Here is a 112,647-nt window from a genome sequence, read left to right on the forward strand (position 1 = left end):
GATCTGGGCACCAATGGCGTGTTCCGCTTTGAAGATGACGGCCCGCGTGCCGGGCTGGCAGAAGAAGCCCCACGTCTTGGTGCGACAGTGGATGAAAGCCTGGTTAGCCTGGGCGGTGTTGGCAGCGACGGAGTGGTCAGTGCCACCCTGAGCGCCGCCAATGTGCAGGCCCAGTTCAACCCGGCCTTCGGGGCTGATGGGGCGGGCAGCATCGGCTACAGCCTGGCGCTGACCGGCAGCAACGTGGCGAGCGGCTTGTATGCGGTCGATCCGGTAGCGCCCAACGGGCAGGGCGCGGCCATCGTGCTCAATCAGGTGGGCAACGTCATCACCGGCAGTGCGGGCGGGGTGGACTATTTCACCCTGACCATCAACCCGACCAATGGGGAAGTGACGCTGGCTCTGTTGGACAACGTCTGGCATGGCGATACCACCAGTGCGGATGACAGCGTGGCGCTGACCCTGGACAGCGGTGTGCTGACGCTAGTGCAGACCGTGACCGACGCCGATGGCGACCGCGCGAGTGCGGCGGTGGATCTGGGCACCAATGGTGTGTTCCGTTTTGAGGATGACGGCCCCAAAGCAAGCAATGTTCAGGCTGCATTGGTTCTTGATGATGAAGGTCTTGGTGGTGGGATCAATGGTGGTCCTGGTGATGTGGCAGGTGCCAACACCAGCTCCAACGGAAATCTCGGATATCAGGCTGGCGCTGATGGCCTCAAGTCTCTTGAACTCACTGGACCGACTTCGTTGGGAAGTGAAAGTGTGACCTCAACGTGGGATGCGCAAAGCGGAACCTTGTCTATCAGTTCCATCCGCGGAGTCTTGATGACAGTCACCATTACCGACCAGAGCACAGGTGCTTATTCGGTAAAACTGCTGCAGCCATTAATGCATACAGGTGTCGATACCGAAGACAATATCACCCTAAATGTTGGCTACAAGGTGACAGATGGTGATGGCGATAGTGCCAACGGTACACTCGCAGTTACCATTAACGATGACACGCCGACTATCCAGGTTGGTGAGCTTGCTCTTACCTCTTCTGTTACTTTCCTCGGTAGTAATGCCGGTTATTCAAATAGCTATGGCTACTACATCAAGGGTGATGACGGCACGCCTTTGTCCGGTAAAGTTATCTGGGCAAATGTTCATAATCAGAGCGCTGGAAATCAAGTAGATATCAATACGCTGGATCCAGCCCATACCGGGTTCTTTGTTATCCCCAATGGCGGGGCTAATTCGGTGCTTAGTAATGGCGCTGCAGTAACCTTCCAGTTGATTAATGGCATGTGGCAGGCATTTGTGGGGAGCACTCCGGTGAATGGTGCCGATGGTGCCAACATCGTGTTCAGTGATGCCAGCCTCAATCCCGGTGGTTCGCATTTGCAGGATACCGGCAGTGCCGGTAACCAGAACTGGGAGGATATGACTGCAAACTCGGATTACGACTACAACGATGTCAGTACCAGTATCACTTGGGGCGGCGCTGTTCAGCTGCAGGTTGACGAATCTAACCTCAGTCATGATGCGGTAGCCGACTTCAGTGGCGTATTTAATGTACAACCAGGTGCAGATGGTCTGGGTTCCCAGCTCTATAGCCTGAATGTGCAAAATGCCAACACAGGCCTGATTGATACGGCAACCGGTGAACAAGTTCACTTGATCATGAATGGCACGACCTTGGAAGGACGTACTGTAACAACCGGGGCGCTGGTATTTACCCTCACTGTCGATGGCAGCGGTAAAGTAACTCTCGATCAACTGCGAGCCGTGGAACATCCGACCTCTGATCCTGATGAAACCACCTTCCTTGGCTCCGGCCACGTCAGTCTGGCGCTGACTGTTACTGACAACGATGGCGATCACGCTAGCGGTGCACTGGATATTGGCAAGGTGATCAGCTTCAAGGACGATGGTCCGAGTATCAGTGCCAGCAGTGCGGCCAGTGACAGCCTGCAAGTGGATGAGAGCAACCTGTCACTCAATGCCAGCGCCAACTATGCAGGCCTGTTTACCAGCAGCTTTGGCGCCGATGGTGCAGGTACGCTGGCTTACAGCCTGAGTGTCAGTGCTGCTGGCGTCGACAGCGGGCTCAACGACACCGCNNGGGCAGTGCCATCAGCTTCAAGGACGATGGCCCGAGTATCAGTGCTGGCAATGCGGCTGGTGATAGCCTGCAAGTGGACGAGAGCAACCTGTCACTCAATGCCAGCGCCAACTATGCGGGCCTGTTTACCAGCAACTTTGGCGCCGATGGTGCAGGTACGCTGGCTTACAGCCTGAGTGTCAGTGCTACTGGCGTCGACAGCGGGCTCAACGACACCGCGACCGGCCAGAACATCCTGCTCTATCTGGAGAGTGGCAATGTGGTAGGCCGGGTTGGTAACAGCAGTGGCAACGTGGCCTTTACCCTGACGGTCAGCAACAGCGGGGTGGTGACACTGGATCAAGTGCGCGCCATTGAACACACCCCGAACAGCGGCCCGGACCAAGAGAGCAGCCTGCTGTCCGCCAACCTGGTGAAACTGGTGGGGACCATTACCGACAAGGATGGGGACAGCCAGAGTGCCAGCGTGGACTTGGGCAGTGCCATCAGCTTCAAGGACGATGGCCCGACCGCTTTGGCTGCAACCAATGCTGGCCAAGCAACTCAGGTTCAAAATACCAACCTGATGTTGATCCTCGATATTTCCGGCAGTATGGGTAATGCATCAGGGTATCAAGGTATGACCCGGATGGAGGTAATGCAGAAGTCGGCGCTGGAGCTGCTCGACAAGTACAGTGCTTATGGCAATGTCATGGTCAATATAATCACATTTGCCTCTTCAGCAACCAATTCGACGGGAGTGTGGGCCAATGTAGATACTGCCAAGGCGATTATCCTTGGCTTGGTCCCGACAGACTCCACAAACTATGACGATGCACTGAATGAGGCAATTAAAGCATTTGGCGACACAGGCAAACTTGCCAATGCTCAGAATGTCTCTTACTTCATGTCCGATGGCGAGCCTAATGATAATGCTCTGAGCGGTAGCTCCGCCACGGTACCTGATGGCAACAATAGCTTGGGTGGCGGGGACGGTATTGATGGTGACGGAACAACGCTAACCGGAGAGGCAAAAGACTGGGCTGATTTCCTGAAGGCGAATGACATCAACTCCTTTGCTCTCGGTATGGGAAGTGGTTCAACAGCCTCGGCACTGGATCCTATAGCCTATAACGGTGTTAGCGAGGTGAACACAACGTCGATCATCGTGACGGACTTTAGCCAGCTGGCAGCTACTTTGTTGAGCACTGTTGTTGCTCCGCCACTGTCCGGACAACTGCTCAACGGAGGCCTGACTGCGAGTACCGGTGCTGATGGGGGGTGGATTGATTCTATTACTGTGGCTGGCGTTACCTATCGTTACGACCAAAAAACAGACACACCAAGTGTGACGGGGGGGACCTCCGCGGGCACATTCAACACAACTACCAACGAATGGTCTATCTCGGTTGCTGGCGGCGTTCTGAAAGTTGATATGGACGATGGGGTCTATACCTTTACGCCACCATCGGTAATTCCGTCGGGCGGGATAAACCAGGTGTTTGGCTATAGCGTGATTGACCGTGATGGAGATACGGCCTCAAGCACACTGTCTCTCATCATCAATTCAGCCATCGGACCTACTGTGGTGCGTGATGATTTTGTCATTACCAACCAAGACCCCTCGACTATTCCTGATTGGGCATTGCTTGCCAATGACACAGGGCCACTGGCTGCCACTCAGGCAATCACAGGTGTATCTGGTGCTGTTGGCGGCTCTGTGACAGATGCTGTGGGGTCTGTGGTGTTTGATGACACATCGGGTAGTGCGACGCCTACTACCTATGATGGTTCATTCAACTACACCAACAGTACGACGACGGATCCGGGCAAGGTATTTGTAGATGTACAGAATGGTTCTACTCTCACTGGCGGTTATCTTGATGAAATTCTGATCGGCGGTTCAGGAAATGACACGATCAACGCAAATGCAGGCAACGACATTCTGCTTGGCGGTGCAGGCAGCGATAGTCTGAATGGTGGTGAGGGTAACGATATTCTTGTCGGTGGTGCGGGTAATGACACCTTGAATGGTGGTAATGGCAATGATACTGCAAGTTACCTGGATAGTGCCGCAGGCGTGACAGTCGCTGTCAATGGTAACAATCAGGCCACTGGTGGTGCTGGTACAGATAGTTTGAGCAACATGGAGAACTTGATTGGTTCTATGTTTGATGATGCCCTGACAGGGGATGGCAATGCCAACGTCCTCAGCGGTCTTGCAGGCAATGACATCCTGATTGGTGGTGGTGGCGATGACATGCTGATAGGTGGTACAGGCAGTGACACCATGACAGGTGGCACCGGCAAAGATACCTTCAAGTGGAGTGCCTCAGATGCGGGTGGGACCGATGTGATCAAGGACTTCACAACTGGAACCGGCGGCGATGTGCTGGATATCAGCGAGTTGCTCAGTGGTGAGCATGCCGACAAGACGTCGCTGGATGCCTACCTCACCTTTGCAAGTGGCCCAGGTACTGGCAAATCTACTCTGACAATCGATCTTGATGGCTCGGGGAGCGGCAGTGCGACTCATGTCATCCAGTTTGACAACATCGACTTGACGTTGGGAGGTTCACGCAATGACCAGACCATCATTGAAGACTTGTTGAATCAGGGCAATCTCAAGGTTGATCCGTAATCTTGTCTTGGGGTCAGGCTGCGTCTGGCCCCTATTTTTTCCCAAGGGGGACGGATAAGATAGCGGCAGTAGAGGAGAGGAAAATCATGCAGTCATTCAACTGGGTCGACATTGATGGCATCCGTTATAGCTGGGATGGCGAGGGGAATATTACCTGCGCTGGCCAGTTTGGCTATCAGGCCTCGATCGCGGGGGATCGGTTGGATGGTATGGAGATTGAAAATGATGCAGGAGAGGTGGCAGGGGCGATTTATGTCGACTTTGCCTCGGCATCAATTACCTATACCCCGGCAATAGATGCTGAAGAGTCTCATGGTGTCATCTTGATTGGAGATGATCTCGGTCAGCAGGAGTACTCGCTGGCCAGTCTTTCTTCCCCGCAACTGCAGGATCTGCTTGGTTACTCCGAGCCTATTCCCTGGTCTGTGGCAATGGAGGAGAGTGTACCGACAGAGGTTCACTCCCAGCCACAAGGACATATTCTGTCGTGGGATTCGTTCCACTTCGATGACGAGGTGCTGGTAGCGCAGGTCAGCAACACACCAGTATCTGCAGGGGTAGAGCAGGAGTCCGCCCCGGTTGTCACCATCAGCCTTGATTTGACCAATCAGGTGCTGGATCAGATCCCGCCACTGCACGATATATAAATCTCCCTACGCTGTGGGCATAATGACCTCAATCTTTCTGATTGAGGTTTTTTCTATGTGGCGTCCCTTCCTTACTATCTCTGCTCTGGTTGTTAGTGCTCCGTTGTTTGCTCTTGAAGTGCCACAAGCGCCTCATTTGATCGTGAGTGGTTATGCCGAGCAGAAGGCTGAGCCTGATATGTTGACTCTCAATGTGTCAGTGACGGCGTTGGAAAAACAGGGGATTAAAGCCAAGCAGTTGGTCGATACCAAGGTCGCGGCTTTTTTTGGCCAGCTGGAAGGGTTGGGCATCAAGCGCTCCGATGTGGAGGCGGGCAATCTGGTCATCTCTCCCGAATATCAATATGCCGAGAACAAGAAGCCTGAGCTGCTTGGTTACCGTGCTCAACGGCAGCTGGCGGTCAAGCTTTACCAACTCGACAAGTTGAGCCAGCTGATGGATACCGCACTCAAAGCAGGGCTCGAATCGGTGTCGCAAATCGAATATGGTTTGAAATCACCACAGACCATCAAGGAGCAGGCGCGACTGGGGGCGGTGGAAGATGCCAAGAGCAAGGCCGAGTCGCTGGCCAAGGCTTTTGGTATGAAGCTGGGCAAGGTGTATAGCGTGGAGTATCGCAACGCATCTCCGATGCCGGTCTATAGCCGCAACTTCAAAGCGCTGGCGATGGCTGCCGCTCCCGCATCGGATATGGCTGCCAACAGCTATCAACAACAGCAGATCACGGTCACTGACAATATCGACGCCGTTTTCCTGCTCGAATGATACTGAGGCGTGATTGATGAAAACCCGCACCTGTTGCGGGTTTTTTATGAAGCAAGAGATGCAAAAAAGCCGACACGCAGGGTGTCGGCTTGTTTACTTTGGCGAGGCCATCAGGCAGTGACGGCTTCAGCTTTGCTCGCTTGCGGGGCCGGATTGCGAATGAGGTAATCAAACGCTCCCAGCGCGGCGGTCGCCCCGGCACCCATGGAGATGATGATCTGCTTGAACGGCACCGTGGTGGCGTCCCCAGCGGCGTAGACGCCGGGCAGGGAAGTGGCGCCCTTGGTGTCGATCTCGATCTCGCCAAAGCGGGTCAGGGCCACCTCGCTCCCTTTGAGGAACTCGGTGTTCGGCACCAGACCGATCTGGACGAAGATACCAGCCACGGCGAGGTGCTTGATCTCGCCGGTGGTGCGATCTTCGTAATCCATGCCCACCACCTTGCTGCCGTCACCGATCACTTCGGTGGTACGGGCGCTCATGATGATGTCGATGTTACCCATGGAGCGGGCTTTCTTCTGCAACACCTCGTCGGCACGCAGGGTGTCGGCGAACTCCACCACGGTGACGTGTTCGACAATGCCAGCCAGATCGATGGCTGCCTCGATACCGGAGTTACCGCCCCCGATCACCGCAACCCGCTTGCCCTTGAAGAAGGGGCCGTCACAGTGCGGGCAGTAGGCCACGCCCTTGGTGCGGTACTCCAGCTCGCCCGGCACGTTCAGGTCGCGCCAGCGGGCACCGGTCGCCAGGATCACGGCGCGGCTCTTCAAGGTGGCGCCAGAGGCGAGATCCACGTTCACATACCCATCTTTGCTGATGGCGGCGGCGCGCTGTTCGGTGATCACTTCCACGCCGTACTGCTTGACATGCTGCTCCAGGCTTGCGGCCAGTTTGGGGCCTTCGGTATAGGGCACTGAGATGAAATTTTCGATGCCGACGGTGTCCATCACCTGGCCACCGAAACGCTCGGCAACGATGGCGGTGCGAATGCCTTTGCGGGCGGCATAGATGGCGGCTGCGGCGCCAGCCGGGCCACCACCGACGACCAGCACGTCGTAAGGTGCTTTTTCGCTCAGCTCCTCAGCTTTGCGTTCGGCGGCGCCGGTGTCGAGCTTGGCGACGATCTCTTCAAGCGAAATGCGGCCCTGGCTGAACGGCTGACCGTTCAGGTAGACGTTCGGTACCGCCATGATCTGACGTTCGTTGACCTCGTCCTGGAACAGGGCACCGTCGATCATGGTGTGGGTGATGCCGGGGTTCAGGGTAGCCATCAGGTTGAGGGCCTGCACCACGTCCGGGCAGTTATGGCAGGAGAGCGAAATGTAAGTCTCGAAGTGGAACTCACCCTTGAGGTTGCGGATCTGCTCCTGCACGGCCGCATCGGCCTTGGAGGGGTGACCGCCACTTTGCAGCAGGGCAAGCACCAGCGAGGTGAATTCATGACCCATGGGGATGCCGGCAAAATGAACGCGCGGGGCCTGGCCCTGCGGCGCGACGCTCATGGAAGGCTTGCGGGCATGGGTGCCATCGGTCAGGGAAATCTTGGGCGACATCCCGGCGATCTCGCTGGCCAGTGCCAGCAGTTCGGCGGATTTGTCGCTGTCGTTGCCGGACACGCTGATCTCGATGGGATTGACGATGTACTGCAGATAGGTGTTCAGCTGTTGTTTGAGGTTGGTATCCAACATCTTCGAATTCCTTCTTGTGATTGCGGGTCGGCGTGAAATTTTAGCCGGAAAGGTGACCGGCACATTTAACGCAGGTCGGAGCGCTGACCGGTGCATTTAACCGGGCCGGAAAGCAGACCGGCCCTGAAGCGGGCCGGTCTTGGAAGTGGGAGGTTTAGATCTTGCCTACCAGATCCAGGGACGGGGCCAGAGTGGCTTCGCCTTCTTTCCATTTAGCCGGGCACACTTCACCCGGATGGGAGGCTACGTACTGAGCCGCTTTGACTTTGCGCAGCAGTTCCAGTGCGTCACGACCGATGCCGCCAGCGTTGATCTCGACGATCTGGATGATGCCCTGCGGGTCAATCACGAAGGTACCGCGGTCAGCCAGACCGGCTTCTTCGATCATCACGCCGAAGTTGCGGGTGATGGTGCCGGTCGGGTCACCGATCATCGGATACTGGATCTTCTTGATGGTGTCAGACGTGTCGTGCCATGCCTTGTGGGTGAAATGGGTGTCGGTAGAAACCGCGTAGATCTCGACGCCCAGCTTTTGGAATTCGGCGTAGTTGTCAGCTAGGTCACCCAGCTCGGTCGGGCAAACGAAGGTGAAGTCAGCCGGGTAGAAAAACACCACGGACCACTTGCCTTTCAGGTCAGCGTCAGACACCTGAACGAATTTGCCATTGTGGTAGGCGGTAGCATTGAACGGCTTGATTTCAGTGTTGATGTAGGTAGACATGGATTTGCTCCTTGGTGATGTAAATATGCCTGTCTGGGTTTGAAGAGTCGTGCCGGACGAGGCGTTTAACTTTCGATGGAGTCATCATAGGAGGATGTGCTAATCGATTAAAGCCACAAAATTGAATCGTTTTAATCGGTATATTGGATTTATAAGCCGTGGCTTATCGTCGGTGCCGCTGGTAGCAACAGTCGGGTATCCCCCTCGCAAGCCCGGTTGCTGCCGTCAAAGAGGGGGTTGCAGACCAAATCGGTCGCTATAAATCAAATTTATGGGTTTGGCGAGAATGACCCGATTTTAATTTATATCTCCCCGATGCCTGGCAAAAAGAGGTGGTGAGGACTCGCCGAAAGAAGATGAGGGCATCGCCCGATCTGGGGTATCGAGCGGTCAGCGGTATCGGGAGCAAAGTAGAGCTGCACAAGTTGCAAGAGGGGAGGCGGGGAGATAAAGCAGGAGCCGACCCGAGCAGGTGCAAGCAGGCTGCGTGTTTTGCGCAGATAAAAAAATCCCGGCGCTATCGCAACGATAAGGCCGGGTCATCAAACAAGGAATGGCTATATAAACAAATGCTTTACAGCAAAGACTAACTACGGGGTGTGCAAACTTGCAGACATATGAGAGGAAGAGGATAGGTGCACAATCCCTCATCTCCCCCTCGGCAACTATTGCATAAGACGATAATAGTGTGACGTAGATCACAAGGCAAGCTTTTGGTGTAATTTTTCAATCAAAATGAAAGTCTTTCACTATTTCTGTCGATTTGATCGGCGTAAAACGCTTTTATTGTAATTTAATTACATGGCTTGCAATCAAAAATCGGTCGGTGGCTCCTGCTCTTCCATCAATTCCAGCAGGTTGATGGCCACGGCAATAAAGTCCGACTCGGTGACGATGCCGATCAGCTTGCGTCCTTTGAGTACCGGCAAGCAACCGTATCTGTGTCGCTGCAGGTAGAGTGCCGCCTCCTTGATACCGGCATGGGGATCCACGCTTGCCACTTGCCGTGTCATGATCTCGTCGAGTTGCACGCTGTCGGTGAATTCGGCCTCCCGTTCCGGACTGATGAGCAGCAGCTTGGATTCGCGGGTGGCCAGGATATCGGTGAGGGTGACCAGCCCCAACAGGTGGTGCTGCTCGTCGACGATGGGAATATGGCGGATCCGCTCCTGCTGCATCAGGTCCATTGCTTGTTTGACACTGTTTGACGGACCCAGAGTGAAGGGATGTTCGGTCATGATTTCGGATAGGGTCATCATCATGGTGGGCCTCTTTGTGTATCTGCTTTCACCCTAGCCCACCCCTCTTCGGCAAAACATGATCAGGGTCAATACAGATCATTAAAGAATCATTAACCGGATGTGTGTCTCATTATTGCTCGCTACCCCTTGTCTCTCTTGGGTTTTTGGTCTTTTGGGTTGCCTTGGAAGATAGGGATAACTAGACTAGCCGCCGATTCCCCCCGAGGTGAAAGATGCAAGTATCCGATTTTCATTTTGATCTGCCAGACGAGCTGATTGCCCGCTATCCGATGGCAGAGCGTACCGCCAGCCGCCTGTTGCAGCTCGATGGTCAAACTGGCGCCTTGCGCCATGGTCAATTTGTCGATGTGCTGGACCAGCTCAACCCGGGTGACCTGCTGGTATTCAACAACACCCGCGTCATTCCGGCCCGGATGTTTGGCCAGAAGGCCAGCGGCGGCAAGCTGGAGGTGCTGGTCGAGCGCATTCTGGACGAGCACAGTGTGCTGGCTCATGTGCGTGCCTCCAAGGCGCCCAAGCCCGGCACCCGGATGATCCTGGATGGTGGTGTGGAAGCGGAAATGCGCGCCCGCCACGATGCCCTGTTCGAGATCCACTTCCTCGACCCGCGTCCGGTGCTGGAGATTTTGGAGGCCATCGGCCACATGCCGTTGCCCCCTTATATCGACCGTCCCGATGAGGATGCCGACAAGGAGCGCTACCAGACTGTTTACAACCAGAAGCCTGGCGCTGTGGCTGCGCCGACCGCCGGTCTGCACTTTGATGAGCCGCTGCTTGAGAAAATTCGTGCCAAAGGGGTTGAAACGGCCTTCGTTACCCTGCATGTAGGGGCGGGGACCTTCCAGCCGGTGCGGGTAGACAAGATTGAAGATCACCACATGCACTCCGAGTATGCCGAAGTGCCGCAAGAGGTGGTCGATGCCATCGCGGCGACTCGCGCCCGCGGTGGCCGGGTGATTGCGGTGGGGACCACGTCAGTGCGTTCACTGGAGAGCGCAGCCAAGGTGACCCTCGCTCAGGGCAAACCGCTGGCACCCTTTTTCAGCGATACCGACATCTTCATCTTTCCGGGCTACCAGTTCCAGATTGTCGATGCCATGGTCACCAACTTCCATCTGCCGGAGTCGACCCTGATCATGCTGGTCAGCGCCTTTGCTGGCTATGACAACGTGATGGCCGCCTATCAGGCTGCAGTGGCCGGACAGTACCGTTTCTTCAGCTACGGGGACGCCATGTTCGTCACCCGTCGCCAGGGCGAGGCATAAGTTTCGCCTTTATACCGGGCCGGATGGCCCTTAATTGTCAGACTGTTTCTCTGACTGAATCGAGGTAGCAATGAAATTTGAACTGAAAACCACCGACGGCCGTGCCCGTCGCGGTCAGCTGGTCTTCGAGCGTGGCACCGTGCAGACCCCGGCCTTCATGCCGGTCGGTACCTACGGCACCGTCAAGGGGATGACTCCGGAAGAAGTACGTGAAACCGGCGCCGAGATCCTGCTGGGCAATACCTTCCACCTCTGGCTGCGCCCGGGGCAGGAAGTGATGCGTGCCCACGGCGATCTGCACGATTTCATGAACTGGCAGGGTCCGATCCTGACTGACTCCGGTGGTTTTCAGGTATTCAGCCTGGGCGACATCCGCAAAATCACCGAGGCTGGCGTCCACTTCCGTCACCCCATCAATGGCGAGAAGATCTTCCTCGACCCCGAGAAGTCGATGGAGATCCAGTACGATCTGGGCTCCGACATCGTGATGATCTTCGACGAGTGCACCCCCTATCCGGTCAGCTACGAAGATGCCCGCAAGTCGATGGAGATGTCCCTGCGTTGGGGCAAGCGCTCCCGCGACAAGTTTGATGCGCTGGGCAACAAGAATGCTCTGTTTGGCATCATCCAGGGCTCGGTCTACGAAGATCTGCGGGATGTTTCCCTCGATGGTCTGCTGGAGATCGGCTTTGACGGCTATGCAGTCGGTGGTCTGGCAGTGGGTGAGCCCAAAGAGGATATGCACCGCATCCTCGAGCACGTCTGCCCGAAAATTCCGGCTGATAAGCCGCGCTACCTGATGGGCGTCGGCAAGCCGGAAGATCTGGTGGAAGGGGTTCGTCGTGGTATCGACATGTTCGACTGTGTGATGCCGACTCGCAACGCCCGCAACGGCCATCTCTTTACCACCGATGGTGTGGTCAAGATCCGCAATGCCAAGCATCGCAACGACACCAGCACCCTGGATGCCGATTGCGATTGCTACACCTGTAAGAACTACACCCGCAGCTATCTGTATCATCTGGACAAGTGTAACGAGATCCTCGGGGCCCGTCTGAACACTATTCATAACCTGCGTTATTACCAGCGAGTGATGCAAGGTTTGCGGGACGCGATCGAGCAGGGTAAATTAGACGACTTTGTAACTGAGTTTTACCGTCGGCAAGGGAAGCCTGTGCCTCCGTTAGCTGAAAATAACGTTAAATAACAACAATATATAAGTTAGTTATCAAATCTACATCAATAAGAGGTTGTTAAATGAGCATTATCTCCAAGGCATATGCAGAAGGCGCAGTACCGGGTGCACAGGGTGGTGGTATGGAAATGATCATCATGCTGGCCGTATTTGGCCTGATCTTCTACTTCATGATCTATCGTCCCCAGGCCAAACGTGCCAAGGATCATCGCAATCTGATGACCTCCTTGTCCAAGGGTGACGAAGTGCTCACCTCCGGTGGCCTGGTTGGCAAGATTGCCAAAGTGGCTGCTGATAGCGATTACCTGGTGATCGCCCTGAACGACCAGACTCAAGTCACCATCAAAAAGGACTTCGTTTCTGCCGTTCTGCCCAAGGGTTCTATTCAGTCCCTTTAATCTCCCAAGGAGCACAGCGTGTTGAATCGCTATCCGCTGTGGAAATACCTGATGGTGATCCTGGTGATCGCCATCGGTTTTCTATATGCAGCCCCCAATCTTTACGGCGAAGATCCGGCTTTGCAGGTTTCTGCCAGCCGTGGTGCCGAAGTCAAGCTAGATACCCTTGACCTGGTGAAAGAGACCCTTGATGCGGCCAAAATCCCGGTCAAACATGCTGCATTTGAGCACGGTCTGATCCTGATCCGTTTCAAGAACACCGAAGAGCAGCTCAAGGCGCGCGATGTCGTTGCCAACAAGCTGGGCGACAACTTCATTACCGCACTCAACCTGGCACCTTCCACTCCCGCCTGGCTCGAAGCCATTGGCGCGGCGCCTCTGAAGCTGGGTCTTGATCTGCGCGGTGGTGTGCACTTCCTGATGGAAGTGGACATGGCCGAAGCACTGACCAAGCAGCAAGAGCAGATGGTGCAGGATTTCCGCTCCGAACTGCGTAATCAGAAGATCCGTTACTCCGGCGTTCGCCGCACCGGTGATCAGGTGCAGGTGATCTTCCGTGACGAAGCAGATCAGGAGCGTGCAGTCTCCCATCTGCGTCGTCAGAACCCTGATTTGACCTTCACGACCGAACAGAAAGGGGATGAGTTCATCCTGCTGGCTGGTCTGAGCGAAGCCAAGATCAAGGAAGTGAAGAAGTACGCCCTCGAGCAGAACATCACCATCATCCGTAACCGGGTCAACGAACTGGGTGTGGCTGAGCCGTTGGTACAACAGCAAGGCGCCGAGCGCATTGTCGTTGAACTGCCCGGTATTCAGGATACCGCTCGCGCCAAGGAGATCCTGGGTGCAACCGCGACCCTGGAGTTCCACATGGTGGATGAGGCGGCTGATATTCAAGCTGCTGCCGACGGCCGTGTCCCGCCCAGCTCCAAGCTCTACAACGATCGCAACGGTCGTCCAGTGGTGCTGCAAAAGCGGGTGATCCTGACCGGTGACCACATCGTGGGTGCCCAGTCCGGTTTCGACGAGTACAGCCGTCCCCAGGTCAACATCAAGCTTGATGGCCAGGGTGGCAACAAGATGGCCAACTTTACCAAGGACAACGTCGGTAAAGGGATGGCGACCGTCTTCATCGAGTACAAGCCGGTCGGTCAACCTGGTCCGGATGGCAAGCGCAAGTTCCGTAAGCAGGAGGAGGTGATCAACGTCGCCACCATCCAGTCGCGTCTTGGCAGCCAGTTCCGTATCACCGGTATCGACAACGCCAACGAAGCCCACAACCTGGCGCTGCTGCTGCGTGCCGGTGCCCTGATCGCCCCGATCCAGATCGTGGAAGAGCGCACCATTGGCCCGAGCCTGGGTCAGCAGAACATCGACAGCGGTATGGAAGCCATCGGCTGGGCCATGCTGGTGATCGTGCTGTTCATGGGGATCTACTACCGCGCGTTCGGCTGGGTTGCCAACCTGGCGCTCTGTATGAACCTGGTGTTGATTGTCGGCATCATGTCGATGATCCCGGGGGCCACCATGACCCTGCCGGGTATCGCCGGTATCGTGTTGACGCTCGGTATGGCGGTGGATGCCAACGTGCTGATTTACGAGCGTATTCGTGAAGAGATCCGCAACGGTCGCGGGGTGCAGCAGGCCATCCATCTGGGCTTTGATCGTGCATTCTCCACCATCGCCGACTCCAACGTCACCTCGCTTATCACCTGTGTGATCCTGTTCGGTATCGGTACTGGCGCCATCAAGGGCTTTGCTCTGACGCTGGGCATCGGTCTGACCGCGTCCATGTTTACTGCCATCACGGTCTCCCGCGCCATTATCAACCTGGCCTGGGGTGGACGGCGCATCGACAAGTTGCCCATCTGAGGATAGAGAGATGTTTCAGATTCTACATTTTGAAAAACCGATCCCGTTTATGCGCTATGCCAAAGCGGGTGTGGTCTTCTCTTCCGTGCTGATGGTGATAGCCCTGTTCTTTCTGTTTGACCGGGGCCTGAACTGGGGTCTGGACTTCACCGGTGGTACTACCATCGAGGTGGGGTTCCAGCAGTCGGTAAGCCTGGACAAAATGCATCAGGTGCTGGAAGAGCAGAAGATTGAAGGGGCTACCCTGCAACACTTCGGCTCCAGCCGTGATGTACTGTTCCGCCTGACCCCGAAAGAGGGGATCAAGGTAGAGCAGCAGGGCAACGAGGTTCTGGCTGCCGCCAAATTGCTCGACGAGGGCGCAGTCCTGAAACGGGTTGAGTTCGTCGGTCCTTCCGTGGGCGATGAACTGGCGACAGACGGTGCGTTGGCCATGCTGGCCTCCATTCTCTGTATCCTGGCCTATGTGGCGGTGCGATTTGAATGGCGTCTGGCCATGGGGGGCATCCTCTCTCTGGTGCACGACGTGGTGATCACCCTTGGCGTCTTTGCCTACTTCCAGTACGAGTTCGATCTGACCGTGCTGGCGGCACTGATGACCCTGGTGGGTTACTCCCTGAACGATACCATCGTAGTGTTTGACCGTTTGCGGGAGAACTTCCGCAAGGTGCGCAAAGGGGATACGGATTACATCCTGGATCTCTCCATGACCGAGACCCTGAGTCGTACCATCATCACCTCTGGCCTGACCTTCATCGTGGTACTGGCGCTGCTGCTCAAGGGCGGTGCGCTGATCCACGGGTTTGCCGTGGCCATGGTGATCGGTGTGGCGTTCGGTACTTACTCTTCCATCTATGTGGCGAGTGCATTTGCCATGTTCCTCGGCGTCAAGCGCGAGCACATGTTGCCAACCCAGGTAGAGAAAGAGGGAGCGGATCAACAGGAGATCCTGCCGTAAACCGTAAAGAGCGCCTCATGGCGCTCTTTTCTTATCTCTGCGTGTTGTTTACTGACGCACGTGATTCCAGTAACAGGAGTTTGCCATGCATCATAATCCCCGTTTTTTAGCGCTGGTTAATGAAATTCGCTCCCGCGTCACCGAAACCGATGTGCACCAGATCAAACGTTGGCAGGATGAGGGGCGCACGTTTCATCTGATCGATGTGCGGGAAGAGAGCGAATGGGCCAAGGGCCATCTGCCTGGCGCCCTCTATCTGGGGCGTGGCGTGATTGAACGGGATATCGAGACCCGTTTTCCCGATCCCGACACCGAACTTTATCTCTATTGCGGCGGCGGTTTTCGCTCGATTCTGGCGGCAGATAATCTGCAACAGATGGGTTATCGCCACGTGATCAGTGTTGACGGCGGCTTTCGCGGCTGGTGTGATGCCGGATACCCTGTCGAATCCTGATTTATTTGAGGGAGAGGGTCACAGCTACATGACAAAGTGGCAGTTGACCTTTACCATATGCGGGGTCAAGCGTAAGCGTCGGAGTGTTCATTGAACGTCAGGAAAGGGATTGGATACCTCCTTGGTATCCTGTTGCTGCTCCCCATGTGGGGTTGCAGCAGTAGCAGTCAGGTTAACACCCCTAAGGTTCCCAAACCGCAGCCTGCTTCACTGGTATTGGCGACCCCCCTGCAGGTCTCCTACCAAAGCGAGTTGGCATTGGCGCGACTCGGGCAGATGCTTAGCGAAATGGAGTTGACCACCGAACAGCGGGCTGAGCTCTTCTACGAGCGTGCTGTCGTGTTCGATCGCGTCGGGTTGCGTTCTCTGGCGAGGCTGGATTTCAACCGGGCGCTGCGTGAGAAACCGGATTTTGCCGAAGCCTATAACTTCATCGGTGTCTATCTGGTGCAACAGCAGAATTATGATGAGGCCTATGAGGCATTCGATTCGGCGCTCGAACTGGCGCCCGATTATGACTATGCCTACCTGAACCGTGGCATCGCGCTCTATTACGGTAACCGTCCCGAGCTGGCCGCCGCGGATATGAAACGCTTCTACGAGGCGCAGCCGGAAGATCCCTACCGGGTGATCTGGCTCTATCTGGCCGAGCAGAAGCTCGATTCATCAGCCGCCATGAGCCGGATGCGCGAGCGGCTCAACAAGTACGATGACGATGCCTGGAACTGGGATCTGGTGCGCCTCTATACCGGTGAAATCAACGCTTCGCAGTTGATGGGCAATGTGGTTAAAGGGGTTAAGGATAACCGGGAGCTGGCCGAGCGCCTTTGCGAAACCTATTTCTACATGGGCAAGTTCGAACTCGGCAAAGGCAACCGCAAGGAAGCTATCAGTTATTTCAAGCTGGCGCTTTCCAACAACGTCTACGACTTTATCGAGCACCGCTATGCGCTGCTGGAACTTGAGCTGATGGCGCGTAAACCCTTGCCACCGGGTGCCCAGAGTGCCCGCAACAAGAGCGATCAACCCTCCTGAACCACTGTCATATGTTGTAAAAAAGGCCTCGCGATGAGGCCTTTTTGTTGGGCGAATGGCGGGCTTATTCCACCAGGCTCATGCCGGGGATCTGGCGCCAGTAGCCGTTGCAGTCGCTCCCCTGCTGCAGGGGCAGAGGTGCCTGCCCTTGCTGATTGGCTTTGAAGCGAGCCAGCATCTCCAGCGTATCCATTCCTTGCGGTGAGAGGCGCACCACATCCACCAGACCTGCCATCCCGGCCAGATCGTTACCTAGGTTGTAGCAGTAGCCGGACTGGGTCTGGATCCCGTTGAGATTAAACACCCGCTGCCCTTCGCGGCTGTTGGCCAGGCGCCCGGTGGGGTAGTTGATGCAGGCGAGCTCGCAGTTGTCCTTGGGTTTGTCGAGGGAGCGGGCGGTGAAGCAGCGCGCCGAATAGGCGAGCGGCAGATGGCCGTAGGCAAACACTTCCACTTCGAACTGGTCGCGCAGAGGACCCAGATCCCGGTTGAGTTGGATCAGCCAGTCACGGGATAGCTCCACCGGCATCACCCAGCGTTTCATCCCCTGTTTGAGCAACATGCGCAGCACATCGGCGTTGTAGGCATTGATGGCTGGGCCGCAGACAAAGGGGATCCCCGCCTCCCAGGCGAGTTGCACCGTACCGAGATCATTGGCTTCGACCAGCAGATCGCCATTGTCGACCAGCCGCTTTACCTCTTTGAGTTCGGAGGGGGCGGAGATGAGCGCGAGAGTCGAGAGCACCACCTGTTTGCCGGAGCTCGCCACTTCGCGGGCGAGGGAGATCCAGTCATCGACTTTGAGTTCGCGTCGTTTGCTGCAGACGGTTTCACCCAGATAGACAATGTCTGCTTCGCTGTGGGTTGCTGCGCGATAAAAGGCTTCGGTATCGGCTTTGGGCCAGTAGAAGAGCAGGGGCCCGAGAGAGAATTGCATGCTGTGGGCTCCTTATTGCCACTGACGATGATAGGCGCCGAGGGTAGTCTGACTACCTTCGGAGACGCGGGCGAGCAGGGCATCCCACTCAGGTTTGACCTGATAGGCCTCGGGATTGGCCTGATAGGCGTCGATGGCGGCGCGCCAGACTCGGGTCACCTGCTCCACGTAGGCAGGGCTGCGCTGACGCCCTTCAATCTTGACCGACTGGATGCCGGTCTGGAACAGCTCTGGCAACAGGCCCAAGGTATTGAGGCTGGTCGGCTCTTCCAGCGCGTGGTAGGTCTGGCCATCCACCTCGAAGCGCCCCTTGCACAGGGTTGGATAGCCAGCATTTTCACCGGGCCCGTAGCGGTCGATCAGTACTTCGTTCAGTCGTGACTCGAGGCCGCTTGGGGTCTCTTCCCAACGGACGAACTTGGCCGGTGAGCATGCGCCGACGGTGTTGGGGCTCTCGCCCGTCATGTAGGAGGAGAGATAGCAGCGCCCCTCGGCCATGATGCAAAGGCTGCCAAAGGCGAACACTTCGAGGCCAACGTCGGTCTCGCGGGCCAACTGTTTGACCTGATGCATCGAGAGCACCCGGGGCAGCACCACCCGTTTGACATTGAATTGCTGCTGATAGAAGCGAATGGCGGCCGCATTGGTGGCACTGGCCTGCACCGAGACATGGAGTTCCATCTCGGGGTAGTGGCGGCTGGCATATTCCAACACAGCCAGATCGGCGATGATCAGGGCATCGGCGCCGAGGGCCACCCCGCGATCAACTGCCTGTTTCCATCTGGCATCGGCACCGGGGTGGGCGAAGGTGTTGATGGCAATATGCAGCTTGCGACCATGTTGATGCACATAATCCACCGCCTTTTCCAGTTTGCTGTCGGTAAAGTTGAGACCGGCAAAGTGGCGGGCATTGGTGTCATCCTTGAAACCGATATAAACGGCATCGGCCCCGTTATCCACGGCGGTTTTCAGTGCCGGCAAACTGCCTGCCGGACAGAGTAATTCCATTGGTACGCTCCGAGAGTGCATATGAAGGGCAAACGAGCCCCGATTGTATGCAGCCACGCCCTCCCGCTTTTTGACCTGAGGCAGTTTTGTGTGGCTTTACCCTTCTTGAGGTAACTCTGCACAAGTTTGATTTCCAACAGGATCTTGCCCCTCTCCCTGTGTTTGAATGCGCAAAAAAGGAGTCTATCGTGTTTCAACAATTGCAACGCAGCCTGGTCGAACAGGCTCCGCGCTTCTTGCGCCATCCCCTCAAGCTGGTTCCCTTCAATCTGCAAAAGCAGCTGATGGAGCGTTTGCTGGCGCGGGTATTCAAGGAGGCCATCGCAGATGGCGACTTCGAGTTTCTGGCTGGCAAGTGGCTGAAAGTCGAGGTTTCTGACCTGGAAATGTGCTGGTTTATCAGTGAGCAGAGTGGTCAGCTGGTGGTGGCTCGCGAGTGTACCAAGGCCGATGTCTGTTTTAGTGGTACAACCAACGACCTGATCCTGATTGCCGGTCGCAAAGAGGATCCCGATTCACTCTTTTTCCAGCGCAAGCTGAAGATTGAAGGGGATACCGAGCTGGGCCTTGAGGTGAAAAACCTGATGGATAGTCTGGATCTCGATGGCCTGCCGAGCCTGATGAAGTATCCCCTGATGGATCTTGCCACGTTTATCGAACGTGCCCGCGCCGAGTCAACGCAGGCTCCGGTGCAGATGGCGTCGGGCGGGATCCCGTCTTAAGTGGACGGTCACGCCATGGGTATGGTGGCGATAGTGGTGTCGTGCCCAGAGACAACGGCTCGCCCATAGGCAGGGAACCAATGCCATGAGCGCCGTGGGGGCGGGTAGTTGCGCCATGATCAGCCCCAGGCCCAGCCAGATAAAGGGTTGTGCTTCGTAGAGCCACTCGGGTTGCAGCCAGCGCTTGCCAGGAAAGATGATGAGGTCGGTGCGACGGTAGCTGGAACGCATCATCCAGGTCACAGCTCCGGCGATAAACAGCATGGTGCCTGCAAACCAGAGCAGGGGCTGATCGCTTAGCATGATGATGGCAATGGCGGCCAGCAGGTAGAGGTGGGGTAGTTTCTCGTAGATAAATGGAGGGAGCATGGCGTGGTGTCTCCTGTGATGTTAACTGGATATCCTTCAAGTCTAGTGTCCTCCGGCCATTCTCTTCATGCTGGTTTGTTATACACTCGGGCGGTTTTGTTCTGAAATGGCTCGGCTTTTACGGTGCCAAAATAGCGTTCTCCTATGTTACAATTGCGCGCTATTTTTGACTGAAGATTGACTGGGCATGTTGGATCAGATTCGTATCGTTTTGGTAAACACCTCTCATACCGGCAACATGGGGTCTGCGGCGCGAGCCATGAAGACCATGGGGTTGACCCAAATGGTTCTGGTTGATCCGCAAGCTATGCCGGATGACAACGCTTTTGCCCTGGCGGCAGGTGCCAGCGATGTGCTTGCCAATGCCCGCATTGTGCCGACCCTCGATGAGGCCATTGCCGATTGCGGCCTGGTGATTGGTACCAGTGCCCGCTCCCGTACCCTGAGCTGGCCCATGCTCGACCCCCGTGAAGCGGGTGAAAAATCGGTGGTCGAGGGGATGAAGCACCCGGTTGCGCTGGTGTTTGGCCGTGAACGTACCGGCCTTACCAACGACGAGCTGCAAAAGTGCCACTACCACGTAGCCATTCCGGCCAATCCTGATTACAGCTCCCTCAATCTGGCCATGGCGGTGCAGACCCTCTGCTACGAAGTGCGGATGCGCTGGCTGCAAGAGCAGGCTGCCGAGCCTGAAGATGAGATAGCCTATCCGAGTGCAGCCCAGCTGGAAGGGTTTTATCAGCATCTGGAGCAAACCCTGCTGAAGACCGGTTTTATTGCTGATGACCATCCGGGCCATGTAATGAGCAAGTTGCGTCGATTGTTCAATCGGGCGCGGCCAGAGGTGGCGGAGCTCAACATTTTACGGGGCATTTTGACCTCGGTAGTGAAGTCGAGAGTACCTGATTAACCCGACTGATTTACTCAACCATATACTTGACTGAATTTGTCGGGTATGTGACCATGTGCCCCATTAAATTGCTTCGCAAGACGGTAAGGCACATGAGACTGACTTCAAAAGGACGTTACGCTGTAACCGCCATGCTCGACGTGGCGCTGCATGCAGAGCAGGGGCCTGTCCCCCTTGCCGATATTTCCGAGCGCCAGGGCATCTCCTTGTCCTATCTCGAGCAGTTGTTTGCCCGCCTGCGCAAGCATGGTCTGGTGAGCAGTGTGCGTGGCCCGGGTGGTGGTTATCGCCTCGGTCTGGCCCCTGACGAGATCTCGGTCGGTCAGGTGATCACCGCAGTGGATGAGTCGGTCGATGCCACCAAGTGTCTCGGCAAGGGCGGCTGCCACGGCGGTACCCAGTGCCTGACTCACTCCCTGTGGCGTGACTTGAGCGAGCGGATCTCCAGTTTCCTTGGGGATATCACCCTGGCTGAACTGGTTCGCCAGGCCGATGTGCGCCGGATTGCCGGCAAGCAAGATGAACAGATGAAAACCGTGTTGTCCCTGGTTGAACGGGCTGAACACGGCGATGTGAGCTTGAAAGTCCAACTATAAACAAACGTGCTTTCCACAGCGGGGCGTGTATGACCCGGACTGTGACGGAGAAAAACATGAAACTGCCTATTTACCTTGATTATTCGGCAACCTGTCCGGTGGACCCGCGTGTCGCAGAAAAAATGATGCAGTGTCTCACCATGGATGGCCTGTTTGGCAATCCGGCTTCCCGTTCTCACCGTTTTGGCTGGCAAGCCGAAGAGGCGGTAGATCTGGCCCGTAATCAAGTGGCAGAGCTGATAGGCGCTGATCCGCGCGAGATCGTCTTCACCTCCGGGGCGACCGAGTCCGACAACCTGGCCATCAAAGGCGTTGCCCACTTCTACGCCAGCAAGGGCAAGCACATCATCACCTCCAAAACCGAGCACAAAGCGGTACTCGATACCTGCCGTCAGCTGGAGCGTGAAGGCTTTGAAGTAACTTACCTTGAGCCGATGCCCAACGGCCTGTTTACCCTCGAGATGATTGAAAACGCCATGCGTGATGACACCATTCTGGTGAGCATGATGCACGTGAACAACGAGATTGGCGTGATCCAGGATATCAAAGGTCTTGGCGAACTGTGCCGCTCCCGCAAAGTGCTGCTGCACGTCGATGCCGCCCAGAGTGTTGGCAAGGTCGAGATCGATGTTGAAGCGATGAAGATTGACCTGCTCTCTCTCTCCGCTCACAAAATTTATGGCCCGAAAGGGATCGGTGCACTCTATGTTCGCCGCAAACCGCGGGTGCGTATCGAGGCCCAGATGCACGGTGGTGGTCACGAGCGCGGCATGCGTTCCGGTACCCTGCCTACTCACCAGATCGTTGGTATGGGTGAAGCCTTCCGCATTGCCAAGGAAGAGATGGCAAGCGAGCACGATCGTGTAATGACCTTGCGTCAGCGTCTGTGGGATGGCCTGAAAGATATCGAAGCCGTTTACCTCAACGGTGATCTGGAGCAGCGCGTCTCCGGCAACCTTAATGTCAGCTTTGCCTATGTTGAAGGGGAATCCCTCATCATGGCGTTGAAGGATCTGGCGGTCTCCTCCGGTTCAGCCTGTACCTCCGCCAGCCTGGAACCCTCCTATGTGCTTCGCGCACTGGGCCTGAATGACGAGCTGGCGCACAGCTCTATCCGTTTCAGCATTGGTCGTTTTACCACCGAAGAAGAGATTGACTACGCGGTCAAACTTATTCGTGACTCCATCGGTCGTCTGCGCGAGATGTCCCCCCTGTGGGAGATGTACAAGGACGGCGTCGATCTGAACTCGGTCGAATGGGCTCATCACTGATCCTTCGGATCAGTGAGCAACAGAATTAGCAGGAGTTTGATATGGCTTACAGTGAAAAAGTAATCGACCACTACGAGAATCCGCGCAACGTCGGTGGTTTCGACAAGAATGATCCCAGCATCGCGACCGGCATGGTCGGTGCGCCGGCTTGTGGCGACGTGATGAAGCTGCAGCTGAAGATCAGCGAAGAGGGCATCATCGAAGATGCCAAGTTCAAGACCTATGGCTGTGGCTCTGCTATCGCTTCCAGCTCGCTGGTGACCGAGTGGGTCAAGGGTAAAACGCTGGACGAAGCGGCCGGTATCAAGAACACCGATATCGCCGAAGAGCTGGCTCTGCCGCCGGTTAAGATCCACTGCTCCATTCTGGCCGAGGATGCCATCAAGGCCGCCATCGCCGATTACAAGCAGAAGAAAGGTCTCTAAGCGCCGGAGAGCAGTATGGCTATTACCATGACAGATGCCGCCGCGGCACGGGTTTCCTCTTTTCTGGCCAACCGGGGCAAGGGCATCGGCCTGCGCCTTGGCGTCAAGACCACCGGCTGCTCCGGCCTTGCCTATGTACTTGAGTTCGTTGATGAACTGACCGACGAAGATCAGGTATTCGAGCAGCAGGGCGTCAAGATTATTGTCGATGCCAAGAGCCTGATCCATCTGGATGGCACCGAGCTGGATTTCGCCAAAGAGGGCCTCAACGAGGGCTTCAAGTTCAACAACCCGAATGCCAAGGGCGAATGTGGTTGTGGCGAAAGTTTCAGTGTCTAACAGGTGGGGCACTGAGTGTGTCCTGCCGGTTGAACTGGCCGTCAGCGGCCAGTTCAACAATGCTATCTACAGCACTTGAACGTGTTGTGGTGGCGAACGTTTCCAAGAGGTTTGCATGAACCATTTCGAGCTGTTTGGGCTGGTTGAAGGCTTCGAGCTCGATACCCGTCAGTTGGCTGATACCTACCGCCAGCTGCAAACCCAATTCCATCCTGATCGTTTTGCCACGGCGCCCGAACGGGAGCAGCTGGCCGCGGTGCAGCGTGCCGCCCAGATCAACGAAGCATTCACTACCCTCAAGGCGCCGTTGCGTCGTGCCGAATACCTGCTTTCCCTGCGCGGTACCGATATTCGCGGTGAGCAGCAGACTCTGCAAGATACCACCTTTCTGATGCAGCAACTGGAGTGGCGCGAACGTCTGGCGGATCTGAAAGATGACGCTGACCCTGAGCGCGCCATCAAGGATTTTCGCAGTGAGATCAGGCATGATCACCAGTTGTTGATGCAGCAGCTGACCGAGTCTCTTGCCGCCGGTAAAGATCTCGTTGCCGCTGATTGCGTTCGCAAACTCAAGTTTGTCGACAAGCTCCTTGAAGAGCTGGAACGATTCGAAGACTCGTTGCTCGAGTCTTGATCCTTTAACGCTGGAAGTTTCATTACCCATGGCATTACTGCAAATCGCCGAACCCGGCCAGAGCGCTGTTCCTCATCAGCACAAACGTGCCGTTGGCATCGATCTCGGCACCACCAACTCTCTCGTCGCTGCGGTGCGCAGCGGTCACGCTGACACCCTTTGCGATGAGCAAGGGCGCGACCTGCTCCCGTCGGTGGTGCACTATCTGAGTGACTCCATTCGCGTGGGGATTGATGCCAAGCGCGAAGCGGCACTCGATCCTCACAACACCATCGTCTCGGTTAAACGGATGATGGGCAAGGCGCTGGCCGATATAGACACTCGCCAGCAACCCTATGAATTCGTGGCCGCTGACAATGGTATGCCGCAGTTGCAAACCCGTCAGGGGCTGGTCAATCCGGTCCAGGTCTCGGCCGAAATTCTCAAAAAACTGGCCGAGCGTGGCGCGGCTTCATTGGGTGGCGAGCTGGATGGCGTGGTCATTACCGTTCCCGCTTACTTCGATGATGCCCAGCGTCAGGGCACCAAGGATGCAGCCCGCCTGGCTGGCCTGCATGTGCTGCGTCTGCTCAATGAGCCTACTGCGGCTGCTATTGCCTATGGTCTCGACTCCGGTCAGGAAGGGGTGATCGCAGTTTACGATCTGGGTGGCGGAACCTTCGATATCTCCATCCTGCGTCTGCATCGCGGCGTTTTTGAAGTGATGGCCACCGGCGGTGATTCGGCCCTCGGCGGCGATGATTTCGATCACCTGCTGGCGGACTGGATCAAGGAGCAGGCGGGTCTCTCTGGCGATCTGGATGCCCATCTGCAGCGCGAACTGCTGGATGTGGCCGCAGCCGTCAAACATGGTCTGACCGATGCCGAGCAGGTGGTTTGCACCTTTGCCGATTGGCAGGGCTGTGTGACCCGCAGTCTGTTTGATCAACTCATCACCCCGCTGGTGAAACGGACCTTGCTGGCTTGTCGCCGTGCCCTGCGCGATGCCGGTCTCGAGCAGGTGGAAGTACTGGAAGTGGTGATGGTTGGTGGCTCCACCCGAGTGCCGTTGGTACGCGAGTTGGTCGGCGAGTTCTTCCAGCGCATGCCGCTCACCAGCATCGATCCCGACAAGGTAGTGGCCATCGGCGCAGCCATTCAGGCCGACATCCTGGTGGGCAATAAGCCCGATGCCGAGATGCTGCTGTTGGACGTTATCCCCCTGTCGCTGGGGCTGGAGACCATGGGTGGCCTCGCCGAGAAGGTGATCCCGCGCAACACCACCATTCCGGTGGCTCGCGCCCAGGAGTTCACTACCTTCAAGGATGGTCAGACCGCCATGGCCATCCACGTGGTACAGGGCGAGCGCGAACTGGTCGCCGATTGCCGCTCCTTGGCCCGCTTTACCCTGACCGGCATTCCGCCGATGGCCGCTGGTGCTGCCCATATTCGCGTCACCTTCCAGGTGGATGCGGATGGTCTGCTGTCGGTGAGTGCCATGGAGAAGTCCTCCGGTGTGCAGGCCGAGATCCAGGTCAAGCCCTCCTACGGGCTGGCAGAGCAGGATATTCTCAGCATGCTGAGTGCCTCCATCGAGAATGCCCAGCAGGATATGGATGCCCGCATGCTGGCAGAGCAGCAGGTTGAAGCCGATCGGGTGGTCGAGAGCCTCAATGCAGCGTTGGCCGCCGATGGCGATGAGCTGTTGAACGCGGCCGAACGTGCCGAGATCGATGGTGCCATTGCCCACTTGCTGACCATGCGCAACACAGGGTCAACCAATCAAATCAAAGAAGCCATTGAGGCGGCGGATGCTGTCAGTGGCGAGTTTGCAGCCCGTCGGATGGATGCCTCCATCCGCAAGGTGCTGACCGGACAAAACGTCAACAAGGTGTAATATGCCAAAACTGATCATTCTTCCTCATCCCGTACTCTGTCCGGATGGCGTCGCCCTCGAGGGGCAAAGTGGCGAAACCATTCTGGATGTCGCGCTGCGCAACGGTATCGAGATCGAGCACGCCTGCGAGAAGTCCTGTGCCTGCACCACCTGTCACTGCGTGGTGCGTGAAGGTTTCGACTCCCTCGAGCCGAGCGATGAGCTGGAAGACGACATGCTGGACAAGGCGTGGGGGTTGGAGCCGGAATCTCGCCTCAGTTGCCAGGCCAGATTGGCGGACGAGGATCTGGTGGTGGAGCTGCCCAAGTACACCCTGAACCTCGCCTCTGAACGCCATTAATTAGAGATGAGTGAATCGCACATGCAGCATCCAGTGGTGCTTCAGTGATATGGTTGAAGGCCGTGACCCCCAAGGGGCACGGCCTTTTTTGTATTCGTTATTTTCTCTTTGCCAACAAGCTCTTTCCCATAAAGAGAGCTGATAAATAGTGCCAATAAAAAGGAAGCAAGAAACGATGGCTGACATGATGAAGGTAGCATTATCCACCCAGGCTGCTGCTGCTCACTGGGGCGAAGGGGCCCTGCTCAGTTTTAATGGCGATGAGGCCAGCATTCACCTCAATGCTCTCTGTCAGGAGAAGGATGCTCTGCGCTCGGTGCAGCGTGCCGCTCGTCGTCTCGAATCTACCGGGATCAAGGGCGTGAAACTGGTCGGTGAGGGTTGGGATCTGGAGCGTCGTTACGCGTTCGCTCAGGGTTTCTACGCCGCCAAGGGAGCCCGTGAACTGGACTTCGGTGCTCAGAACGAGTCTGATGCCAGCGAACTGGATGCGCTGCTCAAGGCGGCCCGCTGGGTACGGGATATCACCAATGGTTGCCCGGAAGAGATCTACCCCATGAGTCTGGCGGAATCTGCGCTGTTGCTCATTCGTGGTCTGGCTGGCGATCAGGTCACTGCCCGCATCACCGCCGGTGAAGCGCTGCGCGAGTCGGGTCATATCGGGATCTGGTCGGTCGGCCGTGGCAGCGAGCGCGAGCCGGTGCTGCTGGAGCTCGACTACAACCCGACCGGTGATCGCAATGCGCCCGTGGTGGCGGCGCTGGTGGGCAAGGGGATCACCTTCGACTCCGGTGGCTACTCCATGAAGTCCTCTGACAACATGCTGCCGATGAAGTCCGACATGGGTGGCGCCGCCATGGTCACCGGCGCGCTGGCGCTGGCTATCAGCCGAGGTCTTAAGCAACGGGTTAAGCTCATTCTCTGCTGCGCCGAGAATCTGGTCTCCGGTCACGCCTTCAAGCTGGGCGACATCCTTACCTACAAGAATGGTGTCTCGGTCGAGATCCAGAACACCGATGCGGAAGGACGCCTGGTGCTGGCCGATGGCCTGATGGCGGCTTCCGACAGCGGCGCGGCTTATATCCTTGACGCTGCGACCCTGACCGGGGCCGCCAAGATGGCGTTGGGCCGTGACTACAACGCGGTGTTTGCCCTCGATGAGGCCGAACAGCAGCGTGCGCTGGCCGCAGCCAAGCAGGAAAACGAGCAAGCGTGGGCGCTGCCGCTGGAACCCTGGCATGCCAGCCAGCTCACCTCGGCCTTTGCCGATCTGGGCAACGTCGCTTCCGCCGAAGGCACCGCCGGTGCAACCACGGCAGCTGCGTTCCTCTCCCGCTTCGTGCGCGATGAGGGCAAGGGGTGGGTGCACCTGGATCTGGCGGCCTCCTATCAGAAATCGGGCAACGATCTGTGGGCAACCGGCGCCAAGGGTCACGGTCTGCGCACCATCGCACGCTGGCTGCAGGAGGTGACTGCATGAATGTCTGGTTAAGTCGTGAATTTGCACCGGCCGAGTGGGGGGAGGGGGCACTGCTTTCGCACCGCGCCGATGGCATGGTGATCCACCTGGTGACGGCCAATCCGCTGCTCGATATTCAACAAGCAGCACGTCGTCTCTGCCAGCAGGGGATCCAGAAAGTGACCCTGATGGGCCACTGGGAGCGTGAGCAACAGTGGGCCTTCGCCCAGGGGCTGCAGACGCCCAAGGTTGAAGTGCAACTGCAGTGGGCCATGTCTTCGGAAGAGGATCGGGAGGAGCTGGAAGCGCGCTGGCTCTGTGGTCGCTGGGTGCGCGAGATGACCAATGCGACTCCGGAGCAACTGGGGCCGCTGGAGCTGGCGGTTGAAGCCGCCTCTTTTATTACCGAGTTGGCACCGGACAAGGTGAGTCACCGCATTTTGAAAGGTGAAGCGCTGCAACAAGCGGGTTGGGTCGGTCTTTATCAGGTCGGCCGTGGCAGTGAGCGCGAGCCGGTGCTGCTGGAGCTCGATTTCAATCCGGGACGGGATCCCAAAGCCCCGGTGGCGGCGGCACTGGTGGGCAAGGGGATCACCTTTGATTCGGGCGGTTACTCCATGAAGAGCTCCGAGGGGATGCTCACCATGAAGTGTGACATGGGTGGCGCCGCCATCGTCACCGGTGCACTGGCGTTGGCCATGCTGCGCGGGCTCGACAAGCGGGTGAAGCTGATCCTCTGTTGCGCCGAGAACCTGGTCTCTGGCCATGCTTACAAGCTGGGCGACATTCTTACCTACAAGAACGGTACCACGGTCGAGATCGTCAATACTGACGCCGAGGGGCGGCTGGTACTGGCCGATGGCCTGCAACTGGCCAGTGACAGCGGCGCGCCGATCATTATCGATGCTGCGACTCTGACTGGCGCTGCGGTGATGGCGCTGGGTGGTCGCTACAACGCCCTGTTCGGTCTTGATAAAGGGTTGGTCAGCCGGGCCATGACCTATGCCGATGCAGAGCAGGAACCGGCCTGGCCACTGCCGCTGGAACCCTGGCATCGTCAGCAGTGCCCCTCCCATTACGCCGACACGGCCAACAGTCGTCCGCTGAAGGGGGGCGGGCCGGGTGGCGCTTCCAATGCGGCGGGTTTCCTCTCCCGTTTCGTTGCCAATGAGGGGATGGGCTGGCTGCATATCGATCTGGCGGCCTGCTTCTGTGACAACGGTGATGCCCTCTGGGCTCCGGGGGCCAACACCCTGGGGATGCGGACTATTGCGCGCGCCCTGCTGGCGGAGGCCAGATAAGTGAGACAAGGCACCTTCGGGTGCCTTTTTTCTGGCGCTCAAAAAATGAGCAAAATATGCAGTTTTGGCGGTTTAGGGGAGTTATCGTGCGCAAGCGCACATATTTTCCGGCTCTGCTCGGCCAAGATGAGTACGAATGTTGATTGCAAGGATGCTGCGTTTAATAAAAAGTTGCTATTTTGTGTGTTTTTCCGGTTTTTGTTTACGTATAATCGCCAGCGAACATGGATTTTAACAATAAAACTCTGTAGTTAAGGAAAGATATCAATGGCCATCGAACGTACTTTCTCTATCGTCAAACCGGATGCCGTCAGCAAGAACCTGATCGGTGAGATCTATCACCGTATGGAAAGCGCTGGCCTGACCATTGTTGCTGCTAAAATGCTGCGTCTGACCAGCGAGCAAGCTGCCGGTTTCTACGCCGAACATCAAGGCCGTCCTTTCTATGATGCGCTGGTGACCTTTATGACTTCCGGTCCGGTCATGATTCAGGTACTGGAAGGGGAAAATGCCGTTCAGCGTTACCGCGATCTGATGGGATTGACCAATCCTGAGCAAGCGCTGGCCGGTACCCTGCGTGCCTGCTATGGCGAGAGTATCGACCGCAACGCGGTGCACGGTGCGGACAGCTTTGCCTCTGCCCAGCGTGAGATCGCCTACTTCTTCAATGAGAGCGAGCTCTGCTCTCGCGATTGATCACTCGCTTGATCTCTGCAAGGGAGCCTCGGCTCCCTTTGTTGTTTTCGCCAATCATTCAATATCCCTCTATTCTCCAGGTGGAAAGCCAGACCCATTATTTGTACAATGCCGCCCCCTGACGTCGTCAGCCAATAATTGATGAAGTGTTTGAACTGAGGCCATTGATGAGCGAAACAAAAATCAACCTGCTGGATCTTGATCGGGATGCCATGCGTGCCTTTTTCGTCGAACTGGGCGAGAAGCCATTCCGGGCAGATCAGGTCATGAAGTGGATCTATCACTTTGGGTGTGATGATTTCGATCAGATGACCAACGTCAACAAGGTGCTCAAGGAGCGCCTCAAGGCTATCGCCGAGATCAAGGCGCCCGAGATCAGCCGCGAGCAGCGCTCTGCCGATGGCACAATCAAGTGGGCCCTGCAGGTGGGTGATCAGGAAGTAGAGACCGTCTATATCCCTGAAGATGATCGGGCGACGCTCTGCGTCTCCTCCCAGGTGGGCTGTGCCCTGGAGTGCAAGTTCTGCTCTACCGCCCAACAAGGCTTTAACCGCAATCTGAAAGTCTCCGAGATCATCGGTCAGGTGTGGCGTGCTGCCCGTGTGGTCGGTGGCAAGCGTCCCATCACCAACGTGGTGATGATGGGGATGGGCGAACCGCTGCTCAACCTCGCCAACGTGGTGCCCGCCATGCGTCTGATGATGGATGACTACGGTTTTGGCATCTCCAAGCGTCGGGTGACTATCTCCACCTCTGGCGTGGTACCGGCGCTGGACAAGCTGGGCGACCAGATCGACGTGGCGCTGGCCATCTCCCTGCATGCACCGAACGACAAGCTGCGCTCCGAGATCATGCCGATCAACGACAAGTACAACATCGAGGAGTTCCTCGCCGGTGTCCGTCGTTACCTCGAGAAGTCCAATGCCAACGGTGGTCGGGTGACCGTCGAGTATGTGCTGCTCGATCATATCAATGACGATATGCAGCATGCTCATGAGCTAGCCAAGGTGCTCAAGGATACCCCGAGCAAGATCAACCTGATCCCGTTCAACCCCTTCCCGGGCAACCCTTACGGCAAGCCGAGCAACAGCCGTATCGATCGCTTCTCCAAGGTGTTGATGGAGTACGGTTTTACCGTGATTGTGCGCAAGACCCGTGGCGATGACATCGACGCCGCCTGTGGCCAGCTGGTGGGGGACGTGATTGACCGTACCAAGCGAACTATCAAAAATCGGATGCAACAGGATGGGATTTCCGTCAAAATGGTTTAAATGCTAAGCCATTGTATAGACAGGGAATGGATACACGTACATTGATCGTAGTGGCAGCGCTCTGTGCGCTGCCAGGCTGTGTGACCGAGACCACTTACGCTGGCCAGAACTCGACTCAGCGTGAAGTGGGCCCCGACCTTAAGGCGGCTGCCCAAACCCGCCTCGACTTGGGTATTCAGTACCTGCGTCAGGGCAATGCCGAGCAGGCCAAGTTCAATCTTGACCGCGCCCTCCAGTATGATCCCTCCAACCCCCAGGTTCAGATCGGTTTTGCCTACTTTTACCAGAAGGTAGGAGATTTCAAGGCGGCTGAGACCTATTACAAAAATGCCTTGGCCATGGATCCGTCCAATGCTGACGCAATGAACAACTACGGGGCCTTTCTCTGTGATCGCGGACGCTATGCCGAGGCAGATCAGGCGTTCAACCAGGCGGTTGTTCAGCCAGGCTACGTAAAAATTGCTGATACCTATGAAAATGCGGCACTTTGCGCTCAGCAAAATCATAGAAATGATAAAGCAAGCGAGTACTATCGCTTGGCCTTGGGGTATAATCCCCGCAATCCAAGGTTATTGCTGGACTTGGCTGAGCTTTCCATGAAAGATGGCAAGCTGCCTGATGTACAGTCCTACCTCGCCCGTTTTGCCGATGTGGCAGACGAGAACGAGGACAGTCTCTGGTTGAGGCTGCGGCTGGCGCAGGCGATGGACAAGCCGGCATTACTTCACCAATTTGGGACTGAGCTGGTAAGGCAATATCCCACTTCGCAACAAGCCAAGCGTTATTTAGCCAATGACTATTGAACAGCAACACGATTTCCAAGACGACTCTCAGGCAGTAGGCCCAGGCCAATTGCTGCGCAACGCCCGCGAACAGCTTGGCTGGACACGAGAACAGGTTGCGTCCCGCATTCACCTTCGTCTGACCCTGATCGCCGCTATCGAATCGGATTCCTACGACAAGCACACGTCCCATACCTTTATCCGGGGCTATTTGCGCACCTATGCCAAGTTGGTGGGGATCTCCGAAGAGACTATTCTGGCCGCTTACGACAAGCTGGGGCTGACTCCCCCCGACAATATCGACATGCAAAGCTTCTCCCGTCGTTCCCGCCAGCAAGCCAACGACAGTCGGCTCAAGGTAGTGACTTGGCTGGTGATCCTGGTGTTGATTGCGCTCTCGGTCGCCTGGTGGTGGCAGAGTACTGCCCGTCGTTCCGCCGGTGATGAAGCGTTGGCTGCTACCGAGATGAGTGCTACCAGTTCGACACCGGCTGCGCCCGCTATCACGCCGCCTGATGCCATCAACACAGATCCGGTGGAAGGGGCTGCCATTGCACCTGCCGCCACTGATGTAACTGCCCCTGCGGTAGTCTCTGACGCGACGGGTACCCTCGCCCCAGCCTCTGCTGCCGTGGCCCTGACCGATGTCAGTGCTGCAGTCGGCACAGCCACTGCTGTTGCGGCATCCGGAGCCAATGGCACCCAATCTGAAGAGGCTGTCGTTGACCCGGCGACTGCGCCGCAACTGAAGATGAGCTTCACCGCCGATTGCTGGCTGGACGTGAAGGATGCCAACGGCAAGACCCTGTTCAGTGGTCTGAAGAAGGCCAATGACGAGCTGGTGCTGGAAGGTGCCGAGCCCCTGAAGTTCATCGTTGGCGCGCCGATGGCCGTCAAGCTTGACTACAAGGGCAAGTCGTTTGATATGAGCCGTTACAACAACGGTCGTACAGCCCGCTTCTCACTGCCGCAGGAGTAACCTGTTTCCCATGTCTGTTCACGAAAAGTCATCTCACGAATCTCCTATTGTTCGTCGTAAATCCAGACAGATCATGGTGGGTAATGTACCGGTTGGGGGCGATGCCCCCATCACGGTGCAGACCATGACCAACACCAAGACCACCGATGTTGCCGCCACTGTCGAGCAGATCCAGCGGATCGAGCGGGTCGGTGCCGATATCGTCCGTGTCTCCGTGCCCACCATGGAAGCGGCGGAAGCCTTTAAGCTCATCAAACAGCAGACCCGTATTCCTATCGTTGCCGATATCCACTTCGACTATCGCATCGCCCTGAAAGTGGCCGAATACGGTGCCGATTGCCTGCGTATCAACCCGGGCAACATTGGCAATGAGCAGCGAGTGCGCTCCGTTGTCGACTGCGCACGCGACCTCAATATTCCGATCCGTATCGGGGTCAATGGTGGGTCGCTGGAGAAAGATATTCAGGAGAAGTATGGCGAGCCGACCCCGGAGGCACTGGTGGAGTCCGCCATGCGTCACGTGGAGTATCTCGATCGCCTCGATTTCCAGAACTTCAAGGTGAGCGTCAAGGCGTCCGATGTGTTCCTCGCGGTTGGCGCATATCGCCTGCTGGCCAAGCAAATCGAGCAGCCGCTCCATCTGGGCATCACCGAAGCGGGCGGTTTCCGTGCCGGTGCAGTGAAGTCAGCCATCGGTCTGGGTATGCTGCTCACCGACGGCATCGGCGATACCTTGCGCATCTCGCTGGCCGCCGATCCGGTGGAGGAGGTGAAGGTCGGTTTCGACATCCTCAAATCCCTGCGCATTCGCTCCCGTGGCATCAACTTCATCGCTTGCCCATCCTGCTCCCGTCAGGAGTTTGATGTTATTGGCACGGTCAATGCGCTGGAAGAGCGGCTTGAAGACATCATTACCCCGATGGATGTCTCCATCATCGGCTGTGTGGTGAATGGCCCGGGCGAAGCACTGGTCTCTGACCTTGGTCTGGCGGGTGCCGCCAACAAGAGTGCCTTCTACGAAGGGGGCCAGCGAGTAGATCGGCTCGACAACAAGGATCTCGTGCCGGTACTGGAGCGCCGTATTCGCGCCCGGGCCGCCATGATGGATCCCGCCAACCGGATCCTGGTGGACAAGGATTGAGCAAATCGGGGCCGCATTGGGCGGCCTTTTTCCCAGGTGACTGATTTATAATCCCGCATCCGGATCCCCTGATTTTACCTTGGGGGTGAAAATCTCTATAATGCGGCCAAATTTTACCTCTTTTTCTCGAGTATCAACGTGGCAAAACAGATCCAAGCTATTCGCGGTATGAATGATTGCCTGCCGGAGCAGAGCCCGGTATGGCAGAAGGTTGAACAGATCCTGCGCCAGGTCGTTGCCAGTTATGGCTATAGCGAAGTGCGCATGCCGATTGTCGAGCAGACCCATCTGTTCAAGCGCGCCATCGGTGAAGTGACCGACGTGGTCGAAAAAGAGATGTACACCTTTGAAGACCGCAATGGCGACAGCCTGAGCCTGCGTCCGGAAGGGACCGCCAGCTGCGTTCGTGCCGGTATCGAGCACGGTCTGCTTTACAACCAGGAACGCCGGATGTGGTACATGGGCCCCATGTTCCGTCACGAGCGTCCCCAGAAGGGCCGTTACCGCCAGTTCCACCAGTTCGGTGTCGAGCTGTTTGGCATCAACGGTCCGGATATTGACGCTGAATTGATCATGCTGACCCACCGCCTGTGGCGTCTGTTTGGCATCAGCGAGCATGTGACCCTGCAGCTCAACACCCTGGGCCAGAGCGCCGAGCGTGCCGCTTACCGCGATGCGCTGGTGGCCTATCTGGAGCAATACAAGGATCAGCTGGACGAAGAGAGTCAGCGCCGCATGTACAGCAACCCGTTGCGGGTGCTCGACTCCAAGGATGAAAAGGTACAGGCCATTCTGGTCGGTGCCCCGCGTCTGTTCGACCATCTGGGCGAAGAGAGCCTGGCCCACTTCGAGGGGCTCAAGCGCCTGCTCGAGTCCGCCGGTATCAAATACGAAGTCAACGAGCGTCTGGTGCGTGGCCTTGACTACTACAACCTGACCGTGTTCGAGTGGGTCACCAACAGTCTGGGTGCTCAGGGCACCGTCTGTGCCGGTGGTCGCTACGACGGTCTGGTGGAGCAGTTGGGCGGTCAACCGACCCCGGCCGTGGGCTTTGCCATGGGCATGGAGCGTCTGGTGCTGATGCTGGAGACCCTCGAGCTCAACGGTGATATCCACCCGGCGGTCGATGTCTATCTGGCGATGGTGGGCGAGGGGACCGAGCAGGCTGGCTTCCAGTTGGCCGAGCGTCTGCGTGATGCCCTGCCGGACTTGCGCCTGATGAGCCACTGCGGTGGTGGCAACTTCAAGAAACAACTCAAACGTGCCGACAAGAGCGGCGCGGCTATCGCCCTGATCCTTGGTGAAACCGAGGTGCAAAACGGGGAGATCACTATCAAATATCTGCGTGGTCAGGCCGAGCAACAGACCGTCAAGGTTGACGCCGCCATTGCCCTGCTGGCAGCCAAAGGAGAGTAAGCTGTGGAAGTCTATACCACCGAAGAACAACAGGTTGAGGTTATCAAGGAGTGGTGGAAAGAGAACGGGACCTCGGTAATTGCCGGGACCGTGATCGGTCTGGTTGGTCTGTTCGGCTGGCGCTACTACAACCAGTACCAGCAGGAAACCATGGAGGCCTCCTCCCAAGCTTACAACCAGGTGATTACCCAGCTGGCCAAGGGCGATGCCGCCGGTTTCGAGCAGGCTCAGCTGTTTGTCTCAGCCAACAAGGGTGACTCTTACGCCGAGCTGGCTGCCCTGCAGCTGGCCGCTGCCGCCGTCAAGGCGGGCAAACTGGATCTGGCTGCCGAGCAGCTGACCCTGGTGGCCACCAGTGGTGACGAGAGTATTCGTCCCATCGCAGCGCTGCGTCTGGCCCGGGTGCTGAGTGATCAGGGCAAGGCCGACGAGGCACTGGCCAAGCTGGCTACCATCCAGAATGACGCCTTCAAGGCTCAGGTGGCCGAAGCCCGTGGCGATGTGCTGCAAAAGCAGGGCAAGACCGAAGAGGCCCGTGATGCCTATCAGGCAGCGGCGGATGCCGGTGGCCTGCAAGGTAGTCAGGAACTCAAGCTGAAAATGGACGATCTGGCCCTGTCGGCCGTTGCGACTGGTGAGGCACCGGATGCGTAATCTATTCAAAATGGTGGTGTTGGGGGCTGCGGTCTCCTTCGCCTTGCAGGGTTGCTCCCTGTTCAGTTCGGAAGAGGATCTCAACCCGATGGCACCGCTGCCCAAGGTTGAATCTGCCTTCACGGCCGACACCGCATGGTCATCAACCGTGGGTGATGGCATCGGCAACTTCTACTCCCAGCTCAAGCCGGCAGTGGAAGATGAGCGCATCTATGCAGCAGCCCGTGACGGCGATGTGACCGCGTTTGATCGGGCCAGTGGTGATCGCCTCTGGACCGTCGATCTGGCCGATCTGCCGGTCAACGCTGACAAGCGCAGTGCCCGCCTTTCCGGTGGTCTGGTCTCCCGCTATGGCAAGCTGTTCCTCGGCTCCGAGAACGGGGTGGTCTACGCCCTGAACGAAGAGAACGGTGAAGTGCTGTGGCAGACCAATGTACCCGGCGAAGTGGTGGCGAGCCCCGCAGTGGAAGATGGTCGGGTGGTGGTGCTGACCACCTCCGGTCGCCTGATTGCACTCGATACTGATGAAGGCAAATTGCAGTGGACCCTCTCCGAAGAGCAACCACCGCTGACCCTGCGCAGTGCCGGTGCCCCGGTGATCACCAATGGCGCCGTCATTTACGGTCGTGCCGATGGCAAGGTGGGCATCGCCCTGCTGAGCAATGGCCAGCCGGTGCGCCAGTCCAAGGTGGCCGACCCGCGCGGTGCCACCGAACTGGACCGTATGGTCGACGTTGATGCCAGCCCGCTGATCGCCGGTGATGAGCTCTATGCCATCGCCTACAACGGTCAGCTGATGGCGCGCAAGCTGATGACTGGCGACGAAGTGTGGAAGCGCAAGTATTCCGGTTATCGCGATCTGGCGATGACCGGCAATGCCATCGTGCTGACCGACAGCCGCAGCCATCTGTTTGCCATCGATCGTCGCAACGGTCTGGAGCTGTGGTCCAACACCCAGCTGGAGAATCGTACCGTCACTGCACCTGTCATCTTCGGTGACTATGTGGTGGTGGGTGATGTGGAAGGATACCTGTATTGGCTTGATCGTACCGATGGGACCATCAAGGCGATGCAGCAGCTCGATAGCAGTGGTCTCTATGCCGCCCCGCTGGTGGATGGTGACACCCTGTATGTGCAGAGCCGTGACGGCAAGTTGTACGCCCTCAAGCGTCCTTGATCGTCCGATAATGTGAATATCCGGCTCCTGGTCTTCGGACCCGGAGCCTTTGTCGTCTTGAGAATGAGGCTTTTATGACTCCTGTAGTAGCCCTGGTGGGCCGCCCCAACGTGGGGAAATCCACCCTGTTTAACCGCTTGACCCGTACTCGGGATGCCCTGGTTGCCGATTTTCCCGGTTTGACCCGGGACCGTAAATACGGTCAGGCGAAGTTGGGCGAGCTGGAATTTATCGTGGTCGATACCGGCGGTATCGATGGCACCGAAGAGGGGATCGAGCTGAAGATGGCCGAGCAATCCCTGCTGGCCATCGAGGAAGCGGATGTAGTGCTGTTCATGGTGGATGCCCGTGCCGGTTTGACCGCAGCGGATCAAGCCATCGCCGAGCATCTGCGCAAGGCCCACAAGAAGGTATTTCTGGTGGCCAACAAGACCGACGGTATCGACGGTGATTCCGCAGTCTCCGAGTTCTACGGTCTGGCGCTGGGCGAGGTTTACCAGATCGCGGCCGCCCATGGTCGTGGCGTACTGAGCCTGCTGGAACTGGCCCTGGCTCCCCATCTGGAGACCCTGGTCGACGCGGCCACCGATGAAGATGCGCAGGATGAGGAAGAGGAGGACTTCGACGAAGAAGCCCTGCTGCGCATGGTGGCTGCCGGTGATCTGGATACCAAGGAAGATACCAAAGAGACCCCGTTTGCCGACCTGCCCATCAAGTTTGCCATCGTCGGTCGCCCCAACGTCGGTAAATCTACCCTGACCAACCGCATGCTGGGTGAAGATCGGGTCATCGTTTATGACATGCCCGGTACTACCCGTGACTCCGTTTACATTCCGATGGAGCGTGACGAGCAGAAGTATGTGGTCATCGATACCGCCGGTGTGCGTCGTCGTGGCAAGGTGCACGAGACGGTGGAGAAGTTCTCCGTCATCAAAACCCTGAAAGCCATCGAAGATGCCAACGTCTGCCTGCTGGTTATCGACGCCCAGGAGACCATCACCGATCAGGATCTCAGCATCCTCGGCTTCGTGCTCCACTCCGGTCGCTCCGTGGTGCTGGTGGTCAACAAGTGGGACGGTCTGGATCAAAAGGTGAAAGAGGATGTGAAGAACGAGCTGGATCGTCGCTTGGGTTTCATCGACTTTGCTCGCGTCCACTTCATCTCCGCCCTGCACGGTAGCGGTGTTGGCCACCTGTTTGAATCCATTCAGGAGGCTTACCAGTCCGCGACTCGCCGCACCAGCACGGCGATGCTGACCCGCATCATGCAGATGGCGCAGGAAGATCACCAGCCGCCAATGGTCAATGGTCGCCGCGTCAAGCTCAAATATGCTCACGCCGGTGGCTACAACCCGCCGCGTATCGTGATCCACGGCAACCAGCTCAACGACTTGCCGGACTCCTACAAGCGGTATCTGATCAACTACTTCCGCAAGTCCCTCAAGATCATGGGCTCGCCGATCCGGGTCGAGTTCCAGGAGTCGGTCAACCCGTTTGAAGGCAAGAAGAACACCATGACTCTGAGTCAGGAACGTCAGCGCAAACGCCTGCTGAAAATGAAGAAGAAATAAGTCCTTGCGGCTGCCCTTACCGGCAGCCGCTTTGTTATCCCCGCGGCGCAAGGTGTGGGATGAGGGAGGGGGATCTGGCATGGGCATTCCCATGCCAGATCCACTTTACGAGGAGTTGATAATGCAAGCCCCGCTTTGTCCATCATGCCAGGCTGAACTGGATACTCGCAGCAAGGAGCAGACCTGTGGTCAGTGTCAGGCCCATGTTCGCGTCACGGCCATCTGCCCTACCTGTCAGCAGGAGCTGGAGCGGCTCAAGGCATGCGGTGCAGTCGATTATTTTTGTAATCACTGCAATTCGCTGGTCTCCAAGCGTTCAGTGCATTTCTGCGCCGCCATCCAGCCAGTCTGAGTAAAATGCAGAGCATAAAAAACCCGGCTAATGCCGGGTTTATGCTGTCTGCTCTGCGATAAGCAGGGTATACGATCGATTTCTGCGCCACAGGTTGCGCTTGATGTCATTAAGCTTGAGTTTGCGTCTGGGGCTCCAGCCGCATTTCGCTTTTCTGACCAGACTGATTTTTCTACGTTTTTGCATCTTGGTCTCCTCCCAACTGGGTGGCCATCCCGGCCTTGGGTCATTGATGGAGCCCATCCGAAATTGCTGTTATTTAATCTCTCAACATAATGAAAACAATGCGATTTCGGATAGGCTCCGATGTGATCGGATGGTAACAGAGAAGTTTGTGTGAAAACAGCCGAATAATGGTTTGTTAGCGTATGGTGATCTGATTGACCACCTCGGCGATGATGGTGGGGCGCTCGACCAGCTCAGGTTCACTGTCGTTGTCGAGGGTTTCACGCTGGTGTGCCTTCTGCTGTTCGTTGTCGAGCCAGAGCAGGCTCTGGTAGTACTGGCGCACGTTGTTGACATAGTTGCGTGCCTCGCTGCCTCGGGCGTAGCCATAACGCACCTTGCGATGCCAGCGTGCCTGTTGCAGCAGTGGCAGTACCTCTTTTACATCGCTCCAGGCATCGGGGTTCTTGCCCAGATCCTTGGTCAGACGACGGGCATCCATCATATGGCCGTAACCGATGTTGTAGGCGGTAAGGGCAAACCACACCTTCTCGTCATCGGGCACGGAATCCGGCACCTTCTCCATCATCTGTTGCAGATAGAGGGCGCCGCCCTTGATGCTCTCTTCCGGATGGAGCCTATCGTTAACCCCCATCGCCTTGGCGGTGGGCTCGGTCAACATCATCATGCCGCGCACGCCGGTGTAAGAGCGGGCTTGCGGATCCCAGTGGGACTCTTGATAGCTGATGGCGGCGAGCAGGCGCCAGTCGATATTTTTGGCGTGGGTCTGGAACAGCGGTTGGTACTTGGGCAACAGGCTCTTGGCACGCTGCAGGAAGGTACGGGTATCGACAAAGTCAAAGTTCTGCACGTGGCCGAAGTACTTCTCGTCCAGCTTGGCAATGGCACCATCCATGAAGCGCTGTCCGAAGAAGTCGATGACGCTGGCATAGAGGCTGTCATCGGGCAGTTTGCTCATGGCCCACGCGACAGTCTGCTTCTGGGCCAGGGTCAACCCTTCAGTGAGCTCCGGGTAGTAGCGCTGGGTACGGGCCAGCACGGTATCCTGCACCACTGTGTAGTCAATCTTGCCATCCACAACCTGCTTGAGCAGCTCTTCGACATCTGCCTGGGTATTGGTACTCCACTCCAGCTGGGGGTTCTCCTGGCTCAACTCTTTGAGCAGGTCTTCACCGCTGGAGCCAGCAGCCACCACCAGCTTGCCTTTGATGTCGTTCAATGAGGCCGGTTTGGGTTTGCCATTGCGATAGACCAGCTTGGGCGAGACCTGATAGAAGCCAGGGCCAAAGCGGAACAGCTCGCGCCGTTCGGGGGTGACCATGATGGCGGCCGCAGCCAGGTCGAGCTTGCCCTTTTCCAGCAGGGCAACCAGTTCATCTGTGGTGTCGACCGGGATGATGGTGAGCTTCACCCCCAACCAGTCGGCGTAATTTTTCGCCAGCTCGTAATCGAACCCCTGAGCAAGGTCGTCACGCTGGTAATAGGAGGTGGGGCCATAGATGGTACCAACCCGGATCTCGCCGCGTTGGCGGATCTGCTCCAGCTGGCTGGAGGGGTTATAGAAGTCGCAGCCAACTTGCGTCAGCGTCAACAATAGCCCGATAAACAGTCGAAAAATGCATCGCAAGTAGGTGAGTACCCTTGTTGAAAAAATCGGCATTAGTCAAAAAAGAGGCACCTTTATACCAGAGAGTGTGCGCAGAGTCACACTGCACGAAATGAGAAAAACGTTTGTCCGCTGTGAGTCAGCTCCCTATAATACGCGCGTCTCAATTCCCCCCACTTCAAAACTTGGTGAGAAAGGTCATATGGATATCTTGCGTGGTGCCCCTGCACTGTCTGAGTTTCGTGTCCAAAAACTGCTGCAACGATTTGCGCAGATGAAACAGGAGAGAGGAGTAGAGATAGAGGATGTCTATGCCGAATACGTGCACTTTGCCGAGCTGGCAAGCCCGCTGTCGCCCCCGGAGCGAGCGACCTTGGGCCAGCTTTTGCGCTACGGCCCGACTATCCCCGAACACACCCCCAGCGGTCAGCTGTTTCTTGTTACCCCCCGTCCCGGCACTATCTCCCCCTGGTCTTCCAAAGCAACCGACATCGCCCACAACTGTGGCCTGAAACAGGTCAAGCGGCTGGAGCGCGGTATTGCCTATTACCTGACCATCAAAGGGCCGGGTGAGCTCAATGCTGCCCAACGCAGCGCCATTGCCGCCGTGCTCCATGATCGGATGATGGAAGTGGTGTTTGCCGAGATGGAAGCGGCGAGCGCCCTGTTTGCTCACCACGAGCCGCGCCCTTTTACCCAGGTGGATGTGCTGGGTGGTGGTCGCACCGCCCTTGCCGAGGCCAACGTGGCCCTCGGTCTGGCGTTGGCCGAAGACGAAATCGACTATCTGGTGGAGAACTTCACCAAGCTTGGCCGCAACCCCAACGACATCGAGCTCTATATGTTCGCTCAGGCGAACTCCGAGCACTGCCGCCACAAGATCTTCAATGCCGACTGGACCATCGACGGCGAGCAGCAGCCCAAGTCGCTGTTCAAGATGATCAAGAACACTTTCGAGCAGACGCCGGATCATGTCCTCTCTGCTTATAAAGACAACGCCGCCGTGATGGAAGGGAGCCAGGGTGGCCGCTTCTTCCCGAACCCGGCCAACGGCGAGTACCAATATCACCAGGAACAGGTCGACATCCTGATGAAGGTGGAGACCCACAACCACCCGACCGCCATCTCCCCCTTCCCGGGGGCGGCCACCGGTTCCGGCGGCGAAATCCGCGATGAAGGTGCCACCGGTCGTGGTGCCAAGCCCAAGGCGGGTCTGGTCGGTTTCTCCGTCTCCAACCTGCGCATCCCCGGCTTCGAGCAGCCCTGGGAGCAGGATTTCGGCAAGCCGAGCCGCATCGTCAGCGCTTTTGACATCATGCAGGAGGGGCCGCTCGGCGGCGCCGCGTTCAACAACGAGTTCGGTCGTCCGGCCATTCTCGGTTACTTCCGTACCTTCGAAGAGGAGGTGCCGAGCCACAACGGCATCGAGGTGCGTGGTTATCACAAGCCCATCATGCTGGCGGGCGGCATTGGCAATATCCGCACCGAACATGTCCAGAAAGGGGAGATCCCGGTTGGGGCTGCGCTGATCGTGCTGGGTGGCCCGGCGATGAACATCGGTCTGGGCGGCGGCGCGGCTTCCTCCATGGCCTCCGGCCAATCGGCAGAAGATCTCGATTTTGCCTCGGTACAGCGCGACAACCCCGAGATGGAGCGTCGTTGCCAGGAGGTGATCGACCGCTGCTGGCAGCTGGGGGACGACAACCCCATCGTCTTTATCCATGACGTGGGGGCCGGTGGTCTCTCCAACGCCATGCCGGAGCTGGTCAACGATGGTGAGCGCGGCGGCCGCTTCGATTTGCGCGCTATCCAGAGCGACGAGCCGGGCATGAGCCCGCTGGAGATCTGGTGCAACGAATCCCAGGAGCGTTATGTACTGGCGGTAGCGCAAGATAAGTTGCCGCTGTTCAAGGCGCTGTGCGAGCGCGAGCGTGCCCCTTATGCCGTGATTGGCACCGCGACTGAAGAGAAGCATCTGACCCTCTCTGACAGCCACTTTGACAACCAGCCCATCGATCTGCCGCTGGACGTGCTGCTGGGCAAGGCGCCCAAGATGCACCGCGACGTGGTGACCCTGCCTGCGCAAGGCAAAGCACTCCAGCTCGATGGCATCACCCTGAGTGACGCGGCCGAGCGGGTACTGCGCCTGCCGACCGTGGCGGAGAAATCCTTCCTTATCACCATCGGCGATCGCAGCGTAACGGGTCTGGTTAACCGCGACCAGATGGTTGGCCCCTGGCAGATCCCGGTGGCCGATTGCGCCGTCACTGCCGCCACCTACGACTGCTATCACGGTGAAGCCATGTCGATGGGCGAGCGTACCCCGGTCGCACTGCTCTCCCACGCCGCCTCTGCTCGTATGGCGGTTGCGGAAGCGCTCACCAACCTGGCGCCAACCCACATCGGGTCACTGAAGCGGGTCAAGCTCTCCGCCAACTGGATGGCCGCAGCCGGTCACCCGGGCGAAGATGCCGGTCTCTATGAGGCGGTCAAGGCGGTGGGTGAGGAGCTCTGCCCGGCCTTGGGCATCACCATCCCGGTGGGCAAGGACTCCATGTCGATGAAGACCCGTTGGCAGCAGGATGGCAAGGAGCAAAGCGTCACCTCGCCGCTTTCTCTGCTCATCTCCGCCTTTGCCCGGGTTGAGGATGTGCGCAACACAGTTACGCCGCAGCTGCGTACCGATCTCGGTGAAAGCGACCTTATCCTGATAGACCTTGGCAACGGCAAGCAGCGCCTCGGCGCCTCTGCCTTGGCTCAGGTCTATCGCCAGCTGGGTGACAAGGCGCCGGATCTGGACAACCCAGTCCAGCTCAAGGGCTTCTTCAACGCCATTCAGGCGCTGGTGGCCGATCGCAGACTGATCGCCTATCACGACCGCTCTGACGGCGGCCTGTTCGTCACCCTGACCGAGATGGCGTTTGCTGGTCACTGCGGCCTCGACATCCAGCTCGATCGCATCGGCGGCGAGCTGTTGCCTGCGCTGTTCAACGAAGAGCTGGGCGCCGTCATTCAGGTGCGCCGTGAAGACAAAGAGGCGGTGATGACCCTGCTGGCTGGTCACGGTCTGGCAGCCTGCTCCCATGTGCTCGGCACAGTGCGTGAGGGGGATCTCATCACCATGCAGCGTGCGGGTCAGGAGGTCTATCGTGCCAGCCGTACCGCCCTTCGCACCATCTGGGGCGAGACCAGCTGGCAGATGCAGCGTCTGCGTGACAACCCGGCGTGCGCCGACAGTGAGCACGCGGCCCGTCAGGACGTCACCGATCCGGGTCTGCATGCCAAGCTCAGCTACAACCCGTCTGAGGATGTGGCGGCTCCCTATATAGCCCGTGGTGTTTCTCCCCGTCTGGCGGTGCTGCGCGAGCAGGGGGTCAACTCCCACGTGGAGATGGCGGCGGCGTTTGACCGCGCCGGCTTTGCGGCAGTGGATGTCCATATGAGCGACATTCTCTCCGGTCGCATCAAGCTGGAGGAGTTCCAGACCCTGGTGGCCTGTGGCGGCTTCTCCTACGGTGACGTGCTGGGGGCGGGTGAAGGCTGGGCCAAGTCCATCCTGTTCAACGACAACGCCCGCGAGCAGTTCCAGCGCTTCTTCGAGCGCGGCGATACGCTATCTCTGGGTGTCTGCAACGGTTGCCAGATGATGTCGAACCTGCGGGATCTCATCCCGGGTGCCGATCTGTGGCCGCGCTTCGTGCGCAACCGCTCTGAGCGCTTCGAGGCACGTTTCAGTCTGGTGCAGGTGCAGGAATCCCCCTCGGCCTTCTTCGCCGGGATGGCGGGCTCGGTGATGCCCATTGCCGTCTCCCACGGGGAAGGGCGTGTCGAGGTGCGTGATGCCGCTCACCTGAACGCACTGCAGCAGAGCGGTCTGGTAGGGCTGCGCTTTGTCGATAACCGCGGCAGCGTGACCGAGCAGTACCCGGCCAACCCGAACGGCTCGCCGGACGGTATCACCGCCGTGACCACTACCGATGGCCGCGCCACCATCATGATGCCGCACCCGGAGCGGGTGTTCCGCACCGTGGCCAACTCCTGGCACCCGGACAATTGGGGCGAGGATGGAGCCTGGATGCGGATGTTCCGCAACGCCCGGGTTCGTCTGGGCTAATAACTACACACAAACAAAAACCGGCCCACGTGGCCGGTTTTTTTATGGCATCGCGCGACCTCAGGTCTGGCCGTGGCCCAGCTCATGGGGGGTGAAGTCCCCGCGATCGAGAATGCGCAGGCAGGCGTCCACCACCGCTGCATCCAGCTTGGTGCCGCGCAGTTCGATGATGTGGGCTCTGGCCTGAGGAATGCCGAGGGCGGCGCGGTAGGGGCGGTCCGATGACATGGACTCCACGATGTCGGCCACCGTCAGAATGCGGGCTTCCAGCAGGATCTGCTCGCCCTTGAGCCCCGCCGGGTAGCCGGAGCCGTCGAGATACTCGTGGTGCTGGTGGATCATCTGGGCGATGGGCCAGGGCAGGGCGACATCCTTGAGCACCTGGTAGCCAGCGATCGGGTGCTCCTTCACCAGATTGAACTCCTGTGGTGTCAGCCTGCCCGGTTTAGTGAGGATGTCGACCGGTACCTGGATCTTGCCGATATCGTGCACCATGGCTCCCAGATAAAGTCCCCGCAGCTGTTTTTCATCCAGCTTCAGCTCGCGTCCGATGGCCAGTGCCAGGGTCGCGACGTGTTTCTGGTGACCCGCGGTGTAGGGATCGCGCTGTTCGAGCACGGCAGCAATGGCACCGAGCGCATCTTCCAGTGCCAGCTCCAGTTGGCGGGCATGCAGTACCTTGTCACGTTGAGCGGCGAGATAGGCCTGCCGGGTGCTGCGGGCCTGCAGGCCATAGGCAAGGTAGTCAGCCAGCCCGCTGAATAAGCGCATCTCCTCATCCGTGAAGGTGTGGGCCTGTTCGCTATGAATAAGCAGGCCGCCGCGCAAAGTCGTGTGCCATTGTAGTGGTAATAGCAGGCGGGAGCGCAGGGTTGCTGAGTGGTGAACAAGTTCGGTGCCCAGCACCTCGTTGCACGTGGTGCCTTGGGTGATGACGTGGTGCAGAACCCGATCCCGGGTGAGCAGATCATCATTGGCAAACCAGACGGCGCTGCCCGCCTGTGCCATTACCTGTAGTTCTTGCTGGTCAGCAACTTCCTGCAGCACGGTCACAAGGGGAAAACGGCCATCGAAAGTAATGGCGTCACAGATCTCTTGCAGCAGCATCTGCTCATCGTCCTGCTCCAGCATGGCATGGTGGGCGCGGCCGATGGCCTCCAGTGTCCAGGTGTATTGCTGTAATCGCTCTTGCTGCTGTTTTTTCTCGGTGATGTCGTCGAAGAATACGCCGACCCCGATCACGGTGCCCAGTTCATCGCGCAGGGGAAACTTGGTAGTGCTTAGCCAGCGGTCCTCACCCCCCTTGAGATAGGGCTCTTCATGGCGCTGGGTCGCACCGCTGGCCATGACTTTCAGGTCGTCATCCCGATAGCGTTGGGCCAGCTCGGCCGGGAAAAAGTCGGTGTCGCATTTGCCTATGACCTGCTCCGGGGGAAGGGCAAGATCGTCAGCCAGCAACTGGTTGCAGGCGATAAAGACAGAGCGGGTATCTTTGAGCAGTACGCGGTAGGGCAACTGATCCATCACTTGATTAAACAGGGGAGAAGTCGCTGGCAAGGTGATGGCCAGTGGTTGCGGGGCGTCAGTGATTTGCTTTGACATCATTGGGTCTGCCTGGATCAGGTAGTGGTAAAGCGGTCGCCCGCTTGCCATACGGTGAAGCAGGCATCCACCACCTGCTCGTCATAATACACACCGGCATAACGGGTCAGCTCGGCGAAGGCCTCGGTCAGTGACATGGCTCGGCGGAAGGGGCGATGGGCCGTCATGGCGGCGAGAGAGTCGGCCACCCGGATGATCCGCGCTTCAAGACAGATAGCATCCCCCTGTAGCCCCTGCGGGTAGCCGCTGCCATCGATGTTTTCATGGTGCTGCAGCACTATGGTGGTGATGGGCCAGGGGAAGTCTATTTGTTGCAGGATCTCGCAACCGGCCTGCGGATGCTGCTTGATAAGTTCGAACTCTACGGGCCTCAGTTCGCGGGGGCGGGTGAGGATCTCTGCCGGGATCTGCAGCAGGCCGATATTGTGCACCATGGCTGCGAGACCGAGTCCATCCAGCCGCTCCTGAGAGAGTTGCAGATGCTGGCCGATGGCCAGCGCCAGGTCGTGCACGCGCCGCTCATGGCCTGCGGTGCTGGGATCCTTGTGGGCAATGGCGGAGGAGAGCGCCGCTATGGTTTGAAACAACAGGGTGCGCTGTTGCAGTTCACTCTCCTTGATGCGGGTGATGTCGACCAAGGCACCTATGGTGCCAGCCACTTCGCCTTGATGGTCATAGAAAATGTCCTTGAAGTTGAGCACCTGATAGCGTCGGCCACTGCGATCCAGCAGAAGGTGCTCGAAATATTGCGGTTGCCGGCTGCGCAGCACTTCTATATCTCGCCTGATGTACTCCTCAGCCAGCTCGGGAGGCAGGATTTCGTCCACCCGCTTGCCCAGCAGCTCGGCCTTGCTGATACCGGTGATCTGGGTGAAGGTCGGGTTACAGCTGATGAAACGCCCCTCGACATCCTTGTAAAAGACCGGGATGGGGATTGCCCTTAGCAGAGATTCGTTGAAGCGCTGCATGTCGACCAGCTCCGCTTGCTGGCGCAGGGCTAGCTGTTCGCTATCCCGACACAACTGGATGGCGCGCGCCAGGTTGCCAAGGATTGGACTGAACAGTTGGCAGAGTGGCTCACCCTGATGTTCCGGGTTGGGAGAGAGCAGCAACAGCAGATATCCCCCGTCGACCCTGAGACGATAGGCGAAGGGGTAAGAGCGGCTGCTTGGCAGTAGGAGGGGTGAGCGCAGGATGCATTGAGCGTCGTCGATGACCCAGGAGGGAAGTTTCACGGATTGCCCTTGATGCTGGAGCAACTGTTCGTCCCCGATCGCCTTGATGATCCTCTGCTCCCCGTGTGGCAACTGTTGCAGCACCACGCCGACCGGACAGGCACAGTGAAACATGAAACGCTGCAGTACCTTGGTTAGCAGGGCATCGAGGGTGACTTCGCGACCGATACAGAGGGCGAGATCACATACGATAGCCATGGCGTGGTCGTTGTTCATCGGAGCCCCTCTCCGTTACAGAGGATGGCGCCGTTGTGGAACAGGGGATAGTCTCCCGGCCGCAGGCTGCCAATTTCACCAAGGGAGAGGGCGCCGACCAACTCATGAGCACCGCTGTGGGCGAAGAGGGTCTCCAGCTCAAGCGCACTCTGCTCACCGAAGTGCTGTTGACGCCCGGCGCAGTAGTAGAGCTCGATGCGTTCAGGCACACCGTGCTGGCTGAGTTTCCCGGCCAGCTCGATGGCATGTGCGGTCGGACTTTGCGGCGCCTTGAGCAGCGTGAGGATACTGTGGTCAGGCACCTCTCCTACGCAGAGCAGCGCCCCCTCTTCGGTGACGGCGACCGGGATCCTCACGATGACGTCCCCATTGGCCCGCAGTAGCCCCAGTGGCAGGTGAACGCCGTACTGGTAGAACTGCTCCGGGGTGAGATGTTGCTGGAATTGCTGCCGGATCAGGGACTGGTAGCGGCTGAAGGCGGGCTCCCAGTCGATAAAGGAGATCTTGTTGCCCTCGCTGCTAGTGGCGAGCATGGGTTGGGCGGTGAGTTGATAGCCGTGCTCGAGCAGGGGATAGCTTTGATGAGGAAGTAGTGCGCAGCTGACCCCGTGATCCAGCAACTTATGATTGTCGAATAGACAGGGCATGGCTGTGAACTGGCCGCTGCCAGCATTGACGCCGGCATAGTTGACCTTGTCAGCCAGCCGCAGATAGATCCCCTCAAGGATGGAGGCGATGTTGGGGATCATGGCGTCGAAAGTGAGAAAGAGAGTGGGGGCTTTTTGTGGATCCGGCCATTGTGCGAGTCGGGAGGCCAGTTGTTCGCAGATAGTACCAGCAAGCTCATCGGCGCTCGCTGCATGGGGGAGCGGGATCAGTAGAGGGTTGTGTGATGTGGGGCGGGGCAGCAGCCAAGCTCCCCGATCATGAAAACCGTGCTGGCTGATAAGGCGCGGAAAGATGGCGCCACAGAGCTGGATGTCGACGTGCTGACACTGTTGCTGCAGTTCGGCCACGCACGCGGCATCCTGCTCGGCCAGCAACACATCGAGTCGTCCCCCTCGGTAAGGAAGCAGTGCATCGGTCAGTGGATGCGCATCAAATTGATGAAAATTAGGCTGCATCATCGCTCGGAACTCCATTCCTGCCAGTCTTCAATATATCAGCAAGGGGGCTGAGTGAATACCTGGCATTTTTTGATGAACAGCTATAAGCCATTATAAAGACGAACAAATTGGGTGCGGCGGTGTCCATCCAGTTTGTGGTGATGAAAAACCGGCCACTGGGGCCGGTTTTGATTGAGAGGTGATTGAGTTATTGCAGCACAACGTTCTGCAAGCCCTGCACCAGCGAGATGACGGGTTGGGGGTAGAGACCGAGCAATACCACCAGCGCTGCTGAGAGCAGCACCACCACGCCGCCGGAAGAGAGCGCCCAGTTGGCGCTGGCATCGCGCTGCTGCATGCCCGGTTCGCGCAGATAGAGGGTCACCATCACCCTGAGGTAGTAGTAGAGGCCTAGCGCACTGCCCAGGATGATAGCGGCGGAGAGCCACCAGAGCTGGGCCTCGACCGTCACACCGATGAGGTAGAACTTGCCGATGAAACCCAGCGTCATCGGGATACCCGCCAGAGAGAGCATCATCACGGTCAGTACGGCGGTCAGATAGGGGCGCTTCCAGAACAGGCCGCGATAGCTGTGCAGGGAGTCCGCATCTTTGCCGCGATAGGGGCTCGACATCATGCTGACGACACCAAAGGCCCCCAAGCTGGTGAATAGATACATCAGCAGATAGACCCCGGCTGCTTCAACCGGCATCTGGCCGATGCGGCTGGCAACGATTACCGCCAGCAGGTAGCCAAAGTGGGAGATGGAGGAGTAGCCCAGCATCCGCTTGATGTTGCTTTGCACCAGTGCCAGCAGGTTGCCGATAAGGATGGAGATGAAAGCCATGGCGGCCAGCAACCAGTGGATCATGGGATCGCTTGCGGCCGGTACGGCCAGATAGAAGCGCAGCAGTACGGCAAAGACGGCGACCTTGCTGACGGTTGCAAGGAAGGTAGCAACCGGTGCCGGTGCACCTTCGTAGACGTCCGGGGTCCAGAGATGGAAGGGCGCAAGGGAAAGCTTGAAGGCAAAGCCGACCAGCATCAGCCCAAGGCCGCCCATAAGCAAAGGATGGTGGGCCGGGCTCTGGACCAGAGTTACCCCCAGTGCATCAAAACTCAGGCTGCCAGCCTGGGCGTAGAGCAGAGCCATACCGAACAGCAGAAAAGCGGTGGCGGCGGCCGATAGCACCATGTATTTCACTGCGGCTTCCAGCGAGTGGCGCTCGCGATAGGCGTAACCGACCAAGCCGAACATAGGCAGGGTCAGCATCTCGATCCCGATAAACAGGGAAGCAAGGTGGCGGGAGCAGGCGAGCACCAGACCACCGGCCGTGGCGATCAGAAGCAGCAGGAAGAACTCCTCCCGGTTATCCGGGTAGGCTTTCAGCCATGACTGACCGAAGGTGCAGGTTGCCAGCGAGCCGATCAGCACCAGTCCCATATAGAACACAGCATAGCCATCGACCTGCAATAGCGGCGTAACCCCTTGCTCTCCCTGCGCTATCACGATGGGCAGGGAGAAAAGCGCCAGGTTGAGACCAATGATGGTGACGGTAAAGGCGGTAGTGACACAGCGGCGCCAGGCGATGGCCAGCATCAGGGCCGCCATGGCCCCGGTGGTCAGCAGCAGGGGAAGCAGTGCCAGCAGGTGGGAAGCGGAGAAAGTCATTGCAGAGCTCCAGCAGTTGGCAGCAGATACCAGTGCAGCACGTTGAGAAGGCTGCTGCTGGCGGTATCAATCACGGGTTGGGGATAGAGGCCAAGCAGTACCAGCAGGCCTGCAATCACCATCATCATGGTCAACTCGCGGCGATCAAGACCTTTCAGAATACTCGCGTCTTTGGCCGGGCCAAAGCAGGCGCGATGCAGCATGATGAGGGAGTAGACAGAAGCAAGCACCAAGCCGAAAGTGGCGATCGCAGTGATGACCGGGGCAACCTGGAAGCTGCCGACCAGGATCAGGAATTCGCCGACGAAGTTGCCAGTGCCCGGCATACCCAGAGAGGCGACCGAGAAGAAGAGCATTACGCCTGGCAGGTAACGCAGGCGCCCCCATAGGCCACCCATCTGGCGCAGATCTCGGGTGTGCAGCCGCTCGTAGAGCTGACCACACAGGATAAAGAGACCGGCGGCAGACAGCCCGTGGGCAATCATCTGTACTACGGCGCCCTGCAGAGCCAGTTCGCTGCCGGAGTAGATGGCGATCATCACAAAACCCATGTGGGAGATGCTGGTATAGGCCACTAACCGTTTGATGTCAGTCTGGGCAAAGGCCACGATGGCGCCATACACGATACCGATCAGGCCCAGCACCATGGCGTAGGGAGCAAATTCTGCCGAGGCTTCGGGGAACAGCGGCAGGGCGAAGCGCAGCAGACCATAGGCTGCGGTTTTCAGCAAGATACCGGCCAGGTCCACGGAGCCTGCAGTCGGCGCCTGACTGTGAGCATCCGGCAGCCAGCCGTGCAGCGGCACCAGCGGCATCTTGACGGCGAAGGCGATGAAGAAGCCCAGCATCAGCAGCCACTGTACGCCCTTGCTCATCGGGGTGTTGAGCAGGTCCAGATAGTTGAAGGTGAAGACACCGGTAGCATGCTGGTGGGTCAGCACCAGCCCGATGATGGCCACCAGCATGATAAGACCGCTCACCTGGGTGTAGATGAAGAACTTGGTCGCCGCGTTGATCCGTGATTTGCCGTCAGTGACCGAGTGGCCCCACAGCGCAATCAGGAAGTACATGGGAACCAGCATCATCTCCCAGAAGAAGAAGAAGAGGAACAGATCCAGCGCCATAAAGACGCCGAGCACGCCACCCAGGATCCAGAGCAGGTTGAGGTGGAAAAAGCCGATGCGTTGCACGATCTCTTTCCACGAGCAGAGGATCGCCAGCACCCCGATAAAGCAGGTGAGGATCACCATCAGCAGTGACAAACCATCCACTGCCAGATGCAGGGAGATGCCGAAGCGGGGGATCCAGGGCAGACGCCATTCGGCAGCCCATGGGGAGGCGGCACCCGTAACGCCCGCGCTATCGAGACCCATAGTGGCAAGCGAGAAATCACCACTTAGCCAGATGGCACAGGAGAGCAGCAGGCTGGCGCTCATGGAAAGAAGGGCAACCCAGCGGACAAACTGCCCGCCGAGACGCTCCATCTGCCAGCAGAGCAAGCCGCCGATGAAAGGAATTAACAAGATCCAGAGTAAGGTCACGGTATCAGCTCTCGTTCAAGTTCATGTGAGATTGCACGCCCTGTTCCATCAAGGTCAGCAAACAGCCCGGCTGTACGATTTTCGTGTGGTTCATCGCGTTTACCCCAGTAACAGCAGTGCCAGCACCAGTGTGGCACCGATCCCCATGGAGGCCGCATACCAGCGCAACTTGCCGGTGACCGTCCAGGCCAGCAGCTGGTTGCCACGCAGGGCAAACCAGGCGGGCAGTCCCATCATCCAGTCCAGCGGATCCTGCCCTACCAGACGGGTCGCCAGCAGATAGGGTTTGACCCACAGCTGGTCGTAGAGCCAGTCAAAGCCCCAGGCGTTGAGCCAGAGGGTGCTGAGCAGACGGCCCGGCGCGCTGTTGGCAATGGATGTGGCCAGACGGCGCTCACCAAGGAACAGGAACGCGGCCAGCGCTATGCCAGCAATGGCGATGAGGCCGGAAGTGATCTCCAAGGCGTGGCGACCCTCTTCGATATGGTCACCCGGGCCTGCGGGTAGTACCCCAGCCAGTGGTGGGGTGATCAGTGCCCCGATGCCGGTGGAGAGCACCAGCAGCACCAGCAGCGGCAGATGGTGAGCCAGACCGTGACCAGCATGTGCTTCTGTCTTGGCCTTGCCATGGAAGGCAATGAAGATGAGACGGAAGGTATAGAGGGAGGTCAGGAATGCCCCTACCAGACCGGCCCACAGCAGAGCGCTTTGGCCAGAGGCTTCTACTTGCCACAGGATGGCGTCCTTACTGTAGAAACCGGAGGTGACCAGCGGCAGCGCGGCCAGCGCCGAACCACCCACCAGGAAGCAGGCATAGACCAGCGGCAGGCTCTTGCGCAGGCCGCCCATCTTGAAGATGTTCTGCTCGTGATGGGTTGCGACGATAACGGCACCAGCGGAGAGGAACAGCAGCGCCTTGAAGAAGGCGTGGGTCATCAGATGGAAGATGGCCCCTTCCCATGCGCCAACACCGAGCGCCAGGAACATGTAGCCAATCTGGCTCATGGTGGAGTAGGCGAGGATCCGCTTGATGTCGGTTTGCACCAGGGCCGCAAAGCCTGCCAGTACTAGCGTAATAGCGCCAACCAGCCCGACCAGATGGAGGATCTCAGGGGCGAGCAGGAACAGACCGTGGGTACGGGCAATCAGGTAGACACCCGCGGTCACCATGGTTGCTGCGTGGATCAACGCGGAGACAGGCGTCGGGCCTGCCATCGCATCAGCCAGCCAGGTTTGCAGCGGCAGTTGGGCCGATTTGCCGACTGCGCCGCCGAGCAACATCAGGCAGGCGAGCGACAGGGCAGGGGAGCCTTCGGCAAACATGGTAGGAGCACGGACCAGCAGTTCGTGGATATTGAGGGTGCCCAATTCGCGATAAAGGATAAACAGACCGATAGCGAGGAACACGTCACCCACCCGGGTCACGATAAAAGCCTTGAGGGCCGCCGCGCCGTTGTTGCGATCCTTGTAGTAGAAGCCGATCAGCAGGTAGCTGCACAACCCCACCCCTTCCCAGCCGAGGTAGACAAACAGCAGGTCATCGGCCAGCACCAGAAACAGCATGCTGGCGATAAAGAGGTTGGTATAAGTGAAGAAGCGGGAGTAGCCCTCTTCCCCGCGCATATACCAGGAGGCAAACAGGTGGATGAAGAAGCCCACACCGGTCACTACGCCCAGCATAGTCAGCGACAGGCCATCCAGTGCCAGACTAAAAGTGGGAGTGAAGTGGCCCACTGCCATCCATTGCCACAGGCGCTGGACATAGACACCACCCTCGGGCGGGTTGGCCAGAAAGTCCATTCCGACCCAGAAGGTGGTGAGGGCCGACAGGCCAATGGAGCCAACCCCGATCAGGGCCGAGGTGCGCTCGCCAAACCGGCCAAGGGAGAAGGCCAACACCAGCCACCCCAGCAGCGGAAATAGAAAAGTCAGGTATAAGAGGCTCATCCGCGCATCTCGCTCACAGTGTCCACATTGAGGGTGTGGTAACGACGATAGAGCAGCAGTAACAGGGCAAGGCCAATACTGGCCTCCGCTGCTGCCAGAGAAATCACCAGTATGTACATGATCTGGCCATCGGCCTGGGCCCAGCGGCTACCCGCCACCACAAACGCCAGTGCCGACGCATTCATCATGATCTCTATGCTCATCAGGATGTAGAGCAGGTTGCGGCGGATCAGCAGACCGCATAAGCCGATGCAGAAGAGCACTGCGGCCAGCAGGAGGCCGTGCTCCATTGGGATTCCATTCATTGCTGACCTCCTTCTTGGGAAGTGCGGGAAGGTGTGCGAGGGACGGAGAGCACTTCGCCACTCTTCTCCTCACGACCCAGGTGATAGGCGGTAACCAGACCCGCCAGCAGCAGGATGGATGCGAGTTCTACCGCCAAGACGTAAGGGCCAAAGAGTGCGACACCGACCTGTTTGGCGGTGACCTCGGTTACCCCGAGCAGACCGCCAGTAACGCCGAGAATACCGTGGGCCAGAAAGCCGAGCAGGATCAAGGAGAGCAGGGCTGGGCCACCCCAAGTCATGGGGGTAAGCCAGTTCTTCTCTTGCGCCTGGGCACTGCCCAGGTTGAGCATCATCACCACAAACACAAACAGCACCATGATGGCACCGGCGTAGACGATCACCTGCAGAGCCCCCGCAAAAGCGGAGCCCAAGCAGAAGAAGATCATGGCCACGGCGATGAGGGAGATGATGAGATTGAGCAGCGCATGCATGGGATTGCTGGTGCTGATCACCCGCAGCGTACTGTAAATGGCCACCAGGGCCGAGGCATAAAATGCCAGTTCCATGATTGACTCCTCAGGGCAGCAGGCTCTTGACATCGATGGGTTTGGCTTCGTTTTCGGCATCTCCTTTCGGCTTGCCGTCGATGGCCATCCCGCTCATGCGATAGAAGTTGTAGTCAGGGTATTTGCCGGTGCCGCTTATCAGCAGATCTTCCTTCTCGTACACCAGATCCTGGCGGCGATATTCGCCCATCTCAAAGTCCGGTGTCAGCTGGATGGCGGTGGTCGGACAGGCCTCTTCGCACAGGCCGCAGAAGATGCAGCGGGAGAAGTTGATGCGAAAGAACTCCGGATACCAGCGACCATCTTCCCGCTCGGATTTTTGCAGCGAGATGCAGCCGACCGGGCAGGCGACAGCGCAGAGGTTGCAGGCCACGCAGCGCTCGTCGCCGTCCGGATCGCGGGTCAGCACGATGCGACCGCGATAGCGGGGCGGCACATAGACCGCTTCTTCCGGGTAGTTCAGGGTTTCACGAGGCCGCCAGGCATGGGAGAAGACCATGGCCAGACTGCGTAACTGGGTGCCAACACCCTGAATAATGCTAAATATTTTCATCTCGTGCCTCACTACACATTCATCAGCACTACTGCCGCAGTGACCAGCATATTGATCAGGGTCAGCGGCAAGCAGACTTTCCAGCCAAACGCCATTACCTGGTCAAAGCGCGGGCGAGGCAGGGAAGCCCGCAGCAGGATGAAGAACACCATGAAACAGGCGGTCTTCAGAGCAAACCAGATGAAGGGTGGCAACCAGGGGCCATGCCAGCCACCGAAGAAGAGGGTCACGATGAGCGAGGAGACCAGCACAATGCCGATATATTCGCCCACGAAGAAGAGACCCCACTTCATCCCCGCATACTCGATGTGATAGCCATCGGCGAGCTCTTGCTCGGCCTCCGGCTGGTCAAACGGATGACGGTGGGTGACGGCGACACCAGCAAACAGGAAGGTGACGAAGCCCAGAATTTGGGGTACCACGTTCCACAAATCTGCCTGTGCCTCGACGATATCCCGCAGGTTGAAGCTGCCGGTCTGGATCACGATCCCCATCAGCGACAAGCCAAGAAACACCTCGTAGGAGAGGGTCTGGGCCGAGGCTCGCAGGCTGCCAAGCAGGGAGTATTTGTTGTTGCTCGACCAACCGGCGAACAGCACCGCATAAACAGCCAGCCCCGCGATGGCCAGGATGTAGAGTAGCCCTACGTTAAGATCCGCTACACCCCAGGTGGGAGTAATGGGTACCACAGCAAATGCCAGAATAAAGGCAGTAAACGCTATGATGGGGGCCAGGATAAAGATCCTGCGATCGGCGAATGGCGGGATCCAGTCCTCCTTGAAGAACATCTTGACCATGTCGGCTGCCAGCTGCAGCAGGCCAAACGGGCCAACCCGGTTGGGGCCGTAACGGTCCTGCCACAGTGCCAGCAGGCGGCGTTCAATGAAGCTCATGAAGGCGCCAGCCCCCACGATCCCCACCAGCACGATCAGTGCTTTGCCGACCTCCAGCAACAGATCGATCAGCGAGTAGTTCATGCGATGACCTCCTGCAGGTTAGTGAGATAAGCCTGTTGCAGTGCGGTGGGCAGGCCGTTTACACCCAGTGGCAGACCGACCAGTCCCTGGTTAAGCTGTTCGCTCAGGCGCAGACGCAGTTGCCAGTGGCTACCGCCCCAGGAGAAGGAGACCTGATTACCGGCATGCAGTGCCAGACGCTGTGCATCAAGGGGATTGAGCACCAGCTCGGGTTCGTTCATTCGGGCCTGAATAACCGGGCTGCGAGCGGAGAGCTCCTCGCCGCCAAACAGCTGGGCATAGTTGACCACCAGCAGTGCCTCTGCTGCCTTGAAGGGAGCGGGGATAGTAGCAAACCAACCAAGGGTATCCTCTGTCGCCTCCAGCAGGCGGCGGCCAGGATCCCCAGCGCGCAGTTTGCCACCCACCTCATCCTGGAACTTATTCCAGGCGGAAGGGGAGTTCCAGCCCGGTGCCCAGGCGAACGGTACCTGTGGTAGAGGCTGGCGGGCACCGGCATACCCTTCCATAGAGAAGTTGAAGGGGGAGTCGGGATCCTGCGCTACCCGTGGCTCGCTGACGTTCTGATCCGCCAGCATGGAGGTGCGGCCGCTGTAGCGGTGCGGTTCGCGGGCCAGCCGCATGCCACGGATCCGCAAGCCTGCGTTGGGCGCCGCTTCCAGCATGGTGGCCAGCAGCGGGTTGCTGGTGGCGCAGTCATGGTTGATCTCATCGAAGTTTTGCCAGCGCAGAGATTTTTGCTCAAGGGCGCCTTGTAGCGCCGCCAGCCAGCGCCACCCTTCACGTACCTGAATATCTGTGTTGTAGAAGGCCGGGGCATAGACCTGGAAGAAGCGCTGGGCGCGACCTTCCATGTTCACTAGGGTGCCGTCGGCTTCGGCAAAGCTGGCGGCCGGCAGGATCAGGTCTGCCTGTTGCGCAGTCTGGGTATCCTGATGATCGATGACCAGCAGGTGTTGCAGGCGAGCCAATGTCGCATCCACGCGGTTGCGCGGTGCGCGGCGATAAAGATCGTTCTCCAGCATCACCAGCGCCAGCTTCTCTTGCGCTTCGATGCGCTCGAAAGCTGCCTCAAGCGGTGCGCGAGCGCCCAGCATGGCCAGGCCCAGCGAGTTGGCCTCTTGGGCCACCAGTGCGATGCTTGTTTCCTGACCCCGACCCTTCAGGGCGCGAGCAATATTGCCGGCCGCTTCAACCAGCGCTACGCAATGGGCTCCGGAGCCTGCGATGATCAGCGGCTTCTTGGCGTTGCCCAGCAGTTCGGCCCAGCGGGCAGCTTGTGCCTGCTGCTCGGCAGAAAGATCAGCAATTGCCGGTGCCGAGTTGTCGAGCTGGTGGGCAATGGCAAAACCAAGGCGTGCCTGATCGGTATAGGGGGCGTGCAGCTTGTCGGCGGCGATGTCATCGAGACGGGTGCTGTCCAGACTGGTGATCAGTAGCGGATAGCGCTCGTTCTGGCCGAGAGTCTGTACGGCGGCAACTTGCCACAGATCCACCTTCATCTTGCGAGCCAGTTCGCGGGCTTTGCCCTTGACGGCTTGACGCAGGGCCAGCGCGATACGGGCCGCACTCATGGTGACATCTTCGCCAAGCACCAGGATGGCATCGGCCTCCTCCATATCGCGCAGGCTGGGTGTCGATACGCCACCATGCTGCAAAATCTGCAGCATTTTCTGTTGGCATGCCCACTCGGCCTGTTCAACACCGGCATAAAAGTTGTCGGCCCCAACCAGCTCGCGCAGGGCGAAGTTGCTCTCCAGCGAGGCGCGGGGCGAGCCAATGCCGATCACGCCAGCGGCGGTGCGCAGGGCATCGGCGGCGCGGTTGAGGGCGCCATCGACCGTGATGGCCAGTTTGTCATGGCCATCTTTGAGCAGCGGTTGGCGCGGACGATCGGCCCGGTTGACGTAGCCGTAGCCGAAGCGGCCGCGGTCACAGAGGAAGTAGTGGTTGAGGCTGCCGTGGAAGCGGTTTTCGATGCGGCGCAGTTCGCCATAACGTTCACCCGGGCTGATGTTGCAACCTACCGAGCACTGTTGGCAGATACTGGGGGCAAACTGCATGTCCCATTTGCGGTTGTAGCGTTCGGAGTGGGTCTTGTCGGTAAAGACGCCGGTGGGGCAGACCTCCACCAGGTTGCCGGAAAATTCGCTTTCGAGAGTGCCATCCTCGACCCGGCCGAAGTAGACGTTGTCGTGAGCACCGTAGACGCCGAGATCCTCGCCACCGGCATAATCCTTGTAATAACGGACGCAGCGATAGCAGGCGATGCAGCGGTTCATTTCATGGCCGATGAAAGGGCCGAGATCCTGATTCTGGTGGGTGCGTTTGGTGAAACGGTAGCGACGGCTGTTGTGGCCGGTCATCACCGTCATGTCTTGCAGGTGGCAGGCTCCACCCTCTTCACACACCGGGCAGTCGTGGGGGTGGTTGGTCATCAGCCACTCCACCACGCTTTTGCGAAACTCTTTGGCCTCTTCATCCTCGATGGCTATATAGCTGCCATCGGTGGCCGGTGTCATACAAGACATGACCAGACGGCCACGTTTGTCATCGGCATTCTGATACTGTTTAACCGCGCACTGGCGGCAGGCTCCCACGCTACCCAGCGCCGGATGCCAACAAAAATAGGGGACGTCCAGACCCAGTGACAGACAGGCTTGCAGCAGGTTATCTGCCCCGTCTACCTCATACTCTTTGCCGTCTACATAAATGGTTGCCATACAACTTCCCTGAAACCTGTTTTGTGAAATCGGTGGTTTTGTTACCAGCGTTCGCCCAGTAGATTGGGTTGGATCCCTTTAAATGGCTTGTGGTTGTCACCCGCGCCCTTGATCCCGGCCTCGAATTCAGAGCGGAAATATTTGATCGCGCTGGCAAGGGGTTCGACAGCTCCCGGCGCATGGGCGCAGAAGGTTTTGCCAGGGCCCAGGAAATTGCAGAGCTGCTCCAGCGTTGCCAGATCGCCGGATTGCCCCTCACCACGTTCAAGTGCACGTAGCAGCTTGACGCTCCAGGGCAGGCCGTCGCGACAGGGAGTACACCAGCCACATGACTCGCGGGCGAAGAACTCTTCCATGTTGCGCAGTAAGGAGACCATGCTGATGGTGTCATCCACCGCCATGGCGAGGCCTGTTCCCATCCGGGTGCCTACCTTGCCGATGCCAGCGGTATACATCTGGGCATCCAGGTGTTCCGGCAGCAAAAAGCCGGTACCGGCCCCGCCTGGTTGCCACGCCTTGAGGCGATAGCCGCTCTTCATGCCTCCCGCGTATTCTTCAAACAACTCGCGGGCGGTGATGCCAAAAGGCAGCTCCCATACCCCCGGATTATTGACCTTGCCGGAGAAGCCCATCAGTTTGGTGCCGTGATCTTCCGAGCCGGGCAGGGCCAGCCCCTGATACCAGGCAACCCCGTTGCCGATAATGGCGGGCACGTTGCAGAGGGTCTCGACGTTGTTGACGCAGGTGGGTTTACCCCACACGCCGGAAACGGCGGGGAAGGGGGGCTTGGCGCGCGGGTTGGCGCGGCGCCCTTCCAGCGAGTTGATGAGTGCGGTCTCTTCACCGCAGATGTAGCGACCGGCGCCGGTGTGGACAAACAGCTCGAAATCAAAACCCGAGCCCAGAATGTTCTTGCCAAGCAGACCCGCAGCTTTTGCCTCTTCTACCGCACGACGCAGGTTGATGGCGGCATCCACATACTCGCCACGCAGGAAGATATAGCCACGATAGGCTTTGAGCGCTCGGGCCGAGATGATCATCCCCTCGATCAGCAGGTGGGGCAGTTGCTCCATCAGCAGCCGATCTTTCCAGGTGTTGGGCTCCATTTCGTCGGCGTTGCAGAGCAGGTAGCGGATGTTCATGCTCTCGTCTTTGGGCATCAATCCCCATTTCACCCCGGTGGGGAAACCTGCGCCACCACGTCCCTTGAGACCCGCTTCCTTGACGGTGCTGACGATCTCTTCCGGGCTCATCTGGCCTAGGGCCTTGCGCACCGCGTCATAACCCTGCTTGGCCTGATACTCCTCCAGCCAGACCGGCTGGCCGTCGTCACGCAGCCGCCAGGTGAGCGGATGGGTTTCAGTCGCACGCGGGGTGTGGTTGGCGGTGCCAAAGGAGGTGAGGATCTTGCTCTGTTGCAGGCTCATGGGTAAGCCTCCAGGGTTTTCAGCAAGGAGACGGGGTCGAGTCCGCCATAGGTGTCGTCATCGATCATGATGGCTGGCCCCTTGTCGCAGTTGCCCAGGCAGCAGACCGGCAGCAAAGTGAAACGCCCATCAGGTGTTGTCTGGCCAGGAGCGAGGTTCATTACCTCTTTGAGACCAGCCAGCAACTCTTCGTGGCCGTTGATGTAGCAGACCATGCTGTCGCAAACCCGAATGACGTGGCGACCGACCGGTTGACGGAAGATCTGGCTATAGAAGGTGGCGACACCCTCAACATCACTGGCAGGGATACCCAATTCGGCAGCGATGGCATGAATGGCACCATCGGGTACCCAGCCACGGGCTTGTTGCACGATCTTGAGCGCTTCAATACTGGCGGCGCGGGGATCTTCGTAATGATGTTTCTCATGTTCGATGGCATCGCGTTCAGCCTGACTCAGGACAAAGTCGTCCCGTTTGCTGCTGCAAGCACCTTGCCCCTTGGGGGTCTGATTATTGTGACACTGACATTGCTGGCTCATGACTTGACCTTTTGTGGCTTGTCCTTTTACTGCGAGTCCTGTTGTCTCGTAATCCGTGGATGTCCGCATCGGGCGAACACCTGCGGTTACTTAACGGTCCACATCCGACATAACAAAATCGATACTGCCCAGATAGACAATAAGGTCCGACACCATGCTGCCCTTGATCACCGAGGGGATCTGTTGCAGGTGGGCAAAGCTAGGCGTGCGGATCCGGGTCCGATAGCTCATGGTGGAGCCATCGCTGGTCAGGTAGTAGCTGTTGACACCCTTGGTCGCTTCGATCATCTGGAACGACTCGGCGGCTGGCATCACTGGTCCCCAAGATACTTGCAGGAAGTGGGTGATCAGGGTTTCGATGTCTTGCAGAGTGCGATCTTTGGGCGGTGGCGTGGTGAGCGGGTGATCCGCTTTGAACGGTCCTTCCGGCATGTTTTTCATGCACTGTTCGATGATGGACAGGCTCTGACGGATCTCTTCAATGCGCACCGTGGCGCGATCGTAGGCATCGCCATTGCTGCCGACCGGTACTTCGAAGTCGAACTGATCATAGCCCGAATAAGGGCGCCATTTGCGTACGTCGAAGTTGAGGCCGGTGGCCCGTAATCCGGCCCCTGTGGTGCCCCAAGACAACGCCTGCTCGGTGGTATAGGCTGAGACCCCGATAGTACGACCGCGCAGAATGCTGTTGCGCATCGCCGCTTTTTCGTAATCCATCAATCGCTTGGGCAGCCAGCTCAGCAGGTTGTCCTGTACCAGCCGTTGCCATCCTGTCGGTAAGTCGTGGGCAACACCACCGATGCGGAACCAGGCCGGGTGCATACGGGCACCGGTGATCGCTTCGATGATGGTGTAGATCTTCTGGCGGTCGGTGAAGGTGAAGAAGACCGGCGTCATGGCCCCCACATCCTGGATATAGGTACCGAGGAACAGCAGGTGGCTCTGGATGCGGAACAGCTCCGCCATCATCACCCGGATCATGTCGACCCGCTGCGGTACCTTGATGCCAGCCAACTTCTCGACCGCCAGCACGTAGGGCAGGTTGTTCATCACCCCGCCCAGATACTCGACCCGGTCGGTATAGGGAATGTAGCTGTGCCAAGACTGGCGCTCGCCCATCTTCTCGGCACCGCGATGGTGATAGCCGATGTCGGGTACGCAGTTGCGGATCTCTTCCCCGTCCAGTTGCAACACCAGCCGGAAGGCACCGTGGGCAGAGGGGTGGTTGGGGCCGAGGTTCAGGAACATGTAGTCCTCGTTCTCGTTACCGCGGGCCAGTCCCCACTCTTCCGGTTTGAACAGCAGGTTCTCCTGCTCCATGTCCTGTTTGGCGGCATCGAGCATAAAGGGATCAAATTCTGTGGCCCGTGCCGGGTAATCCTTGCGCAATGGGTGACCCTGCCAGCTTCTGGGCATCATGATGCGGGTCAGATGGGGGTGGCCATCGAAGGTGATACCCATCAGATCCCACACTTCCCGCTCGTACCAGTTGGCATTGGGGAAGTGACCGGTGACGGTAGGCAGGTGAAGATCGTTTTCGGCAAGCGGCACCTTCAACATCACATCGGCGTTACGGTCGATGGATATGAGGTGGTAGAAGACGGTGAAGTCGCTTTGTGGCAGGCCTTCGCGGTGGGTGCGCAGTCGTTCATCTGTGGCACTTAAATCGAAAAGCATCACAAACGGGGAGGGGAGCTTGCGCAAAAAGCCCATCACATCCTGCAGCAGCTCGCGGGGAAGCCAGACCACCGGTACGCCGGTACGGGTGCTTTGCACGGTGAAGTGCTCGGCCCCGAAGTGAGCAAACAATTCGCCAATGACTTTGGCATCCTGATGGTCGCTGGGTTGCCATTGGGCCATGGCGTAATTGCTGGGAAAATCACGAGTCAGTTTCATGGTCAGATCTCATCCGGCGTGCGCAGGTTGGTCACGTTAATTCGCTCGCCGCGCTTGCGCTCTTTTTCGGCCTGCATCTGGGGACGGTAGATCCCCTGATCGCCTACCACCCAGGAGAGGGGGCGGCGTTCTTTGCCGATGGAGTCTTGTAGCAGCATCAGGGCTTGCAGAAAGGCTTCGGGACGGGGCGGGCAACCCGGAATGTAGACATCGACCGGCAGAAACTTGTCCACGCCCTGAACCACCGAGTAGATGTCATACATGCCGCCGGAGTTGGCACAGGCACCCATGGAGATCACCCACTTGGGCTCGAGCAGTTGTTCATACAGGCGCTGGATGACCGGTGCCATCTTGATGAAAGGTGTCCCTGCAATCACCATGAAATCGGCCTGACGCGGTGAGGCGCGGATAACTTCGGCGCCAAAGCGGGCCACATCGTGGGGGGAGGTGAAGGCGGTACACATCTCTACGTAGCAGCAGGAGATACCGAAGTTATATGGCCAGAGGGAGTTTTTACGGCCCCAGTTGACGGTGTCTTGCAACACTTCCTCGAGACGTCCCATCATGATGCCGCGCGTCGCTTCTTGCGCCAGCGGATCATCAACGGTCTGGCGCTGTTCCTGGGGGTAGCGCTCAACGGGCGCATCCGGGTCAATCCGGGTCAGGGTGTACTTCATGGTGCAACCTCAAGGAAAGGGTCTGTGGTTCAATCACTGTTTTTGTTGTTCAGCTGCGGTTTGCGTGGTGACCAATCCAGCGCACCGATGCGCCAGAGGTAGATCAGGCCGATAAGCAGCAGTCCGATGAAAATGGTGGCTTCAATAAAGCCGACCCAGCCGCTCTCCCGCACGGAGACAGACCAGGCAAACAGGTAGAGCGCCTCGACGTCGAAGATGACGAAGAACATGGCGACCAGATAGAACTTGGCGGAAAAACGCAGGCGGGCACTGCCAACAGAATCGATACCGGATTCGAAGGGTCTGTTTTTGGTTCGACCGTAGGCCCGTCCACCGAGCACAGCGGCAAGACCAATCATCCCTAGACAGATGCAGATGGCTGCGATGACATAGATAGCAAACGCCCAATGTTGAACATCAATATCAGCAAACATAGAGGTTTTCCCTAACCGAATTAATCACGCAATGTAACAATGTTGTCACGCATTATGACACTTTCGTACTGATTTACATGTGATTTTTGTGGATTATTTATTAATCGGTTAAACAGAAATTAAATTTTGTTACGGGGCTCAATTTTATTGATAGAAGTGTATGTAACGAGTGCAGGTCAGGGCTGATGGTGTGTGTGAAATTCAACCAATGGCTGATTGTTATTCGATTGGTGTGAGCTTTGCTTTAGCAAGACATAGCCGTTGCAAGTGATTTTATATACGGCCTATGTGTGTTTGAAATGGGTTTGAAACTCACCGCCCTGCATGAAGTCAGGACGGTGATGAAAGAACAGGGAACCGATCAGGGTTGGAGCACGGGGAGCGATTGTTCGGCTGCTTTACCCTGAGATAGGGTTATTTCGACTCGACGGTTGGCCTGGCGATGCTCGGCGTTGTCGTTGGCATAGCGTGGCTGGGTATCTGCAACGCCCTGTGCGATAACACGTTTGGCATCCAGTTTGGGGTTGCCAAGCAGGGTTTGGACGATAGATGAGGCTCTTAAGACCGAGAGCTCCCAGTTGTTGCGATAGAGCTCTACCGGTGCCTGAGAATCATCAGTATGACCTGTGACCACTACCGTTCCAGGGATGTCGGCCAGAATGCCAGAGATCTTGTTGACCAGCGGGATGAACTGGGGCTGCAGGAAAGCCGAATCAGAAGGGAACAGTGCCTTTTCGCCGATGCGGATCACCAGCTGACTGCCAAGCTGCTCGACTTCCAGATCTTTGGATTCGATTTGAGCCTTGAGTTGCTGCTCCAGCTTCTGCTTGGTCACTTGCACCCACTCCTGCTCCTTGCTTTTGTGAGGCCATGACTCGGTGGCACTTGGTTTCTCTGATGCACCTATGGTCTCGTTGAAGGGATCCGAGGCAGCCATTGGGGCATCTTTTTCCAGTACCGTCTCTTTTTTGGAGCTGCTGGGGGTCGTTTTTGACTCTGGCTCGAGAATACCCGTCCCCCCTTGCATGACCGGTGAGCCAGCAGGAGGGGAAACCAGGCCGATTTTACCCAGTGACTCGATAAAACCCTGGATCAGGACCCGGGTTTCGGACTGTTTGGCCATCGCAAAGGAGTAGAGCACCACGAACAAGGCAAATAACAGCGTCATGAAGTCGGCATAGGAGACCAGCCAGCGTTCGTGGTTCTCCGGGGCTTCAGCCTTTTTCTTTTTGGCCACCATGACCTCCCAGATAAGGTTCAAGGGTAACTTGCAGTCGGGCCTGTGATTCACCATCAACTATGCAGAGAATGCCGGTCAGGGTCATCTCCTTGTAGTGGCGAATTTGATGGGCGAAGGCTTTGTAACGGTTGCCAAAGGGCAAAAAAAGCAGGTTGGCGGCAGATACCCCGTAGATGGTCGCGATAAAGGCCACCGCGATGGCACCACCGAGCTTGTCTGGCGCATCCAGCAGACCCATAGCGTGGATCAGACCAAATACCGCCCCTACGATCCCCATGGTTGGGCAGTATCCACCCATGGCCTCATAGAATTTGACAGTCTGCTCGAGATCCTCCTGCTCAAACTCGATCTCGTTTTCCAGTACCTCGTGGATCTTGGTCTTCTCATAACCATCGACCATCATCTGTACCCCTTTTTTCAAAAAGGGATCCTTGATCTCTTCGATCATGCCTTCGAGGGCCAGCATACCGCTGCGACGGGCATTACCTGCCAGAGTCTCCAGCAACTGGGCCTGCTCCAGCATGTCGAGCTTGAGCGGAGCCAACAACCACTTGAAACGTTTGAGTGTGCTGCCAACGACGGAGAAGGGGAACTGAGTCAGCGCGGCCCCGATAGTACCGCCGATAACGATGAGGAAAGCTGGCAAATCGAGCAGCGCACTGGGGTGACCACCCTCGATCATGTTGCCGCCCAGAATGGCGATCAATGCCAGAGCTAAGCCAATTAAGCTCATTTTTACACATCCCTGAATGTTGATAATGGCTAGTGTAGCTACTTAAGTATCAGTTTTTCAAAATGATATCCAATCTGTGAGCAATAAATAAGAGCTGTGTTCGGATAAGCGACTGTCCTGCGACTGAGGTCAATAGCAAGGCAAGCTGTCAGCAAACGTCTTGTTAACCGAGCGAAAAACATCACCATCTGGGGGCCGGGCAAACATCCACAAACCGGTGAGCTCACCACCTTCGAGCTCAAGGGCCAGCACATGGATATTGACATCGGTGGGCAAGCCGTGACTTTCCTCATTCACGGGAGGGGTATAGGAACATCGCTCACCCACATCCCAAGTGGCTACCGCATTGCACTGCTCGGTGGCAGGCTCACTGCGAGCCATCCCACATGCTCTGCAGCCCGTAGTCTAGAGTTACAAACTCCCGCGCATGCTTCCAGCATCAACATTCATTAAGTGAAACAATTGATTAGGCCCTGAGTTACCCGAAGAGTGAGGCTGAAAATCCCCTTGAGCATCAGGGAGGTACCGATGGTCTGGTCGGAGTGTCGAGTTGGCTACGCGCCTTCCCCACTATGTGATGGTGGTCACATGAATAATCAGGCAGTCATCAGCTGTCTGATTTTTGATATTTATTGTTCTACTTATTGTAATCTGACCATCGACTTATCACTAAGCTAGCCTCTCTGATGCCGCAGTTTGTTATAACCATCGTGCGGTTGGTGGTTTGATTGATAATGTTTCTCCGGCTTGATTGCGGCCATCCAGAGCCAGCTGCTGACTCATATTGCCAGCCGTTCGAGATAAGTGACGATTCTGTGCCTCAAATCATGTCTGTTTAGCGCTTACGATGGGAGACATCTCTTGCGAATACCTGTGCTGTTAAAGTGAGCTGCATCAGGCTAACAGGCTGTGCTTTTTGCTCGTATCGATGATCGACAGGGCCCGCGAGCGGAGCTTGTTGCCCCTGACCGAACTGGTTCCAGAGCTTATTTCTCGCATGATTATGCCGCTACGGATACAGCGTTCCGTTTTAACTGCGGATCTACGGATGCATGTAATGATAGAGAATTGAACTAGTTGCGAGAGGACTAAGTCTGGCGGCCCTTGTGCTCATGCAGTGGGTGCCATAGCTCCTGGATAATGTGGTTTGACCTCATGGCGTTCGTTCGCCAGGTGACTCGTTCCAAAATGTTTGTTTTTGCAGGTTATGCAGACTGAACGGGATGACACCTTAACCTAAAAAGTTGATAAAAACACGATAGCCACCTTCTTCTGTTAATAGGGGGACTCAGTTTGGTGAACTACTGTTGGTTAGCCGAGCCGTTTGGTTATATTGGCGTCTTCATAATCTTCTTATTTCTAGCCTTGGGATTGCGATCGCCAGCTGGCGACCAAAATTAGATACGGAATCTCAACTAGTAATATCAAATGCACTAAACATCATTCCATTTATCGTGAATGCGAGTCATTGACGTTTTCTGATACGAATCTGTCAGCAGGCGAAGCTGAGAGTAATTCGATATTTAAGATTTTGGTATACGACTAATGGCCAGATCTTTGAATCAGGCCAGAAAAAGGATAAAACAAATATGAGTGATACCCAAGACAAAGGCTTGTTCCATCACAGCATTACTCGCCGTCATCTACTTAAAGTTGGTTCGGCCATGGGCTGTTTGCTCGCGGCTACCTCGGGGCTGGTGTTACCTTTCCGTAAAACAGCTGCGGCTGAGGCTGTACAAAGTGCCAAGGTTCCGGAAGACAAAGTGGTCTGGAGCTCTTGTACCGTGAACTGCGGTAGTCGCTGCGCGCTGCGGTTGCATGTGCGTGATGATGAAGTCTATTGGGTTGAAACCGACAACACGGGCAATGATGAGTATGGTAACCATCAGGTCAGAGCTTGTCTGCGTGGGCGTTCTATTCGTCGCAGAATGAATCATCCAGACCGTCTTAAGTATCCAATGAAGCGAGTTGGACTGCGTGGTGAGGGTAAATTCAAACGCATCAGTTGGGATGAAGCTCTGGACACAATTAGTGGCAAGCTAAAGCACACGTTGGATACGTATGGCAATGAGGCAGTTCATGTATTGTACGGTACTGGGGTCGCTGGTGGCAATATCACTAACTCCCATATCCCTTATCGGCTGATGAATTCATGTGGTGGCTTCCTTAGTTTTTATGGAAGCTATAGCGCTGCACAGATCGCTGCAGCGATGCCTTATGTGTATGGCGCTCATGATAGTAACAGCCCAGATGATATTGCCAATACCAAACTGGTCGTATTGTTTGGTAATAACCCTGCTGAAACCCGTATGAGTGGTGGTGGTGTAACTTATTATCTGGAACAAGCCAGGGCGATATCTAATGCCAAGATGATTGTGATTGACCCACGTTATACCGATACCGCTGCTGGCCGTGAAGATCAGTGGATCCCTATTCGCCCCGGTACCGATGCTGCCTTGGTTGCAGGTATTTCCCACGTATTGATCACCGAGAACATGGTGGATCAGCCGTTCCTGGATAAATATTGTGTAGGTTACGATGAAAAAACGTTGCCTGAGTCTGCACCTAAAAATGGTCACTACAAAGCTTATATTCTTGGTCAGGGCGAGGATGGTGTAGCGAAAACTCCCGAATGGGCAGAGCGTATAACAGCCATTCCTGCGAGCACGATTATCAAGTTGGCCCGTGAAATTGGCATGACCAAACCAGCATATATTTGCCAGGGATGGGGGCCACAACGCCATGCCAATGGTGAGCAGACTGTTCGTGCTATCGCAATGCTACCCATCCTGACGGGTAACGTGGGTATTAGTGGTGGCAATACCGGCAGCCGAGAAGGCTCGTTTGATCTTGGAGTCGAGAAGTTCGACATGCTCACTAACCCGGTAAACACCAAGATTTCAGTATTCACTTGGACAGACGCCATAATCCGTGGCACAGCAATGACCGCCAAACGAGACGGTGTCCAAGGTAAAGAAAAATTAGATGTCCCGATCAAATTTATCTGGTGTCATGCCAGTAATACCTTGATCAATCAACATAGTGATATTAACCGAACTCACCAGATCTTACAGGATGACAGCAAGTGTGAAATGATTGTAGGTATTGAGCATTTTATGACTGCATCCGCCAAATATTGCGATATTTTGTTGCCAGATTTGATGCCCACCGAACAGGAGGATCTGATTCCACACGAGTCAGCTGGTAATATGGCTTATGTGATCCTTGGTCAACCTGCTACCTCCCGCAAATTTGAACGTCGCCCTATTTACGAAATCTTGTCAGAAGTGGCCAAGCGGCTTGGTAAAGATTCAGAAGCTATGTTCACTGAAGGTCGCACCCAGGAACAATGGATCGAATATTTGTGTGAGCAAACCCGTAAACGCAACCCGGATATGCCTACTTATCAAGAGATGAAAACTGTTGGTATTTATAAGCGTAAATGCCCAGAAAAACATATTGTGGCTTTTAAGGCATTTCGTGATGACCCATTGGCTAATCCGTTGCAGACGCCTTCCGGCAAGATTGAGATCTACTCTGAACGGTTGGCAGAGATTGCCTCAACATGGGAATTGTCTCCAGGGGACGTGATCCATCCTTTACCAGTATATGCTGCCGGTTTTGAAGGGTGGCAAGATCCGATCCGCAGTCAATACCCATTACAGCTGTTTGGCTACCACTATAAAGGCAGAACGCACTCCAGTTACGGAAATATCGATATCTTGCAACAGGCTTGCCCGCAAGAGGTCTGGATTAACCCTATTGATGCCAAGGAGCGTGGTATTAATAATGGGGAACGTGTCAGGGTATTCAATGGGCGCGGTGAAACACAATTATCCGCAAAAGTTACGCCGAGGATCATGCCCGGCGTTACTGCAATGGCCGAGGGCGCCTGGTTATCAGCGAATATGTTTGGCGACAGAATCGATCACGGTGGCAGTATAAATGTCCTGACAAGCCAGCGACCTTCACCGCTAGCCAAGGGTAATCCACAGCATACCAACCTGGTGCAGATTGCCAAACTTTAAGGAGTAGCTGATGACTACGCAATATGGATTTTACATTGATTCCAGTCGTTGCACAGGCTGCAAAACCTGTGAGCTGGCGTGCAAGGACTTTAAAAACCTGACCCCGGACGTCAGTTTTCGCCGTATTTATGAATATGCTGGCGGCGAATGGCAGAAAGACGGTGATAGTTGGCACCAGAACGTGTTTGCCTATTATCTGTCGATCTCCTGTAACCACTGTGAAGACCCTGCCTGTACCAAGGTTTGTCCGAGTGGTGCAATGCATAAACGGGAAGATGGTTTTGTTGTCGTAAACGAAGATGTCTGCATCGGTTGCAAGTACTGCCATATGGCGTGCCCATACGGAGCTCCGCAGTACAACGAAGCCAAAGGACACATGACCAAGTGCGATGGCTGTCATGAGCGTGTAGCGGAAGGCAAGAAACCGATCTGTGTTGAGTCTTGTCCGTTGCGTGCGCTGGATTTTGGCCCGATCGAGGAACTTCGTAAACAGCATGGCACGTTGGCTCAAGTAGCGCCTTTGCCGCCAGCTCATTTTACCAAGCCATCCATTGTGCTGAAACCTAACGCCAACAGCCGCCCCTGTGGTGACACCACTGGCCATCTGGCTAATCCAAAGGAGGTTTAAAATGGGAACTGGATGGAATGAATGGCCGCTGATGGTGTTCACCGTTTTGGGACAGTTTGTGGTTGGCGGCTTTATTGTCATGGGTCTGGCGCTTATTGCCGGTAAGTTGAACGAGCACCAGAGTAAAGCGGTACATGGATCTATGTTTTTCCTATGGTTATTGATGGGAATTGCATTTATCGCCTCTGTCATGCACTTGGGATCACCGTTCAGGGCATTCAATTCGCTAAATCGCTTCGGCGATTCGGCGTTGAGTAACGAGATCGCCAGCGGTTCTGTTTTTTTTGCGGTTGGTGGCCTGTATTGGCTATTGGCTGTACTCAAAAAAATGCCGCAGGGGTTAGGTCGGGTCTGGTTGGTAATTATCATGGTGCTGGGTCTGCTATTTGTCTATGCCATGACTCGTGTGTATCAGATTGATACCGTGCCGACTTGGCATAATGGTTACACTACCCTGAACTTTTTCTTGTCGGTATTTATTGGTGGTCCTCTGTTGGGAGTGCTGCTGCTGCGTGCCGCAGGTCAGGAAGTTATTGCGCGTAGGCAGCTGATTATGATCAGCGTGCTGGCGTTGTTGCTGGGCGTGTGTTCTGCCCTGTTGCAAAGTAGTGAATTGGCTACCATCAGCAGCTCGGTGCAGCAGGCTTCTGCTCTGATCCCGAAATACAGTCAATTAATGGTATGTCGGTTGGTTTTGCTGGTTCTCGGCCTGGGCTGCTGGATTGGGTCTCAGCTACGTCACGGTAACAGTGGCGTAATGGGATTGACCCTGGGTTTTGTGTTGGTCTTTGCCGGTGAGTTGATTGGTCGTGGAGTGTTCTACGGTCTGCATATGACGGTAGGAATGGCTGTCGCTGGCTGATGTTTAATCTGGGCGCAGCGAGCTGCGCCCATTGGAGAAGCTCAGGTTATTATGTTTGAAAAAATCGCTTTAACGGGTCGTGTGCTGGGGGTGTTGCTATATGCCCAACCAGAAAGCAAAGAGTGCCAGCCGTTGCTGGCCTCGCTGGCTGATCCTCAATGGTTGGCTGAATGGCCTTATGAAGGTGGTGAACAGGCAGCAGCCTTGATCGCCGAAGGCTTGAGCGGTGGATTCCCGGACATGCTGGAGGACGCTTATCAATGCCTGTTTGTTGGTCCTTATGCCTTGGCCGCTCCCCCGTGGGGTTCTGTTTACCTGGATAAAGAGTGTGTGTTGTTTGGTGATTCGACACTGCGTCTACGCCAGTGGCTGCGAGTGAATGGTATTGACGCTTTTCGGGAGCAGAATGAACCGGAAGATCATATCGGTATTTTGCTGATGATGGCGGCCTGGCTGGCAGAGGATCGGCAAGCTGAAGTGCTATCGGAGCTGATTGCGCAGCATTTATTGCCTTGGGTACCTCGTTATCTGGAGCTCTTGCAACAACATGCCGAACATCCTTTCTATCAAGGTGTTGCACTGTTGGCGCAAATCACGTTAGCAGGCTGGGCGGCCGATTCTCCTGCGCCAGTTCCAACTTTGGAGCTCTATTTCTGATGAAAAGCGATCTGCCGCTCACTATGCATGGCAACAGTCGGCGTAGATTTTTGACCGGCTGGCTGCAACGTGGCGAGCCGATGCAAAGGAAGAACGCATTGGCTACGCCATTACCGGCAGTCGCGCGTCCGCCTCAGGCGTTGCCCGAGGCGTTATTTAATGCATTGTGCAGTGGTTGCGGAAACTGTGAGCGTTGTTGCCCTTATGGGCTGGTGAGTATCGAGCAAGGCAAGGCAGCCTTGAGCATCGAGTTCACGGAGTGCGATTTTTGCCTGAAATGTACAGCAGCTTGTGATACCGGCGCACTATGTAACCAGATGACCGGTGATACTTTGCTACGCCCCCAGATCAGTCATAGTTGTTTGGGTCATCAAGAGAGTTGCAGTATATGCGTCATCAAGTGCTCACAGCAGGCATTGACCTTTCAGCAGTCTGATAGCGGCGTTCGCCAATTGAAGTGTGATGCCCAATTATGCAATGGCTGTGGACTATGCAAGTTGTCTTGTGTCCATGGGCATATCGTATTGGTCCCTGTCGGTGAAAAGACATTACCAGAGCGGCCTTGCTATGAGAGTCATCTCCACCATGAAGCGCATGAGCGAGCGGATGACAACCAGTAAAACATCAGCAAGATAGTCCAACGGGGTACGAGATAGTTCCGTGTCAGCCAACATCCGATGGCATAGCGAAAATCGCACATAAAGAAAAAGCCCAAGCAATTCAATTGCTTGGGCTTATCATTTGGCGGTGAGGGAGGGATTCGAACCCTCGATACGTTGCCGTATACACACTTTCCAGGCGTGCTCCTTCAGCCACTCGGACACCTCACCAAATTTTGGTCTGTGGTTTAACGTGTTCAGCCAACACGTTGTTCACTGCGCTGTTGCGCTGGAACGGGGCGTAATTTAGGGGAAAGGGCTCTGTGGGTCAACCTATTTTCCCCTTATTTTTCATAATCTTTTCTGAATGCCTAACCCTTGCACAGAATGCCGGTTTTTTAAACCGGATCAGGGCTTGTCGAGGATGATCAGACTGTCCGGCAGCTCGTTTTGATCCCGGGTGGCCGGGAAGGCGTCGGTCAGAATGGCGCTGACGCGCTCCACGCATTCCAGAAAACCCTGTTCGATTTGTTTGTTGCTCACTCGCACCACGAAGTCATCGATGATCTCCTGCCACTGACCATTGTCGATATGCTGGGCAATGCCGTCATCCACCAGGATCTCCACATAGTGCTCAGCGGCAGAGACGAAGATCAGCACCCCGAGCCGGTCGCGGGTGCGGTGCAGTCCCTGCTCGACAAATTGCAGGCGTGCCATCAGCGCCGCCCGGTGCTGGCGCACTTTCTTCGGGATCAGCCGCATCTTGATGGGGGTCCAGTGGAACAGCAGGCTCAGCAACAGCCAGACCGACCACTGCACCAGCAGGATCTCGTACCAGCCGAGCCAGAAGCCGAGCTGGAACACCAGCAGCGGGGTGAGCATCGCCAGCAGCGCCGCCCAGAGGGTGGGAATGTAGCGATAGCCATCGCTGGCCGGGGCCAGCACGGTGACCAGTTCGGCATCAGTCTCTAGCTCCGCTTCGCGCACCTTGGCCTGAAGCGTGTGGAAGAACTGTTTAGAAATCATGATTTGTCTCTTTACTCCTGTTACCAGCCACCGGAGGCTCCACCGCCGCCAAAACTGCCACCGCCACCGCTGAATCCGCCGCCAGAGCGACCACCAAAGGAGCCGGAACCAAATCCACCGGCCATGTAGGCCGCTCGACGTCGTCCTCCCGGCCCACCGCCGCCACCCCCGCGCAGGTTGTGGAGCACGATCATCGCAATCACCATCAGAATAAACAGCCAGGGGCCGCCGGATGTCTCATCCTTCTGCTGCTCGACCGGCTGATATTCCCCGGCGAGGGCTTTCATGATGCTCTGGCTGCCCGCCATGATCCCGGCCACCATATCGCCACGCTTGAAGGCGGGCAGGATGCGACCATGGATGATGTTGGCGGCAATGGCGTCGGGCAGGGCGCCTTCCAGCCCATAGCCCACCTCGATGCGCACCTTGCGCTCATCCTGGGCGATCAGCAACAGCACGCCGTTGTTCTTGCCCTTCTGGCCTATCCCCCAGTGGCGGCCCAGCTGGTAGCCATACTCCTCGATGGTCTCGCCTTGCAAGCTGTCGACGGAGACCACCACCAGCTGGATACCGCTGCGCTTTTCAAAGGCGGCCAGTTGTTGGGTCAGTTGGTGGGCCTGTTTACGGGACATCAGCGCCGCTTCGTCCACCACCCGTCCGCTCAAGGCCGGAAAGTTCGGCGCGGCCTGCAGCGCTGCCGTCCAGAGCAGCAGAAAAGGGAGCAGTGCACGCAGCATCATCTTCATTGGAAGCTGACCTTGGGCGCCTCATCGGCACCGGGTTTGGCACTGAAACTGGGTTTGGCTTCCAGATCCGAGTAGAGCAACTTGGACCAGATGACGCCGGGGAAGGTACGGATCTCGGTATTGAACTGGCGCACCGCCTCGATATAGTCGCGGCGGGCCACCGAGATGCGGTTCTCGGTCCCTTCCAGCTGGGCTTGCAGGGTCAGGAACTGCTGATCCGCTTTTAGCTCTGGGTAGCGCTCTACCACCACCATCAGGCGGGAGAGGGCGCTGGAGAGCTGGTTCTGCGCCGCTTCAAACTCCTTGAGCTGGGCAGGATCGCTCACCTGTATGCTGCCGACCCGGGCGCGGGCATCGGTGACCGCCTTGAGGGTCTCCTGCTCATGGCTGGCGTAGCCCTTGACGGTCGCCACCAGATTGGGGATGAGATCGGCGCGGCGCTGATACTGGTTTTCAACCTGTCCCCAGCTCGCCTTGACCTGTTCATCCAGAGTCGGAATATTGTTCATGCCGCAGCCGGTCAAGCCGAGCAGCAGGGCCAGGGTCAACAGGCTCTGTGTGGTTCTGCGCCAGAGTGATGTGGCCATCTTGTTGTTCTCCTTTGAAATTTGAGCAAATAGCCAGCCGCTAACGGGGGTTAAGTCAATAGTGCATCACCATACCAGCTCGGGGTCAGTTGCCACAACGGGCAGGTAGCTCAGGTCGCTTGTTGATGCCGGAGACCTTGGGCAGCTGGGGTTTGTCCTTGAGCCAGGAGGCCAGCTCAGCCCCGCAGCCGTTGCCGGGAGGAATGGGTGCTTGGGGCTCGCAATCGGGGCTGCCGACCGGGCAGCGCAGCCGCACATGGAAGTGGCTGAAGTGGCCCACCCAGGGGCGCAGCTTGGCGACCCAAGGCTCATCGCTGGCCTGCTGGCACACCGCGGATTTGATCACCGGATTGACGAAGATGCGAGCCACCTCGGGTTTGCTGGCCGCCAGCCGCAGCAGGGTGAGCTGCTGCGGGCCAAAGCGCCCCGGCAGCATCTTGTAGCTGGGCTCGTCGATCAGCGCCCACTCCTTGGGGGCATCCTGTTCCCACTTGCTGATGGGGCGGTTGGCCATGCGAAACCAGATATCGGCATCGAGCCCGGTCTGGTGGCTGCGATGGCCGGTGGTAAAGGGGCCGCCACGGGCCATTGCCAGATCGGCGATATAGAGATCTGGCAGCCCGGTCATGCGGGTTTGGTTGGCCAGCGCCTGCAGGTAGTGGATAAGGTCGGGGTGGCCGTAGTAGCGCAGCCGCTTGGTGCGGATCACCTGATAACCCGGCCCTTCGAGGGGCAGGGATACGCCGTTTTTCAGGCAACCGGCGGCATAACCGCCAATTGCTTCGGCTTGCAATACGGTCGCCAGCAACAGGGACGTCAGCATTTGCGTGCTCCTTGTCTTGCTTCGAGTCGGCTCAGCAGTACGAACAGACTCAAACATATCGATAAATAGGCTGCTGCCACCAGCAGCCAGATCTCGTAGACCAGTCCGCTGGAGTTGGCCATCTCGGTGCCGACGAAGGTGAGCTCCTGCACCGAGATAAGCGAAACGATGGCGGTATCCTTCACCAGCGCGATGAGCTGGCCGGTGAGGGGGGGCAGCATCAGCAGCATGGCCTGCGGCAGGATCACTCGGCGCAGCCGCACCCAGGGAGCGAGCCCGAGGCTCTGCGCCGCCTCCCATTGACCGCGAGGTATGGCGGCCAGCCCGGCGCGGACGATCTCGGCGACGAAGGCGGCGCTGATCATCCCGACACAGAGGGTGCCTGAGATAAGGTTCTCCCAACGGGCAGGTGGGCCAAACAGCGCCTCTTGCCACGGGGAGAGCGATACGGTGCCGAGCCAGCGGGAGAGGCCGCTCGCGGGCAGCAGCTGGTTGGCGATAAAAAAGTAGAAGATGAAAATAAAGACCAGCGGCGGCAGATTGCGGATCAGCTGGATAAACAGGATCGCGGGCATCACCAGCCAGGGGCTGCGGCTGAAGGCGGCCACCCCCAGCGCGGTGCCGAGTAGCAGCGCCAGCACCATGCCGAGCAGGGCGATACGCAAGGTGGTGAGCAGACCGCTGAAAAAGTAGGGCAACTCGCCGTGAGGACCTGGGGTGAACAGCAGATCGAAGGCCTCATGCCAGCGCCACTGATAGGCCACCCCGATGTGCAAGCGGCTGGCCAGCCAGAGGCCAGCCAGCAGCAGGATCAGGGCGATCACCCCATCCAGCCAGTTAATGTTCCGGAATGGCTTGCGGGCTATGCGCCGGATGGTCTGTTTGAGGGCAATCAGCATCAGGGGTTGGCGACCTGCGCTTCCCACGCCAGCGATTTGAACCAGTAGTCATGGCGCGCCTTGAGCCAGCCATCGGCCTGACGGGCGGCAATCCACTCGTTGAACTGTTCAGCCAGAGCATCATCGCCCTTGCGCAGGGCAAACCCTTCATTGCCTTGTGCCAACGGCTCGGCAAACGGCATAAAGAGGGCATCCGGGTGGCGCAGCGCTTCCTGCTCCGGTTTAGGGGAGGAGGAGAGGGCGCCGTGAGCACGGCCGTTCAGCACCTCCTGAAACACCTGTGACTCGTCATCGAACTGGCGCAGGGTTGCTTTGGGGAAGTTCTCTTTGGCGACCTGTACCGGCGAGGCGCCACGACGTACCGCCAGGATCACCCCGCGCTGGTTGAAGTCCGCCACGGTTTTCTTCTCTTGGGCCAGCTTGCTGGAGGCGGCCAACTGCACTCCTGAGTGGGAATAGGCCTGGGTGAAGCGCACGCTCTTCTCCCGTTCCGGGGTGATGGTGAGGCCGCCGATGATGACGTCATATTTTTTTGCCAACAGGGAGGGGATGATGCCATCCCAGGCGGTAGGCACGAACTCTACCTGCCAGCCGTTATCTGTGGCGAGGCGACGGGCCACGTCAATCTCGAAACCGATCAGGGCCCCCTGCTTGTCGCGCATCGCCCAGGGGGCGAAGGTGGACATGCCGACCCGCAGGGTACCGCTCTGCTCGATCTGCGCCTGGGTGTCGGAGGGGGCAGTTTGTGCCAGTGCCGGAGTGAGCAGGCTTGCCAGCAGCAGGGCAGCGCCCGACAGGGTGGTTTTGAATGATAAATTCATGGTTAGCGTCCTTGTTGGTCCGGATCCAGATGACCGGCCAGCGCCCGTGCGCAGGCTGACAGCGTCAGGGTTAACAGCAAATAGAGGGCGGCTACGGTGAACCACACCTCAAAGGTGAGAAACGTATCGGCAACCAGAGTACGCCCTTCGTTGGTCAGATCGAAGATGGCGATCACACTCACCAGCGCCGAATGTTTGATAAGGGAGACCAGCTCGTTGGTAAGCGGCGGCAAGGTGATGCGCACCAGTTGCGGCAGGATCACCTTGCGCAGGGTGATGGCCGACGACAAGCCAAGCGAGCGGGCCGCCTCCCACTGCCCTTTGGGAATGGCCTGGATGCCTGCGCGCAACACTTCGGCGGTGAAGGCCCCCTGATAGAGGGAGAGGCTCAACACGGCGCAGGCAAGGGGGGCGAGCCCCAGCATGGGGCCCAACAGAAAGTAGAGAATATAGAGCTGCACCAGCTGGGGCGTGGTGCGTACCAGCGCCAGATAGGCGATGGCGAGCCAGGGGCCGAGCTGGGAGGGAAGCAGTCGCAGGCTGACCACGCACACTCCGACCGCCAGAGTGCCCAGCAGACTGAGCAGCGCCACCTGCAGGGTGACCAGCAGGCCGTTTAGCAGGGGGCCTGCATAAAAGCGCCCCTCATCCCACTCGCCGAGAAAGGGCAACACGCGATGCCATTGCCACTCATAGCCTATCTGGCGAGCGCCGCTATAGAGTGCCCAGCCAAGCAGCGCAGATAGCACCACTGTACCAGACAACCAGCCAAGCAGGCGGGGGTGTTTGAGCCTAGCCATGATAGCTGAGCACCTGTTCGAGGAAGGCCTGGGTGCGCGGATGTTGGGGGGCGCTGAACAGCTGGGCGGGCGGGGCCGATTCGATGATCTTCCCCTCGTCCATAAAGAGCACCCGATCCGCCACCTGACGGGCAAAGCCCATCTCGTGGGTGACGCAGATAAGGGTCATCCCCTCATCAGCCAGCTCGCGGATCACATCGAGCACTTCGCGGATCATCTCGGGATCGAGGGCGGAGGTGGGCTCGTCAAACAGCATCAGCTCTGGCTGCATGCAGAGGGAGCGGGCGATGGCCACCCGCTGCTGCTGGCCGCCGGAGAGCTGGTGGGGGTACTTGTCGGCCTGCGCCTGAATACGCACCCGCTCGAGCAGCCCGAGCGCCCGGGCTTTGGCCTCCTGGGGGCGCAACCCCAGGGTATGCACCGGCGCCACCATCAGGTTTTCCAGTACTGTCATATGGGGGAAGAGGTTGAACTGCTGAAACACCATGCCGACCCGACCTTGCAGGCGACGCAGGTAGGCGGGGGTCACCGGCTCGCCAAACAGGAACAGCTGGCCGCCGTCGATCCCCTCCAGCCCGTTGATGGTGCGGATCAGGGTCGATTTACCCGAGCCTGACGGGCCACAGATGACCAACTTCTCTCCCCGTTCAATAGTGAGATCGATGTGATGAAGAGCCTGAAAGTCGCCATAGAATTTGTCGACGCTACAAAAGCGCACACAGGGTTGCGAACTGGTCAAGAAGCGGGCTCCACGGAGGATCATTTACGCCATGGTATTGATTTTATAGGGGGATGACAAAGAAAACCCCCTTGTCAGCATCCTGATGCCTATTCACAATGGCGCCATTTCGTGATGACAGGAGCTTTTCATGCGTATTACATCCTTGCTGGCCGATTCGCAGGTGCAGCTGTTGATGCCGCCAGCGGTTCGCTATCGTTGCGTCATTTTTCTGCTGTTGCTGGTGAGTTGGGGCGTGGTGGTGGCCTCCTTGTGGGATGGCTGGGGCACCATGGCGCTGCTCAACTGGGTGGGGGTGGTGTTTGGTGGTATCACCGGGATCATGGTGTCGCTGCCCCGCAGTTGGCAGCCCTGGCGGCTGGCGGAGCTGGGCTGGGATGAACAGCATATCTATCTGCTCAACGGTAGCAAGGATGAGGTGCTGGCGCTGCCGCGCAGTCAGCTGGTTGCGCTTGAGCGGGAGCGGCGAGTAGGCCACGACGGCCAGTGGCTCGACTTCAGCCTTGATCTGCAACTGAGTGAAGAGGAGCTGGCGGCGGCCATGGCCTTGCTGGATCTCAAGGCGGGGGAGATCCATCTGGTGAGTCCGTCGGTCTATCGCTTCGGCTTTAAACGGGCCTGGCACGGTCGCCGGATGTTGGCGCAACGGTTGTCAGATCTGCAAGCGGCCTGAATCGACTATTTTCTCGACAATTCCCGGCAAAGCTCAGATACTGCCAGTGACTCGAATTGATCTTGTCTGCACTGTTCACCCAAGAGATCAATCACTTGACGACAGTGTGGAGAAGGCCACGGCATGAAGCCATGGCAGGTCCGGCATAGGGGTTGTGCCCTTACCGTTATGCTGGGAATTGCATAGAGAAGGCACCTTGAATCGAGAGTGGATGGCATGAAGATTTACGTAGGAAATCTGTCGTACCGCATGACGGCCGACGAACTGAAAACCCTGTTCAGCCAGTTTGGACAGGTTGACAAGGTTGATATCATTATCGACCGCGATACCGGCCAGTCAAAGGGGTTTGGTTTTATTGAAATGCCGGTCAATGGTGATGCCGAAAAGGCCATCGCTGGTCTGCATGGCACAGAAGTCGGTGGCCGTACCATCACCGTCAACCAGGCCAAACCGAAGACAGATGCTCCTCGTGGTCGCCCGCAACAGCGCCACCGCTAAGGTGCCTCGGCAATGAAAAACGGCATGGGTTTCCCCCATGCCGTTTTTGTTTCTGGACGTTTTGCTGTGATCAGGGGACGTCGTAACCGAGCGCCGCCTTGCGGATGCGGAACCACTGCTGGCGGTTGAGGATGATGGATTCGGCGGCCACGGCGGCGGCAATCCGCTCCCGCTTGCCTGAGCCAATCAATGGCAATGGTTGGCTTGGCAGCATCATCACCCAGGCGTAGACCACCTGCTCGATAGTCTGTGCACCCACTTCCTGGCGGATCAGCTCCAGCTCGGTACGCAGCGGCGCATAGGCGGCATCGCTGAACAGTCGGCCGCCGCCTAGGCATGACCAGGCCATCGGCTTGATGCCGAGTTGCTGGCACTGATCCAGGGTGCCATCGAGGGTCCCTTCCTGATGGAGTGGCGAGATCTCCAGCTGGTTGGTGACCAGCGGGAAGGGGAGGCGCGATTGCAGCAGCTCGAACTGACGGGCGGTGAAGTTGGATACCCCGGCGTGCTTGATCTTGCCCGCCTGTTTCAGGGTGATAAAGGCGTCGGCCACTTCATCGGCGTTCATCAGGGGATCCGGGCGGTGGATCAGCAGCAGGTCCAGATGGTCGGTGCCGAGCTTGCGCAGCGAGGCCTCGGCGCTGGCGATGATATGGCCCTTGCCAGTGTTGTAGTGGTTGAGGGCATGCTCCGGCTTGGCGGTGAGGGCGATGCCGCATTTGCTGACGATCTCCATCCGATCACGGAGGGAGGGTTCGAGGCGCAGGGCGTGGCCAAAGGCCTCTTCACACTGATAGCCGCCATAGATATCGGCGTGATCGATGGTGGTGACACCCAGATCCAGATGATATTTCATCAGATCGAGCAGGGCGGCCGGGGAGAGCTGCCACTCCATCAGGCGCCAGTAACCCATGATGAGGCGAGAAAAGGTGGGGCCTTGCGGATGCAGGGCGACACGGGATACAGACATGGTTGACTCCTTGAAAAACGCGATGCGAAAACGATGTGCAACATGGAATACTGCGGGCATCTTGGCCCCATGTGGCTGGCAAAGCAATAATGGGCAGTGGCATGATTCGAACTTTGGTTCTGACCGCAGAGTTGGGGAGAGAGTTGGATGGAAGGATTTGCCGAGCGCTTGCAGAGCCTGATCGGGGAGATGAGCGTGAGTGCCTTTGCCCGCAAGGTGGGGCTCAGTGAAGCACTGATCCGCAAATATTTGAAAGGGGCGGAGCCTGGCTTGGCGCGGGCCAACCAGATCGCCATGGGGGCTAATTGTTCGTTGGAGTGGCTGGCAACCGGCTGCGGTTATCTCTACCGTCAGGCGGAAGTAGTGGACAGGGAGGCTTTGGTAGCGGCGCAGCAACTGCTCACCGAGCAGCAACCCGGGGTAGGGCTGCCCGATGAGGAGGCGCTGGTCACTCTGCTCGCCTATTACCAGTTTTTGCGTACCCACAAGAAAGCGGACGGTTTTCTCGATCTGGCGTTGGCGCGGGAGTTTGGTCGCCATCTGGGGGAAGCGTGATGAGGGGCGTATTACCATTTGGTTGTGTCACAGCCAGTTGATTATTCTGATACGCTCTAAGCAAGATAACTCTCCATGGAATGGGCGATGAGCTACTTGATCCTCGGAAGTGGTGCGCTGGGCTCGGCGCTGGCAAGAGAGCTGATGGCAAGAGGGGAATCCTTCCTGCTGGCCGGGCGCGCCTATCCAAAAGGAATTGAGATGGGGGCTTTCTTCCCGCTGCAAGAGGTTGACGCCATCTCGTTTGATGCACTCTTTACCGCGTATGATACGGACCCGCTTCCCACTGTGGTGATCAACACCATTGGTTTGTTGCACGATGTCAGCTTTATGCCGGAGCGTCGGGTTGAAGAGGTGCACCCCAAGTGGCTGTGCGACAGCCTGCTGGCCAATGCCTGGCCCACGTTGGCGCTGGCGGCCCGCTTCAGCCGGATGATGAGCATTGTTCATCCACTGTGGCTCTGCGCTATTTCTGATCTGGCAGGCTCTATCGCCGTCAATCAGGAGGGGGGGCGTTACAGCTACCGGATGAGCAAGGCGGCCCTCGATATGGGGGTGAAAACTCTGGCTCTTGAGTGGGCGCAGCGTTTCCCGCAAGCGGGGGTGGTCGCAGTCGCACCCGGCTTGATGGACTCTCCGATGAATACCCCCTTTTTGAGCGAGTTGCCTGCGGAACAATTGCAGGATCCTGCCGAGGTAGCGGTGAAACTGCTCAATCTCATCAAGGGGTTATCGTTGACTCAATCGGGCCAACTACTGGATCTGAACGGTCAGCAGCTGCCCTGGTAAATCCCGCCAGTGGTTTCTTTGGACGCCAATTAGCTTCACATTCTGCTCATGCGCCCCTTGCCAAGCGAGGGCCGCATGGCTAACGTCACTCTCCTGTTTCAGGAGGGATCTCATGCGCTATATCGATTTACGAAGTGACACTGTCACCCAGCCCACTGATGCCATGCGTCAGGCCATGCTCCACGCCGAAGTTGGTGACGATGTCTATGGTGAAGATCCGGGCGTCAACGCGCTGGAGGCCCATGGGGCCAGATTGCTGGGCAAACAGGCGGCGCTGTTTGTGCCATCAGGCACCATGTCCAACCTGCTGGCGGTGATGAGCCACTGTCAGCGTGGTGAGGGCGCCATACTGGGATCCGCCGCTCACATCTATCGCTATGAAGCGCAGGGGAGTGCTGTGCTGGGCTCCGTGGCCCTGCAACCCTTGCCGATGCAGCGCGATGGCACGCTGGCCTTCGATGATATCAAGGCCGCGCTGGCGCCTGATGATGCCCACTTCGTTCAAACTCGCCTCATCTGCCTTGAGAACACCCACAATGGCAAGGTGCTGCCGCTCTCCTATCTGCAGGAGATGGGGGCGTTCGTTGCCGAGCGTGGCTTGAAGCTTCATCTCGATGGTGCCCGGTTTTTTAACGCCGCCGTGGCCAGCGAGACCCCGGTCGAGGTGATCGCCGCGCCGTTTGACAGCATCTCGATCTGCCTCTCCAAGGGGTTGGGGGCACCGGTTGGTTCGCTGCTGGTGGGCAGTCACGACTTCATCGCCCGTGCGCGCCGCCTGCGCAAGATGCTGGGGGGCGGCATGCGACAGGCAGGCATTCTGGCACAAGCCGGTCTGTTTGCCCTTGAACAGCATGTGACCCGTCTGGCCGATGATCACCGCCGTGCCAAACGGCTGGCCGAAGGGCTGGCGGTGCTGCCGAGTATTGATCTCGACCTCTCGCAGGTACAGAGCAACATGGTGTTCCTGCGGCTGCGTGAGGGGGAGTCCGCCCCTCTGCTCGCTTTTATGAAGGAGCGGGGGATCCTCTTCTCCGGCTATGGTGAGTTGCGGTTGGTAACCCATCTGCAGATCAGCGACGACGATATCGCGGAGGTGATCGACGCATTCACCGAGTATCTTGGAGCGCGTTGAGACAGCTTGATCACCGATAAACAAGAGAGGGCGCCGTGGCGCCCTCTCTTGTGTTTGCTACAAGCTTAAGCCTGCCGCTGGCCGCTCATCAGCATGGCCTCATCGGTGGCGTCGTAGATCATCACCGCGATGTGGGTCACCTGCCCGCCGAAATCGGCCAGTGGCACCAGCGTCAGGTTCTGGAACATGTGGGGAGCTGAGCCGGTAATGGGGCGATAGTTGGAGAAACGCAGCAGATAGGGTTTCTGCTCCCAGGTGCTGAAGGCGCGGTTGTTCAGCTTGAAGACCATATTGGCCTTGCGCTCGAACCAGGCTTTGTCCACATCGGGGAACAGCTCGAACAGCACGCCATCGCGCACTTCGCCGGCCAGCCGACCGCTGTGGCTCTCCATAAAGCCGTTCCACACCTGCACCTTGTACTCCTTGTCGAGCACCACCAAGCCTACGTCCAGGTTCTGGACTATGTTCATCAGCCAATGAAATTCACGGATTTCCATAGTCACTCCTAGAGCATGTGCATGATTTTGTTGTTCATGGTGGCAATGGAATCTTCGGTAAACAGCAGCAGCAGATCACACTGCACCGCATAATCTTGGATCCGGTAGTTGATCTCGATGGCGAGGGTACGGCGCCAGCGGCTCTTGTTGGTGTTGATCAGCTCGTTGATGGGTCTGTGCTGGCCGAGCACCACCGGGTGGCCCTGACTGAAGGGGGTATCGAGCTGGTTGGCGTAACCGCGCAGGAAGGCACCGATCAGCACGTTGGCGGTATCCATCAGCAGCTCCAGTTCGGCGGTGCGATCCAGCGTCCCCTGATGGTTCATCAGCTTGGCCAAATCTTTGAAGCTGGAGTCGTGGAACAGGATCAGCGCTTCACCGGCGATCCCCGCTCCGATAAACCCCTGACAGACGGCGGAGAGGGTATCTGAATCCGCGGCCGCCGAGAGGGCCATGTGCAGCTCGGAGACCTCCAGTACGTTGACGTTGGGGATGGGCAGTACCACGAAGGCGTTGAGCAGACGGGCCAGCAAGTCGGCCGCCTGACCCATGGAGACGTTGGCCAGCTCCTGATAGACATCGCGAATTTCGGGAGTGATCTTGACGCCCGCATCGGCTACCACCCCGCTGGGCAACAGCTCGGCGACGCTTGGCTGACCGCTTGGGGTGGCACTCCAGAAGCCATGCTTTTTGAGCAGGGCGAGCAGGGTTTCGGGGGCGGCGGGTTTCTTGATGAAATCGAGCGCCCCCAGCCCCATCACCCGCTGATAGGCCTCTGGCTGGATGTCACCGGAGACGACAATCACCTTGTTGCGCAGCCCCTCCCGTTGGAGGGTCTCCAGCACGCCGTAACCGTCCATCTCCGGCATGGTCAGGTCGAGAAAGATGAGATCGCCATGACCCATCAGTACCTGTTCGACCCCTTCCAGGCCGTTAGCCGCGTAGTGCAAGTCGACTTTCCAGTCGGCGGGGAGTGCTCGCGCCAGCTGTTTGCGGGCAAAACCTGAGTCATCACATATCAATACATTCATGGTGTTAGGCAGGCTCTATTGGCAAGGATTGCTATAAGTGTGGCCCGCTAACGGTCAGATGCAATGAGTGAAGCTGTCACCTTGTGAAAATTGGTTATCCCATTGCCGATTGCGATAGCGTGCTGAGTATTTTTCAACAAAGTCAGCGAACATCTTAACACGCAACGGGGCGAACTGGTCTTGGCAGCGCAGCATGTAGAAGGGGCGATTGCCAGTTTGCCAATCGGTCAGCACCGGTACCAGTTGCTCGTCCTGGAGGAAGTTGCTGAGATAGTGCAGCGGGGCGTTGACGATCCCCAGATGGCGTCTGGCAGCACGTACGGCAGCTTGAGTCTGGTTGACGATCAGCTTGGCGCTGCGTTTGATGCAAACACTCTGGCCATCTTTGTCGGTCAGTTGCCAGTGCTGATGCGGCCAGCAGTAGATGAGATCATGCTCTTCCAGCTGATTGGGGTGGGATGGAGTTCCCTTTTTGGCCAGATAGAGCGGTGAGGCAAACAGGCCATACTCGATATGGCCCAGGCAGATCGCATTGGGCAGTGATTGGGGCAACTCGCCGTTGAAGAAGACCAGATCCCGATCATTGTCGAACAGATGCTGGTGATCATTGGTCTGGGTGATATCGAATTGCACCTCGGGATAATGGAGCCCGAATTCGGCCAGCATATCGATCAGAATGGTGTTGGAAAGCGCGATCGGCGCCGCCACCCGGATAATTCCGGTGATATCGGCCTCTTTGCCCTGGATCTCGCCGGTCGCTTGCTCGATTTGTGCGAGTGGAGTGCAGAGACGCTCGTAGTATCTGAGCCCTTCATCAGTGAGGCGGAGCTTGCGCGTTGAGCGATGCAGCAGTGAACAACCCAGTTGCTCTTCCAGCTGGGAAATGCGTCGACTGATGGTGCCTGTTGGCATGCCCAGTGCGGCAGCAGCGTGGGAGAATCCTCCCTCTTGCACCACCTTGACGAACAGGTAGAACTCTTCGATGTGCTTCATAAACGCTGTTCTGGGTGTAACAAGGGGGCAACCATAAAAAGAGCGTCCACGGTTGGCAAGCGTAATTCAGCGTTTAATTGATCTGGATTCGATTTCTGCTGATACTAGTTTTCGACTATCCGTTAACCTCCTCTATTACCTTCCCGATCGTGTTCGTCTGGTGGTGTGAAGCTGCTAGTTGGCATCGATTTTTGTTACTCGCCCCGTTCGGTTCGGCTGCAAACGGGTAGGTTGATCAACACTTTGACCAAGCGCGTGAGATGTTCTTGAGTGGCCAAGCTGTATTTTTTCATCATTTAGTGATGTGACTCAGATCATATATTCGGGTTTTGCTTACTGGGCGTCGAGAAATGAGTTTGGAGTATATAAGTTCATTCTTAATGAGCTCTTTTTGTCCGTTTTGGTTGTTTTTTGGCTGTTTCCCCATCCGCTTGGTTAATTAATGGTGGTTTCGTGAAAGGAATAGCGACTATTTTTGTCGTTGACCTAACTGTTAATAACAAAATTATCATCACTGATAGTGTAAAGATTTTATTGGGTCTCGAGTGGGTAGCTCTTAGTGCTTGTTTTTACACAGAAAAAAAGTTAAAAATCGTCAATGTAATTTGCCTGTATTAACAGTAGCATTGGCTGACGTCTTTCCCGTGTTGCTGGATATGTGCTGTTATTACTGATGTCTGAAATAGTGCTGCTTGTTCTTGGCCATGTTAAGAAATGATGGCCGAGATCTGTTTGTTCCTTGCATTCTGCATATGGCAGTTTGCCAGATTTGTTTCCCAGTTAACCAGTGACTATCCAGCATGAATGACCTTGACCAGATGAATACGCTCGACGAACGGTTACTGAAGACTCTGGATGTGCTGCATACACCAGTTTGGGTCTATGACATCGAGCACCATCATATTTTCTGGGCAAATGGCGCGGCACTTCCCATCTGGGAGGCGACCTCTCTTGAGGAACTTTGCGCCCGCGACTTTTCTGCCGATATGGCTACCGCGATCGATCTGTTGTTGCAGCGCTATTTGGGCGATTTTCAGCAAGGTCGCAGTTACAACGAGTGGTGGACGATCTCCCCCAAGGGGATAAAGAAGCAGATTTACCTGCGCCTCTCGGGCATTCAGTTGGCTGGCCGTCTGATGATGATGACCGAGGCGGTGCTCGACTCCGATACCCTATATCAGGAGTCATCCCTGGCGACCGGCGATACCCTTGCTTGCCTGTTTGATAGCCACGGTGGTTTCGAGAGCGGCAACTATCACTTTGAAATGTGCTTTGGTCAGCGGATCGTCAAGCTTTCCCAGATTTTTTCCGGCAATGATGACAGCTTCTACCAGAAACTCTCCCGCCTTGACGAGGTTGTCACCGAAGGGGAGTGCAGAACGCTCAAGGGGATGCGCTGGTTCCAGTACCAGTTCCGCTATATCCAGCAAGGGGCCCGGATCCTGCTGACCATGCGTGACATCACCGATCGCAAACTCGAAGAGCTGGAGCACCGTCACCTGGCCTGGCACGACTCGCTGACCGGCCTGCTCAACCGTTATGGTTTGATGAAGTCCCTTGAGGCCTATTGCGGACTTGGCGAGCGTTTTGCGCTGGTGTTCATGGATCTGGACAACTTCAAGCTGGTCAACGACAACTACGGCCACAAGGCGGGGGATCGCCTGCTGGAGCGAGTTGCTGGCAGGCTCAAGCAGATTTGCCCGCGAGATGTGGAGCTGGCGCGTCTGGGTGGGGATGAGTTTACTGCGCTGGTACCTCTCGGTAATCAGAGTGAGAGGGCACAGGAGGTGGCCGACCAGATGCTCTCCCAGATGACCAAACCGCTGCAACTGAGCGGACTGCCAGAAGTGACCATCGGCGGTAGTATCGGTATCGCCATCTACCCTGATGATGCGGACGATGGGGACAACCTCATCACTCGTGCTGACATGGCCATGTATCAGGCCAAGCAGATGGGGCGGCTGCGCTGGCAGCGTTTTACCCCCTGCATGCAGCAGACTCTGCAACGTAAGCTCAACCTCAAGCAGTTTCTGGCCAAGGCCATCGGCCGTCAGGAGCTGAGCCTCTGTTACCAGCCACAGATCGATGCGGCCAGAAAACGTCTGATCGGTTATGAGGCTCTGTTGCGCTGGTATAATCCGGTGCTTGGCCATGTTTCGCCGGTGGAGTTTATTCCATTGGCTGAAGAGATGGGGCTGATCCGCGAGATCGGCAGTTGGGTGCTGTCTACAGCATTGGCCCAGATGGCCAGCTGGAAGAAGCGCTTCGGCATGCAGGTACCTGTCTCCGTCAATCTTTCCGGTTTTCAGCTCTCCTCTGCGCTGCCAGGGCAAGTTCGCCAGCAGCTTGGCTTGTACGGAGTCGATGCTGCGTTACTGACGCTGGAGCTGACTGAAACGGTGCTGATGCTCGACATGAAAGGGTGTATCGGTATTCTGGATGCGTTGAGCGAGCAAGGGATCAAGATTGCCATCGACGATTTCGGGACTGGCTACTCCTCCCTTGCTTACCTGAATCGCTTGCCCATCGATACGATCAAGCTGGATCGCTCTTTCGTGGTTGGTCTCAATTTGCCGGTGATCCGGGCAACGGCGGCCATGGCGACCAATCTGGGGTTGGGGATCATGGCGGAAGGGGTGGAAGAGTCCTGTGAGTTGGCCGCGCTGCAGACTCAGGGGTGCCACGTGTTTCAGGGCTACCTGTTTAGCAAACCGTTGACTGTGGCGCAGGTCGAGGCGAGCGGTTTTGTAGTGGAGTGCCAAGTGGGGCGTTATCCACTAGTTAATTCGTAAAGTGCAGGGGAACAAGTGTGCGTTAGACCACAATTTGGCATTTTATATCGCATTATTTAATCGGAATTAATCATCTTTTTGCGGCCCGTCATGGGACGGACAGGTTGGGATTGCTAGTATGCGGCTTCATTTCTAGGGAAAGGAGTATCGCAATAATGAGTCAATCTGCAGTTACCGACCGTCCGGCCAGCTCTCCCAAGGGCTGGCTGAACCGTTTCCTCAATGGTGTCGAGAAAGCCGGGAACAAGTTACCCGACCCCGCCATGCTGTTCCTCTACGCCCTGCTGATCGTTTGGGTCGGCTCCTGGGTGTTGTCCCAATTCCAGTTCGATTTGGTCAATCCCCGTACTGGCGAAGCCGTAGTAGTCAACAACCTGCTGACCGGCGCCGGTCTGGCAGATTTTCTCTCCACCATGGTGACGACTTTCACCGGGTTTGCCCCCCTGGGTATCGTGCTGGTGGCCATGCTGGGAGTCGGGGTAGCCGAGCAGTCCGGTTTCATCAATACCGGTCTGAAAAAGCTGCTGAAAGTGACCCCGGCCCGTTTCCTCACCCCCATGTTGATCCTGGTGGCCATCGTCAGCCATACCGCAGCGGATGCGGGTTATGTGCTGGTGATCCCCATTGGCGGCATCATCTTCCACGCTGCGGGTCGCCATCCGCTGGCGGGGATTGCCGCTGCGTTTGCCGGTGTCTCCGGTGGCTTTGCCGCCAACTTCCTGCCATCCGGCGGTGATGCCTTGCTGCAGGGCTTTACCCAGTCTGCAGCCCAGATCCTTGACCCCGAGTACATGGTCAATACCCTATGCAACATCATCTTTACCGGTGCGTCCTCCCTGTTGATCATCTGCGTCGGCTGGTTCATCACCGAGAAGGTGGTGGAGCCCCGTCTCAAGCATGTCGCGCTCAACGATGATCTGGAAAGTGCCGACGAAATGGGCCGCTACACTGCTCAGGAGAGTCGAGCTTTCAACTGGGCCGGGTTTGCCATGCTGGCGGCCATCGTGCTGCTGGCGCTGGCGCTCTCCCCGAGCGATTCACCGCTGCGTGCTGCCGACGGTTCACTGACCACCTTTGCCGCTCCCGTGATGAAATCCATCGTGCCGCTGATCTTCCTGCTCTTTATTCTGCCCGGGATTGTCTACGGCTTCGTGGCGGGCAACTTCAAGAGCGGCAAGGATGTGATCGATGCCATGTCGGCCACCATGAACAAGATGGGATCCTACATGGTGATGGCCTTCTTCTGTGCGCTCTTCATCAAGGCGTTTGGCGATTCCAATCTGGGGACGCTGCTGGCGCTTTCCGGTGCCGAGGTGCTCCATGCGCTGGCATTGCCTGGTGAAATCACCATTGTCGGGATGATCCTGCTGACCGCCACCGTCAATCTGGTGGTGGGCTCAGCCTCCGCCAAGTGGGCGCTGATCAGCCCCATTTTGGTGCCGATGCTGATGGCGGTCGGGATCTCTCCCGAGTTGACCCAGGCAGCCTACCGGGTGGGGGATTCCGCCTCCAACATCATCACTCCGTTGATGGTCTTCTTCCCGCTGGTGGTGGTCTATTGCCAGCAGTATGTGAAGAGTACCGGGATCGGTACACTGGTCTCCATGATGCTGCCTTACTCGCTGGCCTTCCTGGTGAGCTGGACTATCTTCCTGCTGCTTTACTGGGCGCTTGGCTTCCCGCTCGGGTTGCAAGCACCGTATGTCTATCCGGCCCCCTAAACGGGGTATGCGAGGGAGCCTTGGGCTCCCTCGTTTTTTTCGTTATGGTGTCACCTCACTCTGGAGGTGCCATGAATCAGACCATCGACCTTATCCTTTCCCATCGCTCCATTCGCCAGTTCACTGCCGAGCCGATCACCTCGCCGCAACTGGATGCCATTCTGGCCGCCGCACAGTCGGCATCGAGTTCCAGTTTTTTGCAGGTGACCACTATTATTCGGGTGACCGAGCCTGAAGCTCGCAAGCAGCTGGCACAGCTGGCGGGCAATCAGCCATATGTTGAACAGGCGGCGGAGTTTCTGGTGTTTTGCGCCGACTACCATCGCCATAGCCAGATCGTGGCCGATGCCCAGACCGGTTATGTGGAGCAGTTGCTGCTCGGTGCCATTGATGGTGCCATCATGGGACAAAATGCCCTGCTGGCGGCCCAGTCGTTGGGGCTGGGGGGGGTCTATATCGGCGGTCTTCGCAACCATCCGGAAGAGGTGAGTGAGTTGCTTGGACTTCCCAAGCTGGTGATCCCGCTGTTTGGCCTCTGTCTCGGCCATCCGGCTCAGCAGCCGGAACAAAAACCCCGTTTGCCACGGGCAATGGTGGTGCATCAGGAGTGCTACCAAGCTGAGTTGGATCGTGAACAGTTGGCCCAATACGATCAGCAGATTCAGGCCTACTATCAGGCGCGCAGCAGCAACCAAAAACAGCAGACCTGGAGCGGCCAGATCCGCGCCATCCTGACTAAAGAGTCCCGTCCCTTTATGTTGGGCTTTCTGCAATCACGGGGCTTTAACCTTAAGTAATGGCTCTGATGGGCGATACTAAAGAGAAGTGATCAGCAAGGTTGCTTCTCTCTGATCCGGCAATCCCTCAAGATGAGGCGATCTGCTTCGCGACAAATCGTGGGCAGGGGCAGATATGCAGGCTACCTTAAGTGGATAAGCTGTTGTAGGATCACGCAATTGGATTGGGACAGGGGTTTGAACATCCTATGATTTTAACTTTGGTATTGCTGTCTATTGGCGCACTCCTGTTTTTGGTTATCGCCTATAACGTGGTGCAGCAATATAAACAGAAGGCAGAGTCGGACAAACGCCATGCGGTTGCCAGACATAAAACGGTGGTTGACGAGACCGAAGAGGTGCTGCTGAACGTCAATCTGGTGCCCTTTTCCAAAAATATGGTGCTACTGCTGCAGCACCGGATCCTCGATGCCTACCGTGCCATTGCGCAGGTGATGCCCAATAACCAGATCAAACAGCGCATTGCCGATGTGCAGAGCCAGATAAAAAACGTCCAGGAAAACTACAGTGCGCAGGACGAAGGGCATTTCAAGACTCCTGAATCAGATCGTCAGGCGATCCAGATGTTGCAACTGGTCAAGAAGCTGCGTGCAGTGCTGCGTGTTGAACATAACAAGGGCAAAATTGACCCGCAAGGATTTGCTCAAGAGGAGCGGCGACTCGAGTTGATGCAGCTCAAAATCAATATCTCCAATCTGGTCAAACGGGCGATGGATGCCCAGATCCAGGGGCAGTACGGTACTTGCCGCCAGCTCTATACCAAGGGGCTCTCTGCCATGGCAAGTGTCAGTGACAAGGATCCCTATCTGATGGCCCGTGAAGAAGATATGCGACAGGGGCTCAAAGCACTCGACGAATTGCAGCAGCAAAACAGTGCGCAGGATCTGCAAAATATCAAGGATAAGGAAGCCGACGAGCTTGATGTCCTGTTCCAACCCAAGAAGAAATGGTAAGCATGCCTCATCCACTCGATTCCACACTGGGGCCAATGGCCCCATTTGTTTCTCAACTGTTGGCCAAACTGGCCGCCACTGGCATCACAATTTCCCAGCCTACGGTCGATCACCTCTGTTATCGGGCGGCCACCTTGCCGGAGTACCGCGCGCTATGCGCCGTGCTGGCTGAGGCGGGCACCTTGCTGGTGGAGGGGATGATCGGCGGTCGTCCCATCGCTACTTATCAGCTGCATCAGCCGGTAGAGGCCGGAGCGGTACGGGTTCCCTGTATCGAGCTGGCGGCCCCGAAGCCAGGTCGCGTTCATCAGGCAGGGCTGGAGCATATCGAGCTGGTGGTCTCCTCGCTTGCGGATCTGGTGGCGTGTCACCCCGAGCTGCCGTTCAAAACTGGTAACATGCGAGATAGTCGCAATCCTGATGTCGCGCTGATGTTGCCCTCAGGCCAGATCAAGTTTCACCTGCGCCCGCTGGCCGACGTGATCGCCGAAGAGGTGGCTACTGGCGCAGTGGTGGCGGTGCCTGCGGATTATTTCGAGCAGGATTGATTTTGCGCACAATGCAGTGCGAGTCTGACAGGCTCTTGAATAACGCAGTAAAAGGGTCACCAGTGTGACCCTTTTGCTATTTTGTTGTCTGGCGATGAGTTAGTGATGGCTTGGTTGGTGAGCATGCTTGCCTGATTTTATTAGCCATGCCGATGTGGTTGATGCGCGGGGAGTTGAGATTCAGCCTGCAGCTTGAGGCGGCCGAGCCAGATACCGAGACCTGCAGTCAACACCAGCACCAACTCGATCCCTACTACCAGACCGCCCACTCCTCCCTGTTCCCAGAAGGGGTGGAGGTAGAGTCCGCCCAGACTGGCGCCCAGATAGTAGGCCACCAGATAGAGAGAGGAGGCGAGCGCCCTATTGTGTTCGACATGATGGCCAACCCAGGCACTGGCACAGGCGTGCGCCAGGAAAAAACCGAAGCTGGAGATAAGCAAACCGCTCAGGATCCCGGGCAGACTTCCCTGTAGTAGCCACAGACTTCCCAGCGCTATCAGCGCGATCCCGACGAGCAGCATGCGCTGTGCTCCCCAGCGATTGGCAAGACGACCGCTCAGGGAGGAGGCGACCGTACCCGAGAGGTATGTGAGAAAGAGCATGCCGAGCCACTGGGTCGGCAGTGAGAAAGGTGGCTTGGCCAGCAGGAAGGTGAGGTAGCTGAACTGGTTGAGAAATACCATGAAGTTGAGACCGCCAATCAGATAGGCACCCATGAGCAGCGGGTTGGTCAGATGGCCACGCAGAGCGTTGCCAAACTGCCCTCGCGCCGGGGTAACTGCGACGAAGCAGGCTTGTTTCGGTAATAGCCAGAAGACCAGTGGCAGCAGCAACAGGCTGATCAGGCCGATACCAAGAAACGTGTGCTGCCAGTCGCCAAACCAGCCTGCCAGCAGCCCACCCACGACTCTGCCCGCAATACCACCGAGGGAGTTGGCGGCAATATAGACCCCTACCGCCGAGAGCAGCGCCCGTTTGCTGAACTCCTCTCCCATATAGGCGATGGCGGTGGCGGGCAGCCCGGCCAGCAGCGCACCCTGTACAATACGCAGCAGCAGCAGGGTGCTAAACTGTTCGACCTGCGGGATCAGCAGCGAGAGCAGGATTGCCAAGGTCAACGTGCCCAGCATGACCTGACGACGGCCATGGCGATCTGCCAGCCTGGCGCAAAATAGCAGTGATGCGGCCAGCCCTGCGGTACATCCTGCGAGGGTCCAGCTGGCTGCAAGGGAGTTGACGGAAAATACCTTGGCGATCAGGGGTAATAAAGGGTGAGTCTGATAGAGATTCAGAAACACCAGAAAAGATCCCAGGCTGAGGGCCAGGGTTGCGCGTATCCACTCGCGGCTACCGACTTCAATCATGCGTATTGTCCTGACCACTTTTAGTCAGGGTAGGGCTCTTGCACCCATAAATATAATATATTTAAGTTATCCATCTCATAAGATGAATTGATATATGGACCTGAAACAGCTCACTTATCTGCTGGCGGTCAGAGATGCCGGTTCGTTTACCAAGGCCGCCAGCAGCCTGCACGTAGCCCAGCCCGCCATCAGTATGGCCATCGCCAAGCTGGAGCAGCAGCTTGAATTGCGGCTGTTCGATCGTCAGGACCGAGCGGTACGGTTGACCCCGGAGGGGGAGGTGCTCTGTCGGCATGCCGATCGCCTGTTGCTGCAGATGCACCAGGCAGAAGCGGAGATGGCCGAGCTCAAGGGACTGGAGCGAGGCGAGGTGCGGATCGGGATCCCCTACATGATGGGTTCTTACTATTTTCCTCCTCGCCTGATGGCCTTCAAGCACCGTTATCCCGGGCTCAAGATCCGGGTAGAGGAGGCAGGCACTCGCGAGTTGCTCAGCCGGATTGTGGATGGAGCCCTTGATCTTGCCATTCTGATCACCAGTGATCTGCCGCCGGCCATAGAAGGGGTGCCTCTGCTGAACGAAGAGATGCTGATGGTGGTGGGGGAAGATCACCCGTTGCGTAATGAATCGTCGGTGACTCTTTCGCAGTTTTTCAGTCAAGAGTTGGCGTTGTTTCGCCGCGGTTTTTATCACCGGGAGCATATGGAAGCGTTGGCACAAACGCTGGGGATTGAGCTGAATATCGCCTTCGAGAGCAATCTTATCCCTCTGCTCAAAGCGGTGGTGCGGCAAGGTTTTGCTGTGACAACTTTCTTGCGCATGGTGCTGGAAGAGGAGCCGGATCTGAGCGGTGTGCCTTTTGACCCGCCTATTAATCTCGATCTTTGCGTGGCGTGGCGGCGAGGCGATCCGCTCTCCATGGCCAATCGTGCTCTGCGTGATTTTTTGCTAATGGACCGCCCAACTTGATGGGGACGGGACCGCACCTGAAAGTTTGTTACTATTAATGGTGGGTTCGCTTGAGGGTTACGCCATGAAACTGCAGCAGTTGCGTTATATCGTCGAAGTGGCCAATCACAGGCTGAATCTGTCGGCCACCGCCGAAAGCCTCTATACCTCCCAGCCCGGGATCAGCAAACAGGTGCGGATGCTGGAGGATGAGCTGGGGATCCAGATCTTCGAGCGAAGCGGTAAACACCTGACCCAGATCACCCCCATTGGTCGGGATGTGATCAAGGTGGCGACCGAGGTGTTGGACAAGGTCGCTACCATCAAAGTCATGGCCAAACAGCATGTTCATCCGGAGCAGGGAACCCTCACCATTGCCGCCACCCACCTGCAGGCTCGCTATATTCTGCCCGCCATTATCAAGAGCTTCATGTCTCGCTTTCCCAAAGTTGCCGTGACGGTGAGGCAGGGGAGTGCAGCGCAGTGCCGTGCAGCCGTTCATGATGGTGTTGCCGATCTGCTGCTTGCCGATGCTCGGGAGGAGGGGGGCGATCTGCTGATGCTCCCCAGTTTCCAGTGGCAGCGGGGCTTGGTGATGCCAAAGAGTCATCCGCTGGCGGTCACCTCATCACTCACGCAGGCCGAATTGGCCAATTATGCTCTGGTGACGGATGGCGGCCCACTCGCTCTTGCCCATGACGAGGTCGGGGCCCATGCCGAGCGGCGGATCGCCTGCTGTGCAAGTGATAGCGATGTGCTCAAGACCTATGTCAGACAAGGGCTGGGGATCGGGGTGATGGCCATGTTGGCCTGGGAGCCAGAGCGTGATGCCGATCTGATCACTAAAACGGTGTCCTGGTTACCTGGCGGAGTGGCGGCTATCGGGCTGCGCAGAGGTACGTTTTTATGTGCATATCTCTACGATTTTATCGAGCGGCTCGCCCCGCAACTGACCCGCGAGCGAGTTGAACAGTGCTGCTCTGCACGTTCTAGTGAAGAGTTGGATCAGTTGCTGGCTAATCAGAGCGTGTTACAGCGATAACCATTAGCCGGTTTGCCATGACAATAAAAAACGCCTCCAACAGGAGGCGTTTGACTATCTGATATTGGGTCGTTCAGGCTCACTTCTTCAGCATGTGATCCAGCTTGCTGGCCTTGGTCGACAGATAAAATTCGTTGTGAGGGTTGCGCCCTTCCTGCAGCGGTACCCGTTCAGCGACCGGAATACCGAAGGATTCCATTGCTTTCATCTTGCGCGGGTTGTTGGTCATTAAGCGTAAGGTTTTGACCTCGAGCTGCTTGAGCATGTCGGCGCAGATAGTGTAATCCCGCATATCCGCGGCAAAGCCGAGGGCTACGTTGGCTTCAACGGTATCGGCCCCCTGATCCTGAAGGTGGTAAGCGCGGATCTTGTTGAGCAAGCCGATGCCTCGGCCCTCTTGACGCACATACAACAAGACACCACGGCCAGTTTTGGCGATGTTTTCCATGGCGGCCTGTAACTGGAAACCACAGTCACAACGCAGGCTGAACAGGGCGTCGCCGGTCAGGCACTCAGAGTGGATGCGACCCAGCACTGGGGCATCGCCGGTAATGTCGCCCATTACCAGTGCGGCGTGATCCTTGCCTGTGCCGGTTTCCTGAAAACCTACCAGCGTGAAAGTGCCCCAGGGGGTTGGCAATTTGGATTTGGCCACGAGGGTAACGCTGCTCATAGGTTGCTCCTTACTACTAACAGCTCAAAAAAAGGGAGTCAGTTTAGCGCGCCTTGTCAGGAACGACCATAAGAACAAGTCCCTGCAATGCTTAATGAAATTCCAAAATGAGAGGCAAGTACTCATCCAAGCAGTGGTTTTGGACTTTATGTGTGGATTGATGACTGCCAGGCTCATCACATTCGGGTATAATCGGCGCCCATTAAACCGCTCCCAGGAGCGGGAGCAACATTGTGCAGGAGAGAAGTTATGCCTCAGATGGCCCCCGTAATGACAATTGATGGCCCCAGTGGTGCAGGTAAAGGCACCTTGTGTCAGCTGCTTGCCGATAAGCTGGGTTGGCACTTGCTGGACTCGGGCGCTATCTATCGGGTGTTGTCCCTGGCCGCCCTCCATCACAATGTCGAGCTGGACAGTGAAGCGTCACTGGTGCCGCTGGCCGCTAACCTGGATGTGCAATTCCAGGTTGAGGGTGAGCAGGTCAAAGTGATCCTGGAAGGGGAAGATGTTTCGCGCACTATCCGTACCGAAGAGGTAGGTAATGCCGCCAGTAAAATCGCCGCGTTTCCCCGGGTGCGTGAAGCCTTGCTGCGCCGTCAGCGGGCATTTCGTCAGGCACCGGGTCTGATCGCTGATGGCCGCGACATGGGAACTGTGGTTTTTCCCGAAGCCGAGGTGAAGATTTTCCTCGACGCTAGTGCCGAAGAACGGGCCCAGCGCCGCTATAAGCAGTTGCAAGATAAGGGCTTTGATGTTAACTTTGAGCGTCTTTTAACCGAGATTCGGGAACGTGACGATCGCGACAGAAATCGCGCTACGGCACCCCTGAAACCGGCAGAAGATGCTCTGGTGGTAGACTCTACCGCCATGACCATAGATGAAGTGCTGGCAACGGTGCTCGCCTATGCAGAGCAACAACTTGGTGATGCCAGCGCAAGCTGACATCCGGTCGTCTGCACCAAGGATGGCGCAGATTATTTAAAACAGCCCCGCTTGTGCCGGATTGCAAGTGGATGTTTCATTTGTGACATAAACAATGATCGAATCTTTTGCTCAACTCTTTGAAGAGTCCCTGAACGCCGTTGAAACCCGTCAAGGTTCCATCGTCAAGGGTACTGTCGTTGCTATCGAGAACGGTTTTGTACTGGTTGACGCCGGTCTGAAATCTGAGTCTGCTATTCCGGCTGAAGAATTCAAGAACGCCATGGGCGAACTGGAAATCAACGTCGGCGACACCGTTGACGTGGCTCTGGACTCTATCGAAGATGGTTTCGGCGAAACCAAGCTGTCCCGCGAAAAAGCCAAGCGCCACGAAGCCTGGCTGCAGCTTGAGAAGGCATACGAAGAGCAAGCTACCGTTATCGGTATCATCAACGGCAAGGTCAAGGGTGGTTTCACCGTTGAACTGAACGGCATCCGTGCCTTCCTGCCGGGTTCTCTGGTTGACGTGCGTCCGATCCGTGACACCGCTCACCTGGAAAACAAAGAACTCGAGTTCAAAGTCATCAAGCTGGACCAGAAGCGCAACAACGTTGTTGTTTCCCGTCGTGCCGTGATCGAGACCGAGAACACCTCCGAGCGTGAAAGCCTGCTGGCTAACCTGCAAGAAGGTCAAGAAGTTAAGGGTATCGTCAAGAACCTGACCGACTACGGTGCATTCGTAGATCTGGGCGGTGTTGACGGCCTGCTGCACATCACCGACATGGCGTGGAAGCGCGTTAAGCATCCTTCCGAAATCGTCAACGTTGGCGACGAGATCGCAGTCAAGGTTCTGAAGTTCGACCGCGAGCGTACCCGTGTATCCCTGGGTCTGAAGCAGCTGGGCGAAGATCCCTGGGTTGCTATCGCCAAGCGTTACCCGGAGACCACCCGTCTGTCTGGCCGCGTGACCAACCTCACCGACTACGGCTGCTTCGTTGAAATCGAAGAAGGCGTTGAAGGCCTGGTACACGTATCCGAGATGGATTGGACCAACAAGAACATCCACCCGTCCAAAGTTGTTAACGTTGGCGACGTGGTTGACGTGATGGTTCTGGACATCGACGAAGAGCGTCGTCGTATCTCCCTGGGTCTGAAGCAGTGCAAATCCAACCCGTGGCAGCTGTTTGCCGAAACTCACGCCAAAGGCGACCGTGTTTCCGGCAAGATCAAGTCCATCACTGACTTCGGTATCTTCATCGGTCTGGATGGCGGCATCGACGGCCTGGTTCACCTGTCTGACATCTCCTGGAACAACCAGGGCGAAGAAGCCGTGCGTGAATTCAAGAAAGGCGACGAGATCGAAGCCGTTGTTCTGCAAGTGGATCCGGAGCGTGAGCGCATCTCCCTGGGTGTCAAGCAGATCGAAGAAGACCCGTTCAACAAGTACCTGGCTGACAACAAGAAAGGTGCTATTGTGAAGGGTAAGGTTACCGAGGTTGATGCCAAAGGTGCCGTTATCGAACTGGCTGATGGCGTAGAAGGCTACCTGCGTGCCTCCGACGCTGCTCGTGACCGTGTAGAAGACGCCACTCTGGTGCTGTCTGTTGGTGACGAAGTTGAAGCTAAATTCATGGGCGTTGATCGTAAGAACCGCACCGTAAGCCTGTCTGTCCGTGCTAAGGACGAGGCTGATGAGCGTGTTGCTATCGATAGCCTGAACCAACAAGAAGAAGTTGTGTTCAGCAATGCTATGATGGAAGCATTCAAAGCCGCCAAGGGTGAGTAATCCTTGATGCATGAAAAGGGCGGCATTGCGCCGCCCTTTTTTATCCTGGCAAAATGACTATTGCATGTGATCGGGGAAGGAGATTTAACGTTATGACCAAATCAGATCTCATCGAACAACTGGCATCCAGCCGCATGCATATGCCGGCCAAGGATGTCGAAGCCGCCATCAAGGAGATCCTTGAACAGATGGCGTCGACCTTGCAAAACGGCGACCGGATTGAAATCCGTGGATTTGGCAGTTTTTCACTGCACTATCGTGCGCCCCGCGTGGGACGCAACCCCAAAACTGGGGACAAGGTTGAACTGACCGGGAAATATGTCCCGCACTTCAAACCTGGCAAAGAGTTACGCGAGCGCGTCAACATCATTGAATAATGCAGAAATGGGCATACCTGAGGTATGCCTTTTTTGTTTTTGGCCCAGATTCCTGTGCCAATCGTCTTGTTTCTTAAACTCTTTTCCCATTCACTCTAGAGTCTGCCTGCGATTTTAAGGATAATCAGCCTCTCATTAGATACTGACAGGGAGCTCTTATGAAGCGTATCTTGGCCCTCATTCCGCTGGTGCTGGTGTTTATTTTGACCTTGGCGCTTGGCTCGCAAAATGGCCAGCTGGTTCAGTTCAATTACCTGATCGCTCAGGGCGAATTCTCTCTTGCCATGTTGCTGGGCTTTTTCTTTGCTGGTGGTTTTCTGCTGGGGTGGCTGGTATTTGGCTTGCTGTTCCTGCGCCTGAAAATGCAGAACCGCACTCTCAATCGCACCATGCGTCGTCAATCCCGCGAGTTGGAGCTGGCCCGGTCGACGGGTAAGGAATAATGTTCCTCAATGCTTGAACTGCTTTTCCTGCTGTTGCCCATTGCCGCCGGTTATGGCTGGTACATGGGGCGCAGGAGTGTTCGCCAGGACACCCAGAAACAGAGTAACCAGTTTTCCCGCCAGTATGTGGCGGGCCTCAACTATTTGCTGTCCGATGAATCAGACAAGGCGGTGGATCTCTTTATCCAACTGCTGGAAGTGGACAGTGAAACCATCGAAACCCATCTCTCTCTCGGCAACCTTTTTCGCCAGCGTGGCGAGGTAGATAGAGCCATCAAGATCCACCAGAACCTGGTGACCCGCCAGTTGACCCGTGAGCAGCGTCAGCTTGCGTTGCAGGAGTTAGCTCGCGATTTTCTTGCCGCTGGTTTGCTGGACCGGGCCGAAGCGCTCTGGAACGAGCTGTGCGAAGACAGTGACTTCGAAGAGACTGCGCTGGCTCAGTTGTTGATCATCCATCAGCAACTGCGAGATTGGGACAAGGCCATCGATGTGGCGGTTCGTCTGCAAAAATTTCAGGGCAAGAAGCTGGCCGATCCCATTTCTCACTTCTATTGCGAGCAAGCCGAGATCGCGCTGCGTGAGAGTAAAAAAGCAGAGGGAGTTGCCAAACTAAAGCGCGCCCTCAGCGTCAACTCTGGCTGTGCCCGTGCCAGCCTGCGCTTGGCTGAGCTTGCGATTGAAGCTGGTGAGTATGAGCAGGCGAGCAAGGAGCTGCTGCGGGTATTCGAGCAGGATATCGATTTTGCCTCCGAAGCGATGCCAAAGTTACTTGAGTGCTACCAGCAGTTGGGGCGCACTCACGCCCTGATCCCGTTGCTCGAAAAAGCAGTGGAGGATCATGCTGGCGTGACGGTCACACTGGCACTGGCCAAGCTGGTCGAGGAGCGTGATGGCCTGAGCCACGCTCGAGCCTTGGTGCTGCGCCAGCTGCGCCGCCACCCCTCGATGAAGGGGTTCTATCAGCTGGTCGGTTTTCAGCTGGCCAGTGCGGAGGAGGGGCCAGCCAAGGAGAGTCTCGAACTGTTGCAACAGCTGGTTGGCGAACAGATCAAAATCAAGTCAACCCACAAGTGTCGGCAGTGTGGCTTTGCCACTCACTCGCTGTTCTGGCAGTGCCCATCTTGCCGGCAGTGGGGTTCCATCAAGCCGATCCGTGGTCTGGACGGTGAATAACCATCAATAGGAAGTGAGATGCAAGATCCCAAAGTACTGGTAGCGCTGGATTATCAGCACGAGGCAGATGCCTTGGCGTTCGTTGAACGTATTTCTCCGGCCGAGTGTCGTCTCAAGGTTGGCAAGGAGATGTTTACTCTGTTTGGCCCACAGTTTGTCCGTCAGCTGGTTGCCAAGGGATTTGATGTCTTTCTGGATCTGAAATTTCACGACATTCCCAATACCGTAGCCAAGGCTGTCGCTGCCAGTGCCGAACTGGGAGTCTGGATGGTTAACGTGCATGCCAGCGGTGGCGAGCGGATGATGCGTGCAGCCAAAGAGGCTCTGCAGCCTTATGGCGACAAGGCGCCTCTGCTGATTGGGGTTACCGTGTTGACCAGCATGGAGCAAGCAGATATGGCGCCGCTTGGTCTGGATGTCAGCCCGGCTGAGCAGGTGATACGGTTGGCTACTTTGACCAAGACATCCGGTCTGGATGGGGTTGTCTGCTCTGCCAACGAGGCCCATGAGCTGAAAGCCTTGCTGGGCGCCGATTTCAAGTTGGTGACTCCGGGCATTCGCCCGACCGGTTCGGCGGCGGGCGATCAGCGCAGGGTGATGACACCCAAAGCCGCGGTCGAGGCCGGTTCCGATTATCTGGTTATCGGTCGCCCCATTACGCAGGCCGCTGATCCGGCTGCCATGTTGGCCAGCATCAATGCCGAGTTGGCTGTTGGTGCATAACAGGCCTATTCGCTGATACGCGGAGCAGGCCGAGCAACAGGCCAGCTCCCGCACCAATCAGGTGAGACTCTATGTGTACTCTGGCATCGATCAGGGTAGCGATGGGGCTCTCACCTGCATTATGAAAATCCATTACCAGTTTAATAGTGACGCCTGCTAGCAGTAGCCAGCCGGATGTACGGCGGCCATGGCGGAGATCCTGCATGGCTCCCCAGACAAACAGACCATGCAGCGAGCCGGATAACCCCATATACCACTGGGTCTGTGGACACCACCACCAGATCCCGAGCCCTACTGCACACCAGAGCAACAGCATCAGCAGCGGCAGATGAGCCTGCCCCAGATAGTCGCTAAACAGACTATAGAGGATGGCCAAACCGCCCAGATTGAGCAGCAAGTGCCACAGATTGGTATGTGCCAGATTGCCTGTTATGATCCGCCACCCTTCGCCTTGTGCGATCAAGGTGCGATCGAAGGAGATCTGTACATTCGGTACAGTAAAAAAGAGTAGCAAGCTGGCGAGAGAGAGCGTGATAACCCAGAGCAATCCAGATTTGTCTGACAACATGGAACAGTCCAACGACAAGAAGAGTCGATACTGTACACGTTGCACTCGGGCCATCAAAGCCTGCCTGTGTGATTATATTGTGCCGATTGAAAACCGTACGCCTCTCTATATTCTGCAGCACCCGAATGAAGTGGCTCATCCCAAGGGGACTGCCGCTCTGTTGGAAGCCTCTTTGTTGCGGTGCGAAATTCATGTGGGGGAAGATTTCTCCCGCGATGAGTGGCTCAATGTGCTGCTGGCTGACCGATCCTGTCGCTATTATCTGCTCTGGCCGGATGACGATGCCATCTCGCTGGTCACCCTTCGTCAGCAGGTCGAAAATGAATCCCCAATCCGTACTGCTGTGGCGTTTATTCTGCTAGATGGCACCTGGCGCAAAGCCTATCGCATGTTGCAGAGCAACCCGGCGCTGGCCTGTTTGCCCCGTATCGGGATCGGTGCCATTGCCGGCCAGTATGCCATTCGCAAAAAACCGTTCCCCGATGCCCTCTCTACCATAGAAGCGGGTTATCACCTCTTGTCCCGGTGGGAGGGTGAGTCGGAGCGCTATGCGCCCTTGCTCACCCTGTTCAACCGGTTGAATACGCAGTGGCAGGACTTTGCCGAAGGCCGCCGCGTGTGACATTTCAAGGAGTTATCAAGATGAAGAAAGCAGTTGTCGTGTTCAGTGGTGGTCAGGACAGTACCACCTGTCTGGTGCAGGCATTGGCCCAGTATGACGAAGTACATGCCATCACATTCGATTATGGTCAGCGTCATCGGGAAGAGATCGAAACCGCTCGCCGCCTGGGGAGTGAGCTTGGGATCGCGGCCCACAAGGTGATGGATGTGACCTTGCTCAATGAGCTGGCGGTATCTGCCTTGACCCGTGACGATATTCCGGTCAGTTGTGAGTTGCAGGATAACGGCCTGCCCAACACCTTCGTGCCGGGCCGCAATATCCTGTTCCTGACGCTGGCCTCTATCTATGCCTATCAGGTTGGTGCCGAGGTGGTGATCACCGGTGTGTGCGAGACCGATTTCTCCGGTTATCCCGATTGCCGTGACGAGTTCGTCAAGGCCCTCAATCAGGCCGTTTCGCTGGGGCTGGGTCGCGGCATTCGTTTTGACACTCCGTTGATGTGGCTCGACAAGGCCGAGACCTGGGCGCTGGCCGATCACTATGGTCACCTCGATACGGTGCGCCAGCAGACCCTGACCTGTTACAACGGTATTGCCGGTGATGGTTGCGGCACTTGCCCGGCTTGCGAGCTGCGCAGCCGTGGTTTGAACAACTATCTGGCCGACAAGGTGGGCATCATGGCCAGGTTGTGTGAGAAAACCGGGCTGGGCAAGAAAAGCGCAGAGTGATCCTGCGTCTTGTGGTGGCTTGGGGTATAATCCCCGGCTTTTGCAACAAGCAGTGATCGAGATGCTTTACCCAATCAACGAGATATTCCAGACCATTCAGGGGGAGGGCATCTTTACCGGCCTTCCCGCTATTTTTGTTCGCATGCAGGGCTGCCCGGTTGGCTGCCCCTGGTGCGATACCCGTCATACCTGGGTTGTTGATCCGGCTCGTGAAGTGAATAGAGAAGCGGTGCTCGATAGCTCCAACGAATCCGATTGCTGGAGCAAGCTGAGCACCGAACAGATCATCGCCAGCTTTGCCGAGCTGGGTTATCAGGCTCGCCACGTGGTGATCACCGGTGGCGAGCCTTGTCTTTATGATCTGAACGCACTCTCGTCAGCGCTGTTGGCTGCGGGTTATCAGGTACAGATCGAAACCAGTGGCACCAGCGAGATCAAAACTCATGAGCGGACCTGGGTGACAGTTTCTCCCAAGATTGGCATGAAAGGTGGGTTGCCGGTGCTGCTCTCTGCACTTGAGCGGGCCAATGAGATCAAGCACCCAGTGGCAACGGAACATCATATCGAAGAGTTGGATACCCTGTTAGCCACGGCTCGCCTGCGTCCGGATGTTGTGATCGCATTGCAGCCTATCAGCCAGAAACCTCGCGCTACCCAGTTGGCGATGGAAACCTGCATTGCCCGTAATTGGCGACTCTCTATCCAGACCCATAAATATCTGGATATCGATTAATATGGACTGGTTATCTGATGAGCAAGTGTTGCTCACACTGACCAACAAAATGCCTTATGGTAAATATCAGGGACGCCGCATCATCGATATTCCCGAGCCCTATCTGGTGTGGATGGCGCGCAATGGTTTTCCTGCGGGTAAATTGGGTCAGACATTGGCTCTTGCATACGAGATCAAGCTTAACGGGCTGGAGTCCATGATTATTCCCATTATTAACAGGATGTCAGAATGAGAATATATACCCGGCAGGGTGACAAGGGGATGACCCGTTTGGCGGATGGTATCCGTTTGGCCAAGGATGATTTGCGGGTTGAAACCTATGGCTATATTGATGAACTCAACTCTCATATAGGTCTGCTGATTTGCGAGATCCCGCAGCAAGAAGCCGGTTTATTGGCTGATTTGCACCTATTGCAACAGGAGTTGTTTGATTTGGGAGGCGAACTGGCATTTTCCAATGCAGCCCAAAATGAGTCAATGTGGCAAGTTAATTCAACCTGGACGAGTCGGCTTGAACAGCAGATAGATCGTTATAGCGAGTCATTGCCACCGCTACGCCAATTCATATTACCCGGTGGCTCCCGTGCAGCGGCGCAAGCGCATGTGGTACGTACCCTGGTGCGTCATTGCGAGCGTTTGTTGCTGGCATTGAGCCGGGAAGAGCGGGTCAATCCCGAGGTGCTGCCCTATCTGAACCGGATGAGTGACTGGTTCTTTACCGTTGCCCGCTATCTCATCTGCGTGGCAGGGGGGCGTGAAGTGCTGTGGGTCAAGGCAGCTGATCGCCAGCAATCGGTTATCTGATATTTCACGTTTAACCGGCAATAAAAAACCTCGCCAAGGCGAGGTTTTTTATTGGCAAAGCAAGTGGGATCAGATTGCAAAATCTTCCAGAGATTTGCCTTCTGCTACCGCGCTGGCTATTGCGGAGGGCATCCGACCCTGACCGGTCCAGGTTTTCTCTACGCCATTATCCTGATAGCGATATTTGGCGGGGCGGGGGGCCCGTTTGGTTTTTTCGGATTTGGTCGGGGCAGTGGATACCGCATTGACCAATTCAGCAGGGTCAATACCGGCTGCTTTCAGCATTTCGCTATATTCGTTAATTTTCCGCAGATGTTCTTCACGGGCCTGGCGCTCAGCGGCTTCATCCTGCTGACGTTCGGCAACGATAGCGGTTAGTTTTTCCAGCGCTTCTTCCAGTTGTTCCAGAGAAAGTTCGCGGCAGGTTGCCCGCAGACTGCGGACATTAAGCAGAACCTTTAAAAATTCATTCATAGTATTTACCACGTCGACTCAAAGGAAAATATGAAGTTCACAATGATTCTTACTTGGCAGTTTAAATAAGTCAAGTAGCTCAAAATATTATATTGAGGGAGAGATGAACGTTGTGAATATTACACGAGCGGGTCACCATTCACATAAAGTGGATACCAATGAAACCTTGTTGGATGAAAATACCGCAGTGGTGAGAGAAGCTGCATCATTTGACTACCTTTTGTGGCACTTGATATGTTTATCATGACTATTTAATCAAAAAACTTGCTATAAGCTGCCAGCTGGATAAAATGTCTCGCGAATACCTTTAAGTAGAGGCGCGCTGCCTATGAGTATTTGTGCGGAGGGTGATGCCTGCGATGCACAAGGAAAGGAGTCAGCGCCGAAGTGGCCAGGCCATCATACCGGGCTGCTGGTTCTGCATCTAATAGGTGCAGGACTGCCATAGTCATCCACTATGGAGCGCTACCTGAAGGGGCTGAGGAGTATAACCTCCCCATAGGTTTTGTTTCTTTAGATCCTCTCGGTAGATCTCCACCTGTTTTCTTTAGGTGAAAAGAGATCATGGACATTAGTCATTTTGCCGACTCCGGTTGGTCCGTACTTCCCCCCTTACTTGCTGTCGCCCTGGCGATCCTGACTCGCCGCGTACTGTTGTCGCTTGGCGTTGGTATTGTTACCGGCAGTCTGCTGCTCAATCAGTTTTCGCCCCTCGAATCCCTGTATTACATGTTGAATACCGTGCTCAAGATCTTCTGGGTTGATGGCGCACTCAATCGTGACAACGTCAACATGATCCTGTTCATGCTGCTGCTGGGCGGCCTCATCAGCCTGATGAGCGTATCCGGCGCCACTCGCGCCTTTGCCGAGTGGGCAGCCAAGCGCGCCAGAACCCGCAAGGGTGCCAAAACCCTTACCGGCATGATGGTGTTTGCTTTCTTTATCGATGACTTCTTCCACAGTTTGTCGGTGGGCGCTATCTGCCGTCCGGTGACCGACCGCTTCCAGATCTCCCGCGCCAAGCTGGCCTATCTGCTGGACTCCACCGCAGCGCCAGTCTGCGTGCTGATGCCGATCTCCTCCTGGGGCGCCTACATCATTGCCCTGGTGGGGGGGATCATGGCGGCTCATGGTCTGACCGATCAGAGCCCCATTGCTGCGTTTGTCGAGATGATCCCGATGAACCTCTACGCTGTCTTTACCCTCATCATGGTGTTGGTGGTGATCGCGTTCCAGCTCGACATCGGCCCGATGCGCCAACACGAAGAGTGGGCGCTGGAAGGCAAGCTGTGGGACGAGTCCAAGGGGCGCCCCATCGGCTTGGATATGGAGAGCCCGGAGGAGAGCAATGGCGGCATGATTGACATGGTGCTGCCGATCCTGACCCTGACCGCTGCCACCATCTATTTCATGATCAATTCCGGTGCTGCGGTGCTGAGTGAGAAAGGGCTGCCGTTCAGCGTGCTCGGCTCGTTCGAAAACACCAATGTAGGTTCTTCGCTGGTCTATGGTGCAATCTGCAGCCTGGTTGTCTCCATCGGTCTGGCCATGCGCCTGAAGCTCGGTGCTCAAAACTGGATCAAGGCAGCTCCGCAAGGTGTCATGGCCATGTTGCCAGCAATCAACATCCTGTTGTTTGCCTGGACCATCGGTGCCGTGGTGCGCGACGTGGAGACCGGTAAGTACCTGGCTTCATTGGCTAACGGTAACCTGCCGATTGAAGTGCTGCCCGCCGTGGTCTTTATCCTTTCCTGTGCCATGGCGTTTGCTACCGGCACCAGCTGGGGCACTTTCGGTATCATGCTGCCGCTGGCCGGTGACATGGCTGCCGCCAGCGATATCAGCCTGATGTTGCCGATGCTGGCTGCAGTCCTGGCGGGTTCGGTGTTCGGTGATCACAGCTCGCCCATCTCCAGCACCAGCATCCTCTCTGCCACCGGCGCCGGTTGTCATCACATCGATCACGTGATGACCCAGTTGCCCTATGCGCTGGCCATCGCCTTTGGTGCCGCACTTGGTTATCTGGCCATGGGAATGCTGCACTCCGGTCTTGCTGGCTTTAGTGTTAGTGCCCTCTGGTTTGTGCTCTTTACCAGCTATCACCTGAAAAAGGCCAAAGCGCGGCCAGTTTTGGCAACCGCGTAACATTTATAGAGCAAGGGGCCCACGGGCCCCTTGGTTTTGTCAGGGGCTTTGGTTAGCATGCGCCCCATAAATTCAGTTTCGGAACAGTATCATGGCTTCACTGCACTACAAATTTGCCACCATGAATTCAGGCAAATCCACCCAGCTCATTCAGGCACACTTCAACTATCTGGAGCGGGGCATGCATCCTCTGGCGATGACGCCAGCCATCGATGACCGTTTCGGGGTCGGGGTGATCAGTGCCCGGGTTGGCCTGGAACTGAAGGTGGACGTGTTCAGCGACAGCTGTGATCTGTTTGAAATGGTGAAAGAGCGCCATGCAAAGAAACATATTGATGTCTTTATCGTGGACGAGGCCCAGTTCCTGACTCGTGAGCAGGTCTACCAGCTGGCCCGCATTGTTGATGAGCAGGATATTCCGGTAATGGCCTATGGCCTCAAGACCGATTTTCGCGGAGAGCTGTTCCCGGGCTCCTACCATCTGCTCTGTCTGGCCGACAAGTTTGAAGAGTTGAAGAGCATCTGCTGGTGCGGCAACAAGGCCCACATGAACTCCCGGGTCAACGAAGCGGGTCAGGTGATGCGTGATGGCGAACAGGTGGAGATCGGTGGCAACGATCGCTATGTGTCGCTTTGCCGCAAACACTATCTGGAAGGTCGGGCCTACAAGTAATCCGGCTGCGATATTTTAATAGTTGAGAAGGGCGCCAATCTGGCGCCCTTTGTTTTTTCCTGCTTGTTTCCCCACCTTGCTTCTCTGTGTTTCAGTCGATCTCGATATCCACCGGCGCAATGATGGGGTCGGCCACCGGCAGGCGTTGAAACAGCTGACGAAAATGGTGTTGTACCCGGCCGATATCCACCAGCGACATGCCGGAGGCAAAACCGAACCAGACATAGAGCCCGGTGAGGTCGCGAAACATTGGCGGCAGGTAGCGAGGGGCGGCAATCAGCCCCTCCAGATAGTGCTGATAGAGCACCGGAATGTCATCCAGCGTCACCTTGCCGACAAACAGCATTGGCAGGATCTCGGGCACACCTTCCAGCACTGCGCTGCGGATAAAGTTGACCGTCTCCACATAGCCCCTCACATAGGAGAGATCCTTGGTAAAGCAGGCACCGCCGCCCACCATGCCGCCACGAAAGACCCGCTGGGTGATCTTGTAGGCGTCGTGTTCACTGGTTCCCTGGCCCACAAAGTGCTGGAACACCTCGATAAAATCGGCGCCACGCTCGGCCATGTCGATGGCCATCACCCGATCAGAGATGCGCTTGGCCCGATCCGGAAAGGAGCTGAAGGTGAGCGTCTCAATCAATACTGCCAGTCCCTCCTGACAGGCGGTGATCCGCGGCGAACCGGCGCTCAGCCAGGTGGCATAAGGCTGTTGGCGGCCGTTGAGGGTGGTGCCGACATGGACCCACCCCTCGTGCACCTCCAGCACCTGCAAGTCCAGTTCGGAGAAACGGGCGTGGGAGTTGAGCTTGATGTAGTCGCCACCGGCTGCGGCGTCGGAGACGATGCCATCACTCAGTTTCACCTGCACTGTGCCGTCACTGAAGTAGCTCGACAGCTTGCCCTGCAATTTGGCTACCGCGGCTTCCCCTTCGAACTCCTTGGGGTAGGGGCGCACCAGATGGCGCGCGCCGGGCAGGGAGAAGATATCGCACAGCCGGGAGCCCAGCTCCTTGAGGGTTTTGCGATCCCCGCGCAAGTGATCGCTGGCTGAGCCGTAGAGCAGTTGGCTGTAACGTTGAAAGTCGCTCTGGCCGCGCTGGCGCAGCATCTCGATCACCACCATGTACTGATCGACTGTCTCTTGCAGGATCTGGCCGAGATCGTCCTGTGGCCCCAGTTTTCTGCGGATCCTGTCCCGCAGCTCCTTGAGCTCCAGATACTTGTTGCGCGGATCGAAGCCAAGGGGGAGGGCATCATAGAAGTACCTGTCGATAGCGGGCAGCTCTCTGCCACCGCTTGCCAGAAAACGCTCCTGTAGATGGCGTGGCCACTTGATGGCATCCAGAATGCGGATGGGTTTTTGCAATGCCAGCAGCTCATCCGAGAGTGATTTCAGATGAAGGCGATACTTTTCTTGGATGGTCATGGGGCCCCCTGTGGGGCAAGCGTCATCGTGGATTTGGCTGAGTATATGCATAGCGCTTGCCAAAAAGAAGCGAGCCGCATGGTTATCGGGTTGGCGTGCTTTTTGTTGCTGGCAAATTGGTTTAGACTGCGCCCCTTGATCCCAATCTTGTCGTGGAAATGATGAATATCCCCAGCTCCGAAATGATAATGCGTTGGTTGCAACAGGCTCGTATCGAGCACTATGTCTGCGATCAGTGTCACGGTATCCACATTGTCTCTTTGCAGTCGGTCGATGGTATTCAGGAGAGCCGGATCTTCGTGGAAGAGGAAGGTCTGCTGTTCTCCTCCGAGCTGGAAGTGCGCCCCTCCGCAATGCTGCCGCTGGTCGCCGAACTGGGCCGACTCAATATGCAGTACCCCTCCCTCAAGGTGTTCCTCGATATCATCGATGACAACCTGCCGCGGCTGGTTGTCGGCCACACCGTCTTTACCAAGGCCGGACTCAGCGTCGAGCAGTTCCTGCTGTTCGTGCAAAGTACCATCGCCGCCACCCACGAACTGGTTGCCGAATGCGAACGTTCCGGCTTCCTCAACCTGCCAGAAATCCAGGTCGCGCCGGAATCTGTGCATTAAGTGTTCGAACGGTTCGTCAGGTGAAAAAAGCCGTTGACGCGGGCGGGGCTTTCCCCTAAATTACGCCCCGTTCCAACGCAACAGCGCAGTGAACACCGTGTTGGCTGAACACGTTAAACCACAGACCAAAATTTGGTGAGGTGTCCGAGTGGCTGAAGGAGCACGCCTGGAAAGTGTGTATACGGCAACGTATCGAGGGTTCGAATCCCTCCCTCACCGCCAAATGATAAGCCCAAGCAATTGAATTGCTTGGGCTTTTTCTTTATGTGTGATTTTCGTTATGCCATCCACTATGCCATCTGATGTTGGCTGGTACGGAACTAACTTGTACCCTGTTGGACAGTCTAGCCTAGTCGATGCTTACCAAATGTGTGGAGATGGTAAGTTTTGTAGAGATTGTATACGAAGAAAAATTTTCTTTACTTACAAATCCATTTATAATGCTAGGCCATTAAGTGAACGCTTCGCGATGAAACATTTATCTGATTTTATAATGCATTTCGCTTTTTGATGGGTCGTAGAAGCATATTCCTGGACTGGCTAGAGAAAGAAATTAAAGTGCAGAAAAACGATGATAAGGATGGTTGGCCGGATTTTTACCCTTCCGACCTAGCACTTCCTCCAATGGATGCCTTTGATGCAAATGCAGAGGAAATAGTGTATAGGCTAGTCAAGTCGATTCCTCCGACTGAAAAATGCTTTTTTTGTACTCATCAGGAGCAACCAAATAGGCATAAACAAT

Annotated in this window: 108 protein-coding genes, 2 tRNA genes, 2 pseudogenes and 1 riboswitch (1 of these 113 only partly in view); of the genes and pseudogenes, 67 read left to right on the top strand and 45 right to left on the bottom strand. The window is 56.9% G+C overall.

Going from position 1 to position 112,647, the window contains the following annotated elements:
• From ACE1BR_RS02435 to ACE1BR_RS02450, 4 genes are all read left to right on the top strand, one after another.
• Window positions 1-2,286: DUF5801 repeats-in-toxin domain-containing protein (locus ACE1BR_RS02435; RefSeq protein WP_374867308.1), on the top strand; the 2,286-nt coding region annotated here is incomplete at its 5' end.
• Window positions 2,184-4,730, top strand: a complete 2,547-nt coding sequence (locus tag ACE1BR_RS02440) for a DUF5801 repeats-in-toxin domain-containing protein (RefSeq protein ID WP_374867310.1) — start codon at window positions 2,184-2,186, stop codon at window positions 4,728-4,730. The genes ACE1BR_RS02435 and ACE1BR_RS02440, both read left to right, overlap by 103 nt.
• A gap of 86 nt (window positions 4,731-4,816) precedes the next feature.
• Window positions 4,817-5,377, top strand: a complete 561-nt coding sequence (locus ACE1BR_RS02445) for a hypothetical protein (protein ID WP_374867312.1) — start codon at window positions 4,817-4,819, stop codon at window positions 5,375-5,377.
• Window positions 5,378-5,432: 55 nt separating this feature from the next.
• On the top strand, window positions 5,433-6,143 hold the full coding sequence (locus ACE1BR_RS02450) for an SIMPL domain-containing protein (protein WP_374867314.1): 711 nt from the start codon (window positions 5,433-5,435) through the stop codon (window positions 6,141-6,143).
• Between the two features lie 110 nt (window positions 6,144-6,253).
• On the opposite strand, the gene ahpF is transcribed toward ACE1BR_RS02450, so the two are convergent.
• The 3 genes from ahpF to ACE1BR_RS02465 form a co-directional block, all read right to left on the bottom strand.
• Window positions 6,254-7,834, bottom strand: coding sequence for an alkyl hydroperoxide reductase subunit F (gene ahpF / locus ACE1BR_RS02455; RefSeq protein ID WP_374867316.1), 1,581 nt, complete (start codon window positions 7,832-7,834; stop codon window positions 6,254-6,256).
• A gap of 154 nt (window positions 7,835-7,988) precedes the next feature.
• Entirely contained in the window at window positions 7,989-8,555 is a 567-nt protein-coding gene (gene ahpC / locus ACE1BR_RS02460) for an alkyl hydroperoxide reductase subunit C (RefSeq protein WP_005344674.1), read from the bottom strand.
• A gap of 812 nt (window positions 8,556-9,367) precedes the next feature.
• Window positions 9,368-9,814, bottom strand: a complete 447-nt coding sequence (locus ACE1BR_RS02465; RefSeq protein WP_013723842.1) for a CBS domain-containing protein — start codon at window positions 9,812-9,814, stop codon at window positions 9,368-9,370.
• A gap of 215 nt (window positions 9,815-10,029) precedes the next feature.
• Between ACE1BR_RS02465 and queA the strand changes: the two genes are divergently transcribed.
• The 7 genes from queA to nlpI all read left to right on the top strand — a co-directional run bounded on the left by queA (window position 10,030) and on the right by nlpI (window position 16,994).
• Window positions 10,030-11,082 (top strand): tRNA preQ1(34) S-adenosylmethionine ribosyltransferase-isomerase QueA, encoded by a 1,053-nt coding sequence (gene queA / locus ACE1BR_RS02470; RefSeq protein WP_374867318.1) that lies wholly within the window; start codon window positions 10,030-10,032, stop codon window positions 11,080-11,082.
• A 70-nt stretch (window positions 11,083-11,152) separates the two neighbouring features.
• The gene (tgt, locus tag ACE1BR_RS02475) at window positions 11,153-12,289 is read left to right on the top strand and encodes a tRNA guanosine(34) transglycosylase Tgt (RefSeq protein ID WP_374867320.1); all 1,137 of its coding nucleotides are present in this window, start codon (window positions 11,153-11,155) and stop codon (window positions 12,287-12,289) included.
• Window positions 12,290-12,339: 50 nt separating this feature from the next.
• Window positions 12,340-12,675: a preprotein translocase subunit YajC gene (gene yajC, locus ACE1BR_RS02480; protein ID WP_042063375.1), complete on the top strand. Its 336-nt coding sequence runs from the start codon at window positions 12,340-12,342 to the stop codon at window positions 12,673-12,675.
• Between the two features lie 18 nt (window positions 12,676-12,693).
• Entirely contained in the window at window positions 12,694-14,547 is a 1,854-nt protein-coding gene (gene secD / locus ACE1BR_RS02485; protein ID WP_374867322.1) for a protein translocase subunit SecD, read from the top strand.
• Between the two features lie 10 nt (window positions 14,548-14,557).
• Window positions 14,558-15,505: a protein translocase subunit SecF gene (secF, locus tag ACE1BR_RS02490; RefSeq protein ID WP_374867324.1), complete on the top strand. Its 948-nt coding sequence runs from the start codon at window positions 14,558-14,560 to the stop codon at window positions 15,503-15,505.
• A gap of 85 nt (window positions 15,506-15,590) precedes the next feature.
• Window positions 15,591-15,959, top strand: a complete 369-nt coding sequence (locus ACE1BR_RS02495) for a rhodanese-like domain-containing protein (RefSeq protein ID WP_374867326.1) — start codon at window positions 15,591-15,593, stop codon at window positions 15,957-15,959.
• A gap of 90 nt (window positions 15,960-16,049) precedes the next feature.
• Window positions 16,050-16,994: a lipoprotein NlpI gene (gene nlpI, locus ACE1BR_RS02500; RefSeq protein ID WP_374867328.1), complete on the top strand. Its 945-nt coding sequence runs from the start codon at window positions 16,050-16,052 to the stop codon at window positions 16,992-16,994.
• 64 nt (window positions 16,995-17,058) lie between these two features.
• On the opposite strand, the gene ACE1BR_RS02505 is transcribed toward nlpI, so the two are convergent.
• Both ACE1BR_RS02505 and ACE1BR_RS02510 read right to left on the bottom strand, forming a co-directional pair.
• Window positions 17,059-17,931 carry a U32 family peptidase gene (locus ACE1BR_RS02505; protein WP_374867330.1) on the bottom strand — a complete coding sequence of 291 codons (873 nt, stop codon included), beginning with the start codon at window positions 17,929-17,931 and terminating at the stop codon, window positions 17,059-17,061.
• A gap of 12 nt (window positions 17,932-17,943) precedes the next feature.
• The gene (locus tag ACE1BR_RS02510; RefSeq protein ID WP_374867332.1) at window positions 17,944-18,939 is read right to left on the bottom strand and encodes a peptidase U32 family protein; all 996 of its coding nucleotides are present in this window, start codon (window positions 18,937-18,939) and stop codon (window positions 17,944-17,946) included.
• 188 nt (window positions 18,940-19,127) lie between these two features.
• Between ACE1BR_RS02510 and ACE1BR_RS02515 the strand changes: the two genes are divergently transcribed.
• Complete coding sequence (locus tag ACE1BR_RS02515; protein ID WP_374867334.1) at window positions 19,128-19,661, top strand: SCP2 domain-containing protein; 534 nt, start codon at window positions 19,128-19,130, stop codon at window positions 19,659-19,661.
• Here ACE1BR_RS02515 and ACE1BR_RS02520 read toward each other — a convergent pair.
• Window positions 19,614-20,030, bottom strand: coding sequence for a hypothetical protein (locus ACE1BR_RS02520; RefSeq protein ID WP_374867336.1), 417 nt, complete (start codon window positions 20,028-20,030; stop codon window positions 19,614-19,616). The two genes, ACE1BR_RS02515 and ACE1BR_RS02520, sit on opposite strands and share 48 nt — an antisense overlap.
• Before the next feature lie 187 nt (window positions 20,031-20,217).
• Between ACE1BR_RS02520 and trmJ the strand changes: the two genes are divergently transcribed.
• The 20 genes from trmJ (at window position 20,218) to ACE1BR_RS02620 (ending at window position 39,220) form a co-directional block, all read left to right on the top strand.
• The gene (gene trmJ, locus ACE1BR_RS02525; RefSeq protein ID WP_374867338.1) at window positions 20,218-20,940 is read left to right on the top strand and encodes a tRNA (cytosine(32)/uridine(32)-2'-O)-methyltransferase TrmJ; all 723 of its coding nucleotides are present in this window, start codon (window positions 20,218-20,220) and stop codon (window positions 20,938-20,940) included.
• A 92-nt stretch (window positions 20,941-21,032) separates the two neighbouring features.
• Complete coding sequence (gene iscR, locus ACE1BR_RS02530; RefSeq protein ID WP_042063444.1) at window positions 21,033-21,536, top strand: Fe-S cluster assembly transcriptional regulator IscR; 504 nt, start codon at window positions 21,033-21,035, stop codon at window positions 21,534-21,536.
• Between the two features lie 56 nt (window positions 21,537-21,592).
• Window positions 21,593-22,807 (top strand): IscS subfamily cysteine desulfurase, encoded by a 1,215-nt coding sequence (locus tag ACE1BR_RS02535; RefSeq protein ID WP_374867340.1) that lies wholly within the window; start codon window positions 21,593-21,595, stop codon window positions 22,805-22,807.
• 41 nt (window positions 22,808-22,848) lie between these two features.
• Entirely contained in the window at window positions 22,849-23,232 is a 384-nt protein-coding gene (gene iscU / locus ACE1BR_RS02540; RefSeq protein ID WP_215808181.1) for a Fe-S cluster assembly scaffold IscU, read from the top strand.
• Window positions 23,233-23,247: 15 nt separating this feature from the next.
• Window positions 23,248-23,571: an iron-sulfur cluster assembly protein IscA gene (gene iscA / locus ACE1BR_RS02545; protein ID WP_033136079.1), complete on the top strand. Its 324-nt coding sequence runs from the start codon at window positions 23,248-23,250 to the stop codon at window positions 23,569-23,571.
• A 115-nt stretch (window positions 23,572-23,686) separates the two neighbouring features.
• Window positions 23,687-24,205 (top strand): co-chaperone HscB, encoded by a 519-nt coding sequence (gene hscB / locus ACE1BR_RS02550; protein ID WP_374867343.1) that lies wholly within the window; start codon window positions 23,687-23,689, stop codon window positions 24,203-24,205.
• A 28-nt stretch (window positions 24,206-24,233) separates the two neighbouring features.
• Complete coding sequence (gene hscA, locus ACE1BR_RS02555; RefSeq protein ID WP_374867345.1) at window positions 24,234-26,081, top strand: Fe-S protein assembly chaperone HscA; 1,848 nt, start codon at window positions 24,234-24,236, stop codon at window positions 26,079-26,081.
• A gap of 1 nt (window position 26,082) precedes the next feature.
• Window positions 26,083-26,421 (top strand): ISC system 2Fe-2S type ferredoxin, encoded by a 339-nt coding sequence (gene fdx / locus ACE1BR_RS02560; RefSeq protein WP_374867347.1) that lies wholly within the window; start codon window positions 26,083-26,085, stop codon window positions 26,419-26,421.
• 175 nt (window positions 26,422-26,596) lie between these two features.
• Complete coding sequence (pepB, locus tag ACE1BR_RS02565; protein ID WP_374867349.1) at window positions 26,597-27,901, top strand: aminopeptidase PepB; 1,305 nt, start codon at window positions 26,597-26,599, stop codon at window positions 27,899-27,901.
• On the top strand, window positions 27,898-29,181 hold the full coding sequence (pepB, locus tag ACE1BR_RS02570) for an aminopeptidase PepB (RefSeq protein WP_374867351.1): 1,284 nt from the start codon (window positions 27,898-27,900) through the stop codon (window positions 29,179-29,181). Before pepB (ACE1BR_RS02565) ends, pepB (ACE1BR_RS02570) begins: the two co-directional genes overlap by 4 nt.
• Window positions 29,182-29,448: 267 nt before the next feature.
• The gene (ndk, locus tag ACE1BR_RS02575; RefSeq protein ID WP_374867353.1) at window positions 29,449-29,877 is read left to right on the top strand and encodes a nucleoside-diphosphate kinase; all 429 of its coding nucleotides are present in this window, start codon (window positions 29,449-29,451) and stop codon (window positions 29,875-29,877) included.
• Window positions 29,878-30,044: 167 nt separating this feature from the next.
• Window positions 30,045-31,148, top strand: a complete 1,104-nt coding sequence (locus tag ACE1BR_RS02580; protein WP_033136073.1) for a bifunctional tRNA (adenosine(37)-C2)-methyltransferase TrmG/ribosomal RNA large subunit methyltransferase RlmN — start codon at window positions 30,045-30,047, stop codon at window positions 31,146-31,148.
• Window positions 31,149-31,159: 11 nt separating this feature from the next.
• Window positions 31,160-31,951, top strand: a complete 792-nt coding sequence (gene tapF, locus ACE1BR_RS02585; protein ID WP_374867355.1) for a PilW family type IVa pilus biogenesis/stability lipoprotein TapF — start codon at window positions 31,160-31,162, stop codon at window positions 31,949-31,951.
• Window positions 31,941-32,909: a cytoskeleton protein RodZ gene (gene rodZ / locus ACE1BR_RS02590; RefSeq protein WP_374867357.1), complete on the top strand. Its 969-nt coding sequence runs from the start codon at window positions 31,941-31,943 to the stop codon at window positions 32,907-32,909. Before tapF ends, rodZ begins: the two co-directional genes overlap by 11 nt.
• A 10-nt stretch (window positions 32,910-32,919) precedes the next feature.
• Window positions 32,920-34,050 (top strand): flavodoxin-dependent (E)-4-hydroxy-3-methylbut-2-enyl-diphosphate synthase, encoded by a 1,131-nt coding sequence (ispG, locus tag ACE1BR_RS02595; RefSeq protein WP_374867359.1) that lies wholly within the window; start codon window positions 32,920-32,922, stop codon window positions 34,048-34,050.
• 138 nt (window positions 34,051-34,188) lie between these two features.
• Window positions 34,189-35,466, top strand: coding sequence for a histidine--tRNA ligase (gene hisS, locus ACE1BR_RS02600; RefSeq protein ID WP_374867361.1), 1,278 nt, complete (start codon window positions 34,189-34,191; stop codon window positions 35,464-35,466).
• Window positions 35,467-35,469: 3 nt separating this feature from the next.
• Entirely contained in the window at window positions 35,470-36,120 is a 651-nt protein-coding gene (locus ACE1BR_RS02605) for a YfgM family protein (RefSeq protein WP_374867363.1), read from the top strand.
• Window positions 36,113-37,297 (top strand): outer membrane protein assembly factor BamB, encoded by a 1,185-nt coding sequence (gene bamB, locus ACE1BR_RS02610; protein ID WP_374867365.1) that lies wholly within the window; start codon window positions 36,113-36,115, stop codon window positions 37,295-37,297. Before ACE1BR_RS02605 ends, bamB begins: the two co-directional genes overlap by 8 nt.
• Window positions 37,298-37,371: 74 nt before the next feature.
• Complete coding sequence (der, locus tag ACE1BR_RS02615) at window positions 37,372-38,868, top strand: ribosome biogenesis GTPase Der (protein ID WP_374867367.1); 1,497 nt, start codon at window positions 37,372-37,374, stop codon at window positions 38,866-38,868.
• 121 nt (window positions 38,869-38,989) lie between these two features.
• Window positions 38,990-39,220 carry a zinc ribbon domain-containing protein gene (locus ACE1BR_RS02620; RefSeq protein ID WP_374867369.1) on the top strand — a complete coding sequence of 77 codons (231 nt, stop codon included), beginning with the start codon at window positions 38,990-38,992 and terminating at the stop codon, window positions 39,218-39,220.
• 39 nt (window positions 39,221-39,259) lie between these two features.
• On the opposite strand, the gene ACE1BR_RS02625 is transcribed toward ACE1BR_RS02620, so the two are convergent.
• Entirely contained in the window at window positions 39,260-39,406 is a 147-nt protein-coding gene (locus ACE1BR_RS02625; protein WP_374867371.1) for a hypothetical protein, read from the bottom strand.
• Window positions 39,407-39,581: 175 nt separating this feature from the next.
• A complete protein-coding gene (gene mltF, locus ACE1BR_RS02630) occupies window positions 39,582-41,066 on the bottom strand; it encodes a membrane-bound lytic murein transglycosylase MltF (RefSeq protein ID WP_374867373.1) in 1,485 nt (494 codons plus the stop codon).
• Window positions 41,067-41,214: 148 nt separating this feature from the next.
• Here mltF and purL point away from each other — a divergent pair, with 148 nt between their 5' ends.
• Complete coding sequence (gene purL / locus ACE1BR_RS02635; protein ID WP_374867374.1) at window positions 41,215-45,126, top strand: phosphoribosylformylglycinamidine synthase; 3,912 nt, start codon at window positions 41,215-41,217, stop codon at window positions 45,124-45,126.
• Between the two features lie 60 nt (window positions 45,127-45,186).
• On the opposite strand, the gene ACE1BR_RS02640 is transcribed toward purL, so the two are convergent.
• From ACE1BR_RS02640 to ACE1BR_RS02725, 18 genes are all read right to left on the bottom strand, one after another.
• Window positions 45,187-46,728, bottom strand: a complete 1,542-nt coding sequence (locus ACE1BR_RS02640) for an HD domain-containing phosphohydrolase (RefSeq protein ID WP_374867376.1) — start codon at window positions 46,726-46,728, stop codon at window positions 45,187-45,189.
• Between the two features lie 17 nt (window positions 46,729-46,745).
• Complete coding sequence (locus ACE1BR_RS02645; protein ID WP_374867378.1) at window positions 46,746-48,179, bottom strand: HD-GYP domain-containing protein; 1,434 nt, start codon at window positions 48,177-48,179, stop codon at window positions 46,746-46,748.
• Complete coding sequence (locus ACE1BR_RS02650; RefSeq protein ID WP_374867380.1) at window positions 48,176-49,306, bottom strand: FIST signal transduction protein; 1,131 nt, start codon at window positions 49,304-49,306, stop codon at window positions 48,176-48,178. Before ACE1BR_RS02650 ends, ACE1BR_RS02645 begins: the two co-directional genes overlap by 4 nt.
• A gap of 187 nt (window positions 49,307-49,493) precedes the next feature.
• Window positions 49,494-50,957, bottom strand: coding sequence for an NADH-quinone oxidoreductase subunit NuoN (nuoN, locus tag ACE1BR_RS02655; RefSeq protein WP_374867382.1), 1,464 nt, complete (start codon window positions 50,955-50,957; stop codon window positions 49,494-49,496).
• The gene (gene nuoM / locus ACE1BR_RS02660) at window positions 50,954-52,498 is read right to left on the bottom strand and encodes an NADH-quinone oxidoreductase subunit M (RefSeq protein ID WP_374867384.1); all 1,545 of its coding nucleotides are present in this window, start codon (window positions 52,496-52,498) and stop codon (window positions 50,954-50,956) included. The genes nuoN and nuoM overlap by 4 nt, the downstream gene beginning before the upstream one ends.
• Window positions 52,499-52,597: 99 nt before the next feature.
• Complete coding sequence (gene nuoL / locus ACE1BR_RS02665) at window positions 52,598-54,445, bottom strand: NADH-quinone oxidoreductase subunit L (protein ID WP_374867386.1); 1,848 nt, start codon at window positions 54,443-54,445, stop codon at window positions 52,598-52,600.
• Window positions 54,442-54,750 carry an NADH-quinone oxidoreductase subunit NuoK gene (gene nuoK, locus ACE1BR_RS02670; protein WP_005337247.1) on the bottom strand — a complete coding sequence of 103 codons (309 nt, stop codon included), beginning with the start codon at window positions 54,748-54,750 and terminating at the stop codon, window positions 54,442-54,444. Before nuoK ends, nuoL begins: the two co-directional genes overlap by 4 nt.
• Window positions 54,747-55,298: an NADH-quinone oxidoreductase subunit J gene (gene nuoJ / locus ACE1BR_RS02675; protein WP_374867388.1), complete on the bottom strand. Its 552-nt coding sequence runs from the start codon at window positions 55,296-55,298 to the stop codon at window positions 54,747-54,749. Before nuoJ ends, nuoK begins: the two co-directional genes overlap by 4 nt.
• 10 nt (window positions 55,299-55,308) lie before the next feature.
• Window positions 55,309-55,851 carry an NADH-quinone oxidoreductase subunit NuoI gene (nuoI, locus tag ACE1BR_RS02680; protein WP_374867390.1) on the bottom strand — a complete coding sequence of 181 codons (543 nt, stop codon included), beginning with the start codon at window positions 55,849-55,851 and terminating at the stop codon, window positions 55,309-55,311.
• Window positions 55,852-55,862: 11 nt separating this feature from the next.
• Window positions 55,863-56,828, bottom strand: a complete 966-nt coding sequence (gene nuoH, locus ACE1BR_RS02685; protein WP_374867392.1) for an NADH-quinone oxidoreductase subunit NuoH — start codon at window positions 56,826-56,828, stop codon at window positions 55,863-55,865.
• Window positions 56,825-59,551 carry an NADH-quinone oxidoreductase subunit NuoG gene (nuoG, locus tag ACE1BR_RS02690; protein WP_374867394.1) on the bottom strand — a complete coding sequence of 909 codons (2,727 nt, stop codon included), beginning with the start codon at window positions 59,549-59,551 and terminating at the stop codon, window positions 56,825-56,827. The genes nuoH and nuoG overlap by 4 nt, the downstream gene beginning before the upstream one ends.
• 41 nt (window positions 59,552-59,592) lie before the next feature.
• Window positions 59,593-60,978, bottom strand: coding sequence for an NADH-quinone oxidoreductase subunit NuoF (gene nuoF / locus ACE1BR_RS02695; RefSeq protein WP_374867396.1), 1,386 nt, complete (start codon window positions 60,976-60,978; stop codon window positions 59,593-59,595).
• Entirely contained in the window at window positions 60,975-61,517 is a 543-nt protein-coding gene (gene nuoE, locus ACE1BR_RS02700; protein ID WP_374867398.1) for an NADH-quinone oxidoreductase subunit NuoE, read from the bottom strand. Before nuoE ends, nuoF begins: the two co-directional genes overlap by 4 nt.
• 90 nt (window positions 61,518-61,607) lie before the next feature.
• The gene (nuoC, locus tag ACE1BR_RS02705; RefSeq protein ID WP_374867400.1) at window positions 61,608-63,413 is read right to left on the bottom strand and encodes an NADH-quinone oxidoreductase subunit C/D; all 1,806 of its coding nucleotides are present in this window, start codon (window positions 63,411-63,413) and stop codon (window positions 61,608-61,610) included.
• 2 nt (window positions 63,414-63,415) lie between these two features.
• Window positions 63,416-64,090, bottom strand: coding sequence for an NADH-quinone oxidoreductase subunit B family protein (locus ACE1BR_RS02710; protein ID WP_005344917.1), 675 nt, complete (start codon window positions 64,088-64,090; stop codon window positions 63,416-63,418).
• Between the two features lie 29 nt (window positions 64,091-64,119).
• Window positions 64,120-64,524, bottom strand: coding sequence for an NADH-quinone oxidoreductase subunit A (locus tag ACE1BR_RS02715; RefSeq protein ID WP_374867402.1), 405 nt, complete (start codon window positions 64,522-64,524; stop codon window positions 64,120-64,122).
• 361 nt (window positions 64,525-64,885) lie between these two features.
• Window positions 64,886-65,764: a flagellar motor protein MotB gene (locus ACE1BR_RS02720; RefSeq protein WP_374867509.1), complete on the bottom strand. Its 879-nt coding sequence runs from the start codon at window positions 65,762-65,764 to the stop codon at window positions 64,886-64,888.
• Entirely contained in the window at window positions 65,739-66,497 is a 759-nt protein-coding gene (locus ACE1BR_RS02725; protein WP_374867404.1) for a flagellar motor protein, read from the bottom strand. Before ACE1BR_RS02725 ends, ACE1BR_RS02720 begins: the two co-directional genes overlap by 26 nt.
• 132 nt (window positions 66,498-66,629) lie before the next feature.
• Here ACE1BR_RS02725 and ACE1BR_RS02730 point away from each other — a divergent pair.
• Window positions 66,630-66,878, top strand: a pseudogene (locus tag ACE1BR_RS02730) (hypothetical protein); the annotation flags it as partial.
• Between the two features lie 80 nt (window positions 66,879-66,958).
• Here ACE1BR_RS02730 and ACE1BR_RS02735 read toward each other — a convergent pair.
• Window positions 66,959-67,059 (bottom strand): annotated as a pseudogene (locus tag ACE1BR_RS02735) (IS5/IS1182 family transposase); the annotation flags it as partial.
• Window positions 67,060-68,086: 1,027 nt separating this feature from the next.
• Between ACE1BR_RS02735 and ynfF the strand changes: the two are divergent.
• From ynfF to ACE1BR_RS02760, 5 genes are all read left to right on the top strand, one after another.
• The gene (ynfF, locus tag ACE1BR_RS02740; RefSeq protein WP_374867406.1) at window positions 68,087-70,525 is read left to right on the top strand and encodes a selenate/tellurate reductase subunit YnfF; all 2,439 of its coding nucleotides are present in this window, start codon (window positions 68,087-68,089) and stop codon (window positions 70,523-70,525) included.
• Between the two features lie 10 nt (window positions 70,526-70,535).
• A complete protein-coding gene (locus ACE1BR_RS02745; protein WP_374867408.1) occupies window positions 70,536-71,153 on the top strand; it encodes a DMSO/selenate family reductase complex B subunit in 618 nt (205 codons plus the stop codon).
• 1 nt (window position 71,154) lies between these two features.
• Window positions 71,155-72,015, top strand: a complete 861-nt coding sequence (locus ACE1BR_RS02750; RefSeq protein WP_374867410.1) for a DmsC/YnfH family molybdoenzyme membrane anchor subunit — start codon at window positions 71,155-71,157, stop codon at window positions 72,013-72,015.
• Window positions 72,016-72,066: 51 nt separating this feature from the next.
• On the top strand, window positions 72,067-72,672 hold the full coding sequence (gene dmsD, locus ACE1BR_RS02755; protein WP_374867412.1) for a Tat proofreading chaperone DmsD: 606 nt from the start codon (window positions 72,067-72,069) through the stop codon (window positions 72,670-72,672).
• 80 nt (window positions 72,673-72,752) lie between these two features.
• The gene (locus ACE1BR_RS02760) at window positions 72,753-73,292 is read left to right on the top strand and encodes a 4Fe-4S dicluster domain-containing protein (protein WP_374867511.1); all 540 of its coding nucleotides are present in this window, start codon (window positions 72,753-72,755) and stop codon (window positions 73,290-73,292) included.
• A 122-nt stretch (window positions 73,293-73,414) separates the two neighbouring features.
• Here the strand turns inward: ACE1BR_RS02760 and ACE1BR_RS02765 are convergent.
• From ACE1BR_RS02765 to ACE1BR_RS02805, 9 genes are all read right to left on the bottom strand, one after another.
• Window positions 73,415-73,502 (bottom strand) — tRNA-Ser (locus ACE1BR_RS02765).
• 177 nt (window positions 73,503-73,679) lie between these two features.
• Window positions 73,680-74,297: a TPM domain-containing protein gene (locus ACE1BR_RS02770; RefSeq protein WP_362782192.1), complete on the bottom strand. Its 618-nt coding sequence runs from the start codon at window positions 74,295-74,297 to the stop codon at window positions 73,680-73,682.
• 20 nt (window positions 74,298-74,317) lie between these two features.
• Window positions 74,318-75,043 (bottom strand): TPM domain-containing protein, encoded by a 726-nt coding sequence (locus ACE1BR_RS02775; RefSeq protein ID WP_374867415.1) that lies wholly within the window; start codon window positions 75,041-75,043, stop codon window positions 74,318-74,320.
• On the bottom strand, window positions 75,040-75,630 hold the full coding sequence (locus tag ACE1BR_RS02780; protein WP_374867417.1) for a LemA family protein: 591 nt from the start codon (window positions 75,628-75,630) through the stop codon (window positions 75,040-75,042). The genes ACE1BR_RS02775 and ACE1BR_RS02780 overlap by 4 nt, the downstream gene beginning before the upstream one ends.
• Window positions 75,631-75,715: 85 nt before the next feature.
• Window positions 75,716-76,453 carry a penicillin-insensitive murein endopeptidase gene (gene mepA, locus ACE1BR_RS02785; protein WP_374867419.1) on the bottom strand — a complete coding sequence of 246 codons (738 nt, stop codon included), beginning with the start codon at window positions 76,451-76,453 and terminating at the stop codon, window positions 75,716-75,718.
• Window positions 76,447-77,352: an amino acid ABC transporter permease gene (locus ACE1BR_RS02790; RefSeq protein WP_374867421.1), complete on the bottom strand. Its 906-nt coding sequence runs from the start codon at window positions 77,350-77,352 to the stop codon at window positions 76,447-76,449. Before ACE1BR_RS02790 ends, mepA begins: the two co-directional genes overlap by 7 nt.
• A complete protein-coding gene (locus ACE1BR_RS02795; RefSeq protein ID WP_374867423.1) occupies window positions 77,352-78,173 on the bottom strand; it encodes a transporter substrate-binding domain-containing protein in 822 nt (273 codons plus the stop codon). Before ACE1BR_RS02795 ends, ACE1BR_RS02790 begins: the two co-directional genes overlap by 1 nt.
• Before the next feature lie 2 nt (window positions 78,174-78,175).
• Window positions 78,176-78,973: an amino acid ABC transporter permease gene (locus tag ACE1BR_RS02800; RefSeq protein ID WP_374867425.1), complete on the bottom strand. Its 798-nt coding sequence runs from the start codon at window positions 78,971-78,973 to the stop codon at window positions 78,176-78,178.
• Window positions 78,966-79,736 carry an amino acid ABC transporter ATP-binding protein gene (locus tag ACE1BR_RS02805; protein WP_374867427.1) on the bottom strand — a complete coding sequence of 257 codons (771 nt, stop codon included), beginning with the start codon at window positions 79,734-79,736 and terminating at the stop codon, window positions 78,966-78,968. The genes ACE1BR_RS02800 and ACE1BR_RS02805 overlap by 8 nt, the downstream gene beginning before the upstream one ends.
• Before the next feature lie 106 nt (window positions 79,737-79,842).
• Between ACE1BR_RS02805 and ACE1BR_RS02810 the strand changes: the two genes are divergently transcribed.
• Both ACE1BR_RS02810 and ACE1BR_RS02815 read left to right on the top strand, forming a co-directional pair.
• Window positions 79,843-80,385, top strand: a complete 543-nt coding sequence (locus ACE1BR_RS02810; RefSeq protein WP_374867429.1) for a hypothetical protein — start codon at window positions 79,843-79,845, stop codon at window positions 80,383-80,385.
• A 216-nt stretch (window positions 80,386-80,601) separates the two neighbouring features.
• Complete coding sequence (locus tag ACE1BR_RS02815; protein ID WP_005337180.1) at window positions 80,602-80,883, top strand: RNA-binding protein; 282 nt, start codon at window positions 80,602-80,604, stop codon at window positions 80,881-80,883.
• Between the two features lie 70 nt (window positions 80,884-80,953).
• Here ACE1BR_RS02815 and ACE1BR_RS02820 read toward each other — a convergent pair whose 3' ends face one another.
• Window positions 80,954-81,853: an aldo/keto reductase family oxidoreductase gene (locus ACE1BR_RS02820; protein ID WP_374867431.1), complete on the bottom strand. Its 900-nt coding sequence runs from the start codon at window positions 81,851-81,853 to the stop codon at window positions 80,954-80,956.
• 147 nt (window positions 81,854-82,000) lie between these two features.
• Between ACE1BR_RS02820 and ACE1BR_RS02825 the strand changes: the two genes are divergently transcribed.
• The 3 genes from ACE1BR_RS02825 (at window position 82,001) to ltaE (ending at window position 84,329) form a co-directional block, all read left to right on the top strand.
• Complete coding sequence (locus ACE1BR_RS02825) at window positions 82,001-82,408, top strand: helix-turn-helix domain-containing protein (protein WP_374867433.1); 408 nt, start codon at window positions 82,001-82,003, stop codon at window positions 82,406-82,408.
• Window positions 82,409-82,495: 87 nt separating this feature from the next.
• On the top strand, window positions 82,496-83,197 hold the full coding sequence (locus tag ACE1BR_RS02830; protein WP_374867435.1) for a short-chain dehydrogenase: 702 nt from the start codon (window positions 82,496-82,498) through the stop codon (window positions 83,195-83,197).
• Between the two features lie 112 nt (window positions 83,198-83,309).
• Window positions 83,310-84,329 carry a low-specificity L-threonine aldolase gene (gene ltaE, locus ACE1BR_RS02835; RefSeq protein ID WP_374867437.1) on the top strand — a complete coding sequence of 340 codons (1,020 nt, stop codon included), beginning with the start codon at window positions 83,310-83,312 and terminating at the stop codon, window positions 84,327-84,329.
• Between the two features lie 65 nt (window positions 84,330-84,394).
• On the opposite strand, the gene ACE1BR_RS02840 is transcribed toward ltaE, so the two are convergent.
• From ACE1BR_RS02840 to ACE1BR_RS02850, 3 genes are read right to left on the bottom strand one after another with little or no spacing between them, the layout of a single operon-like run.
• Complete coding sequence (locus ACE1BR_RS02840; protein WP_033137631.1) at window positions 84,395-84,826, bottom strand: PAS domain-containing protein; 432 nt, start codon at window positions 84,824-84,826, stop codon at window positions 84,395-84,397.
• A gap of 8 nt (window positions 84,827-84,834) precedes the next feature.
• Window positions 84,835-85,857 (bottom strand): response regulator, encoded by a 1,023-nt coding sequence (locus tag ACE1BR_RS02845; protein WP_374867439.1) that lies wholly within the window; start codon window positions 85,855-85,857, stop codon window positions 84,835-84,837.
• 54 nt (window positions 85,858-85,911) lie between these two features.
• Complete coding sequence (locus ACE1BR_RS02850; RefSeq protein ID WP_374867441.1) at window positions 85,912-86,850, bottom strand: LysR family transcriptional regulator; 939 nt, start codon at window positions 86,848-86,850, stop codon at window positions 85,912-85,914.
• 851 nt (window positions 86,851-87,701) lie between these two features.
• Between ACE1BR_RS02850 and ACE1BR_RS02855 the strand changes: the two genes are divergently transcribed.
• The 5 genes from ACE1BR_RS02855 (at window position 87,702) to ACE1BR_RS02875 (ending at window position 93,661) form a co-directional block, all read left to right on the top strand.
• Complete coding sequence (locus ACE1BR_RS02855) at window positions 87,702-89,642, top strand: putative bifunctional diguanylate cyclase/phosphodiesterase (RefSeq protein ID WP_374867513.1); 1,941 nt, start codon at window positions 87,702-87,704, stop codon at window positions 89,640-89,642.
• Between the two features lie 155 nt (window positions 89,643-89,797).
• Complete coding sequence (locus tag ACE1BR_RS02860) at window positions 89,798-91,363, top strand: AbgT family transporter (RefSeq protein WP_374867443.1); 1,566 nt, start codon at window positions 89,798-89,800, stop codon at window positions 91,361-91,363.
• A gap of 71 nt (window positions 91,364-91,434) precedes the next feature.
• The gene (gene nfsA, locus ACE1BR_RS02865; protein WP_374867445.1) at window positions 91,435-92,160 is read left to right on the top strand and encodes an oxygen-insensitive NADPH nitroreductase; all 726 of its coding nucleotides are present in this window, start codon (window positions 91,435-91,437) and stop codon (window positions 92,158-92,160) included.
• Between the two features lie 188 nt (window positions 92,161-92,348).
• Window positions 92,349-93,113 carry a DNA repair protein gene (locus ACE1BR_RS02870; RefSeq protein WP_374867447.1) on the top strand — a complete coding sequence of 255 codons (765 nt, stop codon included), beginning with the start codon at window positions 92,349-92,351 and terminating at the stop codon, window positions 93,111-93,113.
• Complete coding sequence (locus tag ACE1BR_RS02875) at window positions 93,107-93,661, top strand: VOC family protein (RefSeq protein ID WP_374867449.1); 555 nt, start codon at window positions 93,107-93,109, stop codon at window positions 93,659-93,661. The genes ACE1BR_RS02870 and ACE1BR_RS02875 overlap by 7 nt, the downstream gene beginning before the upstream one ends.
• A gap of 140 nt (window positions 93,662-93,801) precedes the next feature.
• On the opposite strand, the gene ACE1BR_RS02880 is transcribed toward ACE1BR_RS02875, so the two are convergent.
• Complete coding sequence (locus ACE1BR_RS02880) at window positions 93,802-95,025, bottom strand: MFS transporter (RefSeq protein WP_374867451.1); 1,224 nt, start codon at window positions 95,023-95,025, stop codon at window positions 93,802-93,804.
• Window positions 95,026-95,119: 94 nt separating this feature from the next.
• Here ACE1BR_RS02880 and ACE1BR_RS02885 point away from each other — a divergent pair, with 94 nt between their 5' ends.
• Together ACE1BR_RS02885 and ACE1BR_RS02890 are read left to right on the top strand one after the other, a co-directional pair.
• Window positions 95,120-95,995: a LysR family transcriptional regulator gene (locus ACE1BR_RS02885; protein WP_374867453.1), complete on the top strand. Its 876-nt coding sequence runs from the start codon at window positions 95,120-95,122 to the stop codon at window positions 95,993-95,995.
• Window positions 95,996-96,059: 64 nt separating this feature from the next.
• On the top strand, window positions 96,060-97,016 hold the full coding sequence (locus ACE1BR_RS02890; protein WP_374867455.1) for a LysR substrate-binding domain-containing protein: 957 nt from the start codon (window positions 96,060-96,062) through the stop codon (window positions 97,014-97,016).
• Window positions 97,017-97,095: 79 nt separating this feature from the next.
• On the opposite strand, the gene ribA is transcribed toward ACE1BR_RS02890, so the two are convergent.
• On the bottom strand, window positions 97,096-97,689 hold the full coding sequence (ribA, locus tag ACE1BR_RS02895) for a GTP cyclohydrolase II (protein ID WP_374867457.1): 594 nt from the start codon (window positions 97,687-97,689) through the stop codon (window positions 97,096-97,098).
• 249 nt (window positions 97,690-97,938) lie between these two features.
• Between ribA and cmk the strand changes: the two genes are divergently transcribed.
• The 6 genes from cmk to pyrF all read left to right on the top strand — a co-directional run bounded on the left by cmk (window position 97,939) and on the right by pyrF (window position 103,115).
• Window positions 97,939-98,631, top strand: coding sequence for a (d)CMP kinase (gene cmk / locus ACE1BR_RS02900; protein ID WP_374867459.1), 693 nt, complete (start codon window positions 97,939-97,941; stop codon window positions 98,629-98,631).
• Between the two features lie 94 nt (window positions 98,632-98,725).
• Complete coding sequence (rpsA, locus tag ACE1BR_RS02905) at window positions 98,726-100,396, top strand: 30S ribosomal protein S1 (protein ID WP_042013223.1); 1,671 nt, start codon at window positions 98,726-98,728, stop codon at window positions 100,394-100,396.
• A gap of 92 nt (window positions 100,397-100,488) precedes the next feature.
• Window positions 100,489-100,773, top strand: coding sequence for an integration host factor subunit beta (ihfB, locus tag ACE1BR_RS02910; protein ID WP_033136607.1), 285 nt, complete (start codon window positions 100,489-100,491; stop codon window positions 100,771-100,773).
• A gap of 158 nt (window positions 100,774-100,931) precedes the next feature.
• Entirely contained in the window at window positions 100,932-101,216 is a 285-nt protein-coding gene (locus ACE1BR_RS02915) for a LapA family protein (protein ID WP_374867461.1), read from the top strand.
• Window positions 101,217-101,225: 9 nt separating this feature from the next.
• On the top strand, window positions 101,226-102,392 hold the full coding sequence (gene lapB, locus ACE1BR_RS02920; RefSeq protein ID WP_374867463.1) for a lipopolysaccharide assembly protein LapB: 1,167 nt from the start codon (window positions 101,226-101,228) through the stop codon (window positions 102,390-102,392).
• Between the two features lie 18 nt (window positions 102,393-102,410).
• Window positions 102,411-103,115, top strand: a complete 705-nt coding sequence (gene pyrF, locus ACE1BR_RS02925) for an orotidine-5'-phosphate decarboxylase (RefSeq protein ID WP_374867465.1) — start codon at window positions 102,411-102,413, stop codon at window positions 103,113-103,115.
• Here pyrF and rrtA read toward each other — a convergent pair.
• Window positions 103,087-103,683: a rhombosortase gene (gene rrtA, locus ACE1BR_RS02930; protein ID WP_374867467.1), complete on the bottom strand. Its 597-nt coding sequence runs from the start codon at window positions 103,681-103,683 to the stop codon at window positions 103,087-103,089. The genes pyrF and rrtA overlap by 29 nt on opposite strands.
• On the opposite strand from rrtA, the gene ACE1BR_RS02935 reads away from it, so the two are divergent.
• The 5 genes from ACE1BR_RS02935 (at window position 103,682) to ACE1BR_RS02955 (ending at window position 106,570) form a co-directional block, all read left to right on the top strand.
• Window positions 103,682-104,305 carry a tRNA-uridine aminocarboxypropyltransferase gene (locus ACE1BR_RS02935; RefSeq protein ID WP_374867515.1) on the top strand — a complete coding sequence of 208 codons (624 nt, stop codon included), beginning with the start codon at window positions 103,682-103,684 and terminating at the stop codon, window positions 104,303-104,305. The two genes, rrtA and ACE1BR_RS02935, sit on opposite strands and share 2 nt — an antisense overlap.
• 20 nt (window positions 104,306-104,325) lie before the next feature.
• Entirely contained in the window at window positions 104,326-105,033 is a 708-nt protein-coding gene (gene queC, locus ACE1BR_RS02940) for a 7-cyano-7-deazaguanine synthase QueC (protein ID WP_374867469.1), read from the top strand.
• Between the two features lie 61 nt (window positions 105,034-105,094).
• Window positions 105,095-105,766, top strand: a complete 672-nt coding sequence (queE, locus tag ACE1BR_RS02945; RefSeq protein ID WP_374867471.1) for a 7-carboxy-7-deazaguanine synthase QueE — start codon at window positions 105,095-105,097, stop codon at window positions 105,764-105,766.
• 1 nt (window position 105,767) lies between these two features.
• On the top strand, window positions 105,768-105,998 hold the full coding sequence (locus ACE1BR_RS02950) for a DUF3820 family protein (protein ID WP_374867473.1): 231 nt from the start codon (window positions 105,768-105,770) through the stop codon (window positions 105,996-105,998).
• Entirely contained in the window at window positions 105,995-106,570 is a 576-nt protein-coding gene (locus ACE1BR_RS02955; RefSeq protein ID WP_374867475.1) for a cob(I)yrinic acid a,c-diamide adenosyltransferase, read from the top strand. Before ACE1BR_RS02950 ends, ACE1BR_RS02955 begins: the two co-directional genes overlap by 4 nt.
• Window positions 106,571-106,639: 69 nt before the next feature.
• Here the strand turns inward: ACE1BR_RS02955 and ACE1BR_RS02960 are convergent, their stop codons facing one another.
• Window positions 106,640-107,044 carry an H-NS family nucleoid-associated regulatory protein gene (locus tag ACE1BR_RS02960; protein ID WP_374867477.1) on the bottom strand — a complete coding sequence of 135 codons (405 nt, stop codon included), beginning with the start codon at window positions 107,042-107,044 and terminating at the stop codon, window positions 106,640-106,642.
• Window positions 107,045-107,348: 304 nt separating this feature from the next.
• A riboswitch (Lysine riboswitch) is annotated at window positions 107,349-107,520 on the top strand.
• Between the two features lie 88 nt (window positions 107,521-107,608).
• Between ACE1BR_RS02960 and ACE1BR_RS02965 the strand changes: the two genes are divergently transcribed.
• On the top strand, window positions 107,609-109,189 hold the full coding sequence (locus tag ACE1BR_RS02965) for a Na+/H+ antiporter NhaC family protein (RefSeq protein ID WP_374867479.1): 1,581 nt from the start codon (window positions 107,609-107,611) through the stop codon (window positions 109,187-109,189).
• A gap of 91 nt (window positions 109,190-109,280) precedes the next feature.
• Window positions 109,281-109,862, top strand: a complete 582-nt coding sequence (locus ACE1BR_RS02970) for a thymidine kinase (protein ID WP_005337121.1) — start codon at window positions 109,281-109,283, stop codon at window positions 109,860-109,862.
• Between the two features lie 91 nt (window positions 109,863-109,953).
• Here the strand turns inward: ACE1BR_RS02970 and ACE1BR_RS02975 are convergent, their stop codons facing one another.
• The gene (locus ACE1BR_RS02975) at window positions 109,954-111,291 is read right to left on the bottom strand and encodes a flavohemoglobin expression-modulating QEGLA motif protein (protein ID WP_374867481.1); all 1,338 of its coding nucleotides are present in this window, start codon (window positions 111,289-111,291) and stop codon (window positions 109,954-109,956) included.
• 158 nt (window positions 111,292-111,449) lie between these two features.
• Between ACE1BR_RS02975 and ACE1BR_RS02980 the strand changes: the two genes are divergently transcribed.
• From ACE1BR_RS02980 to ACE1BR_RS02990, 3 genes are all read left to right on the top strand, one after another.
• Window positions 111,450-111,905 (top strand): YbjN domain-containing protein, encoded by a 456-nt coding sequence (locus ACE1BR_RS02980; RefSeq protein ID WP_005337119.1) that lies wholly within the window; start codon window positions 111,450-111,452, stop codon window positions 111,903-111,905.
• A 134-nt stretch (window positions 111,906-112,039) separates the two neighbouring features.
• Window positions 112,040-112,127: transfer RNA gene (locus ACE1BR_RS02985), tRNA-Ser, on the top strand.
• A gap of 336 nt (window positions 112,128-112,463) precedes the next feature.
• On the top strand, window positions 112,464-112,647 hold the beginning of the coding sequence (locus ACE1BR_RS02990) for a hypothetical protein (RefSeq protein WP_139401085.1). 233 nt of this gene lie beyond the right edge of the window; only the first 184 of its 417 coding nucleotides appear in the window; it begins with the start codon at window positions 112,464-112,466; its stop codon lies off the right edge, out of view.

It is taken from the genome of Aeromonas sp. MdU4, from assembly GCF_041929505.1.
Lineage (GTDB): Bacteria > Pseudomonadota > Gammaproteobacteria > Enterobacterales > Aeromonadaceae > Aeromonas.

Excerpts from the sequence above, each read along its gene's own strand:
- ACE1BR_RS02620 (WP_374867369.1), top strand. The coding sequence starts at position 38,990 with ATGCAAGCCCCGCTTTGTCCATCATGCCAGGCTGAACTGGATACTCGC.
- pepB (WP_374867349.1), top strand. The coding sequence starts at position 26,597 with ATGGCTGACATGATGAAGGTAGCATTATCCACCCAGGCTGCTGCTGCT.
- rrtA (WP_374867467.1), bottom strand. The coding sequence starts at position 103,683 with ATGTTGTCAGACAAATCTGGATTGCTCTGGGTTATCACGCTCTCTCTC.
- ACE1BR_RS02465 (WP_013723842.1), bottom strand. The coding sequence starts at position 9,814 with ATGATGACCCTATCCGAAATCATGACCGAACATCCCTTCACTCTGGGT.
- ACE1BR_RS02840 (WP_033137631.1), bottom strand. The coding sequence starts at position 84,826 with ATGGAAATCCGTGAATTTCATTGGCTGATGAACATAGTCCAGAACCTG.
- nfsA (WP_374867445.1), top strand. The coding sequence starts at position 91,435 with ATGAATCAGACCATCGACCTTATCCTTTCCCATCGCTCCATTCGCCAG.
- nuoF (WP_374867396.1), bottom strand. The coding sequence starts at position 60,978 with ATGAGCCTGCAACAGAGCAAGATCCTCACCTCCTTTGGCACCGCCAAC.
- ynfF (WP_374867406.1), top strand. The coding sequence starts at position 68,087 with ATGAGTGATACCCAAGACAAAGGCTTGTTCCATCACAGCATTACTCGC.
- ACE1BR_RS02535 (WP_374867340.1), top strand. The coding sequence starts at position 21,593 with ATGAAACTGCCTATTTACCTTGATTATTCGGCAACCTGTCCGGTGGAC.
- fdx (WP_374867347.1), top strand. The coding sequence starts at position 26,083 with ATGCCAAAACTGATCATTCTTCCTCATCCCGTACTCTGTCCGGATGGC.
- iscU (WP_215808181.1), top strand. The coding sequence starts at position 22,849 with ATGGCTTACAGTGAAAAAGTAATCGACCACTACGAGAATCCGCGCAAC.
- ndk (WP_374867353.1), top strand. The coding sequence starts at position 29,449 with ATGGCCATCGAACGTACTTTCTCTATCGTCAAACCGGATGCCGTCAGC.
- ACE1BR_RS02810 (WP_374867429.1), top strand. The coding sequence starts at position 79,843 with ATGCGTATTACATCCTTGCTGGCCGATTCGCAGGTGCAGCTGTTGATG.
- ACE1BR_RS02935 (WP_374867515.1), top strand. The coding sequence starts at position 103,682 with ATGGAACAGTCCAACGACAAGAAGAGTCGATACTGTACACGTTGCACT.
- ACE1BR_RS02520 (WP_374867336.1), bottom strand. The coding sequence starts at position 20,030 with ATGCTCCCTCCATTTATCTACGAGAAACTACCCCACCTCTACCTGCTG.
- ACE1BR_RS02725 (WP_374867404.1), bottom strand. The coding sequence starts at position 66,497 with ATGAGCTTAATTGGCTTAGCTCTGGCATTGATCGCCATTCTGGGCGGC.
- nuoG (WP_374867394.1), bottom strand. The coding sequence starts at position 59,551 with ATGGCAACCATTTATGTAGACGGCAAAGAGTATGAGGTAGACGGGGCA.
- ACE1BR_RS02960 (WP_374867477.1), bottom strand. The coding sequence starts at position 107,044 with ATGAATGAATTTTTAAAGGTTCTGCTTAATGTCCGCAGTCTGCGGGCA.
- ACE1BR_RS02645 (WP_374867378.1), bottom strand. The coding sequence starts at position 48,179 with ATGAACAACGACCACGCCATGGCTATCGTATGTGATCTCGCCCTCTGT.
- ACE1BR_RS02880 (WP_374867451.1), bottom strand. The coding sequence starts at position 95,025 with ATGATTGAAGTCGGTAGCCGCGAGTGGATACGCGCAACCCTGGCCCTC.
- ACE1BR_RS02580 (WP_033136073.1), top strand. The coding sequence starts at position 30,045 with ATGAGCGAAACAAAAATCAACCTGCTGGATCTTGATCGGGATGCCATG.
- dmsD (WP_374867412.1), top strand. The coding sequence starts at position 72,067 with ATGTTTGAAAAAATCGCTTTAACGGGTCGTGTGCTGGGGGTGTTGCTA.
- hscA (WP_374867345.1), top strand. The coding sequence starts at position 24,234 with ATGGCATTACTGCAAATCGCCGAACCCGGCCAGAGCGCTGTTCCTCAT.
- yajC (WP_042063375.1), top strand. The coding sequence starts at position 12,340 with ATGAGCATTATCTCCAAGGCATATGCAGAAGGCGCAGTACCGGGTGCA.
- pepB (WP_374867351.1), top strand. The coding sequence starts at position 27,898 with ATGAATGTCTGGTTAAGTCGTGAATTTGCACCGGCCGAGTGGGGGGAG.
- nuoJ (WP_374867388.1), bottom strand. The coding sequence starts at position 55,298 with ATGGAACTGGCATTTTATGCCTCGGCCCTGGTGGCCATTTACAGTACG.
- ACE1BR_RS02800 (WP_374867425.1), bottom strand. The coding sequence starts at position 78,973 with ATGGCTAGGCTCAAACACCCCCGCCTGCTTGGCTGGTTGTCTGGTACA.
- rodZ (WP_374867357.1), top strand. The coding sequence starts at position 31,941 with ATGACTATTGAACAGCAACACGATTTCCAAGACGACTCTCAGGCAGTA.
- ACE1BR_RS02915 (WP_374867461.1), top strand. The coding sequence starts at position 100,932 with ATGAAGCGTATCTTGGCCCTCATTCCGCTGGTGCTGGTGTTTATTTTG.
- der (WP_374867367.1), top strand. The coding sequence starts at position 37,372 with ATGACTCCTGTAGTAGCCCTGGTGGGCCGCCCCAACGTGGGGAAATCC.
- ACE1BR_RS02815 (WP_005337180.1), top strand. The coding sequence starts at position 80,602 with ATGAAGATTTACGTAGGAAATCTGTCGTACCGCATGACGGCCGACGAA.
- ACE1BR_RS02650 (WP_374867380.1), bottom strand. The coding sequence starts at position 49,306 with ATGATGCAGCCTAATTTTCATCAATTTGATGCGCATCCACTGACCGAT.
- ACE1BR_RS02775 (WP_374867415.1), bottom strand. The coding sequence starts at position 75,043 with ATGAAGATGATGCTGCGTGCACTGCTCCCTTTTCTGCTGCTCTGGACG.
- ACE1BR_RS02975 (WP_374867481.1), bottom strand. The coding sequence starts at position 111,291 with ATGACCATCCAAGAAAAGTATCGCCTTCATCTGAAATCACTCTCGGAT.
- mltF (WP_374867373.1), bottom strand. The coding sequence starts at position 41,066 with ATGCCGATTTTTTCAACAAGGGTACTCACCTACTTGCGATGCATTTTT.
- ACE1BR_RS02820 (WP_374867431.1), bottom strand. The coding sequence starts at position 81,853 with ATGTCTGTATCCCGTGTCGCCCTGCATCCGCAAGGCCCCACCTTTTCT.
- ACE1BR_RS02760 (WP_374867511.1), top strand. The coding sequence starts at position 72,753 with ATGCAAAGGAAGAACGCATTGGCTACGCCATTACCGGCAGTCGCGCGT.
- nuoI (WP_374867390.1), bottom strand. The coding sequence starts at position 55,851 with ATGAAAATATTTAGCATTATTCAGGGTGTTGGCACCCAGTTACGCAGT.
- nuoE (WP_374867398.1), bottom strand. The coding sequence starts at position 61,517 with ATGAGCCAGCAATGTCAGTGTCACAATAATCAGACCCCCAAGGGGCAA.
- nuoN (WP_374867382.1), bottom strand. The coding sequence starts at position 50,957 with ATGACTTTCTCCGCTTCCCACCTGCTGGCACTGCTTCCCCTGCTGCTG.
- ACE1BR_RS02450 (WP_374867314.1), top strand. The coding sequence starts at position 5,433 with ATGTGGCGTCCCTTCCTTACTATCTCTGCTCTGGTTGTTAGTGCTCCG.
- queA (WP_374867318.1), top strand. The coding sequence starts at position 10,030 with ATGCAAGTATCCGATTTTCATTTTGATCTGCCAGACGAGCTGATTGCC.
- purL (WP_374867374.1), top strand. The coding sequence starts at position 41,215 with ATGGATATCTTGCGTGGTGCCCCTGCACTGTCTGAGTTTCGTGTCCAA.
- ispG (WP_374867359.1), top strand. The coding sequence starts at position 32,920 with ATGTCTGTTCACGAAAAGTCATCTCACGAATCTCCTATTGTTCGTCGT.
- ACE1BR_RS02745 (WP_374867408.1), top strand. The coding sequence starts at position 70,536 with ATGACTACGCAATATGGATTTTACATTGATTCCAGTCGTTGCACAGGC.
- ACE1BR_RS02505 (WP_374867330.1), bottom strand. The coding sequence starts at position 17,931 with ATGCAATTCTCTCTCGGGCCCCTGCTCTTCTACTGGCCCAAAGCCGAT.
- ACE1BR_RS02955 (WP_374867475.1), top strand. The coding sequence starts at position 105,995 with ATGAGAATATATACCCGGCAGGGTGACAAGGGGATGACCCGTTTGGCG.
- ACE1BR_RS02795 (WP_374867423.1), bottom strand. The coding sequence starts at position 78,173 with ATGAATTTATCATTCAAAACCACCCTGTCGGGCGCTGCCCTGCTGCTG.
- ACE1BR_RS02640 (WP_374867376.1), bottom strand. The coding sequence starts at position 46,728 with ATGTCAAAGCAAATCACTGACGCCCCGCAACCACTGGCCATCACCTTG.
- hscB (WP_374867343.1), top strand. The coding sequence starts at position 23,687 with ATGAACCATTTCGAGCTGTTTGGGCTGGTTGAAGGCTTCGAGCTCGAT.
- ACE1BR_RS02770 (WP_362782192.1), bottom strand. The coding sequence starts at position 74,297 with ATGATTTCTAAACAGTTCTTCCACACGCTTCAGGCCAAGGTGCGCGAA.
- queC (WP_374867469.1), top strand. The coding sequence starts at position 104,326 with ATGAAGAAAGCAGTTGTCGTGTTCAGTGGTGGTCAGGACAGTACCACC.
- ACE1BR_RS02445 (WP_374867312.1), top strand. The coding sequence starts at position 4,817 with ATGCAGTCATTCAACTGGGTCGACATTGATGGCATCCGTTATAGCTGG.
- rpsA (WP_042013223.1), top strand. The coding sequence starts at position 98,726 with ATGATCGAATCTTTTGCTCAACTCTTTGAAGAGTCCCTGAACGCCGTT.
- iscA (WP_033136079.1), top strand. The coding sequence starts at position 23,248 with ATGGCTATTACCATGACAGATGCCGCCGCGGCACGGGTTTCCTCTTTT.
- nuoK (WP_005337247.1), bottom strand. The coding sequence starts at position 54,750 with ATGAATGGAATCCCAATGGAGCACGGCCTCCTGCTGGCCGCAGTGCTC.
- ACE1BR_RS02780 (WP_374867417.1), bottom strand. The coding sequence starts at position 75,630 with ATGGCCACATCACTCTGGCGCAGAACCACACAGAGCCTGTTGACCCTG.
- cmk (WP_374867459.1), top strand. The coding sequence starts at position 97,939 with ATGCCTCAGATGGCCCCCGTAATGACAATTGATGGCCCCAGTGGTGCA.
- ACE1BR_RS02950 (WP_374867473.1), top strand. The coding sequence starts at position 105,768 with ATGGACTGGTTATCTGATGAGCAAGTGTTGCTCACACTGACCAACAAA.
- tgt (WP_374867320.1), top strand. The coding sequence starts at position 11,153 with ATGAAATTTGAACTGAAAACCACCGACGGCCGTGCCCGTCGCGGTCAG.
- ACE1BR_RS02750 (WP_374867410.1), top strand. The coding sequence starts at position 71,155 with ATGGGAACTGGATGGAATGAATGGCCGCTGATGGTGTTCACCGTTTTG.
- queE (WP_374867471.1), top strand. The coding sequence starts at position 105,095 with ATGCTTTACCCAATCAACGAGATATTCCAGACCATTCAGGGGGAGGGC.
- ltaE (WP_374867437.1), top strand. The coding sequence starts at position 83,310 with ATGCGCTATATCGATTTACGAAGTGACACTGTCACCCAGCCCACTGAT.
- ahpC (WP_005344674.1), bottom strand. The coding sequence starts at position 8,555 with ATGTCTACCTACATCAACACTGAAATCAAGCCGTTCAATGCTACCGCC.
- ACE1BR_RS02965 (WP_374867479.1), top strand. The coding sequence starts at position 107,609 with ATGGACATTAGTCATTTTGCCGACTCCGGTTGGTCCGTACTTCCCCCC.
- ihfB (WP_033136607.1), top strand. The coding sequence starts at position 100,489 with ATGACCAAATCAGATCTCATCGAACAACTGGCATCCAGCCGCATGCAT.
- ACE1BR_RS02870 (WP_374867447.1), top strand. The coding sequence starts at position 92,349 with ATGATTTTAACTTTGGTATTGCTGTCTATTGGCGCACTCCTGTTTTTG.
- ACE1BR_RS02850 (WP_374867441.1), bottom strand. The coding sequence starts at position 86,850 with ATGAAGCACATCGAAGAGTTCTACCTGTTCGTCAAGGTGGTGCAAGAG.
- trmJ (WP_374867338.1), top strand. The coding sequence starts at position 20,218 with ATGTTGGATCAGATTCGTATCGTTTTGGTAAACACCTCTCATACCGGC.
- pyrF (WP_374867465.1), top strand. The coding sequence starts at position 102,411 with ATGCAAGATCCCAAAGTACTGGTAGCGCTGGATTATCAGCACGAGGCA.
- bamB (WP_374867365.1), top strand. The coding sequence starts at position 36,113 with ATGCGTAATCTATTCAAAATGGTGGTGTTGGGGGCTGCGGTCTCCTTC.
- ahpF (WP_374867316.1), bottom strand. The coding sequence starts at position 7,834 with ATGTTGGATACCAACCTCAAACAACAGCTGAACACCTATCTGCAGTAC.
- secF (WP_374867324.1), top strand. The coding sequence starts at position 14,558 with ATGTTTCAGATTCTACATTTTGAAAAACCGATCCCGTTTATGCGCTAT.
- ACE1BR_RS02510 (WP_374867332.1), bottom strand. The coding sequence starts at position 18,939 with ATGGAATTACTCTGTCCGGCAGGCAGTTTGCCGGCACTGAAAACCGCC.
- ACE1BR_RS02720 (WP_374867509.1), bottom strand. The coding sequence starts at position 65,764 with ATGGTGGCCAAAAAGAAAAAGGCTGAAGCCCCGGAGAACCACGAACGC.
- ribA (WP_374867457.1), bottom strand. The coding sequence starts at position 97,689 with ATGAGCAGCGTTACCCTCGTGGCCAAATCCAAATTGCCAACCCCCTGG.
- ACE1BR_RS02860 (WP_374867443.1), top strand. The coding sequence starts at position 89,798 with ATGAGTCAATCTGCAGTTACCGACCGTCCGGCCAGCTCTCCCAAGGGC.
- ACE1BR_RS02625 (WP_374867371.1), bottom strand. The coding sequence starts at position 39,406 with ATGCAAAAACGTAGAAAAATCAGTCTGGTCAGAAAAGCGAAATGCGGC.
- lapB (WP_374867463.1), top strand. The coding sequence starts at position 101,226 with ATGCTTGAACTGCTTTTCCTGCTGTTGCCCATTGCCGCCGGTTATGGC.
- nuoC (WP_374867400.1), bottom strand. The coding sequence starts at position 63,413 with ATGAAACTGACTCGTGATTTTCCCAGCAATTACGCCATGGCCCAATGG.
- iscR (WP_042063444.1), top strand. The coding sequence starts at position 21,033 with ATGAGACTGACTTCAAAAGGACGTTACGCTGTAACCGCCATGCTCGAC.
- ACE1BR_RS02710 (WP_005344917.1), bottom strand. The coding sequence starts at position 64,090 with ATGAAGTACACCCTGACCCGGATTGACCCGGATGCGCCCGTTGAGCGC.
- ACE1BR_RS02830 (WP_374867435.1), top strand. The coding sequence starts at position 82,496 with ATGAGCTACTTGATCCTCGGAAGTGGTGCGCTGGGCTCGGCGCTGGCA.
- ACE1BR_RS02495 (WP_374867326.1), top strand. The coding sequence starts at position 15,591 with ATGCATCATAATCCCCGTTTTTTAGCGCTGGTTAATGAAATTCGCTCC.
- ACE1BR_RS02790 (WP_374867421.1), bottom strand. The coding sequence starts at position 77,352 with ATGCTGATTGCCCTCAAACAGACCATCCGGCGCATAGCCCGCAAGCCA.
- nuoH (WP_374867392.1), bottom strand. The coding sequence starts at position 56,828 with ATGAACTACTCGCTGATCGATCTGTTGCTGGAGGTCGGCAAAGCACTG.
- ACE1BR_RS02970 (WP_005337121.1), top strand. The coding sequence starts at position 109,281 with ATGGCTTCACTGCACTACAAATTTGCCACCATGAATTCAGGCAAATCC.
- ACE1BR_RS02825 (WP_374867433.1), top strand. The coding sequence starts at position 82,001 with ATGGAAGGATTTGCCGAGCGCTTGCAGAGCCTGATCGGGGAGATGAGC.
- ACE1BR_RS02715 (WP_374867402.1), bottom strand. The coding sequence starts at position 64,524 with ATGTTTGCTGATATTGATGTTCAACATTGGGCGTTTGCTATCTATGTC.
- ACE1BR_RS02980 (WP_005337119.1), top strand. The coding sequence starts at position 111,450 with ATGATGAATATCCCCAGCTCCGAAATGATAATGCGTTGGTTGCAACAG.
- ACE1BR_RS02890 (WP_374867455.1), top strand. The coding sequence starts at position 96,060 with ATGAAACTGCAGCAGTTGCGTTATATCGTCGAAGTGGCCAATCACAGG.
- ACE1BR_RS02845 (WP_374867439.1), bottom strand. The coding sequence starts at position 85,857 with ATGAATGTATTGATATGTGATGACTCAGGTTTTGCCCGCAAACAGCTG.
- mepA (WP_374867419.1), bottom strand. The coding sequence starts at position 76,453 with ATGCTGACGTCCCTGTTGCTGGCGACCGTATTGCAAGCCGAAGCAATT.
- ACE1BR_RS02885 (WP_374867453.1), top strand. The coding sequence starts at position 95,120 with ATGGACCTGAAACAGCTCACTTATCTGCTGGCGGTCAGAGATGCCGGT.
- ACE1BR_RS02805 (WP_374867427.1), bottom strand. The coding sequence starts at position 79,736 with ATGATCCTCCGTGGAGCCCGCTTCTTGACCAGTTCGCAACCCTGTGTG.
- ACE1BR_RS02875 (WP_374867449.1), top strand. The coding sequence starts at position 93,107 with ATGGTAAGCATGCCTCATCCACTCGATTCCACACTGGGGCCAATGGCC.
- nuoL (WP_374867386.1), bottom strand. The coding sequence starts at position 54,445 with ATGAGCCTCTTATACCTGACTTTTCTATTTCCGCTGCTGGGGTGGCTG.